Here is a 115,343-nt window from a genome sequence, read left to right as displayed (position 1 = left end):
CTGCCGTCTCCGCGCCCCAGCCGTCGCGGTGGCTGAACAGGTACTCAATGGCAACAGCCAGGTAGTGGTTCGGGTTCATCAGGCCGGCATCCGGGGTGACGATGCCGTGGCGGTCCGCATCCGCGTCGTTGCCCGTGGCGATGTCGTACTTGTCACGGTTGTGCACGAGGCTGGCCATGGAGTTCGGCGAGGAGCAGTCCATGCGGATCTTGCCGTCGGTGTCGAGAGTCATGAATCGCCAGGTCGCATCCACGCTGGGGTTGACCACGGTGAGGTTCAGCCCATGCGCCTCAGCGATCGCGCCCCAGTAGTCGACGCTGGCGCCGCCCATTGGATCGGCACCGATTTTCAGGCCGGAGGCTTTGATCGCGTCAATGTCCACCACGTTTGGCAGGTCAGCGACGTAATTGTCCATGAACGGGTGGCGCGACACCTTGTCATCGAGCACGCCGCTTATCGACGTTCGGCGAACGCCCTCCAGGGCGTTCGCAAGGTAGTCATTGGCCCGCGCCGCAATCCAGTCCGTTGCGTCCGTGTCTGCTGGGCCGCCTGACGGCGGGTTGTACTTGAAACCGCCGTCACGCGGCGGATTGTGCGAGGGGGTGATCACGATGCCGTCAGCGCGCTTCGGGTCCGTGCCCGTCACGCCGCCGCTTAACGACGCATTGTGCGACAAAATCGCATGCGACACGGCGGGGGTCGGGGTGTAGCGCCCCCGATCGTCGACAAGCACGTGCACCTCATTGGCCACGAGGACCTCAAGCGCGGAGATCATCGCTGGCTCTGAGAGCGCGTGCGTGTCGCGGCCGACGTAAATGGGACCACCAATGTTGTTGTCGCGGCGGTAGTCGACGATCGCTTGGGTGGTGGCCAGAATGTGCTGCTCGTTGAACGCGTTGTCCAGACTTGAACCGCGGTGGCCGGACGTGCCGAACGCCACTTGCTGGTCAGGGTTCGACGCGTCAATGTCGCGGGTGTAGTACGCGGCGACAACCTCCGCGATGTCAATCAGGTCCGATTCTTGTGCCAACTGGCCAGCTCTGTCGTGCGCCATGGGTGCTCCTTGCTCGCGGGTGGATGCATGTATCTCCCATTGTCCCCGTGCTGGTGCGTTTTCGCCACGGTGGGCGCGCGAGCTTCACGCGAGCAAGCCGTTGAATGGACTAGCGTGGAATAGTGCTCACCAACGGTTTCAGAGACGCGCTGGCAATCGGCGTCGGCGCTTCTTTCGGCGCGTTGGTTCGCTTCACGCTTACCTCGGCGATTCCGTTAAACGTTGTCGCCGAAGTCATCATCACGCTGACGATCAACATCGTGGCGTGTTACGCGATGGGGCTTTTCGACCCGCCGCCTTTCTGGGGCAAGGGGCTTTTGGGTGGTCTCTCGACGTTTTCCGCCCCCGCGCACACCGCCGCTCGGATCTACCCCATCAGCGCCGCGGCCTACATCGCGGCAACCATGTTCGCGTGCGTCATCGCGTGGGTTCAGGGTAACGACGCGCGCAGGAGACGAGCACGATGATGGACCAGATCGAACTTTTTAGGCTGTTCCACGAGGATTCCGTCGTACTCCTCGTCGCGGTGGGTGCGGGTGCGTTCGTTGGCGGCATCACGCGCTGGGCGCTGACCCACCTACCCAGCGCCCATGCTGGGACGTGGGCGGCCAACATGATTGGGTGCGCTGTTTTCGGGTTCGCCAGCACCATGCCGGGGATCTGGCCCGCTGTGGCCGGCGCGGGTTTTGCTGGCTCGTGTTCGACGCTGTCGACCTTGGCCAAGGAGCTCGGCCAGATGGCGCAACGCAACGAATATGCAGCGCTCATGCACTACGCCTTCGCGACGGGCGCGTTGGGCATCCTCGCCGCCTGGCTGGGCGCCGTGATTGGCGGCGGGCAGGTGTTCCCGGCGGAATTCGCGGGGTAGGAGTGGGCTGAGCCGGCGAGGAAGCCGCGGCGGGCGGCTGGCGCGGCGCGGCTAGTTTTCGTCGACGATCGCGTCCAGCGGTGGCGTGCGTGCAGCGCGCACCGCCGGCCAGACCGCGGCGACAAGCCCCACGACCACGGAGGACACAAGCACGACGGCCAGCATCGTCCACGGGATCGCGATGTTTTCTAAGCCCTGGTCCTTCAGCACCGTCAAGAACGCCCAGCCCAGAATCAAGCCGGTGACAATGCCCAGAAGCGCGCCGAAGATCGCGATCTGAACGCTTTCCAGAACGATCATGCGGCGCACTTGGCCGCGTCGCGTACCGACGGCACGGAGCATGCCAATTTCCTGACGCCTCTCAATGACAGACAGCGTGAGCGTGTTGACGATGCCCAGAATCGCGATCACCACGGCTAAGGACAACAGGGCATACAGAATCGACAACATCTGGTCGATGAACTTCGAGGCCTCGCCGCCCACTTCCTTCGCGGTGTAGACCTGCACGACGATGTCCTGCTTCACCGCGTTTTCCAGGTTGATCCGCAGTTGTTCGTCGGTGACCGAACCGTCATTGTTCACGCCGACCATCGCGACCATGAACATCTGTGGGGGCAGCACGTCCTTTGCTGTCGGTTCGGCGATCGCCCAACCGCTGAGAATATTACTGTCCCCGAACAACCCGACGACGGGTGCTTTCACCTTCTTCGGCGAGACCCCCGGTGCAGCAATTTCCACCTCCTGGCCCACCTTGACGCCCATTTCCTCGGCTTTAGTGGCGTTCATCAGCACTCCGCCGCCGCTTAAATCGGACACGCCTTCGACAACGTCAAGCTTGAGCAATTTGGCGGGGTCACCCGACAAAACCGTGGAGACGCCCTCGCCCCCGAAGCCAATCTCATACTTGCCATTGACGGTGAGCGGGGCGTTCGCGTTGGACATCACGTCTGTCACCCCGTCCACCTTGGCAACGCGCTCGGGCAGATCAGCCGGAATCGGGAACGATCCCATTTGCGGGCCGTACATGACGTAGTCAGCGTTAACCTCGTTTTCTAAAACGTCGTCCACGCTGCGCTGCATCGTCGCCCCGAGCATGCCAATGACCGTGACCAGAGCGATGCCCAGCATGAGCGCAAACGCCGTCGCCGCAACGCGCCGCGGGTTGCGCTTCGAGTTCGTCGCAGCCAACGACCCCACAGCGCCAAACGGCGCTCCAAGTACGCGCCCCAAGCCAGGCACGATCGGCAGTGAGAGCGCCGGCCCCGCGAGGAACAGCCCGACGATCACGCACACCGCCGCGACACCCACCAACGATGCCCGGTTACCCGTCGAGCCGTCCTCCCAGGAAACACCCCACGCCACGAACGCAGCCCCCGCGGCCAAGAGGATCGCCCCGATAATCGTCCGGACCTTCAACGGTTGCGGCGCCGCGGCTTCACTGGAGCGCATCGCCTCGACCGGCTGCACCCGACCCGCGCGACGCGCTGGCGCCCACGCGGACAGAACAGTCACTACCAAGCCCACCAGTATCGGAATTACCACCGCGTCCCAGGACAATCCCAGGCCGGCTCCGGGCAGCTCCGCGCCTTGGCGCTCCATGATCGCTCGGATCAGCGAGACGATGCCAAGGCCTGCAACGACGCCCACCGCTGAACCAATCACACCGACGATGACCGCTTCTACAACGACCGACCGCGTAATCTGCCGCTGCGCCGCACCCAGTGCTCGCAGCAACGCGAATTCCTTCGTCCGCTGCGCCACGATCATAGAGAACGTGTTGGCAATCAAGAACGTGCCCACGAGCAGACCCACCAGACCGAACGCGATGAGGAAGTAGCTGATGAACGATAACGCGTTGCGGATCTCCTTTGAGATCCGGTCCGCCACGACCTGACCTTCTTCGATCTTTAAATCGGGGAATTCGCCGCGCAGCTCACTCACCAACTGCGCAGACGTCGTGCCTTCCACCGCCGAAACCGCCAGGCTCGGGTACCCCTCACGCGGGGAGTAGAAGTCTAGGTACGTGGGTTCGTCGATAAGCAGCTTTAGCCCGCCAGACGTACCAAGCTCATCCTCATAGAGGCCCACGACGGTAAACGTATGGCGCGTTTGCGTATCGACGACGATGATCTCGTCCCCAACCGAGATCCCATGCTTTAACGCTCCGTCAGCGTTGATGATCGCCTGCTTAGCCCCCTTTGGCGCGGCGCCCTCGGTCAGTGTGAGCGGTTCGCGCGCGCTGCGGTCCTCTGGATAGTAGACGCTCACCTGCGAGGCACCACCGGTTTGCACCGGCTCCAAGTCCTCACGTGCAACCACGACGGTGACCGAATCGATGATATTGATGTCGTCGATAAGCGGGCTTTGCCTCATCTTATCGACGGTCTTCACTGGCACCGCGACCTGATTTTCCGCGGGCTCCACCGCTGCGTCCACCCCGCTGAAAGTGTTGGACACCGCGGAGTCAAACGTGCGCTCCAACATGTTTGTGAACATCATGGAACCGGAAATGAACGCCGTGCCCAACACGACAGCGAGCACCGTTAGTGCCAGCCGCAACTTGTGGGCGCCGACGTTACGTAAAGAAACCTTGGTCAGCGCGCCCATTAGCCCTCGATTCCGGACATCGTGGCGAGGATTTTCTCCATGGTGGGCTCGCGCATCTCATTGACGATCTGGCCGTCGGCGAGGAACACCACGCGATCCGCGTACGACGCCGCGCGCGCGTCATGCGTCACAATCACCACCGTCTGGCCGTCGCGGTCGACAGCGGTGCGCAAGATGTCGAGCACCTCGCGAGACGAATTCGAATCAAGATTACCCGTGGGCTCATCGCCGAAAATGATCTCCGGCTTGCTCACCAACGCACGCGCGCATGCGACGCGCTGCTGCTGACCACCCGAAAGCTCCGCCGGGCGGTGGCTCAGGCGATTGGACAGGCCCAAGCGCTTCGTGATCTCGTTGAACCACGCTTTGTCGATCTTGCCGCCCGCGATATCCGTCGGCAGCGTGATGTTCTCCGCCGCCGTGAGCGTAGGCACCAAGTTGAACGATTGGAAAATGAAACCCAGCCGGTCACGACGCAGGTCCGTCAGCTCCTTGTCCTTCAACGTGGACAGGTCAGTATCTCCGATGAATGCCGATCCGGACGTGAACGAATCCAGGCCGGCCATCGTGTGCATCAGCGTTGATTTTCCGCTTCCCGACGGTCCCATAATCGCCGTGAACTCATTCGCCATGAACTCCACGTTGATACCGTTCAGGGCATACACAGTGGTGTCGCCCTTCCCGTAGGTTTTCACCAGGTCCACGGCCCGAGCGGCCGCGCGACGACCCGCAGGTTCCTGCGCCGAGCGAGCCACGCCTGCGTCAATAATTGGATCGTCCTCAATCCGCTCATGCCTACCCACTCGACTACCTCCGTCTTTTTGTCCTGCACGCATTGTTCTAGCGTCAACCATCCTACGCAACGGACGGTGCCCGGGTTTCGGCGGGTTTTTTGGGATAGTGAAGCGCCCGTCGTGGTGGGTGCTGGGTGGCATCCTTGTCGACGGGCGCTGTGCTTATTCGTTTGTTTGTTTGTTTTATTTTGTTGTTGTTGTTGTTTGTTGGTCGGCGGTGACTTACTCTCCCACACCCTCCCGGGTGCAGTACCATCAGCGCTGGTGGGCTTAGCTTCCGGGTTCGGAATGGGACCGGGCGTGTCCCCACTGCTATTACCACCGACACGTTTTTGGGGCTTTAATGTTTTGTGTTTGTGGTGTGTCAGTGACCGGGTAGTGGACGCGTTGCATACGAGAGGTTTGCGTGTTTTTGTTTGGTGTGCCCCTGACGTGTTTGTGTTGGGGGTTTGTTTGTGTTTTTTGGTGTATTAGTACCAGTCGCCTTCACACATTGCGGTGTGTCCAGCTCTGGCCTATCAACCCAGTAGTCTTCTGGGCACCTTAATGAAACCTCATCTTGAAACAGGCTTCCCGCTTAGATGCTTTCAGCGGTTATCCCTTCCGTACGTAGCCAACCAGCTGTGCTCCTGGCGGAACAACTGGCACACTAGAGGTACGTCCGTCCCGGTCCTCTCGTACTAGGGACAGCTTTTCTCAAGTTTCAACGCGCGCGGCGGATAGAGACCGAACTGTCTCACGACGTTCTGAACCCAGCTCGCGTGCCGCTTTAATGGGCGAACAGCCCAACCCTTGGGACCTACTCCAGCCCCAGGATGCGACGAGCCGACATCGAGGTGCCAAACCATCCCGTCGATATGGACTCTTGGGGAAGATCAGCCTGTTATCCCCGGGGTACCTTTTATCCGTTGAGCGACACCACATCCACAAGTAGGTGCCGGATCACTAGTCCCGACTTTCGTCCCTGCTCGACTTGTAGGTCTCGCAGTCAAGCTCCCTTGTGCACTTACACTCTAAACACCTGATTGCCAACCAGGCTGAGGGAACCTTTGGGCGCCTCCGTTACATTTTGGGAGGCAACCGCCCCAGTTAAACTACCCACCAGGCACTGTCCCCAACCCAGATCATGGGCCAAGGTTAAGACATCCACTACGGTCAGAGTGGTATTTCACATTGTGACTCCACACCCACTGGCGTGAGCGTTTCATAGTCTCCCACCTATGCTACACAAACCGCAGTAAACACCAATACCAAGCTATAGTGAAGGTCCCGGGGTCTTTTCGTCCTGCCGCGCGAAACGAGCATCTTTACTCGTAGTGCAATTTCACCGGGCCTGTGGTTGAGACAGCAGGGGAGTCGTTACGCCATTCGTGCAGGTCGGAACTTACCCGACAAGGAATTTCGCTACCTTAGGATGGTTATAGTTACCACCGCCGTTTACTGGGGCTTAAATTCTCCGCTTCGGTAAAACTACCTAACAGGTCCTCTTAACCTTCCAGCACCGGGCAGGCGTCAGTCCGTATACATCAACTTCAACGTCTTCGCACGGACCTGTGTTTTTGATAAACAGTCGCTCCCCTCTGTTTTCTGCGGCCACATCCAGCTCACCAACGCATGTTCAGATCACCAGATATGGCCCCCCTTCTCCCGAAGTTACGGGGGTAATTTGCCGAGTTCCTTAACCACAGTTCACCCGACCGCTTGAGTATTCTCTACCTGACTACCTGTGTCGGTTTCGGGTACGGGCCGTACCACCCCATCGCTAGAGGCTTTTCTCGACAGTACAGGATCACACCCTTTAAAGGCCCTTTCGCCTTCCGCATCACGCCTCACATATATACACGGCGGGATTTACCTCACCGATATGCCACACGCTTGCACCCCAATCCACTAAGGGGCGGTGCTACCAACCTGTGTCACCCCATCACTGACCTACTACCAGTTCAGGCCCCACGCATCACACCCACCTGGTACTCAAAGAGCACCATGGCAGATGGTCAGGGTGGTTAGTATCACTGATTCAATCCTTGCGGTGTGGTACGGGTACGGGAATATCAACCCGTTGACCATCGACTACGCCTGTCGGCCTCGCCTTAGGACCCGACTCACCCTGGGAAGACGAACTTGACCCAGGAACCCTTAGTCATCCAGCGGATACGATTCTCACGTATCATTCGTTACTCATGCCTGCATTCTCACTCGTATGCAGTCCACAGCCCCTTACGATACTGCTTCACCCCACACACGACGCTCCCCTACCCAAGTCATACGACTTGCCGCGGCTTCGGCGGTGTACTTCAGCCCCACTGAATTGTCGGCGCGCAACCACTCGACCAGTGAGCTATTACGCACTCTTTCAAGGGTGGCTGCTTCTAAGCCAACCTCCTGGCTGTCATCGCGATTACACATCCTTTTCCACTTAGTACACCCTTAGGGGCCTTAACCGGCGATCTGGGCTGTTTCCCTTTCGACTATGAAGCTTATCCCCCACAGTCTCACTGCCGCACACACATAACCGGCATTCGGAGTTTGGCTGACATTGCTAAGATGATAGTCCCGCTCAACCAACCAGTAGCTCTACCTCCGGCATGCTCCATGCGACGCTGTACCTAAATACATTTCGGGGAGAACCAGCTATCACGGAGTTTGATTGGCCTTTCACCCCTACCCACAACTCATCCCCGCAGTTTTCAACCTACGTGGGTTCGCGCCTCCACAACCTCTTACAGCTGCTTCACACTGGCCATGGGTAGATCACCCCGCTTCGGGTCTAGAACACGCCACTAACACGCCTCATGGACTCGGTTTCCCTACGGCTACCCCACACGGGTTAACCTCGCGACATGCCGCTAACTCGCAGGCTCATTCTTCAAAAGGCACGCCATCACACACAAAGAGGTGCTCTGACGGATTGTAGACACACAGTTTCAGGAACTCTTTCACTCCCCTCCCGGGGTACTTTTCACCATTCCCTCACGGTACTCATCCGCTATCGGTCACACTGAGTATTTAGGCTTACCGGGTGGTCCCGGCAGATTCACAGCAGATTCCACGAGCCCGCTGCTACTCGGGGATACAACCAGCACACGCAGCATGGCCATCACGTACAGGACTGATCACCTTTTCCAGTTCGTCATCCCAAACGATTCCGCTTAACCACACCACGCACACCCACTTATGGCAGTAAGTGACAATCACACCCCACAACCCCGCACACGCAACCCCTGCCAGGTATCACACGCACACGGTTTAGCCTCATCCGCTATCGCTCGCCACTACACACGGAATCACAATTGTTTTCTTCTCCTGTAGGTACTGAGATGTTTCACTTCCCTACGTCACCCCCACACAAGCTATGAATTCACTTGCAGGTAACACCACACAACCGGTGCTAGGTTTCCCCATTCGGACACCCTCGGATCAACGCTTACACGGCAACTCCCCAAGGATTAACGCAGCCAGACACGTCCTTCATCGGCTCAGCATGCCAAGGCATCCACCATGCGCCCTTAACAAAACACATGAACAAGACAACCCACAACACACAATCAGATACACACTCAAACACACACAAAACAAAGTATGCTCGCGTCCACTATCCAGTTCTCACACACCACACACACCACACAACCCCACAACAACCATCGTGAAGCCACATGATGTGCCACGAAACAACCACCACACAAGGTGGTGTGCTGCCCCAGACACCCAACAGCATGCCAACCATTCCGCCTGAACACAAAGCTTGCATAACAACCACACACACTTAACTGTGCGTGTACAACCGTAGCCACCATTACCGGCTACGAGCATGAACGTGCATCCACCTGGATTTCATAAACAAATACGGGTTGGCAGCACCACAGTCGGGTACTCAACCACCCACACACCACGCACCAGCCTGCAACCAACAGGACTTGAAGCGGTGATGCACACAAAAATAATAAAGCTCCTTAGAAAGGAGGTGATCCAGCCGCACCTTCCGGTACGGCTACCTTGTTACGACTTCGTCCCAATCGCCGATCCCACCTTCGACAGCTCCCTAACACGTTTGGGCCACTGGCTTCGGGTGTTACCAACTTTCATGACGTGACGGGCGGTGTGTACAAGGCCCGGGAACGTATTCACCGCAGCGTTGCTGATCTGCGATTACTAGCGACTCCGACTTCATGGGGTCGAGTTGCAGACCCCAATCCGAACTACGACCGGCTTTCAGCGATTCGCACCCCCTCACAGGGAAGCTGCGCGTTGTACCGACCATTGTAGCATGTGTGAAGCCCTGGACATAAGGGGCATGATGATTTGACGTCATCCCCACCTTCCTCCGAGTTAACCCCGGCAGTCTCTCATGAGTCCCCACCATCACGTGCTGGCAACATAAGACAAGGGTTGCGCTCGTTGCGGGACTTAACCCAACATCTCACGACACGAGCTGACGACAACCATGCACCACCTGTACACCAGCCACAAGGGAAAGACTATCTCTAGCCCGATCCGGTGTATGTCAAGCCCAGGTAAGGTTCTTCGCGTTGCATCGAATTAATCCACATGCTCCGCCGCTTGTGCGGGCCCCCGTCAATTCCTTTGAGTTTTAGCCTTGCGGCCGTACTCCCCAGGCGGGGCGCTTAATGCGTTAGCTACGGCACGAACCCCGTGGAAGGGACTCACACCTAGCGCCCACCGTTTACGGCATGGACTACCAGGGTATCTAATCCTGTTCGCTACCCATGCTTTCGCTCCTCAGCGTCAGTTACTGCCCAGAGACCTGCCTTCGCCATCGGTGTTCCTCCTGATATCTGCGCATTTCACCGCTACACCAGGAATTCCAGTCTCCCCTACAGCACTCAAGTTATGCCCGTATCGCCTGCAACCCCACAGTTAAGCTGCGGTATTCCACAAACGACGCGACAAACCACCTACGAGCTCTTTACGCCCAGTAATTCCGGACAACGCTCGCACCCTACGTATTACCGCGGCTGCTGGCACGTAGTTAGCCGGTGCTTCTTATCCAAGTACCGTCAATTCCTCTTCGTCCTTGGCGAAAGGAGTTTACAACCCGAAGGCCGTCATCCCCCACGCGGCGTCGCTGCATCAGGCTTGCGCCCATTGTGCAATATTCCCCACTGCTGCCTCCCGTAGGAGTCTGGGCCGTATCTCAGTCCCAATGTGGCCGTACACCCTCTCAGGCCGGCTACCCGTCGACGCCTTGGTAGGCCATTACCCCACCAACAAGCTGATAGGCCGCGAGCTCATCCCACACCGAAAAACTTTCCACCACCGACACTAAACGATGGTCCTATCCGGTATTAGACCCAGTTTCCCAGGCTTATCCCAAAGTGCAGGGCAGATCACCCACGTGTTACTCACCCGTTCGCCACTCGAGTACCCAAGCAAGCTTGAGCCTTTCCGTTCGACTTGCATGTGTTAAGCACGCCGCCAGCGTTCATCCTGAGCCAGGATCAAACTCTCCACAAAAAAGTTTCAACAAACAAAGTGAAACAGGCCGTGAAAAGCCCAAAACCCAACCAAAACAAACCACCCACACAACCAACAACCAACAACACTCAGCCGCCGGAAGCATGAACTGGCTCATAAAAAAATCCAAAAATTACCAAACACCACAACCACACACACAAAAACATGCGCAGTCACAGCATCAACGTTGCATCCCGCATCCGACGAGGAAAAACCAGAACACAACAAAATCCAATCAGCCCATGCAACCAACCAGAACACCACGACGCCATCAAAGGTTCACGCCGCAGCAACCAGCACACACCACACACAAAAAAGCATGCAGCCAATCACACAAACCAATCCAAACAAAACAATTGGCACACTATCGAGTTCTCACACAACACACGCACACCCACCGAACCACACAAGCAATCCGATCAAGCAGCTTGGATGACCCTACACACTCACATGAAGCGGAGTCAAACTCGCCTCATAATGAAGTCTTAAGTGAGAGTCTTGCCAACACTCGTTTTCCTACCGCCACTCTTTAAAACCGAACTCCCGATGTTTTCTCGGGCCAGTCGGCGAGGCGTTGTCGGTCGCGCTGACTTGAACTAAGTTACACACCGTCCACGCACAACACAAATTCCCTGCTCACACCCCGTTTTTACGCGGTTTCTTGGACGTGTTTCGGGTTAAATGGGGAAAAGGGGTGGGGATCCGTCGTAAAGCATGCGTTTACCTGCGGTTTTTCGCGCGAAGCGATTAGCTGACGCGGGAAATGGACGCACCAAGCGATGTGAGGTCCTCGACGAAGTGCGGGTAGCCGCGGTCAATGTGCGCGACGTCATGGACGACGGTGTCGCCGTCAGCCACCAGACCAGCGAGAACAAGGCCGGCGCCGGCGCGGATGTCGGAAGACCAGACCTCGGTCGACGACAGCTGCTCCACCCCGCGAAGGACAACATGGTGGCCATCAACGGTCGCGTCGGCACCAAGCCGAAGCATCTCATCAACAAAGCGGAAGCGAGATTCAAAAACGTTCTCCGTAATCACGGAGGTTCCCTCCGCAACCGCGTTAAGCGCGATGGCCATGGGCTGGAGGTCCGTGGGGAATCCCGGGAACGGCAAGGTCTGGTAGTCAACCGCCTTCGCGCGGCCATCCATCCGCACGCGGAAGCCGGATTCATAGGTTTCCACGTTCGCGCCTGCGGTCTTCAGCTTCGACAAGGCCAGGTGCAAGTGGCGCGGCGCAATCCCGCCAACCGTCACGTCGCCTTGGGTCATTGCCGCCGCATACGCCCACGTACCAGCGACGATTCGGTCGCCCACGACGGTGTGTTCCGTGGGCTCAAGCTTATCGACGCCCTCAATCACCAACGTGGACGTCCCCGCACCGCTAATCTTCGCCCCCATCTGGTTGAGCATCTCACACAGATCGACGATTTCTGGTTCGCGGGCGGCGTTGTCCAGGGTCGTCGTGCCGTCGGCAAGTACTGCTGCCGTAAGAATATTTTCGGTCGCGCCAACCGAAGGAAAATCGAGGTTGATTTTCGCACCCGTGAGTTTTTCCGCACGGGCCACTACAGCGCCGTGTTCGATGTGAGTGGTGGCGCCAAGCTTCTCCAAGCCCGACTGGTGCATATCCAGTGGGCGGTTACCAATCGCATCGCCGCCCGGCAGCGCAACCTTCGCCTCACCGCAGCGCGCGGTCAGCGGGCCAAGCACGCATACCGACGCACGGAACTGCCGCACCGCATCAAAATCAGCAAGCGAGGAAATCTGCGCCGGAGTCGTGATACGCACGACAGAGCCATCAATCTCGACGGCGCATCCAAGCCCCTCCAGCACCGACCGCATGAGCGGGACATCAAGGATTTCCGGGCAATTATTCAGCGTGGTCGTGCCCTCCGCGAGCAGAGCCGCGGCCATGAGTTTCAGCACGCTGTTTTTCGCCCCAACGACACGCACTGCGCCGTGAAGCGGGTTTCCACCAGTGACCAGAAAGCGTTCCTTCACGCTTGCCAAGGGTACTGGAAAACATTACGGGAGCGCGCCGATACGCCGCGCCGCATTCACCGCTTCATAGCGAGTGTGGGCACCGAGCTTACGCATCACGCTGCGCAGGTAGGACTTAACGGTTTCCGCACCGATACCCATTTCTTCCGCTGCTTCAACGTTGGTGTGACCTAGTGCCACACAGGACAGAACGTCCAGCTCACGAGCGGAAAGCTTCGTTGATTGTTTTACGCGCACCGGGGAAACCATTTGGTCGCACAGCTGCTCGAGCTCGCGGCGCACAGAATCATCCTCAACGCGGTTCGCAAGCATCCGCAGCTTCGAGTGCGTGGCGCGAATCTGCTCCCACTCCGCGCCATTCATAGCCCGGCCAGGGTTGGAGGCGGTTTTGCCGCCCTCCGATCGTCGTAAAGCAGAATTGACGGCGAGGTCTTGCTCCAGCGAGCGGGCCGTCATGGTGACTTCCTCGATGACCTTGTCCCCCAAGCGCACCGGCGAGTGGACGCCGACGTAGAGCACCCCACGGATCTCCCTGTGGACGATCACCGGAACCGCAACGATCGAGTGCAATCCCTCATCCTGAATCGCGTAGTCATACTCATGGGAAATGACGTTTGCGCGCATGTAATCGCTCACACCCACTGCCCGGCGCGTCGACACCACGCGACCGCCGACACCCTGATTGGCCTCAATCACCAAATTGTGCAGCGCCGGCGTGCGCAGGCCGATCCACTGGGTGATCTGCAAACGATCGTCCGCAAGCAGGGTGCCATACATTGCGACAGGAATACCCGTTGCTGTCTTCAGGGCGGTGAGTGACGCGCGAATCGCATCATCATCGTCCTTCACCCGCTGGGATTCCACTGTTGTCACCAGAGACTCCTTCACACGACCTCAGCCACTCTCCGCGGCTCATTGCGTACTGCCCCCGATTGAGTACACCCGCAGTCCCTCAAAAAGGGGGGCACAGAGAACATAATAACGGCATCCCGGGGGTAACCAAATCGGGAAAAATCCCCCCAAACTGCGCGGTTCAGAGTTTTTGGACAGCTCGGTCTAGCGTTGCTGGAATGTGTGGTGTAGGCTGTCGGCTATGGGAAACGTTTACAACAACATTCTGGACACAATCGGCAACACACCCCTGGTTGAGCTGCACGGAATCAAGGAAGGCACCGACGCCGCCGAGGCGCGCATCCTGGGCAAGGTGGAGTTCTTCAACCCCGCCAACTCCGTGAAAGACCGCATTGGTAAAGCAATCGTCGACGCCGCAGAGGCATCCGGCGAACTCAAGCCTGGCGGCACCATCGTCGAGGCAACGTCCGGCAACACCGGCATCGCATTGGCACTGGTTGGCGCAGCCCGCGGCTACAAGGTCATCCTGACCATGCCGGAGACCATGTCCGTCGAACGCCGCGTGATCCTCAAGGCGTACGGCGCAGAGATCATCTTGACCCCGGGTGCCGCCGGCATGAAGGGCGCCGTGGAAAAGGCCAACGAGATCGTGGAGCAGAACGAGGGCGCCGTCCTTGCCCGCCAGTTCGAGAACGAAGCAAACCCAACCGTCCACTACAACACCACCGGCCCTGAGCTGTGGAATGACACCGACGGCCAGATCGACATCCTCGTCGCTGGCGTGGGCACCGGCGGCACCATCTCCGGCGCCGGCAAGTTCCTTAAGGAGCAGAACCCGGACGTCAAGCTCATCGCCGTTGAGCCGTCGGCCTCGCCGCTGCTGAGCGAGGGCCAGGCAGGCCCCCACAAGATCCAGGGCATGGGCGCTAACTTCATCCCGGGCACGCTGAACCGCGACATCATCGACGAGGTCATCACCGTCTCCAACGAAGACGCCGTCGCCACGTCTCGCGCACTTGCAGAGAAGGACGGCATCTTGGGCGGTATCTCCACCGGCGCCAACGTGAAGGCCGCCCTGGAGGTCGCGTCTCGCCCAGAGAACGCTGGCAAGACCATCGCGACGATCATCTGCGACTTCGGCGAGCGTTACATCTCCACGCTGCTTTACGACGACATCCGCGAGTAACCCTCGCCCCGGCCACTCGTGGCCCGGACGATTGAATTAAGGTAGGTCCTCATGGTGAACGTGCTGAGCATGATCCGTGAGGACCTTTCTAATGCCCGGGCGCACGACCCCGCCGCCCGGGGCGACGTGGAAAACGCGCTGGTGTATTCCGGGCTGCATGCTATCTGGATGCACCGCATTAACCACGCATTGTGGACCCGTGGTTTCAAGGGGCCGGCACGAGTCCTTGCTCAAATCACTCGCTTTGCGACGGGCATTGAGATCCACCCCGGCGCCACCATCGGCCGCCGCTTCTTCATCGATCACGGCATGGGCGTAGTGATCGGTGAGACCACCGAAATTGGCGATGGCGTGATGATCTACCACGGCGTCACCCTGGGCGGGCAGGTTCTCACCCAAACCAAGCGCCACCCGACGATCGAAGACAACGTGACCATCGGTGCCGGCGCCAAAGTGCTCGGCCCCATCACTATCGGCGAAGGCTCTGCGATTGGCGCCAATGCTGTCGTAACAAAGAGCATTGGGCCGAACTGCATCGCCACCGGTGTGCCCGCCAAGTGCCGCCCCCGCAAGCCCGAGGAGCGCAAGCACCTCGTCGACCCAGACCGCTACGTCGACCCCCGCTCCGACTACTACTCGATCTAACCCCACCTCCCCGCGCTGGCTTGTCTACTTGCGTGCTTGCGTGCCTGCGTGCGGTTTCCTGCCCTGCCCCTTCGCCTCGAGGCTTAAGCCGCGCAGGACCGCGGAGGTGTGGGGTTAAGCGCGGAGGTCTTCGTATTCAGGGTGCTTCGTAATAAAACCGTCCACGGCTGAGCACGAGGGGATTACTTTTTTGTGCATTTCGCGGGCGTCGTTAAGCGCGTGCTCAATGAGCTTCCCAGATACGCCTTGCCCTCGAAACTCCGGGTAGACAACGGTGTGGTTGAACTCGCGCCGCGAATCGTCGACGTCGACGTAGTTGGCGAATCCGGCGTCCTCTCCGCCAATCGTAATGACGTAACGATGGTGCGCTTCCTGGTTTGTGATCTCAATGTTGTCACTCATAGCTACCACTCTACGGCGACGGCCGCGGCGATGGACGCCGCGACGGATGCGGCGGCGCAGGAGCCTAAAAGACTAAGCCCGCTGCCCCCACAGAAAATCTGCGGGGCAGCGGGCATAAAAGTGGCCAGAGCCGGGATCGAACCGGCGACCCCACACTTTTCAGGCGTGTGCTCTACCAACTGAGCTATCTGGCCAGGTCTACGAAATCCTTTTGGAGATTCCGTGGCGACCCTGACGGGACTTGAACCCGCGACCTCCGCCGTGACAGGGCGGCGCGCTAACCAACTGCGCCACAGGGCCAGGTATGAACCAAGTATGAAATTTTGTGCTTGTGCGGACCTAACCTTGCGGCCGTTCCGGCTGTTTGCACGAGTGGCTATGTTACACATCTCCACAGACTAGGAGCAAATTACCAGCTTCCACCGGTTGTCACTCTCTGAGCGACCCTGACGGGACTTGAACCCGCGACCTCCGCCGTGACAGGGCGGCGCGCTAACCAACTGCGCCACAGGGCCTTGGTACCCCCAACGGGATTCGAACCCGTGTTGCCGCCGTGAAAGGGCGGAGTCCTAGGCCTCTAGACGATGGGGGCTTAAGCCGTGCTGTAAACAGCTTGATCATCATAAGCCACCCCCGGCGCAGCCAACAAACCACAAGGTCAGCGCCCCGATAAGGCGGCACTCAAGACCGATGCCAGCTTTGCAACAACCATCGGGCCAAGCGGCTTCTTAGACGGGAACTCGAAGTGACCCGGTCACCTACCTCGTAACCGGCACAAACCGCGAGCGGTCATCCGAAGAATCAACAATCTCTTTACCGAAGGGGAAGCACGTGACCGGGATGAGTTTCAGGTTCGCCCACGCCATGGGCAGACCGATGATCGTGACCGCCTGGGCAAACGCCGTGATGATGTGCCCGATTGCTAGCCACAGCCCAGCGATGAGGAACCACACGACGTTGCCCACACCGCTCATGACACCGCCCATGACACCGCCGCGGCGGACTTCCACGACCTCGCGGCCAAACGGCCAGAGCACGTAGCCTGCAATGCGGAAGGATGCGAGACCGAAAGGAATCGTCACGACAAGGAGGCACGCAACGATTCCCGCGAGCACGTAGCTAAGGAACAGCCAAATGCCCGCCGTGACGAGCCAAATAACGTTGAGAACAAATCGAAGTAGACCCATGCCCACCACAGTAGAGGGATTAGCGCCGCCAGAGGGGCCCAACTCCGCGAGCTTCCCCGCGGAGCAGGCGCGGCTGGCTAAGCGCGGCTGCTATCCGTTGGACCAGAGTTCAGGATCGTACCTAGTCGGTGGGGCTCCTTGTCGCGCGGGAGCGGGCACCAGGTCGGGGAAAAGGGTGAACATGGCACCGAATCTGTAATTCGGATGAGCGTCATTGGGTACGAGGAAACCCTTGGGGGACCGCCACATCGGGACAGCTCCAACCGGGACGACATCCCCGGGGTTACGTTTCTTCCGTTTGGCCCGGCGACTAGGGCGGGCGCTGGGGTCGCGGCCTCCGAAGTGAGGATCGTCGGCGGCGGGGGCGGTGGCTGCGCCAGCGGGGGCGGCGGCGGTGGCGCCGGTTGCGGTGGTGGTGTCGGCGATGTTGGCATCATCGTCGTTGATCTGGTTGTGGTACCGGCACAACGGAACGAGGTTGCTCACGTTGGTGTAGCCGCCGTGCTTCCAGGCTTTCATGTGGTGCATCTGGCAATTGTCCGCGGGTTGGCGGCAGCCCGGGACGACACACACGGGCATGTTCGCTTTCGCGAGGGCTCGTTGCTTGGCGTTGGCGTGGCGCTCGGCGCGGAACAGATTCACGGGTCCTTCCACCGGATGGAACAGGGCGACTTCAAGCCCGTAGGACGGATCGGCGAAGAACTGTGAGAGGTATTGGGAGGCGGGGATGGAGGTGCCGTCGGTAAGCCCGAGGAGCGTGTCGTCCCCGATGTCCCCCAGCACTTTTACGTGGGCCTCGAGTGGCACAAGCAACTGCGGCCTAGGGACGGAGACGGGGACGGCGAACCCCCCGCCATCGCGAAGCATGGAGATGAAACGCGAGAGCATTTGCGGTCCGGCGGGCGCGGCAAGGTCGAGGTTTTCGGACAGGGCGTGCTCAAGGTCAGCGAGATCACGCTCATTCGCGGTGACGGAGAACGTCCGCTTGCCCTCGCGTGATTTTGAAAAGCTGATGCGATCCTGTGGCGGCGCGGGCTTGACCTCCACGAGTTTCTTCACGGCACGCTCCAGTGACGCGTACGTGCACGGTGCCGCAAGGAGCTTCTGCCGGAGCTTCCAGGTGCGCTTCGCGGTGCGGTGAAGTCCGGCGGCGCGGAGACGGCGCTCGATGAGGAGGAGTTGGTCGAAGCTAAAAGCGCCCTCAATAGCCAGCTCGCGCGCAATGCGCTGTTGCTTCGGGCACGCGCTGGACCCGTAATACAGCTCGTGCAGCGACTTCCAATTGTTCACCGTGGTGGAACTCAAACCCGCGGCCAACGCTGCGTCACGGTCAAAATCGGCCAGGGCGTGAAGACCTGTGGCCGTAACCGTAGCGAGCAATGACGTAAAGGACATGTCTCGAACCCTAATCCGGCCACCGACACCCCCACTCCTCCACAGCACGCCCCTGTGGATAACCCCTCAAAAATAGGGAAAACTGCAAGCTCACAGCACGCAAAAGTTTTCCACAGGCCAGCCAGAAAGGCCACAACTTAGTCAAGCAGATCGTGCTTGGCGGACAACACGTTGAGCATGACCTGCTGCGGCACGACCCGCGAGAGCGGGAAGGCCACGGGCGCCATCGACCCGGTGGCGTAGTGCGGGCGGGGCCGGGTCGCGCTGATCGGCTTTAAGATTTCGCGGGCGACGCGCTCGGCGGTAATACCCCGGGACTCATTGGCGTCGAGGGCACGGGCCATCCGGGTGTAGTCGGCGGCATACGGCCCGTCCGTGTCAATGTATCGGGTGCGTCGCTGGGAGATGCCGGTGGCGATGGAGCCGGGCTCGACGGTGGAGATCCCGATGCCAAACGGCGCGAGTTCCCGGCGCGCGGCGGATGCGAAGCCTTTGATCGCAGCCTTGGACGCTACGTAAGAGGACCGGAACCCCAACGGGAAACTGCCCAGCATTGACCCAACCATTACGATTCGTCCGCGCCCGGCGTCGCGCATCGCGGGCAATAGGCGCTGGGTGAGGTCGACGTGGCCGATCACGTTGACCTGGAAAAGGCGCTCAATGGCCTCCCGCGGAAGTTCTTCGAAGGGCCCCGACTGGGATTCACCGGCGTTGTTCACGATCACCTCAGGCACACCCACCTCAAGGATGGACGCGGCGCACGTCGCGATTGACTCCGGGTCCGCCAGATCAAGGCCCACGTACGTCACGCCAGCGATAGGCCGCGCAACGTTCGACGGGTCACGGGTGGTGCCGATGACGGAAAAGTTTTCGTCGATAAGCATGCGCGCGGTGGCCTCCCCGATGCCTGACGTTGCGCCGGTGACCACAGCGACGCCGCCGCCAACGGGAGGGAGTTCGGGGGTGGAGAATAAAGAAGTGAGCCGCATGACCGCAGCTTACTGCAGCAAAAGGAGGCTTAACGCCATTATCGCCATGCCACCGACCAAGCCGTAGACTGCCGCGTGGTGGCGGCCCGTCTGAATCGCCGTGGGCAGAAGCTTATCGACGCTCACGAACACCATAATCCCCGCTATCGCCGCAAACGCGACACCCAGCGCTACCGGACCAATGAACGGCTGAAGCAGGGCGAACCCAACCAGGGCGCCGAGCGGCTCCGCGAGCCCAGAAATGGTCGCCCACCACGCGGCCTTCGACTTGGAACCCGTGGCCTCGCGGATCGGGACGGCAACGGCGACGCCTTCAGGAATATTGTGAATCGCGATCGCGACGGCGATGGGCACCGCAACCTGGGGGTCCGCTAGAGCAACGAAGAATGTGGCGAACCCCTCCGGGAAGTTGTGGATCGCAATCGCTAAAGCAGTCATCAGCCCGACCTTGCGCATGCGCGCGATGGAGGCCGGTGAGCCAGATTCGGCAGCGATCTCATGCGGATTGATGTCTTCAGGCACCACGCGGTCGATCACAGCGATCAGCGCAATCCCGGCGAAAAACGCGACCGTCCCCCACACCTCGCTGCCGCCCAACCCAGCCCCAGCGAGCTCGTCTAGCCCCGAGGGAAGCAACTCCATCAGGGAGATATAAATCATCACCCCGGCGGAAAACCCCAGTGCCGCCGCCAAAAACCTCTCCCCAGGATGGCGCTTGAGGGCGACGATGAGCCCACCAAGGCCCGTCGATAAGCCTGCGAAAAGGCTGATCCCAAAAGCCACCGCGAACGCGGGCGCCTCCACCCCGAAGATCACAACTCCGCCTCAATCCGCGCGAGCAGCACATCGCGCACCTCGCGGCGACGAATCTTGCCCAGCTGGTCGCTCGGGAGCTCCTCGAAGTGGTAAAAATCACGCGGAACCTTGTAGCGGGTGAGATTCTCGCGCGCGTAACTCTTCAGCCCCTCCGGGTCGAGCCGTGCCGTGTCCTCAAGCACAACACACGCGACGACGTCCTCGGAACCGTCGTGCCGCGGGCGCCCCACGACCGCAACCTCCGCGATGTCTGGGTGGCGGCGCATGACCTCCTCGACCTCCGCCGGGTAAACATTGAATCCCCCGGTGATGATCAGCTCCTTGATGCGGCTAACGAGCTTGATAAAGCCATCCGGCTCCATAACAGCCATGTCACCGGTGCGGAACCACCCGTTGTGGAACACCTTTGCTGTCGCCTCAGGGTTATTGATGTAGCCACCGAAGACCTGCGGGCCACGGGCGATGAGCTCACCGGCTTCACCGTAGGGCATTTCCTCATCGGGATTATCGGGGTTGACAATGCGTACGTCCGTGTCAGGGAATGGGATGCCGATGTAACCTGGTCGACGCTCGTCGGTAGGCGGATTACCGACCAGGATCGGCGAGGTTTCCGTAAGCCCATAGCCCTCCACGAGACGCCCGCCAGTAGCGCGCTCCCATCCCTCAATGACTTCCGCGGGCAGCGACGAGGCCCCAGAAAACCCTGTTTGTACCGCGGAAAGATCCACGCCTTCAGCCTCCGCGGTGTCCACAATGCGTTCAAAAACCGTTGGCACCCCCGGCACGAACGTCGGCGGGTTCTTCGCTTTCATCGCCCCCATGATCAGCTCCATCGTGGGCGCGGGCAACAGGATCAGCTCGCTGCCGATCAGCACGGTGAGGGTCAGCGAGAACGTCAGCCCATACGCGTGGAAGAACGGCAGCGTGGCAAGCATTCGTTGCCCAGGCTGCTGCAATTCTTTCACCCACGCGCGCCCCTGCTTCGGGTTCGCCAGCAGGTTCGCATGCGTTAGCGGCGCTCCCTTCGGCGCGCCTGTCGTGCCCGAGGTGTACAAAATCAGTGCCGGATCCGCTGATTGAATGTCCGTCCGCGCGACCACGTGCGCGCGCCCCGTCGCCACAAACTTTTCCCAGGGCACCACGCTTATCGACGGCTCCCCCGTCAACGACTCCCTCGCCCGCGCGAGCTTAGCGACGGGCAACTTCAACGCCAGCTGCTGCAACCGCGGCATCGCTTTAGTCATGTTTACGCTGACGATCGTGTCCAGCGCCGTCCCTCCGTCATCGCGGATCGGGCCGAGGGTGTCAGCGACCTTGTCCCACACGATCGCTACCTTCGCCCCATGGTCTACGAACTGCGGTCGAAGCTCATTCGTGGTGTACAGCGGGTTATGCTCCACCACCACCGCACCGAGCAACTGCGCGGCGAAAAAAGCGTCGACATGTTGCGGGCAATTCGGTAGCATGATCGCCACTCGGTCGCCCTTGCTCACACCCACGGCATGCAGGCCCGCCGCGGCGGCGCGCACCTGCTTGTCCAACTCCGCATAGGTGTGCCCCCGGCCAAAGAAACGCGTCGCCGGCTTATCGGCGTTGCGCTTTAGATTCGCCTCGTAGATATCCACCAGCGTTTCGTCTTCGTAGTCCAACGAATGCGCCGTCCACTCTGGATAGAAATCCAGCCACGGCGCGCGCCCACCGTTCTGCGCAGGGATAGGAGCAGAAAAATTGTTCGTGCCATCGGTCATGTCGCCACCCTACGCCACCTGTTGACACGCGTACGATCCCACCTGTGAAACGGTTGACTGGGCAAACGACGATCCTGTGCATCTTGAGCGTGCTCGTCGGTCTGTTCGGCTACCAATACTGGGTCACCGACGACTACATCAAAACCGTATTCGACCCTTGGCCCTTCGAAGGCGGCATGCCACTTGACCTGTGGATCTATATGCGCGGCGGCGAACGCGTCCTCGACGGCGTCCCCCTCTACGACGGCGGAATCTTCGGCCGCCTCCCTTTCACCTACACCCCCTTCGCCGCCGCCATCTTCGCCCTCGTGAGCACGCTTAACGACGCCACAATCACCCTCCTCTGGCACACCACCACCGTGTTGGGGACGGTGCTTGTCGTTGCACTTTGCGTAGTGGCTTACGCCCCTACGCAAAGAAAAACAGTTGACGCCACCACACAGGGCGAACGGAGGGGTGCGGGAGTCTTTCGTCGTCAAGCAAGCACTGCTCTTTTAGTGCTCTTGCTCGCGGCGTTTTTCCTCCTGGGGACGGAACCGCTGCAGGGCAGCCTGTACTGGGGGCAGATCAACGTCATCCTGATGGCGCTGGTGTTTCTGGATTTTCTGCCGCGTAAATCCGCGCTGCCGGGCATCGGCGTGGGGCTTGCCGCGGGAATCAAACTCACCCCAGCGATCTTTGGCATCCTCTTCCTGCTACAACGGCGCTGGTGGGCGGCCGCTGGGAGCTTTATCACGTTCCTTGTCACCGTCGGTATTGGATACCTTCTAGTCCCCGATGCGCAGCAGTTCTGGACGCACGCGATTTTCAGCTCCGACCGCGTAGGAAAACACAACAACCCAGGCGCTCAATCAATCCGCTCTCTGATGGAACGCACCCTGGGCACGGATTCCACTGTGCTGTGGCTGGTGCTCGCGCTGGTCTTCTTCGGTTTCATCCTGTGGGTGGCATGGCAGGCCCTGCGTGTCGACGACGTCCCCGCCGCCGTCGGCCTCATCGGCATCGGCGCCTGCATGATTTCCCCGTTTAGCTGGTACCACCACTGGGTGTGGATCGTGCCTTTTGGCGTTGCTTTACTATTCGCAGTGAACCGTCTGCTCACCACGCTCACACCCCGCGGGGATGCGCTCTTGGATCAAGTCATCGGCGCACTGTCGATGGCTGCGCTTGCCCTGTATTGCTTACCATTGGTCTCGGTCACGGTAAACGTAGCCGCGCAGGATCCCTACCGGCCAGGAACTGGGCCGTGGGAGCTGGGGTACATGGCCACGGCCGTCATCGCTCCGGCAATCTATGTGGCAGCGATCTACGTTTCGCGGCCGCGCAGATCAATCGCGACAGAGTCCCTGTCGGGCCCACCCGCGACCAACAGACCAGATTCGAAATCCTTCGGCACTTCATAAATCCAGGTCACTTGGCGTTCTAGTCGTGGCCCAAGATCGTTCAAGCACCCTCCATTGTTGAGGATGTTCCGCGTGTAGTCGCTCAGTTCATAGTCGATGGTGTTCTCGGGCGGGACAAGGTCGAAGAATCCCTGGCAGTAGTCGAGCTTTTGCTTGCCGACGTTGCGCACTGTTGCTTCAACGCGAACAAATTTGTCGCCGTCACGATCCGGCTGGGCAGCTTCCATGATCGGGTCACCGTCATTCGTACGCTCATCAGACACGTCGATGGTGTCACTCATCTCAACTTTGTGGACGGTAACCAACGCCTCACCGACGGAGACGGCATCACCAATGTTTCCAAGAATCACTGCCCGTTCGCGTTGTGACATGTGGTCGTCGTTAGGCGCTGGAGCGGAATTCGCGTTGTTGAAGATGAGCGTGTTCACTGAGAAGAACAAGGGCACAACTACAAGCCCGGCGAGGAAGGTTGCCGCGCCAATAAGCAGAAGCTCCCACGCGGCGAAGCGGCGTTGCACATTCTGTGACGTCATGATTGCAGTCCTCCTCTACGCCTCTGGCCTCAAGTCGACGGGGTACACAACGGGCTGAGTATTTTCATCGTTCAGTTTTTCGAACGCTACGGTGCCCTCATCGAAATCTTCGGGGACTTCAAAGAGAAATGTGACCGAATGCTTCTCGCCTGGTTCCTTCGGGATGGTGCACGATGGTTGGCCCACCAGACTTCCCAGATCCGGAATAAACCGGGCGTATTCTTCCCCGGAAGGAGACTCAACCCCGGCGTATACCAACTGATCACAGGCATCATCGGGCCCGGTCGCACCGTTACGGAAGTCGGCCACCACCACGATGAACTTGGCTCCGGGGCTATCAGGCACAACGGTGGTCGGACCGTTGCGGTAATAGCTCTCAATCGGGACCTCCCCTGACTCAGATACGCGTGTCACTGTGATGAAATCACGCCCAAACGCAGACTCTTGGCCGATGGAAGCGTTCGCTGTGTGTTCGGCGGCATCTGTAGATGAGCCCGGCGCCGAGCCCGATCTCGCCTGTGCAGACGTGTAGTCTTCTGGCCCCTGCGCCAAAGATTCTTTCAGCTCCCGATCTCCCAGCTCCAGCGATACGAACCAAGCCGTAGAAGCAAACAATCCCACGAGAAAGCTCGTGACGACGGTCCACCGCAACGCCTTATCGCCGAAGCGTTTTGTCCGTGGGGGTTGGCTCACTCCCGAGCCAGTACCCGGGCCGGCGCCCGCAGAATCGGGCGGTGTTGATGCGTTCATGCACGTTTAATGTACAAGCACGCACGAAGGTTCCTCAGCTGCGCGAGATTTGGGGTTAATAGACAAAAAGTGTGTCTGGTCGGCGTGTCGCCGGTGGGGCACGCTTTTTGTTATTTGAGGGGTCCTTTTCTGATTCCTACTGAGTGTTCGTAGTCGGTTGGGATAGCGTTGTCGTAGAAGGCTGGTCGGCCTGTTTGATGGTCGGATTCGTTTCGGTCTTTAGTGACGAGATCGGGAACTTTGGCGAGTTGATCTTGTCCGAACCTGCACTGCCTGGCGATCTGTAATGGGGCGTCAGGCAGTTGCGTTTTCGAGTGCAGGTACCATTCGAGCATTTTGCGTTGCCGCTCTCCTGATCTGCCGCGGTGGGCGTCAGCGATGCGTTTGAGTTGGGCGTTGATCCCGCCTTCAAGACTGTTGGTGGTTGCTGCCCACCGGTCGGGTTCGAGTGCGTCTGTCGGGGGTTGGAGGTAGGTGAACAGCCAGTTGTTGCGTGAAAGGTGCACAAGCGAGTTGTAAGCCCTACGCACACGGATATGGGTCCATTCCCATTGGTGGTTGAGGGTGCGGCGCTCTTTGGGTAGGAGTGTTTTCTCGTTGAGGAAGGCCTTGTAGACCACTGCGAAGTCGTGTAGACGCAGCGTCCATTCCCGGGCTTGGTCCACGGTGGTGATCGTGGTCAGTTTCAGCGCTAGTGCATAGATGGCCTTGCCGGCATCGGTGCGGGGGCGTGTTGTGGTGTAGCGGCGGACAACGCGTTGGGCATGGACGAGACAGCGCTGGATCAGCGTGTTGGGCCAGCAGGCTTTGATGGCGGATAAGGCGCCTTGGCCGCCGTCGAGGACGACGCATAACGGTGCGGCGATGCCGCTTAGTAGTTGAGTGTAGGCGTGGGCTGATTCGCTTTTAGCCCAGTGCCAGGCGATGACGTGGTCGCGGCTTGCGGCAACCAGCAGGCAGCCAGCGTCGGTGTAGGTGCCGTCGATGAAAATCTGGTCGTAGACCCGGTGTGGGTCTGGGGTGTTGGGAACATCGATGAGCCAAAACGGGGCGAACCGGCGGTCGAGCGTGCGGCGGGAGACGTTCAAGGTACCAGCTACGTCGTTAAGTGACGCTGTGCCAGTGACGTAGGCGTGAAACGCTGTGAAGTCCCGAGCTTGGGTTTGGTCGGTGCGGTGGCGTATGAAGGTGGCTCCGCAGTCTTTGCACCGCCACCTAGTGGAGCCTTTGGGAGTGGGACCGTTTTTCTTTGTTTCCCCATGACATGAGGGGCATCGTGGTCTGTTTGGTGTCACCGGGAAAGCACACCAACACCCCGCTAGCACATGAAGGTGCCATTCCGGTGGATTGAACGAAAAACGAGCCAGAATAAGGCGAAAAACCCTATTCGAGCCCGATTTATGCAGCCTGATCAGCAGATATACCGGAAATCAGACACACATTTTGTCACTTAACCCGAGATTTGCGCGAGATTTGTGCGAGTCCATTATTCAAGCCACCCGTGTGGGGAAAAAGACAGAGAAATAAGAAAAGACCGCCGTAGCGGCGGTCTTGTGCAGGCACAACCGGGGATGGTGTGCGACTAAAAGTTGTGGGCCCTCCGGGGCTCGAACCCGGGACCTGCGGATTAAAAGTCCGTAGCTCTACCAACTGAGCTAAAGGCCCGTGATGGAACATAGTAGCCGGAAGGTGCCTCGGATCTAAAACTGGGGCACGGCTTGGCCCGGTAGGAAGACGAGGCTGCTTGCCACACACGTTGCGCGCGGCGAAATGTGACTTTGGTTGCTTTTGCGACTTTCAGCGGCGAAAACGGGAACTGACTGTTACCAAACTGCGACTATGTGAGTACGGCGCTGCGCGATCGGGCAACGGTCGCGGAGCGCATCATCTCGCTGTGAGTGGAAGGAATGGTTCCGTGGGTCTAGACCTCGTGGATGTCTCACGCTGGCAGTTCGGTATCACTACCGTCTACCACTATATTTTTGTGCCGCTGACCTTGGGGCTCACCCCGATGGTGGCGATTTTCCAGACCCTGTGGCACCGCACCGGCAATGAGCGCTGGTACCAGGCCACTCGGTTCTTTGGAAACATCATGCTGATCAACTTCGCCATGGGCATCGTGACCGGCATTGTCCAGGAATTCCAGTTCGGCATGAACTGGTCGGAATACTCCAGCTTCGTCGGAGACGTCTTCGGGGCGCCGCTGGCGTTTGAGGGGCTCATGGCGTTCTTCTTCGAATCCGTATTCCTCGGGGTGTGGATTTTCGGCTGGGGTCGCATCCCGCGGTGGGCGCACTTGACGTCTATTTGGGTGGTCGCCGTGGCGGTGAATGTCTCCGCGTACTGGATCATCGTGGCCAACTCATTCATGCAGCACCCGGTCGGTGCGGTCTACAACCCGGAGACTGGGCGCGCCGAGCTGGTGGACTTCATCGCCCTGCTGACAAACCCGACAGCACTGCAGGCCTTCCCCCACGCGATGTTCGGTGGATGGGTGCTCGCCGGCACGTTGGTGTGCAGCATCGCTGGGTGGTGGATGGTGCGGGAGGCTCGCGCGGGTGATCCGACGGGGGTGGCAGCTTCGCTGTGGCGGAAAGCATCCCGTTTCGGAGCGTGGGTCATTATCGTCGGCAGCTTTGGTCTTGCCGTCACGGGCGACCTGCTTGCAAAGCTCTTGTTCACGCAGCAGCCAATGAAGATGGCTTCGGCAGAGGCGCTGTGCCGCACGGAGATGGATCCTCACTTTTCGGTGCTGTCGTTCTCTAGTTTGAACACCTGTAATGATGCCGTCCAGATCATTGGCCTACCCTACGTCTTGCCGTTCTTGGCCCAAGGCAAGTTCACCGGAGTGGAACTCCGCGGCGTCTTAGACCTGCAAGCTGAATACGAAGCCCTGTATGGGCCAGGCAACTACACGCCAAACTTGTTTGTCACCTACTGGTCCTTCCGCGTGATGATTGGCTTCATGGCGGTGTCTTTCCTCTTGGCGCTGGCCGCGTTGATTTTCACCCGCGGTGGCCGCACCCCGCGGGCAAAGTGGATCCAGCCGGTGGCGTTGCTGTGCATCCCTGCGCCGTTCCTGTCCAACATGGCGGGCTGGGTGTTCACGGAGATGGGCCGTCAGCCGTGGATCGTCCACCCCAACCCGGAATTCCAGGGACAGAATCCTGCTGGGGGGCAACAGAACATCATGATGATCGTTCAAGATGGCGTGTCTAACCATTCGACGTGGCAGGTGGTACTCAGCCTGACCGTCTTCACGCTGCTGTACGGCGCGGGCGCGGTGTTGTGGTTCATCCTGGTCAAACGCCAGGTTCTCGCGGGAATTGACCAGCCAGGGATGCGCGACGGTGATGCGGACCGCGTGGCTGAAATATCCTACGGCCCGCCCGAAGACGCGGACCTAGAACCGCTCGCGTTTAGCGACGCCGCCACTGGCGGGTCCACCGCCGTGGCGCTTAAGGAAGGTGAGTAGTGATGGACCTTCAGATCATGTGGTTTGTCATCATCGGGTTCTTCTTCACTGGGTACTTCATTCTGGAGGGATTCGATTTCGGTGTCGGTATGCTCCTCCCCTTCCTCGGCGGGGACACGCCTGAAGAAAACGATCGCCGCCGCAGCGCCGCGATCAAAACAATCGGCCCTGTCTGGGACGGCAATGAGGTCTGGCTGATCACCGGCGGCGCGGCAATTTTCGCGGCGTTCCCCGAGTGGTATTCGACTCTGTTTTCCGGCTTCTACCTCCCCCTTCTGCTGATCGTCGTAGCGCTCATTGTCCGCGGTGTGTCCATCGAATGGCGTGGCAAAGTCGACACGCTTCAATGGCGCCGGTGGTGCGATATCGGCACGGCGTTCGGCTCGTACCTTCCTGCGGTGCTGTGGGGCGTCGCGTTCACCAACATCATCGCTGGTGTTCCGCTTAACTCTGATGGACGCCTCAATTCGCTTTACGACGGATTCTTTGGACTGCTCAACCCCCTCGGCCTGATCGGGGGAATAGCGTTCATGCTGGCTTTTCTCCTTCACGGCGCTCTGTTCATCGGGTTCAAGGCGCATGAGCCGCTGCGCTCGATTGCCCACGGAATTGCGAAGAAGTGGCTGGTTGCCCCCGTGGTGGTGGGTGGCGCGATCTACCTGGTGTGGGTGCAGATCCTTCACGGCAAGCCCTGGACGTGGGTGGCGGTAGCGCTCGCGGTAGCTGCGCTCGTCGCGGCCATTGCGGCACTGTTCGCTGGCAAGGATCGCCTCGCGTTTTACTTCACGGCTGGGATGATCGCATTCATCGCCGTGTTGCTCTTTGGGTCGCTGTTTCCGGATGTCCTGCCGTCGACAAGCGATGCTTTTGAAGGCTGGACCATCCGCAATGCCTCTTCGAGCCCGTACACGCTGAAGATCATGACTGGCGCTGCAGTGGTAATGCTGCCGGTGGTGCTGATTTCGCAGGCGTGGACGTACTGGTCCTTCCGCAAACGCGTGACGGTGTAGCTAAGTGGCTGATTCGCCGCAGGCACCTTCGGCTACCGCGCGCCGGGGTCCGATCAATCCGCAGCTTCTGCGGTTGGTTCCCCCGGTGCGCGGTTTGATTGTGCGTACGGGTGTGTTTCAGGCGCTTTCAACCATGCTGGTGATCGCGCGCGGCGTGCTCATTGGTGTCACCGCCGCATCGGCGATTGAAGGTCACCCCGTGCGCGGGCTGCTGGGCTGGTTGCTTGGCGTTGTGCTTGCGCACGGCGTCGTGGAGTGGTGCGCGGCGCGCAGCGCACAGGCAAGCGTTGGCAACGTCGTGGATTCCATGCGATCCCAAGCCATGACCGCGCTGACGGGCCGCGACCCCCGCGTCGTGCAGGAACACGCCAGCCACTGGCGCCACGTTCTCACGCGCGGGATGGACGACTTTCGGCCGTACCTCACTGAGTTTCTCCCTGCGCTGATCGCGACGGTGATTTCCACTCCGGTGGCCCTCGCCGTGGTGCTCTATTTCGACTGGGTCTCAGCTGTTTTCGCGGTGGTGACGCTTCCGCTCATCCCAATTTTCATGGTGTTGATTGGTACCCTCACGCGGGACCGGACGGAGAAACGGCTCGCCACCACAGCGGCGCTGGGCGGTCAGTTGGCAGATCTTCTCGCCGGGGCGCCGACGCTGCGCGCGTTGCACGCCGCAGCACGGCCAGCCGCCCAGATCCGCGACGGTGGGTCGCGACATGCCCGCGCGACGATGGGCGTTCTGCGCCTGGCGTTTTTGTCGTCTTTCGCGTTGGAGTTTCTGGCCACGCTGTCGATCGCGTTGGTCGCGGTGAGTATTGGCCTGCGTCTGGTGTCCGGGGATGTGTCCCTGGTCGCAGGTCTGACTGTGTTGATCATCATCCCGGAGGTCTTCAACCCTGTGCGCCGAGTGGGAGGCAGTTTCCACGCCGCCGCCGACGGCATCACGGCTGCCGATGAGGTTCTCATGCTTATCGACGCGCCCCCAGAGCTCACCGGCAGCTACCTCCGCGGGGTGACGGACGGTGCGCACGCGGGCGTGGTTGTGTCGGGCCTCAGCGTGCACGGCCGCGACGGCGTACGGCCGAGCGATCTGTCTTTCACCGCGCGCCCCGGGGAGATCACCGTTTTGACCGGCGCGAACGGGTCGGGCAAGTCGACGACGCTTCTAGCGCTTGTGGGTGCGCTGCCGGATGCGGCAGTCAGGGGCGTCGTGGATGGCGTTGGGGTGGGCGTGGGCTCCGTCTACGTCCCGGCCCGCCCGGCGACGGTTCCGGGGACGGCGGGAAGCAACGTGGCGTTGTTCGGCGCGCCCCCACATGCGGTGCCCGGCGCGTGTGAGGCGGCGGAGTTGGACCTGCCGCTGGATCACCCGGTGGGTGTCGGCGGAGCGGGCGTGTCGGCGGGTCAGTTACAAAGGATTGGGCTCGCGCGGTTGTTTACGTCTAAGGCACGCATCGTGCTTGCCGACGAACCTACGGCCCACCTGTCCCCCGAGCTCGTGCCTCGTATAGTGGCGCAGCTGCGCCGATTGGCTGACGAGGGCCGCATCGTGATCGTGGCCTCGCACGACCATCGCGTTACTGCGATCGCAGACGAGGTGGTTGAGCTGTGAAGTCGCTTACAGCTTCTGTGCGGACGTTGGCCCGCCTTTTGCGGCTCGCTGGGGTGCGGCCGCGTGACCTGGTGAGTCCGATCATCGCGGGCTCGATAACTTTGCTCGCGGCGCTGAGTTTGACGGTGGTGTCGGGATGGCTGATTACGCGTGCGTGGGAGATGCCGCCGGTGCTGGACCTGTCTATCGCGGTGACGTCAGTGCGCGCGTTGGGCATTTCCCGGGCAGTGTTCCGCTACCTTGACCGTTTAGTCAGCCACCGCTTGGCGTTGGATGCGCTCACGACGCTGCGCGCGCGGATCTACGACGCCCAGGCGGCCGAGTTGTCTTATGGGGCTGTGCCACCTTATGGGTCCCCGAATGAGTCCCAGCATGCGTCACAGCACCTGACCCGCGCGGAGGCGCAGACCCGCCTGGTCGCGGATACGGAGAGGATCACGGATTTCATCGTGCGCTCCGTGGTGCCGGCTGGGGTGGCGGCGGTGCTCACGGTCGCGGCTACCGTTTTCGCCTTCATCCTCTCCCCCGCCGCCGGGGCGGTGATGCTAGCGGGCTTCGCCGTTACGGGAGGGCTCGTCCCGGCGCTCGCCGCGCGCGCCGCGCGGTCGTCGCGGCTCATCGAATCGGAAGCGGCGTTCCTCGCGGCCTTGGACAGTGTGCTCACCGACCGCGTGGAATACGCCGCCGCTGGTCGTGCCGACAACCAAATCGAGTACGCCACCGCCCAATCACGCGAGGCCTCACGCGCATGGGTTGATGCCACCCGCCCTGAGGCAACAGCCGCGGCGCTGCAGGCCTGGGCCACCGGGCTCACGGCACTCGGTGTCCTCTGGGTCGCGGTGAGCCACTACGCCACTGCCGGCGGGGACCCCACCTGGGTGGGGATGCTGGTCATGCTCCCGCTTGCTGCGTTTGAAGCACACGGTCCGCTGCCCGCCGCAGCTATCCACGCCGACGCGGCGAGCCGCTCGGCTAACAGGTTGGAGCGCCTCATCGACGCCGCAGGGGAATCGGAATTGGGGGGAGGGGAATCGTCGATAAGCAAATGCTCTGTGAAGGCTTTGGAAACCATCCACGGTGACACGGTGTGGGATTTTGAGCTTGAACCCGGCCAGCGAATGCTCGTGCGGGGGCCGAGTGGATGCGGCAAGACGACGATGCTCGCGACTGTCGCGGGGCTGCTGCCGCCAGCTGGAGGAACGGTGAGCGCGCCGAGGTCCGCGCGATTTTTCGCTGAGGACGCGTGGGTCTTCGCCACAACGATCCGCGAGAACCTCACCGTGGCTAACCCGCAGGCAAGCGACGAGCTCATGTGCGAAGCCCTCGCCGCGGTGGGCCTTGATTTCGAGCTGAGCTTCATGCTTCACGACGGCGCCGACTCCCTGTCGTCTGGCCAGCGACGGCGACTGCTCCTCGCGCGGGCCCTCGTGAGCGAGGCGGAGCTTTTGCTTCTCGACGAACCCTTCGCCCACCTCTCCCCCGATGATGCCGCAGCGTTTCAGGACATCCTCATGCGTTCGCCGCTGCCTGGCGCGCGGGCGCAGCGCAGCGTGATCGCCGTGACCCACACCGACGGACCTGTAGGCGTAGAGATCTTCCCCGCCCCCTAAGCACAAGTCCTCTTTTGGCATTCGCGCCGCCCACGGCCACAATGGTGGGCGATGACTACGACTGCTCCTGTAACCCCCGCGGCGGACGGGTCTGCGCCAACGCTGAACATTGGCGGACTGGCCTTATCCTCCCCGGTGATCCTGGCGCCCATGGCCGGGGTAACTAACATGCCGTTCCGCGTACTATGCCGCGAGATCGAGCAGGAGCTCACCGGCACCGCATCCGGGTTATACGTGTGCGAGATGATCACCGCCCGCGCGCTCGTGGCGGGCAACCCGAAAACGCTGCACATGACGTCCTTCGCGCCACAGGAAACCCCGCGTTCCATGCAGCTCTACACAGTGGATCCGGACTTTACCTACCGTGCCGTGCGCCAGATTGTCGAACAAGACATGGCCGACCACGTGGACATGAACTTCGGCTGCCCCGTCCCGAAAGTGACCCGCAAGGGCGGCGGGTGCGCCATCCCCTTCAAGCGGCGGTTGTACGGAAACATCGTCGCCGCCGCGGTGCGCGCCGCCGAAGGATCGGGCATTCCAGTGACCGTGAAATTCCGCGTGGGCATCGACGATGAGCACCACACGCACCTTGACGCGGGGCGAATCGCCGCCGAGGAGGGCGCGGCGGCCGTAACTTTGCACGCGCGCACCGGGGCGCAGCGCTACTCGGGCGCTGCCAGGTGGGACGAGATCACCCGCCTGGTGGACCACATGGCCGGCACCGGGGTTCCGGTGCTGGGCAATGGCGATATTTTCGCCCCCGATGACGCGGCGCGCATGATGGCGCAGACCGGCTGCGCTGGCGTCGAAGTTGGCCGTGGCTGCCTGGGGCGCCCGTGGCTGTTTGCGCAGTTGGGCGCGCAACTACGCGGTGAAGAGGTTCCGCCGGAACCCACCCTGGGCGAAGTTGCCCGGATTGTCTACCGTCACGCGGAGCTACTGGCCGACCACAACGGCGAAGACCGGGGCGTGCGTGAGCTGCGCAAGCACGTCGGCTGGTATTTCCGCGGCTTCCCCGTCGGCGGTGAATTCCGCTCCGCTCTCACCCGCGTCTCTACCCTGGAGGAGCTGCGCACCCAGCTGTCCCCCATCGCGGATGCCACAGACAAGGCCTCCGAAGCGGACTCCGCGCGCGGCCGCCAGGGCTCCGCCGGCAAGATCGTGCTGCCCGACGGCTGGCTCGATGACCCCGAGGACGCCACCGTGCCCGAGGGCGCAGAAGTAGAGAACAACGGCGGGTAAACGCGAAGGTTAACGCGACGTGCACCGCGCATGAACTTAAGTTCCCAGTTCTGTACTTTAAACAAGTTGGGCGTACTATACGCGTATGCGCACCGCGTACCGTGAACATCTCGAAGCCTACGCCTCTGACCTGCGGGTCATGAGCGAGACCGTGCGCGCAATCATGTCCAACGCCACCACCGCATTGCTGGAGACATCCCTAGACAACGCGGAAGAGGCTTTATCACTGGCGGATTCTTTGAAAGAAATCCGCGAGCGCTGCGAACACCGCTCGATGGAACTGCTGGCGCTCCAGAACCCCGTTGCCAGCGAACTGCGCCAGGTGATCACGTCGATCCACATCGTCGAAGATTTCAACCGCATGGGCGCTTTGGCAAAGCACATCGCCAACACAGCACGCCTGCGCCACCCACGTGAAGTGGTGCCAGCAGATCTGCGCGACACCGTCGCCGATGTAGCCAAGCTTGTCGACGAAATGGCAGAACTCATCGACGACCAGTTGATCAGCCCCGACGCCGACCTTGCACTGGAAGTCAACCGCGTTGACGATCAGGTCGATGCGCTACACCGGTTCATCCTGTCCACGGTCACAGCCAACGACTGGGAGGAATCCAACCGTGCCGCCGTGGACCTCGCCCTCGTGGGCCGCTTCTACGAACGCTACGCCGACCACTGCGTCAACGTGGCTTCGCGCATCGTCTTCTTAGTCACCGGGCAAAGCCCAGAAGACTACGCGGACCAGAAAACCATCCAGATCTGATGCCCGGGATCTAGCCGGCCCGATCTGATGCCCGGGATCTGACTCTCGGGGATCTGGGGTTAAGTGACAAAATGTGTGTCTGATTTCCGGTATATCTGCTGATCAGGCTGCATAAATCGGGCTCGAATAGGGTTTTTCGCCTTATTCTGGCTCGTTTTTCGTTCAATCCACCGGAATGGCACCTTCATGTGCTAGCGGGGTGTTGGTGTGCTTTCCCGGTGACACCAAACAGACCACGATGCCCCTCATGTCATGGGGAAACAAAGAAAAACGGTCCCACTCCCAAAGGCTCCACTAGGTGGCGGTGCAAAGACTGCGGAGCCACCTTCATACGCCACCGCACCGACCAAACCCAAGCTCGGGACTTCACAGCGTTTCACGCCTACGTCACTGGCACAGCGTCACTTAACGACGTAGCTGGTACCTTGAACGTCTCCCGCCGCACGCTCGACCGCCGGTTCGCCCCGTTTTGGCTCATCGATGTTCCCAACACCCCAGACCCACACCGGGTCTACGACCAGATTTTCATCGACGGCACCTACACCGACGCTGGCTGCCTGCTGGTTGCCGCAAGCCGCGACCACGTCATCGCCTGGCACTGGGCTAAAAGCGAATCAGCCCACGCCTACACTCAACTACTAAGCGGCATCGCCGCACCGTTATGCGTCGTCCTCGACGGCGGCCAAGGCGCCTTATCCGCCATCAAAGCCTGCTGGCCCAACACGCTGATCCAGCGCTGTCTCGTCCATGCCCAACGCGTTGTCCGCCGCTACACCACAACACGCCCCCGCACCGATGCCGGCAAGGCCATCTATGCACTAGCGCTGAAACTGACCACGATCACCACCGTGGACCAAGCCCGGGAATGGACGCTGCGTCTACACGACTTCGCAGTGGTCTACAAGGCCTTCCTCAACGAGAAAACACTCCTACCCAAAGAGCGCCGCACCCTCAACCACCAATGGGAATGGACCCATATCCGTGTGCGTAGGGCTTACAACTCGCTTGTGCACCTTTCACGCAACAACTGGCTGTTCACCTACCTCCAACCCCCGACAGACGCACTCGAACCCGACCGGTGGGCAGCAACCACCAACAGTCTTGAAGGCGGGATCAACGCCCAACTCAAACGCATCGCTGACGCCCACCGCGGCAGATCAGGAGAGCGGCAACGCAAAATGCTCGAATGGTACCTGCACTCGAAAACGCAACTGCCTGACGCCCCATTACAGATCGCCAGGCAGTGCAGGTTCGGACAAGATCAACTCGCCAAAGTTCCCGATCTCGTCACTAAAGACCGAAACGAATCCGACCATCAAACAGGCCGACCAGCCTTCTACGACAACGCTATCCCAACCGACTACGAACACTCAGTAGGAATCAGAAAAGGACCCCTCAAATAACAAAAAGCGTGCCCCACCGGCGACACGCCGACCAGACACACTTTTTGTCTATTAACCCGGGATCTGCACAAAAAAGGAGGCGGATAATCCGCCTCCTTTTTAAGTTTCGAGGAGCAGGAGCGCTCCCCGCGGTGGTTTAACCGAAGCGACCAGCGATGTAGTCCTCGGTCTCCTTGCGCTCAGGGTTCTCGAAGATCGTGGTCGTGTCGTTGAACTCGATGAGCTGGCCCGGCTTACCGGTTGCCTCGAGGGAGAAGAACGCGGTCTTGTCGGACACACGCGCTGCCTGCTGCATGTTGTGCGTTACGATGACGATGGTGTACTCGTCCTTCAGCTCGTGGATCAGGTCCTCCACAGCCAGGGTCGAGATCGGGTCAAGAGCGGAGCACGGCTCGTCCATGAGCAGAACTTCCGGCTGCACTGCAATCGCGCGAGCGATGCAGAGACGCTGCTGCTGACCACCGGAGAGGCCGCCACCCGGCTTGTCCAGACGGTCCTTGACCTCGTCCCAGAGGTTTGCGCCGCGCAGGGAGCGCTCAGCGATTTCCTTCAGCTTGGACTTGTTCTTCTCGCCAGCAAGCTTCAGGCCGGCGACAACGTTGTCCTCGATGGACATGGTCGGGAACGGGTTAGCCTTCTGGAACACCATGCCGATGGTGTTGCGCACGGACACCGGGTCGACGTCCTTGGCGTAGATGTCGTGGCCGTCCAGCAGGACCTGGCCGGTGACGGATGCGTTAGGGATGACCTCGTGCATGCGGTTCAGCGTGCGGAGCACGGTGGACTTACCGCAACCGGACGGGCCGATGAACGCGGTCACGGCCTGTGCGGGGATCTTCATGTTGACGGTGTTCACGGCGTGGAAGTCACCGTAGTAAATGTTGAGGTCATTGAGCTCAAGCTTGGCCATTGATTTTCTCCTCTAGTGAAAAGTGTGTGTGGTTTTCTACGGTGTCGGTTACTTCTTAACCGAGAACTTGGATGCGATGAACCGGGCGAGAAGGTTGATAACAACCACCAGGATCACCAGGGTCAGGGCCGCGCCCCACAGACGGTCGGAGACTGCCTGGATGGACGGGTTCGCGTTCCACATGTCCAGCATGAACAGCGGCAGCGAGGACTGCGGCTCGCCGAAGATACCGAACCAGTTCACAGAACGGGACGTACCAACAAGGATCAGCACCGGTGCGGACTCACCCATGACGCGGGCGACGGCCAGCATGATACCGGTGATGATGCCGGACAGCGCGGTCGGAAGAACGATGCGCACGATGGTCTTCCACTTCGGAACACCCAGTGCGTAGGAGGCCTCGCGCAGGTCCATCGGAACCACGCGGAGCATTTCTTCGGTGTTACGAACAACAACCGGGACCATAAGCAAGATCAGGGAGAGCGACACAGCGAAGCCGGAACGCTGCTGACCCAGGATGGTGATCCACACCGCGTAGATGAACAGTGCGGCAACGATGGACGGAACACCAGAGAGGATGTCCACCATGAAGGTGGTGAGCTTGCCCAGGCGGTTGCCGTTGGCGTACTCCACCAGGTAGATAGCGGTGAACACACCGATCGGAATGGAGAACAGGGACGCGATAAGGGTCTGGACGAGGGTACCGGCGATAGCGTGCAGTGCACCACCACCCTGGGTGCGGTTACCCACGGAGCTCATGTCCTCGGTCCACCAGGACGCGGAGAACACAGCCTCGTAGCCGTTGGCGAACACTGTCCAGAGCAGCCAGCCGAGCGGGATCATCGCCAGGATCATGGCGATCCACATCAGGGCGTTCATGATCGTGTTCGTGGCCTTACGGCCACCGGAGATGTCGGTGAACGGGTTGTCAGTGCGACGCGGCGTCTGCTCCAGCGTGTCGGTCGTTGCCGTGCTGGTCGCAGCGGAATCCGTCGCAGCGATCGACTCCTTGCGCGAGCCGTCGGAAGGGATTGCAGTACTCATTGTTTTCCTTCTCCCTTACTTACTTGTTAACGATCGCGCGGGCGATCGAGTTGACGATGAACGTGAGCAAGAACAGGACCAGACCAGCTGCAATGTAGGCACCAGCCGAAATCTCGTTGTTGAACTCACCCGACGCGTTAGCAATCGCGGTAGCGAAGGTCGTACCACCGTCGAAAAGCGAACCGCGGAACGCGGGCGACGGGGAGACAACCATGTAGAGCGCCATGGTCTCACCGAGGGCGCGACCAAGACCAAGCATGGAACCAGCGATGAAGCCGGAGAAACCGAACGGGAGAACAGCCATGCGGATGACCTCCCAGCGGGTGGCACCAAGCGCCAGGGCGGACTCGATGTGTCCCGGAGGGGTCTGCACGAAGATCTCACGTGCAGTAGCGGCGATGACCGGGAGGATCATGATCGCCAGAACGATACCACCGGTGAGCATGTTACGGCCGGTGTCGAACGACGGGGAGCCCTCATTGTTGAAGAGGATGAATCCGCCGAAGAGGTTGTTGAGCCACTCGTAGAAGGGCTTCAGGGCTGGGCCGAGAATCTGTGCACCCCACACACCGTAAACGATCGACGGAACTGCAGCGAGCATGTCGACCAGGGTCGACAGCGGGCGAACCAGCTGCTTAGGTGCGTAGTTAGAGAGGAAGAGTGCAATCGCGAGGGCCACCGGCATAGCGATGATCAAAGCGATCAGGGAGATCGTCACGGTGGACAGGAAGAGGTTCGGGATACCGAACTTCATCGGTCCTTCGCCCGGGGTGTCCCACTCACCGGTGTAGGTGAAGAAGTTTTCGGCGTTGCGGGACAACGGAATAATCGCCTGGTAGATCAGGAAGATACCGATGGCGGCGATGATCACGGTGATCAGCGCTGCGGAGATGGTGGAGAGTGCTTCGAAGACGCGGTCGCCGGGGCGCTTCACGCCATTCTGAGAACCGGATGCGCCAGCTTCTGGCGTTCCGCTGGTGGCCGGGTCCTGCCCCTTGGAAATGGGGGTTCCGGTGGAGCCAGTCACGACAGGTTCAGTCCTCGTGGCGGGGCCGGCACCACGGTCGTCGTGTTCTGTTGCTGGCAATTCGTTATCAGCCATGTTCACGAATCCTTATTAAAAGTCGAAAAGAGGTAAAACCTAGTTCGGTTCCTACGGTTTGTGACGTAGGTAAGCCCCCCGCTGATGATCGTGTCGTCGGGGGGCGCGCTGGCGTGTTAACCAGCACCTTTAAAGCGGTTTACGCAAGAGCGTCGACAGCAGCCTTCAGGCGCTCGAGGTGCTTGCCCTCGACCGGGATGTAGCCGACGTCCTCGAGGGTCTGGTTCTGGGATTCCAGAGCGACCTTCAGGAAGTCCTTGACCTGCTTACCGGTTGCCTCGTCGTAGCCTGCGGAGCAGACGATCTCGTAGGTCGTGAGGATGAGCGGGTATGCGCCCTCGCCGTTCTGCTTGAACAGTGCCTCAGAGTCAACGACGAGGTCGTGCTCGTTGTGACCTTCCTTGAACTCAAGGTTGTCCAGAGCCTTGACAACGGAGTCCTTGTTCAGCTCAACCGGGCCTGCACCGAAGTCAATGTTGGCGATCTGGAGGCCGGAAGCCTGTGCAGCACCAACCTCAACGTAGGTGATAGCGCCGTCGATCTTCTCAACTTCCTTGACCACACCGGTGGACTTGTTAGCACCAGCACCGACAGCCTTCGGGAAGGACTTACCGGTGGAGTCCCAGCGACCGTTGGAGGCAGCCTTCAGGAACTTCTGGAAGTTGTCAGAGGTACCGGACTCCTCAGCGCGGTAGATGACCTTGATGTCCTTGTCCGGCAGGGAAGCGTCCGGGTTAGCGTCAGCGATCTTGGAGTCGTTCCACTTCTTGATGTCGCCCTTGAAGATGTCAACCAGGTTGTCGATGGTCAGGTTGATGTCCTGGCCCTCAAGGTTGTAGGCGATAGCGACCGGGCCGATCACCATCGGCAGGTGCCATGCTTCGTTGCCGTTGCAGCGCTGCTTAGCCGGCTCAACCTCTTCGTCCTTCAGCGGGGAGTCAGAACCAGCGAAAGCGACCTGGCCTGCGGTGAAGTTCTTCACGCCCTGGCCAGAGCCGGTGCCGTTGTACGCAAGCGTTGCGCCTTCAACAGCCTCTTGGTAACGAAGACCGAAGACCTCGTTCATTGCGTCTGCCTGGGAGGTTGCACCCTCAGCGACGAGCTGACCGGACTGACCGGAAAGGCCCTCGATCTGAGACGGGTCCTTTTCATCGCCGCCGCCGCCGTTACCATTGTCGCCGCCGCAGGCAACAAGAGCGGAGGAAGTCAGGGCCACTGCGCCGAAGATGGCAGCGGTGCGCTTGATGTTCTTGATCACGGGATACCTTTCAAGTGGATAACAAACTTGCAGAGTGCAAGCACTCACATGTCCGAAAGCTACGTTCTAAGCGTTAACCCCAGCTAGCCTTTGAGGTGAACACTGCGTTAACTTTGATAACTTTTGTGACTTTTGCCTGCAATACGGTGCCCGTGAATCCAACCAAAGTGCAACCGGCGCCCGTTGTGATCACCGCGCGTACACAACGTGATGCTCCACCACGGTGAAGCCGAGCTGCCGGTACCTCGCTACAGCTGGCTTATTGTCCTCTTCAACGTAGAGGACAACGCGGGATACATCGCCGCGCTTACGCAGGGATACAAGCCCGGCGCGCATCAAAGGATCACCGAGGCCACGCCCACGATAGGCGGAAGAAAGCCCGACGACGTAGACCTCGCCCTTCGCCCCGTGCTCGTCACCAGCAGCGCCAGCTTCACTATCAGCGACGTGCATCTTCGTCCAGTGGAAACCCACGAGGGTGGCAGGCTCGCCGTCACCGGATTCGTGGCCAGCGAAATCCCACAGGAGGATCACTCCATGCGGGTCAAACCACTGCGTGTTCATCCCGGCGCGAAGACGTTCAATATCCCATCCGCCTTGTTCGGGGTGCCAGCTAAAGGCGTCGTTGTTCACGGCAAGCCACGCGCGATCCACGGCGTTCGCGCCATACTTATCGACGGCCTCACCATACGTTTCCAGCCCCAACCCCTGCTCCGCCAGTTCGGCCTGGGTCTTCGCCCACGCGTCATCGTCCGTAATGGCGTCTAAGGCTTCACCTTCAATCTCCATCACGAGCAGCGTCCTGCGCGGCGTGAGATCAAGCCGGTTAGCTACGCTCTGCGCGGCCGGGAGGTTGCCGTGCGCCCAGAACCCTAGGCTCGCATCCCCGTTATTTCCACCGTCATTGTCACGGGCTTCATGGTGCTTAAGCACTGCCTTCGCCAGGGTCGTTCCTATCCCCCGGCCACGCGCGGTGGGTTCTACGGCCAACTCAGCGGAACCATCTGGGGAAAGGCCGGCGATGCCTACTAGGGTGTCGTCGATAAGCGCAAGAAAATGCTCATGCGACCAGCGGGCTTCGCGCATGCCTGCGAGAAAGGCCTCGGAGAATGCGGCGACGCGATCTTGCTTCTCGATGCGCGCGAGCAGCTCATCGGCCTCGCTGCGTACGCGGCTGTCGGAAGCGAGAGCGCCTGCTGTAATGTGCGTGATGCCCATGGAAACGACAATAGCGCCGCCGCACACTACGGCAACGGGTGGTAGGCCATACTTGATCTGTGAGTACCGCACTGATTGATCGCGAGCGCGCAGCTCGCCGCTGGTGGCGCCGGCCCCCGCGCGCCGCGTGGATCACCGCGTCAACGATCATCGTTGTCCTTGCGTGCCTGTTCCTCGCCGATTCCTTTACTGCGGCGCGCGTTGAGCGAACGCTATCGCGCAACGCACAAACCACCGCGAAGCTTGCCGCTGAGCCGGAAACTTTCGTCGATGGCTTTCCGTTCACGCAGGTCCTGCTGACAGGTCAAGTGCCGCGGTTAAGCATTCAGGCGCTTGACGTTGACGTGCCGGGCGTGGGCATCGCGAACGCCCGGACCGACATTCACCACATCTTCATCGACCCTGCCGACGCCCTCGCCGGGCGCTTCGAGGGCGCCCAAGCGGACATCGTTGAGCACACAATCAGCCTCGACGGCGTGGCGTTCGGCCAGCTGATTCGCGTCGACGGCGTCCACATGACGGACTTGGATATCTCCAACCCCTACGACATTTCTCCCAACGGCGGGCCAGCCAGCGAAGCGCAACTGACCGGCACGATCCCTGGGATGGATACGCGCAGCACAGCGATTGTCTCTCTTCGGCTCGACGGACCACTGTTCCGGATGACCCCAATCCAGCTGATCGATGTTGATGACAAGCACCGCGAGGCAGTGACGCGCGCGTTCACCTTGGAACTGGATACGCGGATGCTGTCCTTCGGCGCACACGCCGACGCGGCCGACATGGTGCAGCTCGTCGGCGGCTCGATCCAATTTCTCGCACAACGACGGCAGGTCACGCTGACCTCGGAGGACCTGAGCCCAATCGCTCACCGGCCGGACTAAACGCGGGGGAAGCCCCCGGCCACCGAAAACCGCCGGCATCCCGCGGCGCTACCCTAGATTGGCATGAGCGAAACTACGCACGATTCCATCCCACAACCAACTGGCGGCGAGCACCTCGACGGCAACGAAGCCGTCAACATTGCCGCCGAGCGCGCGAAGACCACCGGTAGCCGCAACATCCCTACGTTTGGCTTTGACGTGCCGCTTGCCGACGACACGGCGAACCTCCGCCAAGGCCCCAGCCTGCACGACGGTCTACTAGCACTTCTCCCTCTAGTAGGCGTGTGGCACGGCACTGGTCAAGCGAACCCGGCCATGGAAGACAACGCCGAGGAATTCACCTTTGGTCAGCAGTTGATCATCTCCCACGATGGTGAGAACTACCTCCGCTTTGAGTCCCGCACGTGGCGCCTCGACGGTGAAGGCAACCCGGCCGGCCCACTGGAACGCGAAGTCGGCTTCTGGCGCATCTCGCTCGACGACGACATTGAGGTGATCCTGACCAACTCCCGCGGACTGGTGGAAATCCTCTACGGCGAGCCCGTCAACGAGCGCGCGTGGTCCCTAGCGTCCGCGTCCACCGTGGCCACCGCCACCGGCCCCGCCTCCCACGGCCCCGGCAAGCGCCTATACGGCTTGCTGCCCAACCAGAACCTCGGCTGGGTCGACGAACGCATGGTGGGCACCGGCGAGGACCGCGAGCTAGTCCCGTACATGTCCGCCGAACTAACCCGCGTCGCCGGCTAGCCAGCGGTTAAGCTATTCTCCCGCCGTGCTGCCTAGCCAGCGCGGCGGCTGTTCTCGATAAGCACACGCACGGCGTCCTCTTCTTTGGCTTTGGGCGTGGGTAACTTCTTCCCATCGATGGAGGTGACGCGCACCCCGCCGCGCACGGAGGACACGAGCCACACCTGCTCGGCGTTGTGCAGATCATCAACGGTGAGGTCTTTTTCTTTACAGCGCCATCCGTCGTCGACTGCGCGCGCGAAGATCGCTGCCACGGTGGTGCCGGGCAGGACATCGCCGCCGGTAACAGGCGTGCGCAGTTTCTTGTTGGCCTTCACCACGAGCACCGACGCGATGGTGCTTTCCAGCACGCGGCCTGACTCGGGCTCGATGTAAATCACATCGTCCGCGCCCTGGGATGCGGCCCAGCGCTGCGCTGCCATTGCACCGGCGTAATTCAGTGACTTCGCACCGACGGCCATCCATGGTGCCGCCGCCGCGTCGTCGATACGCGCTATTGTGTAGCCCTTCGGCGCGGTGAGGACGCGCACGCCGTTTTCGCGCTGCGCCACGACCTCCGGCGCAACCGGGCGCACCGTCACCCACGCCGTGGGCACGCCGGTGGACTCCCGCCCACGGGTGTATGTCCACACGCACTTGCCTTCGAGTTGTGAAAGCGCATCAGCGTCCGCGGGGTTCTGCGGATCCAGGCCCGATTCGCGGACGAAATCCGCCACGGCCTCACGTGTTGCACGCACCCACGTGTCCGCATCTGGTTCCGGCAAGTCCAGCAGCGCGGCGGAACGCGCGAAGCGCTCCAAGTGCTTGCCCACGTTCACTGGTTCACCGGCGGAAACCAAGATGGTCTCAAACACCCCGTCGCCACGCGTGACTGCGGCATCGTCCCAGAAAACGTGCGGCAAATTCAGATTGTGCCTACGCATGGAACCGCCAAATGGCTCCACGAGGTAGATAACCGGCTGCGGAATGCGTGCAGGATAAAGGCCCATACTCTCCCATTATGCCCACGCACACACGCGCGTATGATTCGGCGCATGTACCGCTCCCCTCTTATGAACTTGCCCGGCGCCGCCGAACTGGTTGCGGCCGATGATTCGCCGCTGGACGCCGCGGGGGTGGCCTGGCACTACGGTGATCCCTTCGCTGAGCAGCGCGCGCTGATGTTTGGGCCCGTGCTGATTGATCGTTCGCATCGCCGCGTGATCAAGGTCGCCGGTCCGGACGCCGCGGAATTTTTGAACAACCTGCTGAGCCAGAAACTCGACGACGCCAGCGACGGTTTTTCCGCCGCCGCGCTGGACCTCGATGGCCAAGGACGCATTCTCCACCACGCGCACGTCACGCGCGCCGCCGACGCCTTCTACCTCAACGTTCCCTCCTACAGCGGCGACTCCCTCCGCGAGTACCTGTCGAGGATGATCTTCTGGTCCAACGTCACCGTTGAGGACACGGACTACGCCGTGGTCACGGAGCTCAGCCCCGCTCCGACGCCCACATCGCTTATCGACGACCCCTCTACCAGCGAAACAACCCCCCTTCCCACGAGCCCGGTGGAATGGGCGGGCCCGGGCCCCTACCGCTACGACACCCTGGTCCCGCGTTCCGCCTTACGCGACGCGGTACGTTCCTTCCGCGCCGCCGGGGGAAAACTCGCTGGTCTCATGGCTTTTACCGCGGCGCGAGTACATGCCGGCGAACCCGAATTGCGGGCTGACCTGGATGACAAATCGATCCCCCACGAGGCGCACCGCCTCATCGGCCGCGGGGACACCCTTGGCGCAGTCCACCTGGACAAAGGGTGCTACCGCGGGCAGGAAACCGTGGCGCGGGTGGACAACATCGGCCGTTCGCCGCGCCTCATGGTAAAGCTCCACTTGGACGGTTCTGCCCCACTCGATCCGGAAATGGGCGCCGACATCACGCTCGGCGGCCGCCGCGTCGGGCGTCTAGGCACCATGGTGCACGACTGCGACTACGGGCCCATTGCTCTTGCCTTGATCAAGCGCTCAGCCCTCGCCACCGTGATAGACACGACGCGCGCCGCTACGCAGCCGCCCGGCGCTCACCACTCACCAGCCGGACCAACGTTTGAGGTCGCTGCGGGTGAGGAAGGCGAGATCGCTGTCGCGGCAACCGTTGACCCGGACTCTCTACCCGCCGATGAAGGAAACCATGCCGGACGTGCAGCAATAGACCGACTGAAGGGTAGATCCCCACAATTTGACTAGCACGGTATGATGGCTAGCAGGACAAATACGAACTTATATTTCAAGGGCCGCGCATTACGCCGCCGCCCTTGCGACACCTCAAGGGGGTCACGCCCATGGGCCGCGGACGCGCCAAAGCAAAGCAAACCAAGGTTGCACGCCAGCTGAAGTACAACTCTCCAGACATGGACCTCGATTCGCTGCAGCGCGAACTGGCAGGCCAATCGCCTTCCTCTTCTCAGCGCTCCGATTTCGATGACCTCGATGGGGACGACTACTCGGACTACGCTGACTGGGCCGCGGGCCGCTAAGCCCCTATTTAGTCCCCGCTGCAGCGTCGAGCCGCTCGGGTTTCTCGCCGCAGTGACTTTGCGGCGAGGGGTCGATCCTGACGATTCTGACACCTCCCCCGGCGATTCAGCCCAAAACCCCAGTTCGCGATTCGATCTAGGGTGCCGAAGTGTCAGCATCGTCAGGACGCCGGGGTTTCCCGCCGTCGAGGGCTTCTCGTCGCCTGGATATGGCGGCGAGGGGTCGATCCTGACGATTCTGACACCTCCTCCGGCGATTCAGCGCAAAACCCCAGGTCGCGATTTGACCTGGGGTGTCAAAGTGTCACCATCGTCAGGACGCCGGGGCGGGCCGGGCCGAGTGGGCCGGCCAGGGCGGACCGGGTGGGCTCTTAGAACCCTGGGTGGGCGCCTAGCAGCGTTGCCCGAGCACCTTCGTCGTCGGGGGTTGCGGCGCGCACGACGCCGAGTTCCCAGCAGTCAACGTGGCGGGCGGTCAGCATTGCAAGTGCCCTGTCGCGGTCCTCGGGTGCGACGACGGCGACCATGCCGACGCCCTTGTTGAAGGTCTTCTCCATCTCAACATCCGGGACCTTACCCACGGCGCGAATGGTGCGGAAGATCTGCGGAGGATTCCAGGTGGTGCGGTACATTTCCGCGACCTTGCCTTCAGGGATAATGCGCTCCATGTTGCCCACTAGGCCGCCGCCGGTGACGTGGCAGAACGTGCGGACCTCACACTCGGCGGCGAGGGCTAGGCAGTCCAGGGCGTAGATGCGGGTTGGTTCAAGCAACTCCTCGCCGAGGGTGCGGCCGAGTTCTTCGACGTGGCCTTCCAGTGTGAGTCCAGCACGCTCCAGCAGGACGTAGCGGGCCAACGAGTAACCGTTGGAGTGCAAGCCTGACGATGCCATGCCGATGATGACGTCGCCTTCGCGGACGCGATCGGGGCCCAACAGTTCATCGGCTTCGACCACACCGACGGCGGTGGCAGAAACGTCGTACTCATTCGGGTCCATCACGCCTGGGTGCTCAGCGGTTTCACCGCCGAGCAACGCGCAACCGGCTTGGACGCAGCCTTCCGCAATTCCTTCGACGATCTGCGCGACTTTCTCCGGAACGACCTTGCCCACGGCGATGTAATCCTGCAGAAACAGTGGTTCCGCACCGCAGACTACGAGGTCATCCACGCACATCGCCACGAGGTCAATGCCGATGGTGTTGTGGACGTCCATCGCTTGGGCCACGGCCAATTTGGTGCCCACGCCATCGGAGCCAGCAGCAAGGAGGGGCTGACGGTACTTGCCCAACGCGAATAGGCCAGCGAAACCGCCCAACCCGCCGCGTACTTCGGGGCGGGTCGCGCGTTTGGCGTGGGTCTTAATCAATTCCACTGCCTGGTCGCCGGCCTCGATGGAGACTCCGGCGGCCTCGTATGACACTGATTCATCGGCGTGATCGGTGGTCACGGTCGTGCTCCTTTAGTTAGTTGAAATCGGCTGATCGTGGGGGCAGCATTACTCAGCCGCGTGGGTGCGCTCTTTGATACGGCGAACAGCATCCGCGTTGGCATTGTCCTGCGGCAGCCCCAGCGGGTAATGCCCATCAAAGCAGGCTGCGCACAAAGAGGACGCGGGACGCTCAGTCGACGCAATCATGTCATCAATGGTCACGAAAGCGAGCGAATCCGCCCCGATCATAGTGCAAATGTCGTGGGCCACGTCCTCATCGCCAGAGGCAGTCGAGCCGGCGCCGCCATGGTTGGCGATCAACTCACCGGGGGAAGCGAAGTCGATGCCGTAGAAGCACGGCCACTTTACCGGCGGCGAGGCAATGCGCACGTGTACCTCAGCTGCCCCGGCCTCACGCAGCATGCGGATCAGTTTGCGCTGCGTGTTGCCGCGCACGATGGAATCGTCGACGACGATCAGCTTTTTGCCCTCGATGACTTCACGCACGGGGTTGAGCTTCAGGCGCAGGCCAAGTTGGCGCAGTGTATCCGAGGGTTGGATGAACGTGCGTCCAACGTAGGCGTTCTTCATCAGTCCCTGGACGAATGGGATCCCAGATTCCTCCGCGTACCCGATTGCCGCCGGGGTGCCTGATTCTGGGACTGGCATCACCAAGTCGCCGTCGATAGGCGCGACGTGCGAAAGCCTGCGCCCGATTTCTAAGCGGGCGGCGTTGACAGTGCGCCCTTCGATGACTGAATCCGGTCGGGCGATGTAGACGTACTCGAACACGCACGTTTTGGGCGACGGGGACGCGAAACGTTCGGAGCTGACTCCCGATTCATCGATGGTGATCAGCTCACCGGGCTCAATATCACGCACGAACGACGCGCCCGTGATGTCCAGCGCTGAGGTCTCGCTGGCCACGACCCAGCCGTTCTCCAAACGACCAAGCGACAGTGGGCGCACCCCATGTGGGTCACGCGCTGCGTAGAGCGATTGGCCGTCCGTGAAGACGAAGCAGAACGCCCCGCGCAGGCGCGGGAGCAGTTCACGTGCGGAATCGAGTACCGTCCGGCCGTCCGTCACCCCACCTGCCAGAAGCGCTGACACAACCGACGTATCCGACGACGATCCCTGGCCGGACACACCCTGTTTGGGAATCAAACGCCGCTCAATCGCTTCGCGCTGCAGATCCGAGTAATTGATCAGATTGCCGTTGTGGCCGATCGCAATGTCCGTTCCATCCGGGGCGGTCCGAAACATCGGCTGAACGTTTTCCCAGTTCCCAGCCCCGGCCGTCGAGTAGCGGGTGTGCCCCACCGACACGTTGCCTTGCAGTGCGTCCAGCGTGCCCTCATCGAACACTTGGGATACGAGTCCGCTGTCTTTAAACACAAGGATTCTGCCGTCTTCCCCAACGGCCATTCCTGCGCCTTCTTGGCCGCGGTGCTGCAACGCAAAGAGCCCAAAGTAGGTCAGCTTAGAAACATCCTCACCAGGGGCCCACAATCCAAAAACGCCGCATTCTTCGCGCGGTTCTTGTTCCAGATCGGCACTCAGGTGGGCAGGTGATTTAGCAGGGTCGTTCGAGGTCTGCACGTGATCCACTTTATCGGACTCCCGACACTTTCAAGCAACTTGTGCGTCGGTAGCAACGCCAGCCACGGGCTAGAGCGTGACTACCGGCAAACCGGCCGCAATTTCTGCGCACCGACTTCCGGACGCATCCACCACCCCGCGCGCCACAGCCTCATCAAACTCCAGCTGACCGGTGGCGAGCTGCAGCCACGTCAAAGGGTCCGTTTCCACAACGTTCGGCGGAGTGCCACGCGTGTGCCGGGGCCCTTCTACACATTGGACAGCGACGAACGGCGGGACACGCAGCTCCACCGTCTGGCCGGGAAGCTCTTCGGCGAGCGCGCGCACCGTTCGTCGACAAGCATCTGCGAGCTCGCTTCGCGATGGCTTATCGACGGACCCGGGTTGCGCAACCCACGCTTTCACCGCGGCAACCGCTTCCCGCGTTTTCACTGGATCATTCTTCTGCACCACCTTGCCCACCATAGTTCCATTAAGGTGGGGCACTGTGAGTGAACAAGCTGCCTCCAACCCGACCGACGCGAACCGCGACCCCGCCTACACCGAACAAGTCCCGGAGGAAAAGTCCTCCCACCTGACGTTGCGCTTCATGGCATCCCCGACGGACATCGTTATGGCGGGTGCTGAAGGTGTGTCCGGCGGACGCATTTTGGAATGGATCGACAAGGCTGCTTACGCCTGCGCCGTGCAATGGGCCGGAGCCTACTGCGTCACGGCATACGTAGGCCACATCCACTTCACCCGCCCGATCCCCTCCGGTCACCTGGTGGAAGTCCGCTCGCGGATTGCAATGACCGGGTCCTCGTCGATGCACATCGTCAACGAGGTCCTGTCTGCGGACCCACGCGAGGGAGTGTTCACCCGCGCGTGTGACTGCCTTGTGATCTACGTGGCTAAAGACCCCGACACCGGTAAGCCGATGAAGGTTCAACCCTTCGTTCCTGAAACGGAGGAAGAACGCCGCATCGAATTAGCTGCGCGCGACCGCATCCAGTTGCGCAAAGAGATCCAAGAGGAAATGTCCGCCCAAACGTATGAGGGCGAATCAAACGAGCCCCGGATCATCCACCGCTTCATGGCCAAACCAACCGACATCAACTTCGGCGGAAAGGTCCACGGCGGTACCGCGATGGAATGGATCGACTCCACCGGCGCATCGTGCACTATGGAATGGTCCGGGGAGCGCACCCAAGCCGTGTACGCGGGCGGCATCCGCTTCTACCAGCCGATCAACATCGGCGACCTGATCGAGGTGGACGCACGGATCATCCGCACTGGCAAGCGCGGCATGCACGTTCACACTCACGTCCGCTGCGGCGACCCCCGCGGCGGCAGCGAAAACTTGAAGACGGCAATCCACGCGACCTTCACCTACGTGGCCATTGATATTGACGGGCAGCCGTTGCCGGCGCGCCAGTTCACCCCCACGACCGACACCGACATCGCCCTGTGGGAACACGCCGAGCGCCTCATGGAGCTACGCTCCGAGTTCACCCCGCGCCCGTTGATTTCGCTCCCGGAGCCCCGCCAAACCATCGACTAGACCCCAAAGCCAGCACGCACAGCCGACACGGAAAGCCGGCACGGAACTTTGACCGTGCCGGCTGAGGTTAGTTCTGCACTCCGCTACACCGCGGAGTTCGGTGCGTCAGCGTGGCTGAAGTACTTCGGCAAAGTTGCCTGCCACGCGACACGCAGCTCATCGACCGCGACTGATTCGTCGCCGAATGTGATGGCAGCGCCGTTGTTGGTGCGGCCGATCACGGCAGCCGGGATGCCCAGCTCGCTAGCCCTGCGCAGGGCGGCATCGAGCCGGTCAGCGCTGAGTGCGACGAGCACGCGGGAGGCGGATTCGGAGAACAGCGCGGTGAACGCGTCCTCGTGGACCGCAGCCAAATCGAGTTCAGCGCCCTTGCCGGCATCCTTGATCATTTCGAAGACGGCTTGAGACAAACCGCCCTCGGAAAGATCGTGGGCGGCGGTAAGCCCCTCCGCACTGGTGAAGAAGTCCGCCAGGCGGGCTTCATTAACCAGGTCGACCTGCGGTGGAAGACCGTTCAAGCCGGCGCCGGAAATCTCCTGCCAGACGGATCCGCCAAACTCATCCTTGGTTTCGCCGAGCAGAACCAGCACGTCGGTCTCATCGTTGTTGACCACCCGGTGGCTGATCGCCGTGCGGACGTCATCAATGACACCGAGCACACCCACGACTGGTGTCGGCAGGATCGGAGTGTCCCCCGTCTGGTTGTAGAAGGACACGTTTCCGCCGGACACCGGAATGTTCAGTTCCACCGCGCCGTCCGCAAGACCATGGACGGCCTCACGGAATTGCCACATCACATCGGTGTTCTCTGGCGAACCGAAGTTAAGGCAGTTTGTCACGGCAACGGGGCGCGCACCAGTCACAGCCACGTTGCGGTAGGCCTCAGCCAGAGCGAGACGTGCGCCCATGTTCGGATCCAGATACGTGTAGCGGCCTGAGGCATCAGCGCTGACGGCGACACCGCGGTTCGTCTCTTCATCAATCCGCAGCACGCCCGAATCCGCATGCCGCGCTTGCACCGTGTTGCCGCGCACGTAGCGGTCGTATTGCTCCGTGATCCAATCGCGTGAGCACAGCGCGGGGCTGGCCACCATCTTCAGCCAGGTGCCCGCAAGATCAGCAGGCTTATCGACGCCCCCGAACTCCTGCACCGAGTCTTGCCACTCGGGCCGTGCCCATGGGCGTTCGTACACGGGGGCCTCATCCGCAATGGTCGACGGCGGCGCGTCCAGCACGACTTCACCGTTGTGCGTGATTACCAGGCGATCGCCTTCACCGGTGACCTCACCGATTTCCGCGCAGTTAACATCCCACTTCGCGCAGATCTCCTTGAACTTCTCTACGTTTTCCGGGGCGACAACGGCGCACATGCGCTCCTGCGATTCGGATGCGAGGATCTCAGCCGCAGTCATGTGCGACGCGCGCAGTGGCACAGCATCGAGGTTCACCCGCATACCGCCGTCACCAGCAGCAGCCAGCTCCGAGGTGGCACACGCAAGTCCAGCACCGCCGAGGTCCTGAATACCCACCACGCACCCGGACTGGTAGAGCTCCAGGCAGCATTCAATAAGGACCTTCTCCGCGAACGGGTCACCCACCTGAACGGCCGGGAGTTTGCGCTCCGCACCGTCTTCGAAAGTGTCAGACGCCAACACGGACACGCCACCAATGCCGTCCAGGCCGGTGCGCGAACCGAACAAGATCACCTTGTTGCCCTTACCGGATGCAAATGCCAGCTTCAGGTCCTCGACCTTCAACGTGCCCACGCACAAAGCGTTCACCAGTGGGTTGCCCGCGTAGGTGGAGTCAAAGACGGTCTCACCACCGATGTTGGGAAGGCCAAGGCAGTTGCCGTAGCCACCGACGCCAGCAACAACTCCCGGCAGGACGCGCTTCGTGTCATCCGCATCCACGGGGCCGAAACGCAGCTGATCCATGACCGCGATCGGGCGTGCACCCATCGCCATAATGTCGCGGACAATGCCGCCGACACCCGTCGCCGCACCTTGGTAGGGCTCGACGTAGCTCGGGTGGTTGTGCGACTCAACACGGAACGTCACCGCGTTGCCGTCCCCGATATCCACCACACCAGCGTTTTCACCGATGCCGGCGAGCAGCTTCGCACCCATCTCTTCCGTCATGGTTTCACCGAAGTAACGCAGGTGGACCTTGGAAGACTTGTACGAGCAGTGCTCCGACCACATAACCGAGTAAACGGTCAGCTCCGCATCGGTTGGGCGGCGGCCAAGAATCTCACGAATACGCGCGTATTCGTCATCTTTCAGCCCAAGCGCCGCGTACGGCTGTTCATGGTCTGGTGTTGCTTTCGCCGCATCCACGGTGTCGTTGTGTACCAACTTGTTTCCTTCATGAGGAGTGCTCATAAGATTTAGGCTCCAATCTTGGAAATCTCGGCGATAGCGGAGTGGATCAGTCCCAGCCCATCGGTCGACGGGCCGGTCAAAATATCCACGGCATGTTCTGGGTGCGGCATGACACCCACAACGCGACCATCCGCACTGGTGACACCAGCGATTGCGTTGATGGAACCGTTGAAGTTGTCGGTGTAGCGGAACACCACGCGCCCCTCCCCCTCGAGCTCTTCGATGGTCTCGTGCGTGGCCTGAAAACGTCCCTCACCGTGCTTGGCGGGGACCAGAATCTTCTGCCCCTGCTCAAACTGGCTCGTCCACGCGGTGGATGCATTGGCCACTTCCAAGTGGGTGTCCACGCAGTGGAAGTGCAGCCCCTCATTGCGGGTCAGCGCGCCTGGAAGCAACCCGGCTTCAGTCAAAATCTGGAAGCCATTGCAAATTCCCAACACCGGCATGCCGCGGCGCGCTGCATCAACCACCGCGCGCATCATCGGCGCCATCGCCGCGATCGCACCGGAACGCAGGTAATCACCGTAGGAGAATCCCCCTGGCACGATCACCGCGTCAACGCCCGCCAGATCGTCGTCAGCATGCCAGAGCTCCTTCGGCGTTGCCCCACCCAGACGCACCGCGCGCACCGCGTCCACGTCATCAAGCGTGCCGGGGAACGTAATCACCCCGATTGTCGCGCTCATCTGTTTTACGCCTCCTCTTTTTCATCGCGAACGATGAAAAAGTCCTCAATAACGGTGTTTGCCAGCAACGTCTCCGCCACGCGGTGGAGGTCTTCGTCCGTTACGGAATCATCAACCTCAATTTCAAACCGCTTGCCCTGACGGACATCTGCAACACCGCTGACGCCGATGCGCCCCAGCGCTCGCTGCACGGCCTGGCCCTGGGGGTCCAGAATTTCAGCTTTTGGCATGACATTGACAACCACTCGCGCCATGAGAAACCTTTCGAAGAGACTCGTTTAAATCGCCATTAACTATATCCGACAGGCGCAACACTCCCCGGTGAAGAAGAATTCCCCACAATTTCCCCGAACGAATTGAAATTCATTTTCATCAATGCTTTTATTAACGCATGGCTTTACGACGACTCCACCGCGCATTCACCCTCACCGCCGCCACCGCCTTGGCCAGCGCATCCCTAATCGCATGCAGCACTAACGGCACCGAGGGCGGCGCCAGCGGTTACAGCGGGAAGAACGCAGACCCGACCAACATCATTGCCACCACTGAGGTCTGGGCAGACGTCGCATCCGCCGTCACCGGCAACGAAGTACCCGCAATTATCAGGGGCGCCTCCATCGATCCCCACCACTTCGAGCCCGCCGCCGCCGACCTGGCCCGCATCAAGGAAGCAGGCACCGTAGTTGCGAACGGCGGCCACTACGACTCCAGCCTGTACACCGTTGCAGAGCAAGACCGGATCATCCACGCGGTCCCACTTGACCACCCGTTGGGTGGTCAAGAGAATAAGCCCGAAGGCCATGCTCACGACGAAAACCAGCATGAAGGTCAAGAGCACGAGCATGAGCATGGCGATAGCCATGCTCACGGCGAAGGCCATGCTCACGGGATCACGGAAATCCCCACCTCACTCGATGAGCTCGAGCACATTTGGCTCGCACCAGGGAAGGTGAAGGAGGTCGCAGATGCCGTCGCTAAGCGTGCTGGCGGTGACGCATCGACCGTCGATAAGCGAATGGATGCGATCACTGAGAAGCTGAACTCTTTCCCCCACGTCCACCTAGCGATGACGGAGCCGATTGCCGCGCCGCTGATCTGGGGCACGCAGCTGCACGACCTTACGCCGGAGAAATACCTTCTGGCCACGCTGAATGAGAATGAACCGTCGGCGTCGGACGTCGCGGAATTTTTGGCACTAATTGAAAGCGGCAATCTGGACTTCCTGGTGGTCAACCCGCAGTCGACCAATAACGCAACGGAACGCCTCGCGGATGCCGCGAAGAAAAAGAACATTCCTATCGTGGAAATCCGTGAAACCCCGCCGGAAGGCGTGAACTTCCTCGACTACTTCGAGCAGATCGTCAACGACATCGACGCGATCATCGCGAAGGCGAACCCGCGTCCGGACGCCGAACTGATGCGCTTCCAGTAAAACCCACTAAAGTTTTTGCCCGTGCTCCTCCGCTTTACCGATGCCGCCGTCGCGCCGCTGTGGACAGGCCTTGACCTGACCGTCGCGCGCGGCGAATTCGTTGTTGTTTTGGGCCCCAACGGCGTGGGCAAATCCACTCTGCTCCACACGATTGTGGGCACGCGCAGGCTCACCCACGGCCGCGTTGATGTTGGTGGTCGCGTGGGGTTCATTCCGCAACAGCAGATGTTTCCGGCCGATCTTCCAATTCGTGGCCGGGACCTTGTTTCGCTTGCCGCCCAGCATGGCGTGGTGCGGCGGAGTCCGCGCACGGGGGTCGTCGATAAGCTGCTTGAAAGCGTCGGGGCACAAGGCTTCGCGGACAAGCGCGTGGGCCTGCTCTCTGGGGGCCAGCAGCAGCTCATCCGGCAGGCGCAGGCTTTCGCGAATGACCCGCAGCTTGTGCTTGCCGACGAACCCCTCCTCTCCCTAGACCTCGCCCGTGAGCGGGATACCGTTGCGCGGCTTCGCTCGCTTGTCGACGACGGGTCCTCCGTCATCTGCGTCACCCACTCCATTAATCCTTTCTTGGGTGTGGTCAATCGAATCCTCTACATCGGGCCGAAGGGCCACGTAGTGGGGACTGTTGAAGAGGTCATGCGCTCGGACGTGCTGAGCGAGCTGTACGGCACACACGTTGACGTGCTGGAAGCGCACGGTCGAATGGTGGTGATGTGAATCGTGCTGGATGGCTCTTTCTGGGAAACGACGCAGTATCTACTGAGCGTTGATTTTGTGCAGGTCACTTTGGTGGCCAGTGCATTGCTGGGAATTTTGTCCGGCGTGATGGCCCCGCTGATCGTTCTGCGGCAGATGTCTTTTTCTGTTCATGCGACTTCCGAACTGGCACTGATGGGTGCGTCGGCTGCACTGCTGTTTGGGCTCAACGTTGGGCTGGGCGCGATCGCCGGGGCCATCGTTGCGGCACTGACGCTGGCCGCGTTAGGGTTCCGCGGGCAGCAAGACTCAGCCGTGGGTGTGGTGATGAGCTTCGGCATGGGCTTATCCGTACTGTTCATCCACTTATATCCCGGCAACGCCAACCGGGCATTGTCACTGCTGACTGGGCAAATCGTTGGCGTTTCTTCGTCGAACGTGTGGCTTCTTGCGGCTACCACCGTGGTGGTGGTCGCGGCGGTGGCGGTCCTGTGGCGACCCATGCTGTTTGCCTCCGCAGACCCGATCATGGCCGCCGCCAGCGGCGTCAACGTGCGCGCAATGGCGCTGGTATTCGCCGTTTTGGTGGGCATCGCCTCCGCGCAGTCCGTGCAAATCGTCGGCGCTCTTTTGGTCATGAGCCTGATGATCACGCCCGGCGCGGCCGCCGCCAGCATCACCGCGAACCCTGTACGGGCTGTGCTCTATTCCGTGGTTTTCGCTGAGGTTGCCGCAGTAGGCGGACTGATCCTTTCCCTAGCGCCCGGCGTTCCGGTCAGCGTCTTTGTGGCGTTCATTTCCTTCGGCATTTATCTTGTGTGCCGCGTCATCGGTAGCCTGCAGCGCCGCAGGATCTAAACACTAGCGCTGCCGATGACGCACAGTTCGGCGGGCAATCCCACCCCGGAGAGCTTTTAGAGATCCCTGTAGTGCGCGGGACTCAACCCTTCCGCGGCAGCTTGCAGCGCTGCCTCTATGAAATCTGTACGCACCTTTTTCGTGCCCAAATTGCGTCCCGAGACGGACAAACGCACCGTATTTCCTCTGCGGGCATTGCGCACCGCTGCGTTGATGATGTTCCGACGCCACCAGCCAGCGGCACCGAAACCCTCACCGACCGACAGGTTGCGGGAGTACATGATCTCGCCCGTGCGCAGGAAATGAATGCCCTTCGTCGATGCAGCGAGGCGAAAATCAAACTTATTAAGAGCGCTAAGCGTTCCTTCTGACATCCGCCACCGCGGCGGCGCGAACGTATCCAACTCAAACCCCAGCTTCTCCATCTGCCGGGTTGCCCCCTTGAGCCGAAGTTTCGCCTCGTGCTCCTCCAACGTTGCAAACTCAGCGCGGTTTCCCTGAACCGGCTGGTCAAAGCCATTAAGGATCAAACCCTTACCCGCAGCCATCTGTTCATGCAGCCAGTTGCGAGTTTTGGCGTCCTTGGCCAAGTGCCACTTCTTATCAATGTGAGGCGCCACAAGCAACGAAACAGGGATGTCCTCCCGGTCCAAGTCCGCCACCAGCTTCTGCACATCCTTGCGCGTGTCATCGAAGATCGACGACACGGAAACGAGCAGATAACCAGACATGAGATCCTATTATCCCACACCGCGCTGGCCTCCACCCGCTTTCAGCCCTTGCAAGTTGTTTCCCGCCCGCCCGATCCATTCCCCTCGCCCACCAGTCGAGCCGTTTCACCCGCCTGCTCCGTTTCCCTCCTGCCCGATCGAGCCGTTTCACCCACCCGCCTGTTTCACCCGCCTGCCCGATCGAGCCGTTTCACCCGACCGATCGAGCCGTTTAACCCGCCCGATCGAGCCGTTGAGTACACCGATCGATCCGTTGGAATTCTCAAAATCGCGACCTGGGGTTTTACGTGCAACGGATCGATCAAAAATCAAACGGATCGATCACTGCAACAAACGGCTGGATCACCGCACGCAAACGGATCGATCAAAAATCAAACGGCTCGATCACCCCACACAAACGGCTCGATCACCCTACGCAAACGGCTCGCCCAGACCACGAAAAACGCGAAAAGAGCTTCCACCGAATAAGCAACGCCCCGCTACCACTATTCCGCCAAGAAATCCACCGCAAAATGCACACTGAAGTGTGCCAAATTCGCGTGCGTACACCAAAGATCCAGGTCAAAATTAAAGACATGGACCGGCAGGGGGAAATCGAATTAATCAAGCGCGTGCACGGGCGGACAAAAGACTGCATTGTCACTGGCCCGGCGGCGGCTGTGCTTATGGATCTAGCGACTCACGAGTGGGTGAGACAGGTCGATCTCAAGCGCAGAAGCGGCACAAACGCTGGTAGTCGCAAGCAGAATAAGCACGGGGCAGTCTATAGAAGCGGGCGTTTCCGTGAGGACCGCGTTCAAACAAGTCACGGGATCCCGCACGTGGACGGAACTCAAATGCTCCTCGATACTTACCGGTACTATGGCCGCCTTGCAGCCTTGGTCACCTTAGAATCTGCGCGATTCAAGTGGCAGCAGTTGACTACGCAGTACCTGCTCGAGCAACTCGACGACGTCCCCAGCGCCAATGGAATCCGGGATTTCCGCAGGTTGATCCATTATTCCGTTGAGACCTCTCAAAGCCCTCTTGAAACCATCGTCAGAGACCAGATCATCCAGGCCGATATCCCGGAAGTGCACTCAATCGAAGCCCAAGTGAAGGTCACTTACATCGACGGGCAGGGCCGCGTTCGTACTGCGTGGATCGACTTCATGATTAATAACTTTCTCGGTCTCGAGGCCGACGGAGAGGAGAAAATCTCCGGCAAGTACGGCGACCCAACGCAAGTGCTTCTCGACGAAAGGTCACGCCAAATCGGCATCAACAACAAAGGAATTCCGATTATTCGCGTGACCTGGGATGACGCTATCCATGGCCGCGTCCCGCGAATCGTTCAAGAGGCTCTGATCGCCTATTCGTCTACGCCCCGGCGGACCCTCTGACCGCTCCAGCGCTTATCCCCTCTTCGTGCGCGATCGCTGTCAGCCGATCGAGCCGTAGAGCACGCCGATCGAGCCGTTGAAATTCGCAAAATCGCGACCTGGGGTTTTGCGGCCAACGGATCGATCGAAAATCAAACGGCTCGATCGCTACAACAAACGGCTCGATCACTGCTCCGTTGAAGAGGGGTGGGGACGCGTTGAAGTGGGGTGGGGACGCGGGTGGGAGCGGGTGAGAGCAGGTAAAAGCGGGCGAGAGCAGGTCAGAGCGAGTGAAGCGAGTCAGAGCAGGTAAGAGCAGGTGAGGCGGAAGGAGGAGCAGGGCCGGAGCGCTGGAGCAGTGTTACACAGCGCCGGCTTGGTCGAGGGTCCAGGCGTACTCGAACGCGGTCTGCTCCCACTTCTTGTAGCGTCCGGAGACACCGCCGTGCCCGGCAGCCATCTCGGTCTTGAGCAAGAACTGGCCGCCGGTGGCGGTGTCGCGGAGTTTCGCGATCCACTTCGCGGGTTCAACGTAGAGAACGCGGGTGTCATTGATGCTGGTGATGGCCAGAATGTTGGGGTAGTCCTTGGCCTCGATGTTCTCGTAGGGAGCGTAGGTGGCCATGTAGTCGTAGATCTCTGGGTCGTGGTAGGGGTCGCCCCATTCTTCCCACTCGCCGACGGTGAGTGGGAGCTCCGGCATCAGGATCGACGTCAGCGGATCCACAAACGGAACGATCGCCTGAATACCCGCGAACTTTTCCGGCGCCAGGTTTGCTACGGCACCCATGAGCATGCCGCCGGCGGATCCTCCCTCGGCGACGAGTTGGTCCGGGGTGGTCACGCCGGCGTCGAAAAGCGCATCAGCGCACGCGATGAAGTCGGTGAATGTGTTGCGTTTGTGCAGGCCCTTGCCGTTGTCGTACCACAGGCGCCCCATTTCGCCGCCGCCGCGCACGTGGGCACACACCCACACCATGCCGCGGTCCATCAGCGACAGCCGAGCGACAGAGAACCCGGGATCGGTCGAGGCTTCATAGGAGCCGTAGCCGTACAGCAACGTGGGTCGCGGCGAGGAAAGATCAAGATCAGCACGCTTAACGACGGACATGGGCACCCGCGTCCCATCTTCCGCGGTAGCCCACATGCGGGTGGCCACGTAATCCGCTGGATCGTATCCGCCGAGAACTTCTTGTTCTTTCAACAGGGTGAGTTCGCTCGTAGCGGGTGAAAAGTCAAACACCTGCGCGGGTTGGGTAAATGATGTGTAGACCACGCGCACGACCGGTGCGTCCCACTCGGGGTTGCCGCCGAAGCCGGCTGTGTAGAGCTCTTCATCAAATTCCAGTTCTTTGAGCTCCCCGAATGATCCGCCGGTGAGGTCCGCGAACGCTAAACGACCGATTCCGCCGCGCCGGTAGCCGACAACCATGAAGTCTTGGTAGCAGTCGGTTCCTTCGATGCGCCGCTCATCATCGTGGGCTACGTACTCACGCAGTTCACGCAAGGGCGGAAGGGCCTCTCTTGGGGCCGGGACTGGGCAGGTGCCAATCGCGAAGTTTGGCCCGAAGGCATTGTGTGTGACGACCCAGTGTTCTTGGCCGGGTGCTTCTTCTTGCTGTTCTTGGCCGGGTGCTTCTTCTTGCCGTTCTGGGCGTCGGCCCAGAACGGCAAGGTCGACGTTGTATTCCACCCCGGGTTCGCGCTCCCACAGGATTGTGAATTCAGCCTCGGGTTTGTCCATTGGGGTGACGCGGTACTCGGAGGTCAGTGAAGACGAAGAGAGGATGTATAGATAGCGTTCGGAACGGTCAGCGTTGATTCCAACTCCGAACTTTTCGTCGTCTTCCTGGTACACAAGCACATCCTGTGAGGCATCGGTGCCGATGCGGTGGCGCCAGATCTGGTGTGGTCGCCAGGCGTCGTCGACACGCGTGTAGAACACGTAGTCTTCCCCCGCCCAGGTGGCGCCGTAGAAGACGCCGGGGATTTCGTCGTCAAGCATTGTGCCCGTGGAAAGATCCTTGAAGTAGAGCGTGAATCGCTCATCGCCTTCGGTGTCGACGGAGTACGCCAGAAGGCGGCCGGAGGTGGAGACGGACGAGGCGCCGATGGAGAAGAACTCATGCCCGTCGGCGAGTTCGTTGACGTCAAGCAGGATTTGCTCATCGGGCAGGGGCGATCCGTCTTCCGGAACGACAGGCGGTGCCCACGGGTCGGATCCGGCGCCCACGGGAACGCGAGAGGAAATGGAGTAGTTTTTGCCTTCCTCCGTGCGGCTGTAGTACCACCAGTCGCCTTGACGCACAGGCACGGACATATCCGTCTCTTTCGTGCGGGCTTTGATTTCCCCGTAAATATCTGAGCGCACGCCGTCCAAGTGCGCTGTCGCCGCCGCCGTGTAGGCGTTTTCGGCCTCTAGATACGCGATCGTCTCTGGGTTTTCCTTGTCGCGCAGCCACTCATAGTCGTCGATGAAGTCTCTGCCGTGGAAGCTACGCGTCATGGGTTGCTTGCGGGCCTGCGGGAGTGCGGGAAAGTCTGCGGTCATGCCCATCGAGTCTAGGCCGCCTATCAAACAGACGAAGATGCCCGGTAGGACTAGACTTTTGTCCATGCGCCCTGAGTTATCAGATTACAAGCATCTTTCTGCAGGTAAAGTCCGCGAAATTTTTGAGATCGACGCCGACCACCTCCTCATGGTTGCCACCGATCGCATCTCCGCGTATGACTTCTCGCTGGAGCCCGCGATCCCAGACAAGGGCAAGATTCTAACGAAAACAAGCGAGTTCTTCTTCGACCTCATTGACTTCCCCAACCACCTCGCTGGCCCGCTTGACGACGAAAGGATTCCCGAAGAAGTCCTGGGCCGAGCATTCGTGGTGAAGCGCCTGGAGATGGTCCCGTTCGAGTGCGTTGCCCGTGGTTACCTCACCGGCTCCGGCCTGAAGGAGTACCATGCGACGGGCGAAGTCTGCGGCATCGAACTGCCCGAAGGTCTTGAGGAGGCATCGAAGCTGCCGGAGCCGATTTTCACCCCTGCGACCAAGGCGGAGCAGGGCAACCACGATGAAAACGTGTCCTACCAGCACGTCTGCCGCCACATGGGCAAGCAGATGGCCGATGATCTGCGCGAAGCGACGCTTAAGATTTACACCCAAGCCGCCGACTACGCGCTGAGCAAGGGAATCATCCTGGCCGATACGAAATTCGAGTTCGGCATCGATTCCAATGGCACGCTCACGCTTGCCGACGAGGTCTTGACCCCGGATTCCTCCCGCTACTGGCCCGCCGAATCCTATGAGCCGGGCAAGGTCCAGCCGAGCTTTGACAAGCAGTACGTGCGCAACTGGTTGACGCAGAAGTCCGGCTGGGACCAGTCCGATTCCACCCCTCCCCCGGAACTGCCCGGCTCCGTAGTCGAGGCCACCCGCCAGCGCTACATCGAAGCGTACGAGCGCCTCAGCGGCAAGCGTTTCTGCTAACCCGATCCTCTTGTGCAAATCCAAGTTTTGTAACAAAAACATCACAGTACGTGCGAAAACCCCATTAGCCGTCGCCCAAAGGGCGGCGGCACTATACGTTGAATTTATGACGTACATCACTAGAAACAAGATTCGCCCAGCAGTCGCTTCCGTTATCGCAGCATCCGCCCTAGTTTTGAGCGGTTGCGAGTTCTCCATCGGCGGCAACACCTCAGAAGAATCCGCCGAGGAAAAGACCGCGGAGAAGAAGGACGACTCCGACGCCGACAAGGATTCCGACTCCGACTCCGACAAGGACTCGGACAGTGACTCCGAAGGTGGCAAGCCCTCCGACTTCGCTGCGGCGAAGGAAGGCGACCGCTTTAAGCTTGGTGATACCGCAGACATCATCATCCCGACCATCAATGACGATGTGCCGGTTTACGCCGAGGCAACGGTAGAGAAGATGGACCCAATCACCGTGGAAGATGCCGAAAAGAATGCCGGTGGTGTCCTAGCGGACAAGGACAAGATCAAGTCCCTGACCTGCTTCGAGGTGTCCTACAAGATCGTGGATAGCGAGGCAACGGAGGGTACGTTGAGCGCACCGTCCCTGACCCCCGTGATGGGCAACGGCAACCGCGCGAACTCCATGATTTCTGACCAGGATGACATCTGCGGAATCCACAAAGCGGACCGCCTGCCACTGAGCGCTAAGGACATCGAGGTGGGCAAAACCTACAAGGCAGCCGCCGTCACCGTGGAAACCACCGACGCGTCCGGTCCCCAGATGGTGGCTACCGGCATGAAGATGCGCCTTGGCACCACCAACACCAAGCACCCGTCCGGCGAAATCTACTTCGACGGCGAGTAACGACGGGGCGAACGGCCCGGCGCCAGTTTTTTCATCCTTTAATGCGACAACATCGGCGTTTTCATCCTTTAATGCGTCCCCATTGGTTTTCTCATCCTTTAATGCGTCCGCATTAAAGGATGTCTCCCGGAGTGTAGTTCGCTGCCTCCGGGTATTTTTCTACCCATTCGTCGATACGCGCAAGCACGTTACTGACCTGGGACTCGGCGGCACCGATGAACGCGTTGCGGTCCGCTAGGGCTGCTTCGAGTTCTTCCTTTGTTAATGGGAGTCGGTCGTCCTCGGCGAGGCGGTCAACGAGGTTCTGCTCCGCGCCGCGCTCGCGCATATCCAGCGCCATTGCCACCGCGTGCTCCTTGATCACTTCGTGGGCGGTTTCGCGTCCGACACCTGCGCGCACGGACGCCATGAGGATGCGCGTCGTGGCCAAGAACGGCAGGTAGCGGTCCAGCTCCCGGTTAATCATCGCCGGGAACGCACCGAATTCCTTTAAGACGGTGAGGAAGGTCTCCATCATTCCGTCGATAGCAAAGAAGGCATCCGGCAAGGCAACGCGGCGGACGACGGAACAGAACACGTCACCCTCGTTCCACTGCTGCCCGCTCAAATCAGCAACCATCGTGAGGTAACCACGCAGGATCACGTGGAAACCGCCGACGCGCTCGCAGGATCGGGCATTCATCTTGTGCGGCATCGCGGAGGAGCCGACTTGGCCTTCCTTGAAGCCCTCGGTGACGGTTTCATTTCCGGCCATCAAACGGATCGTCGTAGCCAAGCTCGACGGGCCAGCGCCCAACTGAACCAGAGCAGAGATCGCATCAAAATCTAGTGAACGTGGGTAAATCTGACCCACTGAGTCAAAGACCCGTGAAAACCCGAGGTGCTCCGCGATCGCGCCTTCAAGCTGGTTGAGCTTCTCTTCGTCCCCACCCATCAGATCAAGCATGTCCTGGGACGTACCCATTGGACCCTTGATGCCGCGTAGTGGGTACCGGTTCAACAGATCATCAACGCGCTCGAGCGCGACTAGGATCTCATCCGCCGCGGATGCGAAGCGCTTGCCCAACGTTGTTGCCTGCGCGGCAACATTGTGGGAGCGCCCAGCCATGACTAGCTCTTGGTATTCCGCGGCGCGGTTGCCGATCGCCTTCAGCAACGCAACGGACTTGCCGCGTACGAGTTCCAGCGAACGGTAGATCTGTAGTTGCTCAACGTTTTCCGTCAGGTCGCGGCTGGTCATGCCCTTGTGGATGTGCTCGTGCCCAGCGAGCGCATTGAACTCTTCAATGCGTGCCTTCACATCGTGCCGCGTAACCTTTTCACGCTCGGCGATGGAGCCAAGATCAACGTCGCCCACTACTTTCTCATACGCCGCGATGGCCTCATCAGGGATGTCCACCCCCAGAGACTGCTGCGCACGCATGACCGCGATCCACAGCTGGCGCTCGAGCACGATCTTGTGCTCAGGGCTCCACAGCAGCGCCATCTCCGGGGAGGCGTAGCGGTTGGACAAAACGTTGGCGACTTTTGGCTTCACGGGTACTCCTTGGGGTCGTGCGGGATTCATGCCGGTATCTGCACCGGTGGTTACAAACTGATCTTTCCATCGATTGCGGGACGCGCGATATCGCGGCGGTAGAACGAGCCCGGCAGGCTGATCTTTTCAATTTCCGCGTACGCAGCATCCGCGGCGGCAGCTAGGTCTGCGCCTGTTCCCACGACGTTGAGGACGCGGCCACCAGCGGAAACGTAGGCCCCTTCACCGCGGACGGTGCCCGGCGCGAGTGCGGTGCCCGCGTGAAGAACCGCCGCGGGATCATCAAGGTTGTCCCCCTCGATCGGGTCCCCGCTTTGGGGCGATGCCGGGTAGTCCTTCGCCGCCAGAACAACCGTGACGGCGTAGCCTTCTTTCCACCGCAGCGGACCGTGGGACTCCATGAATTGCGCGAGCTCCCCGTTCGCGGTGGCTGCCAGCAATTCCGCTAAAGGTGAGTCCAACAACGCGAGCACCGCTTGGGTTTCCGGGTCACCGAAGCGCGCGTTGAATTCCACGACGGCTGGTCCTTGCGCCCCCCATGCCAGGCCCGCGTACAGCAGGCCTGAGTACGGGGTTCCACGCTTCACCATTTGCTTAGCGACGGGCGCAACCACGTCATCAACGATGCGTTGCACGCCGTCTTCCGGAAGCCAGGGCAACGGCGTGTAGGCACCCATACCGCCGGTGTTGGGCCCCTCATCCCCGTCGTACGCACGCTTGTGGTCTTGGGCCGGCAGCAGCGGAACCACCGTTTCACCATCAACGAGGCAGAACAGGCTCACCTCCGGACCATCGAGGAATGTTTCCAAAAGAACCGGATTACCTGCCTCAATCACAGCCTTTGCGTGGTGGACCGCCTCACGCACATCATCGGTGACAACAACGCCTTTGCCGCCGGCAAGGCCATCATCTTTCACCACGAAGTGCGGTCCGAAGTTCTTCAGCTCAATCTTGACCGTGTCCGGGTCGGTGACGCGCTTGGCGCGCGCGGTGCGCACTCCCGCCAACGCCATGATCTCTTTAGCAAACGTCTTTGAACCTTCCAGCTTCGCTGCTTGCTGGGAGGGGCCGAATACAGCAAATCCTGCCTCCCGCAGTGCATCGGTGACGCCCGAAACAAGAGGTTGTTCAGGCCCAATCACCACTAGATCCGCCCCAATTTCTCCCGCCAAGCTAACGACGGCCGCCGCGTCATCGACCTTGACGTCATGCCGCTGCGCGATCGACGTCATGCCGGCATTTCCGGGCGCGACGTGAAGCTCCAGGCCATCTGCCTCGTTGCTCGTGCGCTTCATTGCCTCAAGCAAGGCGTGTTCGCGTCCGCCTGCCCCGATCACTAAAACCTTTTTAACGCTAGTCATAACGCCAGTTTAACCAGCGCCCGGACACCGCACCGTCACAGTCGCACCCGGCGTTCACTCCCACCCTGCCGCTCGGGACGAACGCGGGATTAAAAAGCGACGGTACCCTGGGGCGTTATGAGCACTGTTTTTACAAAGATCATTGACGGAGAGATCCCCGGACGCTTTGTCTACCGGGATGACACAGTTGCAGCCTTCCTCACTATTGAGCCCATCGCTTATGGCCACACGCTGGTCGTTCCGGTCGAGGAGATTGACAAGTGGACTGACGCCGACCCAGCCACCTGGGCGCACATGAACGATGTCGCGCAAAAGATCGGCAAGGCCATCATCGATGTTTTCGGCTCCGCACGCGCAGGCTACTTGATTGCTGGCTTCGAGGTCCCGCACGCCCACATCCACGTTTTCCCTGCCAACGACATGAGCGGCTACAGCTTGCAGAACATCATGCGTGCTGACGAAACGGATGCGGAGAAAATGGACGAAGCCGCGCAGAAACTCCGCGCGGCACTTGGGGTCGGTGAAGACGGCCGAGCCTCTTAGGCCCCCTTCTTCCCGTTAGTCTCCTTCTTCTTCCCATTCGGAGCTTTTTCAACGTTGGCCTCCGCCGGAGCTTCTGGCAGGGACATGGTGAAGGTGGAACCCTGCCCCACGGCGGATGTCACCGAGATTGAGCCGTCATGCTGATCGACGATCGACTTTGTGATGGCCAGGCCCAAACCAGCGCCACCACCCTTGGAACGTGAACGCGAAGAGTCAGCGCGATAGAAGCGCTCGAAGATGTGCTCGGCGACGTCCGGGTCCATCCCGACGCCGTTGTCGCTCACGTCCACCATCACGCGGTCGAGGTTGCGGCGGAGCGTAATAGTGACTTCTGCCGGCTCACCGTCGGCGGATTCGCCCGCGTGCTTGAACGCGTTGGTCATCAGGTTGAGCATCACTTGGTGCAAACGGTCGGGATCACCTTTAACTATCGGCACATCACTGGTCTCGTTCAGAACCGAAATTGACCGCTCAGGGAACGCAGCTTTCGCCGAGCTTACCGACGACAGGACGAGTTCAAGCATGTCCACATCGCGCACGTTGAGTCGTTGCCCTTCAGCGCGGGTAAGACTGAGCAAGTCCTCCACCAGCAACTTCATGCGTGCTGATTCTTCGTCGATCTTGCTCAACACCATGTCGGGGTCGTCGACCATGCCCTTGCGGTAGAGCTCCGTGTACCCACGCACGCTGGTCAGCGGGGTGCGCAATTCGTGGGAGGCATCGCCTACGAAGCGGCGCATCTGGCTTTCTTTTTCCTGGGATTCCTCGAGGGTTTCTTGCAAGCGCGTGACCATCGTATTCATCGCGTAGGACAGCGCACCCACTTCAGTTTCACGCGGCCAGGCCGGGACGCGCCGGTCCATGTCCCCGTCGGCAATCGCTAGCGCCGTGTCCTCCACTTCCTTCAACGGCGCTAGGGCACGACGCACGAAGAGAGTACCCGCCACCCCCATCGCCACAAGCACTGCTATAGCCAGCGTCGATTCAATGGCGGCAAGGTTGCGCAAAATCTTGCGCTCACTCTCAAGGTCCTTGGCCAGGATGGTGAACGACCCGTCGGAGTCCGGCCAGCACACAACCCGCCAATTCTTATGCGAGTACGTGGACGAATTCGCACCGATCGTCTGCGGCTGCGTTGAGCCCAAATCAAGTTCGGACCAGTTCGGGATCGTGGACCACCCGCTATTCGAGTTGACCACCCGGCCATCGGGGAATTGCCGGACTATCAAGTAGTCACTCGGCGTCCCTGAGTTGTACTGCAACCGAAAAGGATCAATGTCAAGCGCCCACGTGCTCACACCTTCGTACAAATTCCGGTCCACGCGGTTATACAGCTGACGATGCATCAGCCCGTAGACAGTCGCCGCCGTACCAATGAGTCCAAGCCCCGACACGATCATCAAAATGATCACTAGGCGCGTGCTCAGACGCATTTTCGCGCTTGCCGACGCCAGGGATTTCGAAGGAACCCGGGTAAATGTAGCCATAGAACGAAACTAACTAGGTGTTAGCTACCCACCCCGCCTGAGGCTTACTGGCGCGGGGTGCGCAGCACGTAGCCGACGCCGCGGACCGTGTGGATGAGCGGTACATCGCCGGTGTCAACCTTGCGTCGAAGGTAGGAGATGTAGGACTCCACGACGTTGCCGTCACCACCGAAGTCGTAGTGCCATACGTTGTCTAGGATCTTCGCCTTCGACAGAACCACCTCTGCGTTGAGCATCAGGTAGCGCAGCAGGTTGAACTCCGTGGGCGAGAGCTCGATGATCTCACCGGCCTTGGTCACCTCATGCGTGTCGTCGTTAAGCGTGAGGTCTGCGTAACGGATCGTGGAATCTTGACCCCCGTCCTCCGTGACGTTGCCGCGGCGAAGAATAACGCGCAGGCGAGTGATGACCTCTTCGAGGGAGAACGGCTTGGTCACGTAATCATCCGCACCAATGGTCAGGCCGTGAATACGGTCCTCCACCGCGTCCTTCGCGGTCAGGAACAGCACCGGCGCATCCAACCCCTCAGCACGCAGCTTGCCCAGTAGCTCAAAGCCGTCCATCCCGGGCATCATCACGTCCAGAATGTACGCATCCGGTGCGAACTTTCGCGCTACCTCAAGCGCTTCCTGGCCGGAACCCACAGCCTCAACCTCAAAGCCCTGGAATTTCAGGGACACGGTGAGAAGTTCAACGATGTTCGGCTCATCATCAACAACCAGAACTTTCACGTTCTGTGGGGTAGGTGTGTCAGGCATATCAATCCATTCAGGTCGTGATCGCGGTTGCTTAGACAACCGCCGGAGTGAAAAATCTTTGACTAGTAAACCCCACCACTCTGAACGTTTCCTGTACGTTTTCTGCATGGGTTGATTGGATTGCTGAGGAGTTCTCGGGGCACCCCTAGCCACCCCTAGCCAAGGTGTGAATCACTTTGCTACTGCAGACCTGCCAGCATGGCCGAGCTTTGGCACACTGTCGGTATGAAAACAAACACTAGCGGCAACCAAGACATGGCTCTGGGCGCCATCGTGATCTTCTCCGGCCTGGCCGCGATGGCGCTCTACGGTAACGCATTTTCCTACGTCACCGCCGGCGTCTGTTTCATCGCCGGCGCGTTCATGATCGGCCGCGGGATCATCAAAAACCGGAACCAAAAGTAGAGCTGGGGTTTTGAGCTGGAGACGAGACTTGAACTCGCAACCTACGGTTTACAAGACCGTTGCGCTACCGATTGCGCCACTCCAGCATTGGCTACAAAGCCCAGCGCATAGCCGGAAACTTTTAACCGTGTGAAGATCATACACACCCAGGCAGGCACCGACGTAATCGGAGCGCCCACTACTGGCGTAGAATGAGCACGTTACCCATGTAGAGCATGCAGGAGGATTTTGTGCCACCCAAGATCACTGACGCCCGACCCGCACCCGATGCTGAGGAGACGGTAGAGGAGCAAACCGCCGCCGGCGCCCGCACAGTCGTGGCGACCTACTCTGAAGATCTCGGCGATGGCGTGACGTTGATGTGCATGCTGGGCATCGAACCGGAAGGGCTCGTGTACAAGCAGTTCGCTGAGGATTATGAGGCGGGCACAATCGTGGATGACCTGGGCGGAGCCGCCGAAGAAAAGCCCGCCAAGAAGACTCCCGCCCGCAAGACCACCACGCGGAAGACCACAACCACGCGCAAGACAACAGCGAAGAAGCCGGCAGCGAAATCGAGCACCGCTAAGACCAGCACCGCCAAGACGAGCACAGCTAAATCCAGCACCGCAAAGAAGACGACGGCTGCAAAGTCGACCGCGGCGAAGTCAGGCACCGCTAAGACCACCGCGGCAAAGAAGACCACCGCGGCGAAGAAGACTACTGGCACCGCGGCTAAGACCACGGCCGCGAAGAAGAAGACCACCGGCACCGCAGCGAAGAAGACCACGGCTGCGAAGAAGACTCCGGCGAAGAAAACCACGACGGCTGCGAAGAAGACTCCGGCAAAGAAAACCACGACGGCCCGGAAGACGGCGGCCAAGTCCGCTGCTGAGGCTGACGAAAGCTAGGGGCTGTCGTGGCCAGCACCAACAACAGTGGCGGAGAAACAGCGTATGACCGCGTATGACTTCGTGGTGGTGGCCAACCGGTTGCCGGTAGACAGAGTGGAGGGGCGCTGGGTGGCGTCCCCTGGCGGGTTGGTCACCGCGTTGGCGCCGGTTTTGCAGAAGCACACGGGGTGCTGGGTCGGCTGGCCGGGAGAACCCGGGGCGGACTTCCCGCCGTTTGAAAATGACGGTTTGGCGTTGCACCCAGTCGTTCTAGATGAGCACGACTATGAGGCGTTTTATGAGGGCTTTTCCAATTCCACCCTGTGGCCGCTCTACCACGACCTGATTGTCACGCCGATCTATGACGCCTCCTGGTGGGAGTGCTACCGCGAGGTGAATCACAAGTTCGCCCGTGCCACTGCGGATGTGGCTGCACCGGGGGCCACGGTATGGGTGCAGGATTACCAGTTGCAGCTTGTTCCGGGCTTGCTCAAAGAGATGCGGCCTGACTTGAGGATCGGGTTCTTTTTGCATATCCCCTTCCCCGCCACTGATTTGTTCCGTCAGCTCCCGTGGCGTGATGAAATCTTGCGTGGATTGCAGGGGGCGGACTTAATCGGTTTCCAGAGGACACGGGATGAGGAGAATTTCTCGTCGTTAAGCGGTGCATGCGATGGAATGCGCACTGGGACTTTCCCGATTTCCATTGACACCTCTGCCTACCCGCGGGCCAGCGCGGAGGACATCGCGCGCGTGCGCGACGCGGTGGGGAACGCGAAGACGATCATGCTGGGTGTGGACCGCCTTGATTACACGAAGGGGATCTTGCAGCGGCTGAATGCGCTGGAAGAGCTGCTGGAGGCCGGGGCGATCGAGAATGTTGCGATGATCCAGGTGGCCACGCCGTCGCGGGAGCGCATCGGTAGTTACCGCACGACGCGCTCAGCGGTGGAAGAGGCCGTGGGGCGCATCAACGGTAGGCACGGGTCAATCGGGCGTCCGGTGGTGCACTATCACCACCACCAGATCGCGCGCGATGAGCTGCGGGCCTACTACTCGACGGCGGATGTCATGCTGGTCACTCCGTTCAAAGACGGGATGAACCTGGTGGCCAAGGAGTACGTCGCGTGCCACCCAGACGGCAGCGGCGCGCTGGTGCTGTCGGAGTTCGCGGGTGCGGCGGTTGAGTTGCACCGTGCGCATTTGTGTAACCCCTTTGACATTGAGTCAATCAAGGCTGCGATCACGCGCGCGGTCGAAGAGCAAGGAACAGATGCCGCGCGCGACGCCATGACCGCGATGAACACCCACGTTAATCAGCACGATGTGGCGCGGTGGGCCGGTAGCTTCCTCGAGGGTTTGGCGGATGCTTGAGATCGATGAGGCGGTGGGGCGTCTCGCAACAGCGCCGCGGCTTTTGGTGTGCACGGATTTTGACGGCACGATCTGCGAGCTCGGCCCAGACGCGTACGCGGTCACACCCGACCCCCGCGCGCTGGCCGCTTTGAGTGCGCTGGCAGGCATGGCGGACACGACGGTCACGGTCCTGTCGGGGCGGCATGTGGAGGGCCTGCGGCAGGTCTGCCCGTTGGAGCCGCCCGTGGTGTTCGTGGGGTCCCACGGTGCGGAATCCAGCGGGCACGTGGCCGCCTTGTCGCCGGAACTTAAGGCACAGCTCGCTGACATCGAACGGCGACTCGAGGCGATCACCAGCGGAAACGAACCGGCTTTCGTCGAGGCCAAGCCCTTCTCCCGCGTCCTCCACGTTGCGGCGCTCGCCGAGGTGGATCCTACGCGCGCGCAGATGCTTATCGACGAAGCCTACGGGCTCTCCCGCGCCCTCCCCGAAGGGGTCAGCGTGACCCCAGGCCACAACATCATGGAGTTTTCCGTGGCGAAGGCGACGAAGGGCAGCTGGCTCGCTGAGGCTAAACGGGCCTACGATTCAGCCGTGTTTGTTGGCGACGACGTGACCGATGAAACCGCTTTCGCCGTCCTTGGCCCTCACGACGTTGGCATTAAGGTGGGGGTCGGCGAGACGGCCGCAGGAATGCGGTTACCTGACGTGGATGCAGTCGCGGCGTTTTTTAGCGCGTTGGCCGCCACCCGAGGTCGCTGAAGCGAACAAGCCACCGGGGCGGTTATCGTGCAGCGGGCCCCACGGTCCGGCCGCGCGAAAAGCGCGTTGGCAGGATGATTCGCTCGGCGGCGGTAGCGTTACCGGGCTCGCTGAGATGGGAATCGATCAGGCTGTGCAACAGCTTGCCGACGGTCGCGCCTTTCTTCTTATTCGGCTGAATCACCGTGGTGAGCCCGCGCGCCATGGCCATTTCGACACCGTCAAAACCGGTGACCGAGATCTCCCCAGGAACATCAATGCCCTGCGCCGCGCAATAATCCAGCACTCCAAACGCCATGGAATCGGTGGTGCACAGAACCGCTGTGAGGTCTGGATGAGCTGAGAGCAGCTCGCGGGCCCCGTCTAACGCCGTGGCGTAATCATTGTGGTGGCGGGTGACCACGGGGATGTCATCCACGTTCAGCCCGGCTTCACCAAACACATCGAGGGCACCGAGGACGCGATCGCGCTGGACGTGCATGTCAGCCGCTTTCAGCTCCGGGAGGCTGACCGGCCCGTTGGTGCGCCGGCGGAACAGGCGCTTGGTGAGGATGCCGATGCGTGAATGCCCTTCGTCGATAAGCATGCGTGCGGCGGGTGCGATTGCCGCACGATCATCGATCCCGACGAACGGGAGGTCTAAGTCTTTCGGCTGGTCGCAAATCACCGTGGGGATGTTGCGGGCACGCGCGGCATCGAGGTGTGGCTCCGACTGCCCGACGGAATACACCACAAAACCATCAACGACGGCGCTGGCGACCATCGGACTGGGATCAGCACCAGCGGCGGCCCCCGAACCGAGCGGAATCAGCGTGAGGCAGTTGTGCGTCCCGTAGGAACTCTCCGCCAGCCCTGCTAGGAAGTCAATAGACGCATGGTCTTCGAATGCGTACGACATCTGCTCCGTGAGCATGACCCCGTACGCGCCGACTCGACGCGTCCGCAAAGAACGCGCCATCGGATCAGGCCCGGTGTACCCCCGGGCCTTCGCCGTCGCCAGAATCTTCTCACGCAACGCCGGCGAGAGCTGATCAGGGTGGTTGTAGGCATTGGACACCGTCGTGCGCGATACGCCTAGCTCCGCGGCGATCGACGCCAGCGTCCCCTTCGTAGCCACGTATTTACGCTCGCGCGACGCGACGCTGACGAGCGAATTCACTCAAAACCACACCCGCAGCCACGGAAGCATTGAGGGACTCCACCCAATCCTCCATGGGGACGGACATGATCACATCGCAGTTCTCCCGCACCAGGCGCGAAATCCCCTTGCCTTCTGAGCCAACGACGATGACCACGGGGTCCGTCGCCCCGTCATAGGTGTCCAGGGTGTGCTCCCCGCCGGCATCCAATCCGACGACCTGGTAGCCGTTGTCTTTGAACTCCTTCAGCGTGCGCGTGATGTTGGTCGCGCGTGCCACCGGCAGCCGGGCAGCGGTACCCGCTGAGGTGCGCCACGCCACGCCGGTTACCTGGGCCGAACGACGCTCCGGAATAATCACGCCATGGCCACCAAAAGCCGCCGTGGATCGAATAACTGCGCCTAAGTTTCGCGGGTCGGTGATGTTGTCCAGCACGACGAACATGCCGGTTTCTTTCCGGTCGCTCACGCCCGAAATGAGGTCGAAGACATCGGCGTACTTGTACGGCTGGATCTTCAAACCAATTCCCTGGTGCAGCGTGTTTCCCGTCATGGCGTCCAGCTCACGGCGCTGCACTTCGCGCACCGGGATCTGGCGCGACGTCGCCAGCGCGACGGCCTCACTCAGACGATCATCGTGAGCAGTGCCGTACGCAACGATTAAGGATTCCGCCGGAACCTTCGCCCGCAGACACTCAATGACGGGGTTGCGGCCAACCACCAGATCGGCCTCCTCACGCTCGTGCCTACCGGAATCCCGGCGCGCTTGATCCAGCTTGCGCTTATGAGCGGCGTGGTAGACGCGGTCCTCCGCCTTTGGAGTCGGGCCTTTGCCCTTCAACCCCTTGCGGTTCGCTCCGCCAGACCCCTTGGTGGCTCCCTTTTTGCTCGTCTTCTGCACATCCGGACGGCGGTACGGCTTTGCCATGAGTTACCTCTTCTTCGTTGATCGTTTTTAGGCGCTGGCACGGGAGAGCTAGCGCTCAACGAGTTCCCACGTCGGCCCATCAGCCGTGTCAGTCACTTCGATACCTGCAGCCGCGAGACGGTCACGGACCTCATCGGCTCTAGCCCAGTCTTTTTCCGCGCGGGCGTGGGTGCGACGCTCAAGTTCGGCGGCAACCAGCACCTCGAGGGCTGCGTGGGCGCTTTCTGCCTCGCCCGCACCGGCACCACCGCCTGCGCGCGTGAGCCACTCCCCGGGATCAATCCCGAGGACTGCCGCCATTGCACGGACTTGACCAGCGATCTCCCCAGCCTTGTCAAGGTTCCCAGCGGCCAAAGCACTATTGCCTGCCCGTATCGCCGTGTGGATTTCAGCGAGAGCCTTCGGCACCGAAAAATCGTCGTTAAGCGCGTGCTCAAAGCCCTCCGTCCACGTCGTGGGCTCAGGCGTACCGGCGCGGGCGATGAAATCCTCGATGCGGCGGTACCCCGCCGCCGCTTCGGTGAGCGCCTCCGGGGAGTACTCAAGCACGCTGCGGTAGTGGGCAGAACCAAGGTAGTAACGCAGCTCCACCGGACGCACTGTCTCCAGCATCTGGTCCAACGACATGACGTTGCCCAAAGACTTGGACATCTTCTCCCCCGCCATGGTCACCCAGTGGTTGTGCATCCAGAACTGGGCAAAGCCATCCCCCGCCGCGTGAGACTGCGCAGCCTCATTTTCATGGTGCGGGAACTGCAGGTCCAATCCGCCGCCGTGAATATCGAACTCGCTGCCCAAGTACCACGTGGACATCGCGGAGCATTCCAGGTGCCAGCCAGGACGGCCCGGACCCCACGGCGTCGGCCAGCTCGGTTCGCCGGGTTTTGCAGCTTTCCACAGCGCGAAGTCTTGCTTGCTGCGCTTCGCGCCAGCGCCGACGCTGTCAGACTCGCCCTGCTCCATCTCTTCGACCTTGTTTCCAGAGACAGCCCCGTAATCACTACCCGGTGCATTCACCCACGCTGCGACGTCAAAGTACACGGACCCGTCTGCCTCGTAGGCGAACCCGCGGTCAATGAGCCTTTGCATGTAGTCCACCATCTGGGTAACAAAACCCGTTGCTCGTGGCTCAACGCTCGGCGGCAAAACACCAAGCAGGGTGTATGCCCGCGTGAATTCCCGCTCGTAGGTAGACACCCACTCCCACCACGGACGGTTGTTTTCAGCAGCCTTGTTCAAAATCTTGTCATCAATATCGGTGACGTTGCGCACGAAGGCGACGTCATACCCCTTTGCCATAAACCAGCGGCGCACAATGTCAAAGGCCACGGCCGAACGTAGATGGCCAATGTGCGGGGCCGACTGCGGGGTCGCACCGCACACGTACATGGAGACGTGGCCCTCGCGGAGGGGAACAAACGGGCGCGCCGACCGCGTCGCCGTGTCAAAAATGCGGATCTCACTGGCTGTACTCACGCGGACCACTCTAGTGCAGCCTGTCGACAGGATCGGAAAAGGAAGTTACCCCGACTTCTCCTGCGAGCTACGGAAGCTGAATGAGCGCCGTGGCGATGGCGGCGCGGCCTTGACCGGAACCGGTGAAACCCATGTGGTCTGTGGTTGTCGCCGAGACCGTGACTGGGGCGCCTAGAGCAGAAGATAGAACCTCCTGCGCTTGTGCACGAACGGGGCCCATCTTTGGTGTTTGAGCAATCAGCTGCGCAGACACATTAACCACGGTGATGGAGTGAGTTGCAAGGAGTTGTCTTAGCTCCGCGAGAAGCTCGGCACCGGTCACACCGGCATATTCCGGGCGGCCGACCCCAACGAAACTGCCCAAGTCACCCAACCCGGCGGCGGACAGAACCGCGTCCACTATCGCGTGAGAGACGACGTCACCGTCAGAGTGGCCTTCGCACCCATCGGCATCGCTGAAGTAAAGGCCCGCGATGTAGCACGGTTTGCCCTCCTGAATCTGGTGAGCATCGAACGCCGTACCAACGCGGAAGTTCCCGGGAGAAGTCATGGGGTCTAGGTTAGCTACCCGGGACATCGAAGATGGTGGGCTCAGCTTCATCCGTGATCGTTGTAGCCAGGGTCAAGTCGATCGGAGTGGTGATCTTAAAGGCCATCGGGTCACCCTGGACACACGTCACGGGCACACCGAACCACTCCATCAAACTCGCGTCATCGGTGGCCACGAAGTCTGGGTTGTCCAGGGCAAAGTAGGCCTCGTTTGCCTGCCGCAGCAGATTCAGATCGAAGCCCTGCGGGGTTTGGACGATACGCAACCCCGCGCGGTCCGGGGTACCCACCACGGTGGTGACCGGCGTGGGAGCTCCCGGGTCGTCGATAAGCTGCACTGCTTTGATCGTGTCCGCAACGGGCAGCACTGGAATGACGGCGGGTGCCCCGCTTAAAACTTCCGCAGTGACGCGCGCAATCATGCCAGGCGGAGTCAACGCACGCGCCGCGTCATGGACGAGCACAACGCCGTCAGCCGCGTCAATGGATTTCAGCCCCTCCCACACAGAATCCGCGCGTTCCGCAGCGCCGTGGACAAATTCGACGTAGGGGTGACCGCTGAGCGCCTTGCGGGCAACCGGTTCCATGTCGGGGCTCACGATGACCTTGATCGAATCCACGACCTCAGAGGTCTCCATCGCGGTCACGGAGCGCTCTAAAAGAGTACGGCCGCGCAGCTCAACGTACGCCTTCGGAGTGGGCGCACCCAGCCTGGAACCGCGCCCAGCTGCGGCAATGAGGGCAGTGACGCGGCGAGCCATTGTCTACTGTCTACCGCGGCTAATTATTCGTCTTCGCCGAGGTCGTCGTCGAAGCTCAGGTCGTCCAAATCAACGTCGTCTTCTTCCGCAGCATCTTCGCGCGGCTTAGCGACGAGGCCCTGCTCAACGTGGCGGGCAATGATTTCTGCCAGCTTCTTCTCGTAGGCCTCCGCCTTGTCCTCATCCACCGGCTTTGCAAGCGCCAGCTCACCGACGAGGATGCCGCGGGCCTTGCCCAGCATGCGCTTTTCGCCGGCGGAAAGACCACGGCCTTGGTCACGGCGCCACAGGTCACGGACAACCTCCGCAACCTTGTTGATGTCACCAGAGGCAAGGCGCTCCTGGTTAGCCTTGTAACGGCGGGACCAGTTTCCCGCTTCCTCCACATCGGTTTCACGCAATACGGAGAACACCTTCAACAGGCCATCTTCGCTAACCACATCACGCACGCCAACGAGCTCAGCGTTCTTGGCGGGCACGCGCACCGTCAGGTCAGTCTGGATAATCTCTAAGACGAGGTAATCGAGCTTTTCACCCTTGAGCTCGCGCTGCTCAATGTCGGCGATACGGGCTGCACCATGGTGCGGGTAGACAACCACTTCTCCGACTTTGAAATCCATCAAGCTTCTCCTCATAGCTGTTGAAGGCGCATTTCACGGCGCGGCAGTTAACGCGTAGACAGCCAATTCTAACACCCGCCGTGAACGAGCTCCCGAACGGGAGATGGATACCCCCGGTTGACCCCCATCAACCCACTGCCCGACGCGACCAAAGCGCCCGAAACTGGGAATCTTCAGGGGCGCAATACTAGGCTCTATTACTAGGCCTAGTTACTAGGCTTTAGAAAAACTAGCTTGAAAACTAAAGGCTGTCTGTTAGTTGGAGGACCTCACGTGAAGTCGTACACATCCCTTGCCCGCCGCGGTGCCATTGTTTCCGTAGCAGCTGCGTCGGCTCTGGCGCTGGCCGCATGCTCGGCTGGCCAGATCACCCAGACTTCCTCGCAGGTCGCGGCAGTTGACGGGGCCAGTGGTGAGAGCGAGAACAATGCGGTGACCGTCCAGGACGTCACCCTGATCTTGGATGAGAACGGCCAGGCAGCCGTGAAGTTCGTTGCCAGCAACCAGGACTACTCCATGAAGGAGCACACGCTGTCCTCCATCACTGTCAACGGCCAGAACGCAACGGTAGAGTCCGCCGAGCCAATCAAGTACAACTGCACCCTGGTTGGCGATTCCGCTGCGGGCCTGGAGGCCATGCCGCACGCTGAAGACGACTGCATCCAGTACGTTGAGACCTCGATCCCGAACCAGAACTTCGCCTACGGCGGCAACGTCAACATCGCCTTCACCTTCGACACCGGCACGATTGAGCTCCCGGCAACGGTCTCCGCCCCGATCCTGGCGTCCGGGCACTCCACCCGCGACGAGTCGGCTCACGCGGGCCAGAACCACTAAACCGTAAATATCGGCCACGCGGCCAGAATCCACAAGGCGTTCGATAGCATGTGCTATTGGGCGCCTTTTTTCGTTGCTGCGTGTTGCCCGCGCGCTTTAGGGTGACAGGCATGGCAAAGCAGAAGACGATTCACACCTGCACCGAATGCAATTACTCCTCGCCCAAATGGCTGGGGCGGTGCCCGGAATGCGGTTCATGGGGAACGCTGCATGAGTCGGTGGCTGTTGGGCCGGCAGGGGGATCGTCGTCAAGCGGGGGCTCTTCTTTGGGCCGCGGTGAGGTAACCGCGCTGACTCCCTCTTCCCCCGCGCAGCCCATCACGCGCGTGGATGCGGCAGTAGCCGTGCGGGAGCCGTCTGGCATCGGGGAATTAGATCGCGTGCTGGGATCTGGGGTCGTCCCGGGGTCCGTGGTGCTGCTGGCAGGAGAACCCGGCGTGGGCAAGTCGACGCTGCTCCTAGAAGTGGCCAGCAGGTGGGCAGCAACGGGCGACAGGACGGTGCTCTACGTCACCGCGGAGGAATCCGCCGCCCAAGTACGCGGACGCGCGGAGCGCACGGGTGGCCTGCACCCGAAGCTCCTGCTGGCAGCCGAATCGAATTTGGATGTGGTCTTCGGCCACGTGGCGGCATCAAAACCGTCCCTTCTGATCGTGGATTCTGTGCAGACGATGCACGCCCCCGGGGTCGAAGGGGTCGCGGGCGGTGTGGCGCAATCACGAGCGGTCACCGCGGCGCTGACGTCACTGGCGAAGAGCACCAACCTTCCCGTGATGCTGGTAGGCCACGTGACCAAGGATGGAAACGTGGCCGGACCGCGGGTGCTGGAGCACCTGGTCGACGTTGTGCTGAACTTCGAAGGCGACAGGCAATCCAGCCTGCGGATGCTGCGTGGAATCAAGAACCGGTTCGGGGCAACTGATGAGGTGGGGTGTTTTGAGCAAACCGCGGACGGGATCCGGGAGGTGCCTGACCCGTCGGGGCTGTTTCTCTCCCACCGCGGTTCCACGCCGGACGGCTCCGCGGTGACGGTGGCCATGGACGGGGTGCGGCCGATGCTCGCGGAGGTCCAGGCCCTTACTGTGGAGCCGGTAAACAAGTCGCCGCGCAGGGTCGTGACGGGGTTGGACTTCAACCGGGTACCCATGGTTTTGGCGGTGCTGCAAGCGCGCTGCGGACAACGCACCAATGACAAAGACGCCTACGTGGCCACCGTCGGAGGGGTGAAAATCACAGAAACCGCGACCGATCTGGCCGTGGCGTTAGCTACCTGGTCGAGCTTGCACGAGCAGCCGCTACCGGAAAAGACGGTGGTTGTGGGCGAGGTTGGGTTGGCCGGGGAGCTTCGGCAAGTGCCCAACGTTAAGCGTCGACTCGCAGAAGCCAAACGCCTGGGCTATGACAAAGCGATTGTGCCCGCCTCGCGGAGTTCCGCCGATGCCATCACCATCGAGGGCATGAAGGTTGTGGAGGCCGCCACGCTGTCCGCGGCGATTGAGGCCGCCGCCACGCTTGGGAGCAAGCAGACCCAAGGGCGCTAGCACGCATACACTGTGAAGCATTATGACTGAGGGACAACCGCATTCCGTCCGCAATACTGCAGTTCTGCGCGAAACGTTGGTTCGGCTCGCGCCAGGTACCGCCCTGCGTGATGGGCTCGAACGCATCAAGCGCGGCCACACCGGCGGCCTGATCGTGCTGGGTTCCGGCCCAGAGGTCACGGAGATCTGCGACGGCGGCATTGAGTTTGACGTGCCGTTCGGCGCGACGCTGCTGCGTGAGCTGTCCAAGATGGACGGAGCAGTCGTGCTTTCCGACGATGGGTCGCGCATCCACCGCGCCAACGTCCAACTCGTGCCCTCCCCTACCTTCCCCACCTCCGAAACCGGTACGCGCCACCGCGCCGCCGAACGCACGGCGCTGCAAACCGGCGTGCCCGTGGTGTCGGTGTCGGCGTCGATGAACATCGTGACGGTGTTCGCGGGCGGGGTGCGCCACGTCATCGAGGAACCCGGGATGCTGATGACCCGTGCGCGCCAGGCGTTGGCGACGATTGAGCAGTACCGCTCCCGCCTAGACAAAGCCAACCAGCGCCTGTTCGTCGCTGAAATGAACTCTTACGCCGCGGTGGAAGACGTGCTGCACGTTCTGCAGCGCGAGCTAATGCTGCAGCGCGCAGCCCGCGACATGGATGACCAAATCATTGAGCTGGGCACCGAAGCCCGCCAGCTGCGCATCCAGCTCACTGAGCTCCGCGGCACCATCGATGAGGACATTGAGATGCTGGTCTGCGACTACCTCGTGGCCGACGGGGTGCCGGAGAAGGAACACGTAGACGCCGCGATCGCGGCACTGATGACCCTGCCGGATTCAGAGCTGCTGAACACCGCGGCGCTCGCCCGCCCTCTGGGGCTGCCAGCCACGGAGGAAAACCTTATGCAAGCAGTCACGCCGCGCGGCTACCGCGCGCTTAACCGCGTGCCCCGCGTGCAGAAATTCCTGATCGACCACATCGTCGCGGCTTTCGGCGACCTAAACACCATCTTGTCCGCCAGCACGGAAGATTTCGCGCAGGCAGAAAATGTCTCGCCCCTGTGGGGGCGCCACATTTATGAGGGCTTGCGCCGCCTGAACTAGCCGCCCCGGCTCGAGCCCGCTAGTTCAGGTTGAAGGTCACGCCCTCGGAGGCGTTGTCGCCAACCGATGCGTAAGCGATGTATGCACCCGGTGCCACCGGCTGGCGGGTGGAACATTCACCGGGCCGCGAATCCATGCGCGACCAGCTTGTGCTGAACCTGCGCGTTTCGCCGGCTTTGAACACTTGGCGGCCGGTCACGTCCGGCGGGTAGCAGTCGGTGTCACCCCACACGCGTTGGAAGCCATTGCGCTCCATGCGCGTGACTTCAAAGCGGAGCGGCGCGGCGTCAGCGTCGATCACGCAGTCAGCCCCAGTCGGGTTATGGATGACGCCGGTGAGCTGCGGTTCCTCACCCTCGCCGTAGTTCGGGCGATCGGCTTCCACCGTCACCCGCAGGTCCTTGACCTCGCAGGTGGTTTGCGCGGCCAGCGCCTCATCGTCGTTAGTCTTGCTCTCCGATGGCTTCGGCTCAATCGTGGGCGTCGGGCTTTCGCTTGTCGACGGCTTCGCTGACGGCAGCGGCTCCGTCGGCGTTGTCACCAGCGTGGAATTGGCCGTGGTCTCCTCTTCGTTGTCCGAGGATCCAGACTTAGCCACGGCAGTGAGCGCCCAGACGATGAGCGCGACCGTTGCGAGGATGATCACCACGGCGGCCACGCGGCGGCGCATGTAGATCTTTTCGGGCAGGGGTCGCGGATTGTCCTTCACGCGCTATATTTTAGATCCCGAAGTGCTCTTCAACGCTGGTGACACGGCCGTCCTCAAGACGGTATCTCGCAGCCACCACCCCGACATCCCCGCTGACAAGGCCCTCGGCGAGTTCCGGGATGCGAGCGATGATGTGTTCCGCGGTCACCTTCGCGTGCGTGGCCTCCACCCCGGCGGGGTCCAAGTGCCCCTCAGACTTCGCTTGAATGACGGACGGGGCGATCTTTTCCACGAAGACCCTCTGCAGATCCTTCGGGATGTTTCCTTTCTGGAAGGAGTTCATCGCGGCGGCAACCGCGCCGCAGCTTTCGTGGCTGAGCACGACGATGAGGGAGACACCCAGCGACTTCACCGCGAACTGCAGCGAACCGGACACCGCCGCATCCACCGTTCCCCCCGCGGTGCGAACGACGAAGAGGTCGCCCAACCCAGCGTCGAAAAGCAATTCGACGGGCACACGCGAGTCTGAGCACGCCAAAACAGCGGCAAACGGTGCCTGCCCCTTGCGGAGCTCTTCCCTGCGATCATGGCTGGCGTTTGGGCGCTGGGGGGAGTCTGTAGCGAAGCGTTCATTGCCCGCTATGAGGTGGTCCCACGCCTGCCTGGGGACTGTGCGGTACGGCATGGTCACTATTGTTGCACGTATTGTGATTGAACCTGCCGGAATTACTCAATGGTTTCGCATTCATGCCCGCGACTTGCCGTGGCGGCGGGCGGGTACCACCCCGTGGGGTGTGCTGCTTTCAGAGATCATGAGCCATCAAACGCCCGTCGCACGCGTTGCGCCGATCTGGGAAGAGTGGATTGATCGCTGGCCAACGCCGCGCGCGCTCGCGGCGGCACCCACTGATGAAGTCCTGCGCGCGTGGGGCACCCTCGGCTACCCGCGCCGCGCCCTGCGCCTCAAGGAGTGCGCGCAATCGCTTGTCGACGACCACAGCGGCACCGTCCCCTCCGACGTCGATTCCCTGCTGCGTCTGCCAGGGATTGGGGACTATACCGCCCGGGCCGTGGCGTGTTTTGCCTACGGAATCAACGTGCCGGTGGTTGATGTGAATGTTCGAAGGGTCTACACGCGTGCGGTGAAAGGCCGGCCGATAGCGCAGCCGCGAAAAGCCGAATTCGCCGAAATCGCGGCACTGCTGCCGGACGAAGGCGGCCCAGAGTTCTCCGCCGGCCTGATGGAACTCGGCGCGCTGGTGTGCACTGCCGTAAACCCAGCGTGTGACACATGCCCGCTGCTGCAGTCGTGCGAATGGGTCGCTCGAGGGCGCCCCGAACCTAGCGCCGAAGAGATGGTGAAAAAGAAGGTCCAGAAGTTTGTGGGCACCGACCGTCAAGTACGCGGGCTGATCATGAAGAGCCTGCGCGAGGCGTCCGGGCCGATTCCGCAGAGCACCATCGACGTTCTGTGGCCCGATAACGTGCAGCTCACGCGCGCGCTTTACACCCTGCTAGACGACGGTCTCGCGGTCCAGGATGAACGGGGTTACTTCCACTTACCGCGGTAGGTCATCCCGCCGGGAAGGTTCACCCACACGCCGCCGCGGGAGTTGACGGTGACCGGACCGACCTTCGTCGAGGCCGAGGCACCCGACTTGGAGAAGTTCAGCCACGAATTCTTCCCAATCTTTTTCTTCTGCCTGTAGTAAACACCCATATGACCACCCTACGGTGGTCTAGGTTTTTACACATGAAATCCCTCCGGTTCTCCCGCGGTGTCGCTGCTGCTGTCGCCGTGATCAGCCTGGCTCTTGGCGCGGCGGCTCCCGCCGGCGCGGGTGCTCCCTCTCCCGCCGGCGCTCCAGCCAGCGCAGGCGCTCCCGCCCACTTCCCCCAGCCTGCGCCCGGTTCCAATGCCAAGCACGGCTACGACGCCTTCTACGATGCCCCCGTTGCACCCGCCAAGCTGACCAAGCCCGGCACGCTTCTGCGACAGCAGAACGCCCCGAACCTGCTCAACATCACCGGGAAGCAACAGCTGCCAGGCTCTGCGCGCCGGATTCTCTACACATCCACCACCGTTGACGGAAAGATCGTGCCGGTGTCCGGCTTCGTCATCGAGCCCGCGGTGAAGTGGAACGGCGCTGGTCCGACACCGACCGTCGTGTTCGGCCCTGGCACCCGCGGCGCAGGGGACGCATGCGCGCCGTCACGGGGCCCGCTCCTGCTCGGACAGTACGATCCGAAAGCTCGGGCGCTAGGGATCAACTACGAGATGCCCAACTACGTCGCCGCATCTTCGATGGGTATGCGCGTCGTGGTCACTGATTACATCGGTCTGGGCACCCCGGGGCCGCACACGTACGTGCTCCACACCGAAGAAGGCCACGCGATGCTCGACGCCGCACGCGCCGTAACCCCACGGGGCAACCCCGTAGCGTTTTGGGGATACTCCCAAGGCGGCGGCGCCGCCGCTGCGGCAGCTGAGATGCACAAGACCTACGCCCCAGAGCTCAACGTGAAGGGAACGTATGCGGGTGCTCCCCCGGCTGACCTTGTGAAAACCATGAAGGGCGTGGACAACTCTGCGATCCTGGCCGTGCTCGGATACGCCGTCGCCGGAGTTGTCGACCGCTACCCTCAGTACCGCGCATCCGTCGAGCGAAACCTCTCCCCGAGCGGCCGCGAATTCCTTCAGAAAACCTCAAACACCTGCATCCCCGACGACATTGTGCGCTGGGGTCTTCGCGACACGCGCGCCTTCACCACCACCGGCCAGACGCTCAGCGAAGCTCTCCTGTCCAATAAGGAGGTTGTCAAACTCCTGGATTCCCAAAAACTTGGCCGCCGCAAACCATCGGCGCCAATCATGGTGAGCACCGGTGGCAGCGATGACCTTGTCCCTTCCGCCCAGGTTGTCCAACTAGCGCGCGATCACTGCTCGCTCGGCGCCAACGTTGCACTCACCAACGATGGACTCCCGCCGCTAGCGCCACGATATGGTCCCGACCACGCCACCGGCATGTTCACGCAAGCGGTGCCGTCGTTGCTCTGGCTCAAAGACCGCTTCAATGGCGTCCCATCGCGATCAAACTGCGGTACGTTCTAAAGACATGATCAGGAGGTTTTCTGACACAAACAATCGCCGCTTCGGCGCCCGTACTTCCCTGGCCTGCATCGCGGCAGCGGCGATTACAGCCGCGAGTCTTAGCAGTGTCATCGCACCGCACGCCGAAGCAGCCAGTAGTTCCTCCCGAGGCGCGGCTGAAGCGGGGTCGTCTAAAGGACTGTCCTCGCTGCTGATACCAACCCTGGGAATGGGGATGGCGGCGTCAAGTCTGTCGTCGATAAGCGAGGGCTCCTCGAACCACGCAGGTGCGCACGCCGCCGTGCCGCAGCGACCCGGTGAGCTCATCGTGCGTGAAAAAGTCGGGGGTTCACACGGCGAACGCATTCGCTACTCGACGACGAACGAGCGCGGACAGATCGTCCCCGTAACCGGCGCGATCTACGACCACGCTCACCCCAAGGGCACCGTGGTGATCGCGCCTGGCACCCGCGGGATGGGCGATCAATGCGCACCGAGCGCGGGCTCGTCAATGTTGGGCGGCATCAACGGCTCATCGGTGAACATTAACTACGAAGCACCTTTCGCCGAAAGCCTCTGGCGGCGCGGCTACCGCGTCGTGGTGACCGACTACATCGGCCTAGGCACCCCCGGCGCACACACATACCTCAACCGGATCGACCAAGGCCACGCCGTCATCGACGCTGCGCGCGCAGTGGTAGCGCCGGGTGAGAAAGTGGTGTTCTACGGCTACTCACAAGGCGGAGGAGCCTCTGCGGCAGCCGCGGAACTGCACGCGGCCTACGCGCCCGAACTCAATGTCGTAGGCACCTTCTCCGGAGCGGCGCCCGCGGACCCGCTGGCGGTGCTGGAGCAAGGAAACGACTCCCTAGCCGGTGTCGCAGCCTTTGTGATTGCTAGCTACGCGTATTCCTACCCGGAGTTCGCCGCTGCCATCGGTGAGCACGCCACCTTGGAAGCCTGGCGCCACCTCGAGGCCGTCGCGAGCGCCTGCGTCATTGAAGGCTCACTGTCATCCGGCGACTTCGCTTCCATGACCCGCACCGGCCGCGCAATGACAGACATCGCACGCAACGATCCCCGCGTCCGCGAGGCGCTGGTGCGCAACAAGCTTGGAACCGTACCGCTAAGCGCGCCGATGTTGGTGCTGGCCAGCCCGCAGGACACCATCGTGCCGTTTGAGCAGACGAAGCAAATGGCGCGGGACTACTGCGCGTTGGGCTCCACCGTAGAATTCCGCTCGGTGCCCGTGTCGGAGGAGCTCACACGGCGGGGGATCAGCCACGCCGTGCCGCTCATCGCGGAGACCGAGGCGATCGCCGCGTGGGTCGACGACCGCTTCGCGGGAAAGCCACCGGCGCAAGTCTGCCCGGCCTAGCCGCGGGGCCGGCCGTATCGGCTCTGCCTAGCCGCCGGGGACGTCTACCCGCCCTAGCCGCGGCTAGGCAGGCTCCGGGCCGTCGTCACGCGGGCGCTCGAGCAGGGTGCCTGCATCGTCGCCGTCGTCGTCGCCATCGCTGTCGTCTGAACCCGCCGCGGGCACGTGTGCCGGCTCTTGGAAGTTCTCCGGGTCGATGTCGCGGACGTCTTCTGGGTCGATCTCGTCGAACGTGCCTTCCGGCAGCGGCTTCGGGCGCGGCGTGAAGGTGAACTTCGAATCCGGGGCGATGTTGCCGCGGATGTCGCGGGAGTTCTCCACGTCGCCGTCCCAGCCCTCGACATCGACCGTGATGATTTCACCGGCGCCGATTTCACCGAAGAGGATCTTCTCACTCAAGGTGTCCTCGATCTCGCGCTGGATAGTGCGGCGCAGCGGACGTGCACCCAGCACCGGATCAAAGCCGCGCAGGGCCAACAGGTTCTTGGCCTTGTCGGTCAGCTCGATGCCCATGTCCTGAGCCGCGAGGTTCTTGTCCACGCGGGCGATCATGAGCTCGACCATCTGGACGATCTCTTCCTGCGTGAGCTGCTTGAACACCACGATCTCATCGATGCGGTTGAGGAACTCCGGGCGGAAGTGCTTCTTCAGCTCGTCGTGGACCTTGTCCTTCATGCGCTCGTACTGCGCCTCGGAATCGGTCGCGGTGTTGCCGCTGAAGCCCAGGCCTACTGCCTTGGAGATGTCCGAGGTACCCAGGTTCGAGGTGAAGATCAAAACGGTGTTCTTGAAGTCCACGGTGCGGCCCTGGCCGTCGGTAACGTGGCCCTCTTCGAGCACCTGGAGAAGCGTGTTGTAGATCTCCTTGTGCGCCTTCTCAATCTCGTCGAAAAGCACGACGCTAAACGGCTTGCGGCGCACCTTCTCCGTAAGCTGGCCGCCCTCTTCGTAGCCGACGTATCCCGGAGGGGCACCGAACAGGCGCGACGCCGTGAAGCGGTCGTGAAACTCACCCATGTCCACCTGGACCAGGGAGTCCTCGTCGCCGAACAGGAACTCAGCCAGTGCCTTGGACAGCTCCGTCTTACCCACACCGGACGGGCCAGCGAAGATGAACGAACCGCTCGGACGCTTCGGGTCTTTCAGGCCCGCACGGGTACGGCGGATCGAACGCGAAACAGCCTTGACCGCCTCTTCCTGGCCGATGATGCGCTTGTGCAGCTCGTCCTCCATGTGGAGCAGACGCGAGGATTCGCTCTCGGTGAGCTTGAACACGGGGATACCGGTCCAGTTAGCCAGAACGTCCGCGATCTGCTCCTCGCCCACCTCGGCGATGTCCTCGAGCTCGCCCGAGCGCCACTTCTTTTCCTTTTCCGCGCGCTCCTCGGTGAGCTTGCGCTCCTTGTCGCGCAGGCCTGCCGCCTTCTCAAAGTCCTGGGCGTCAATTGCGTCTTCTTTTTCCTTGCGGACCTCCGCGATGCGATCATCAACCTCACGCACCCCAGCTGGCGCGGTCATGCGCTTGATGCGCATGCGGGCACCCGCCTCGTCGAGAAGATCGACGGCCTTGTCCGGCAGGAAGCGGTCGTTGATGTAGCGGTCCGACAGGTTCGCCGCAGCCGCCAACGCGTCGTCGGTGTAGGACACGCGGTGGTGTGCCTCGTAGCGGTCGCGCAGTCCTTTCAGGATCTGAATCGTGTCGTCGACACTCGGCTCGTCGACCTGTACCGGCTGGAAGCGGCGCTCAAGCGCAGCATCCTTCTCAATGTGCTTGCGGTACTCATCCAGCGTGGTCGCACCAATGGTCTGCAGCTCACCGCGCGCAAGTTTCGGCTTCAGCAGGCTCGCCGCATCAATCGCGCCCTCCGCAGCGCCCGCGCCAACCAGCGTGTGAATCTCATCGATGAACAAGATGATGTCACCGCGCTGGTTGATTTCTTTCAGCACCTTCTTCAGGCGCTCTTCGAAGTCACCACGGTAACGCGAACCCGCCACCAGCGAGCCCAGGTCCAGGGAGTACACCTGCTTGTCGCGCAGGGTTTCCGGGACGCGGCCATTCGCGATGTCCAGCGCCAGTCCCTCAACAACCGCCGTCTTACCCACACCCGGCTCACCGATGAGCACCGGGTTGTTCTTCGTGCGGCGGGAAAGCACCTGCATGATGCGCTCAATTTCCTTGTCGCGCCCAACGACAGGGTCCAGCTTGCCTTCCTTCGCCGCCGCGGTCAGGTTGCGGCCGAACTGGTCAAGCACCAAAGAGTTGGAGCGCTCGCCGCTGCTGCGCGGTCCACCGATGGTCGGGCCGGGGCCGACACCCATCGACGGGCCCGGCTGATTTTCTGCGGTCTCCGGGTTCTGCCCCTCGCCGCCCTCGTAGCCGCTGAGCAGCTGAATCACTTGCTGGCGCACGCGCGGCAGGTCCGCGCCGAGTTTGGTCAGCACCTGCGCCGCCACGCCGTCGCCCTCGCGGATCAGACCGAGCAGCAGGAACTCGGTACCAATGTACTTGTGCCCCATCTGCAGGCCCTCGCGCAGGGACAGCTCCAGCACCTTCTTCGCGCGCGGCGTGAACGGCACGTGGCCCGTGTGCGGCTGGGTGCCGCGGCCAATAATCTCCTCGACCTCACGGCGAACGTCGTCGAGGTTGATCCCCATCGACTCCAGCGCCTTCGCCGCAACGCCCTCCCCCTCTTGGATCAGGCCAAGCAGAATGTGCTCCGTCCCGATGTAGTTGTGGTTCAGATCGCGCGCTTCCTGCTGGGCGAGCACGATGACGCGTCGCGCCCTATCCGTAAACCGCTCAAACATGTGGCAACCCCTTTTAGGCTAAAGCAATCAAGCTAAGTGAAATTAGTTCTGTCCACCATAACGCCGGCGCGCGTCAGACAATCCCCACTCACAGACCAAAACTCCCCTTCTTCAGCGTTAGCGCATGTCACACGGCTGTTCGCCAGTAGCGAACGCTTATCGACGACCCCCTCCCCACCCTCGCCCTGTGGATAACTCATCGAATTCCACAGGCTGAATCGGTCCTCTGCGCGGGGTGTGAATTTTTGTTCTACGGTGCGTGTACAAACAGCACTCAGAACACACGAAGGGGGGATCATGGGTCCACGCACGAACACTGCCACCGCCGCCAGCCCGGCCGCGGTCGATTTCGCCGGCTACCTCGCCGCGATCACTACGCACGCTATGGACATCGTGGCCACCTTCGACCGTGACGCCGCCAAGAAAGCACCAATCAAACCGGAGCACGCACGCGCCCTCGAGGCCCTCCACTCTGTCTACTTCGGGCGGACTCCCAGGAGGTTTCGGGAAAGGCAGGAGAAGGCTCGTCGTAAAGCAAAAGCGTACGACGTCTCGCTGGACAAACTGATGATGATTGAGCAGCGCCTGAAGAAAGTCGACGATGCCGCCACCCGCTGGGAGCTGCGGCTGACGCTTCTTGGGGTGCGGGGCTCATGCGAAGCTCTAGCCGCGAAGGCCCGCGAGATCATTCCGCGCGACACCACGCCGCCGCGGGAGGGCCTGTCGTTTTCGCGCCCGCGTGGTGGCGTGGGCACGATGATCGTGCACGCGAAAGAACGCCTCCTCGCGGACCTCGAGCATTTCTTGCGGCGCGAACTTGACGCCAACACGCCGATCGCTACGCACATGCTTCATTCTTTCGAGGATCTAATCCGCGGCAACCTTGCCATAGCCGACGGCGAGCTCCTCCCTACCGTGGGCGTGCCGTACGCACAACCGCGACCGCTGATCATGGTGGGACTCCCGCAACTCTGCGAGATCCTCGACGGCCGCGGCGACGAAATCGTGCTCAAGCTTAGCGACGGCACGACAATCACCGGCGCCGAATTCCTCGCGCACCATCTCTCTACGCACGTACCTGCATTGGAGTTCGCGCTATTCCACCCGAAGAAAGGGCCGGTGAACCTGTACCGCGCAAGCAGATCCGCGAACGCCAAACAGCGCGACCTAGTCAGCGCCGCGTACCCCGTCTGCGCCTTCCCCGGATGCCGCCACCCCGCCGACAACTGCGAGATGCACCACGTCACCGCATGGAAACACGGCGGACAAACCAACGCGGCCAACCTCGTGCCGCTGTGCCGCCATCACAACAGGCTTAACGACGACGACCCCCACAAACAAGCCCCTCACCTGATAAAAATCGGCCGCGTGGTCCCCGAGGGGGCAGGCCACGTGTGGCGGTTCCCGAGCGGTGCTCGAGTGCACAATCACGATAATTACCACTACGGGGCGATGCGACAGCTCTTCGACCAGGATCCCGCCACGGCCGAACGGACCTTCGTGAGCGATTGTTGGCGCGCTGGTTGCGACGTCCCGCACCCGCCGAGCCCCCCGCCTGACGACCCGCCACCCGGCCCGCCGCCCGACAGACCACCGGCCGGCCCACCGCCCCCGGGACCACCACCTGACGGCCCGCCGCCCGACAGACCACCGCCCGGCCCACCGGAGCGGCCACCCGGGCAGGGCCCGGATCAGCGACCATGCCCACGCGGTGACCCCTGGGCCGGACCTTAGAGTCCGCCCGGGCCCTCGAGGTTTCTTCGCGACTGCAAATGCTCCCGCCACCACTCCTTGTTTTCACAAGGTTGATGTCGGGCGCGTTCGCATGCCCGCATTCATGTTGCTGGTTAGACCAGCGGTACTCCGTTCGCATCACGGTCGTAACCGTTGCTTCCGGTGAGCACGAAAATCATCTCAACGAAGGCCCAGATGCCGATTGCCATGTACAGGAAAATACCGATGAAGACGAAGGTAAGCACGAAGGCAATGAAGCAAAGAACCAGCTTCGCGATGCCCGTGTTGGTCTGCCCCATGTAAAAGTTTCCAATCCCGAAACTTCCCAGGAAGAAGAACAACAGTGCAGCGACCACTTTCGACTTCGGCGCGACGCCCACCGGCATTGGCTGCTGGTAGGCGCCATGAATCTGTGGCTGAGTGTTTTGGCCATACGGCTGGAGCTGGCCACCGGCCGGCTGACCGTACGTCGGCTGCCCCGAGGCGTATTGGCCGTAAGGAGTCTGGCCATACGCTGGTTGCGTGCCAGCATCCTGCGCTGCGCCCGTGGCGCCCGCCTGGGTCGAGCTCGCGTCGGTCGAACCGGATTCAGTGGCCGAACCCTGCGACGCATCCTGCTGGCCGTAGCTTTGACCCATGTAGCTCGATGGGCTGTAGTCCGCGCTCGGGGTTTGGTAGCCGCTCTGACCGTAGCCTTGCAAGTATCCGCTGCCGGTGTATCCGCCGGTGTAACCCCCGGTGTAGCCGCCGGTGCCGGAACTAGATCCGTCGCCACCGTAGTTGGAGCTGCCGTAGCTGGAGCTGCCGTAGCTGGAGCCACCGTTGCCATCGGCAGCGTCGCCGCCACCGTATGCGGGGTAGCTAGCACCAGCAGAGCCAGTGGCCCCTGCCGAATCCTCAGTGGGAGTGTCGTTCTGGTTTGCGGAGTCGGAATTTCCGGTCCATGGGGAGCTCACGGGGACCACCTCTTTTTCGTTAGCTATCTTCGGCAACCTTGTTATGGATGCCTCTTCGGTTTACCGACTTCGATTTATACCGCATTCCGTCAAATACTTTTGGCAATCAAGCTTGTCGACGCCCCCAAAGCGCACGCCGAACCCGCACCGCAGTGTCTGTCGGCGCGCTAAGTGCACAGGGCCGAACGGTGCCGGGCCGAGTCGAGCCGAGCAGCGCCGGGCCGAGTCGAGCCGAGCAGCGCCGGGCTGAGCTGGGCCGTGCCGGGCTGCCCTACTTGCAGGGATCGAGTGCGAGGCGCGCGGTATCCACCTCGACGTTGGCATTGTCTGCGAAATTGCCGTTCTTCAGCGGCCGGACGTTGCCGGAGTATTGCGCCTTCGCGCGGCAGGCAGCGTCGACATCATGCCCGAAGTCCACGTAGACCGGATAAATGTCGCGGCCATTAATTTGCTTACGTAACGACGCACACCGCCCCGGCACCGTGAACTCCTTCCCGGAGGGCTCGCCGACTAGTAGGGCCTGACCGAGCTTTTCCTGCACGTTAGGGCTGCCGTCATCCTGGATGGAATTGACGATCAAAATATAGCGGCCATCGCACGGAGGATACGACGCTTCGACCATTGCTTCGCCCAGGCCTGCAACGTTGTAGTAACCGTCCTCGTCAGTGGGCGCGGTCCAGGTGGTGCCGTTTCCGAAGTCGAAAACCTTCTCCTTCTTCCCCGACGAACTACCGGAGTCAGTGTTGCTCTCCTCGGAGGTCTCGGGGGTCTCAGCCTCCGCGGTCTCGGACTGCGCGGAGGTTGCCTTCCCGGTCGTTGCCTCCCCGGAGGGCGCAACCGACGTGAGCACCGGCTCCGCGATGTCTTCCGATCCCCCGTTGCATCCCGCCAGAAGCCCTGCCGCGCTCACGACTGCGGCTAGCTGGATGCGCCGCGACCACCGCTGCCCCGCTCGGCCGCGCTCTATCGCGCCGGTCGGCCGCGCGCCGGTCGGCCGCGCGCCGGCGTGCATCACGGTGCGCTCCCCGTCACTCCGCCCCACTGCCGAGCCCCATGCTCCGCCGCCGAAACCCATGCTCTGCAGCCCGCTTACGCCTCGGGGCGGACCATCGGGAACAACACGGTCTCGCGGATCCCCAGGCCGGTGAGTGCCATCAGCAGGCGGTCGATCCCCATGCCCGTGCCGGAAGTCGGCGGCATGCCCTGCTCCATGGCGGCGAGGAACTCCTCGTCAAGCACCATGGCCTCGTCGTCGCCGCCAGCGGCCAGGCGCGCTTGGTCCTCGAAACGCTCGCGCTGGATAACGGGGTCCACCAGCTCCGAGTACCCCGTCGCCAGCTCGAAACCGCGCACGTACAGATCCCACTTCTCGGTCACGCCAGCGCGCTCGCGGTGGTCGCGGGTCAGCGGGGATGTCTCCACCGGGAAGTTCGTCACAAACGTCGGCTCATAAAGCTGGTCGGAGCACAGCTCTTCCCAGATCTCTTCAACCAGCTTGCCGTGGCCCCAGCCGCCCTTTTCCGGCACGGCCAACCCGATCGCCGCAGCAATCGACTTCAGCTCCTCGACGGAAGACTCGATCGTCACTTCCGGCTGGCCAGGGAACTTCCGTGCCAGCGCCTCATTGAGCGACGGGTACATGTCCAGTACCTTCCACTCGCCGCCGAGGTCGTACTCCGTGCCGTCGGCAAGCGTGACGAGCGTTGATCCGAAAACCTCCTGCGCGCAGAACTGCACCGCACCCTTGATCAGCTCGGCGCCGTCGCGGTAGGTGCCCCACGCCTGGTACGTCTCCAGCATGGTGAACTCAGGGCTGTGGGACTTATCGACGCCCTCATTGCGGAAGTTCCGGTTAATCTCAAACACTCGCTCGATTCCGCCCACGACGCAACGCTTGAGAAAGAGCTCCGGCGCAATACGCAGGTACAGGTCGATGTCCAGCGCGTTCGAGTGCGTTTCAAACGGCCGTGCCGCCGCACCACCGTGCAGGGTCTGAAGCATCGGCGTCTCCACCTCAACGAAGTCGCGCCCCGTGAGGTACTTGCGCAGCGCCGCAATGACCTTGATGCGGGTCAATGCGTTCTTGCGCGCATCTTCGCGCATGATCAGGTCGGTGTAGCGGTAGCGAACGCGTTGTTCTTCGTTCATCTCCGCGAACGCCACGGGCAGTGGCCGCAGCGCCTTCGACGCCATGTGCCAAGAGCGCGCCATCACCGACAGCTCCCCGCGCTTGGACGCGATCACTCGCCCACGCACGGACACGATGTCACCCAAGTCAGTGTCCGACTTCCACGCCGCCAGCGCGCCCTCGCCCACCTCAGCGAGCGACAGCATGACCTGCAACTGCGTCCCATCGCCTTCCTGCAGCGTTGCAAAGCACAGCTTGCCCGTGTTGCGCTGGAACATGATGCGGCCAGCTACAGCGACCTCATCATTGGTTTCTTCACCAACGCCAAGCTTGACGACGGCCCCCTCCACGCCTTCAGCCCCAGCATCCTGGCCCGTGTCCTGGCCAGCCTCCTGGCCTGTGTCTTCATCTTTGACCACGACGTACTTGGCACGCAGCGCCTTCAGGCTGGTCGTGCGGTCTACTTCTACCGGGTACGGCTCGTGGCCCTCGGCCAGGAGCTTTTCGCGCTTTGCACGGCGAATTTGCTGCTGCTCGGAGAGATCTTGCTGTTGCGTCGGCTGGTTTGAAGTCACGCCACCTTATCCTAATAGGCATCAGCCGCGGTGAACATCGGTGGGGTATCTGGCTTGCGGGACGGTTTAATCACGCCGCGTGGACCACTGATCGTGAACGAGTCCTCTCCTGAGCGGCACTGGAAAGTGTCGGAGTCCTTGTAGTGGCAGGAGTGGTCGGCGACGCTGATGGACTGGCCGTCGATAAGCTGCTTGTTCGCGCTGGGCATGCCCGTAAACACGGTGTAGTGCAACCCTTCGTCGCCGACGAATACTGCGTCGGCTTTCTTCGGCGGGTGGGGCACGGCGGTGACCTGCGGCGCATCCGTGGGTGTGGTGCCTGTGCAGGAGACCCCGATGGCGCTGATCGCGCACGTTCCTGTGAAGCTGGAGACGCGGAAGGTGACCATGCTCATACCTTTGACCAGGTAGTTGTTCGGGTCCACAGGAACGTCGGGCGCGCGGGTTTGGCTCACGGTGGTCTCCTCACTATCCGTGGGGTTGACCGGGGAGAGGTACACCGTGTCGTCGGCGGGCTGAGCCTCGTTGAAGACTGAGCAGCCGACAAGCAGAACCGATGTTGCAACGGCACCGATCGCCACCGTTGTGGAATGCGCGCGCATTATCCGCAGATCCTTAGGTATTGGCGGGCTTTTTCCGCGTTGTCACCGTAGACGGTGAACAGGTAACGGGACTTGTCCGCATCCAACGGGGCGAGCGTGTACGTGGGCGTACCGGCGTTGCGTTCGTAGGAATCCACGAAGCAGACGTTGTCGTTACTGAGGGGTTCCGGTTCTTCGTCCGGCAGAAACGAATCGCGCGTTTCCGTGGTGCCGAAGTCAACGATAGAGACGCCAATTGTTTCGTTGCGGCAGATGATCTTCGCTTTTTCGTCGTCCTGGGTCTCTTCTTTCGTGCACGTGGTGTTCTGCCACGGGCCCCTCTGATTCTCGTGTTCGGAGATCACGTTGGGGAACTTCGCGGCAAGCGCCGCTTCTGCCCCCTCCCAGGGCTTGCCGGGACCGTAGTTGACGTACCAGTAGTAACCGCCACCGCCCGCTAACCCCAGGATGATCAGCACAGTGGCGAGCACCCATGGCCAGTTCTTGTCTTTTTTCTTAGCCTCTGGCTGCGCGTACTGCGGCGGCGCGTACTGGCCCGTGTAGCCGTAACCCGGCGCGGCCCCGTACGGCACCGGTGCCGGGTAGCCACCCGGCGCCCCGTAGGGCCCTGGCCCGCCGTACCCACCCGGCCCGTATCCACCTCGGGGGTGGGGCACCACCGCCTCAAATCCCGGGTCTGTCTCTGGGAAATGCTGGACCGGCTTGTTGCCCGCCCCACTTCTCGACGACCCACCCTCCGTCGATCCTTGCGCCCACTGCGACGACGCCCGCGATCCCCGCGCCTGATCTCCCCTGGCCTGGTCTCCCCGGGCCTGATCCTGCGCCGCCCCCGCACGCGGCGCGTCCTGCATGGCTGAGCGCCGCGGCGCGTCCTCCCGTGGTGTGCTCAACGGTTTGTAGGAAAACTCTTCCGGGGCATTGCTAGTTGCATCATCCCCGACCTCATCGAGCTCAATCCCCACGTGTGAAGCATCTGACCGCGACGCCGCCGCAATCATCGACGAGCCCCCAGCCGCCGCCGAGCCAGCCGCGCCAGCCGCTAACGCTGCTTGCAGGTAATCCACCGCACTGCCCGCGTCGGCCGCCGCACCGGTATCGGGTTTGCGCCAGGTGATCTCTTCAATCACCTCGGCCAATGCCTCAAGTGTGGCGCGCTTCGCCTGCGCCTGCTCCCGCTGATGCCCCGGCACCGGCCCAACTTGGGTGAGTTTCGTCGGCGAGTCTGATTGCCCGTAGTACACCTGAATGTTGTCAACGTTGACCGACCGCATCAGCCACGACGACTTGCCGGCCTCAGCGTAAATGTCGATGGCATCGGCGATCGGCAGCAGAAGCATCTGGACCTCATCAGCCCCCAGCGGGTTCCCGGATGCCTTCCGCGATTGAACGACCTCACGCAGCAGCGTCCCCGTCGCTTTATCACGGACGATTACGAGGTGTCCGTCGTTAGTAAATGAACAATCGCGCAGCTTAACGACGGCCGGAGTGTACACATCGTCCAACGACCCCGCTCCGCTGCGGACCTCCTGGGCTTCGTCGGAATCCAGTTTGGTGGTGAAGACCTCTACCTCGGCTGACAGCGTATTCGACCAACCAGAGTCATCGCCTACGGCGTAGACGGTTGAATCGCTTGTCTTCGCGACCTCCTCGACGCGTGTGAAGTTGTATTTGTCGCGCAAAAACGCGCTCAGACCGCTATCAACCATCGATTCCTACTTAATTCTTGCTTGCTTCTTGCTTGATTCTCGTGCTCATGGGCCTCATGAGCGCGGGCGGTTTCCACGATCCGGATCTGCTCAGTTGCTCGCCTACTCAGATGCGCGATCCGCTTTAATCGATATCAGTCAGATCATCGGACGTGAGCTGCTTCAAACCGGACTCGACTCCGATGAGCTTTGCCTTTCCGTCTTCGATGAAGAAGATCATACGTCCGCCAGCATCCTCACCGGACTTGTTTGTGACCTCTGCCATGTAGAAACCGGTGATCTTCTCTTCTTTGAATACGTCGTTGAATTCCTTGTTCGTGAACTTACGCTCGACCTTTAGAACCGATTCGAGGTCGTAGACTTCACCGATCTTCGGGTTATTAGCTTCGAAATAATTTGCCGCACCCTTGAAGTCGTCGCCGATGCCCAATTCGTTCTCAAGGGAATCCTTGCGGTCGTCGTAAGCATTGTCACGGAGCCATTCTTCAGCTTTCTGGTCGTCCTTGATCTTCAGAAATTCCTTAGCGGTGGACTTCACTTTCTGCTCTTCGTTGCCCACGTTGGAAACCAAACTGATCAGTCCCCAGATGAGTCCGACAACAAGCAGCGTCGCGATGACCGTACCGAGAATTACCGACTTCGACGAGCTCTGAAATTCATTTTTCGTCTTCGACGTCAGGTCCCCAAACTTTGCCTTGGCCTGGCCAGCTTTCGACGGACCTTCCTGCCCCGGCTGGCCCGGCTGGCCCTGGCTCTGCTGGCCCGGCTGGAACCCCTGCTGCATGTGTCCGTACTGCCCCGGCTGGCCCTGGTTCTGCTGAACCTGCTGGCCTTGCTGACCGTACTGTTCTTGCCCACCAAACTGACCCTGCTGCGGGTAGCCCTGCTGGCCATAGGCGCTGTGTCCGTACTGGCCCTGCTGCTGGCTGTACTGATCCTGGCTGTACTGATCCTGGTTGTACTGGCCCTGCTGCTGGCGGTGGAGGTCCTGGCTATACTGATCCTGGCTGTACTGGCCCTGGCTGTACTGGTTCTGGTCGTACTGGCTGTACTGGTCCTGGCCGGGGTGGTTCTGGTCGTACTGGCTGTACTGATCCTGGCCGGGGTGGTCTTGGGCATGCTGGGGGCCGTCTTGCTGGAATCGCACCGACGTTGAGCCGGATGACTCCGCCGCGGTGGAGGTGCCCTGAGTGTCGGCAGGCTGCGGCTGGGCGGGCTGCGGCTGGGCTTGGGCCTGAACGGAATGCGGGATCGTCGCATTAGCCAGGGACCGTAGTTCTGAGACAGTGATTTCGGGGTCTGAAGGCCCAGAAAGCTTGGCGTCGTACAAGTGGCGGCGGCCTGGATCCCCAAGAATCTTCCGCGCGATCTGCAGCTCTTCCAGCCCACCCTCGTTGTCCATTTGGCCGGTGGCGATCCGTTGGTCTATCTCGCTGGCCAGGGCCGTTGTGTCCTTGGAACGGTCGAGTCGAAGTGAGTTGTACAAATCATAGTGTGCCATGCTTGATCGGTCCTTCATCGAAAGTATGAACAAGCTGTGCAAAGACAGCTATCGGTACGTTAGTCTAAGGTACGAAACACGTTGGGTGCATGATTTTGTACGAAGGGGGCCGTGCTGTGAGCGCACCACCACCAGGACAACCATCCGGACCACCATCAGGTGGCGCCTACCACGACTGGGAAGAGCTCAACCGCCGTTACAGCGGCAACCGTACGGAACCCTCCGCGCAGCCAACCAATCACGGCCACGGGACTGAGCACAATTTCGAACCGGGCGCCACCGCCGGCTACGGCACGCAGCAGGACAACGCCGCGGAATCAACCGACGCCGCTGGTACGCAAACCCGCGGAAACTCCCAGGGCCGGGTGGGGGCAAAAGGGGTGGAGGGGGGACCGTCGATAAGCAAAAAAGTGCTCCTGCCAGTGATCGCGGTGCTTGCCGCGCTGGCGCTTGTGGCGGTGGGGCTTGCGGTGTGGCGTGGGCAAAGTAGCGCGGACTCGCCGCTGGGCTGGGACGACGAGCGGGTGGAACGCTACTTCGAAAACGACAAGCTTGTCACCTGCCAGCTTGGGCAAGACTTTTACACCCCGACGGGCTACCCGGTGGGCACAGGGCACTCGCCGGAGCTGTGCATCATGAGCCGTGAGACCACCTTGGGGATGCTCGGCGCGTTCATCAGCATCGATTGGGAGGACGCGCTGCCGCTCAACGATCTTGTGCCTGCCAAAGGCGAAGGGCTCAGCGGGTGGCGCGAAACCGAAGACCCCGTGTCTTACGTAGCGGACCCGATCCCGAATGCGGAAGAGCGCGGACTCTACTGCATGATGCGCTCAGAGGACCTCGCCCTGGAGAAGCTCTCCCTGTGGGCCAACGCACCGTGCGAGGCCCTGCACCCGCTGGCGCAGCAATTCACCAACCTCGCGCAGCAGTACAAGCACGCCTCGGGCAACGGCGACGCCACGTACGTCCAGGTCCGCAAACAGGACACGATTGCTTTAGAAACCAGCCCCTACCAGCGCGCACGCGGCGAGGCGAAGAACATCGGCGAGCCCATCGATGTGGACGACCCGACATGGAAGGGCACCACCGCGTCCGTCGACGCGGTTGAGCACACCGGGGACGACGGCGACCGGGGTTACTGCGTCGACGTCACCTTCACCCTCGGCGAGGCCCCAGACCCAGACTCAGAGCAGGACACCGTAGACGTGCCCAACTTTGTCACCATCTTCCCCAACGGCCAGGTCCATCCGCTGACCCAGAAGAATTTGCTCGAGCCATTAGAACCCGGCGTACCCCAGACGGAGCAGTACTGCGGCGCTGGCTTCACCAGCTACCTCCCCGTCGAGCTCCTAATCGGCGCGACCGACAGCGCAGGCGAGGTCACTCATTTTTGGCTCCGCGAGTTCGACCCCAGCGATGTCAGTCTCGAAGGGGAGGTTAGCGAGGGGCTCGATACGCCGTAGGGCGCGGGGCGGCCGCCACGTACGCTAATCGAGGGGCCCAAACTCCGACTGCTTGTCCAGCGCCCACAAGGCGGGCTCAGTGCCGATGGAGCCCTGGTGCACGCTGAGCCACATCAGGTCAACAAACGCCTTGCGCAACTGCGGGTCTTTGATGGCGGCGTACATGCGGTCGAGGGACTCGGGGTCCTCACGCGTTGCGTCCGGCGGGGCCACGGAGAAGTAGTACTTCATCGTGATCCCCTTGGCATCGGGCAACGCCTCGGTGAGAATTTTCGCGGCCTCAATCCGCAGGCTGCTTTCGTGGGTACGGATCATGCGCACGGCCTCCAGCATGGGGCGCGCGTGGTCTTCAATCGGGTACGCGGTCTCGCCTAAGTCCGTGATGAGTACGTTCACGGCGGCCTCCCCGACCTCGTCCGCGGCGGACGTGACCCACACGTCGTCGAAGAAGTTGTGGGCGGCCATCACGATCGCGCCCTCCGTCTCCAGGGGGTCAAGCACCTGCACGCCGAACTCAAGCGCAGTGTGCAGCACCATCTGTCCGGGCCGAATGAAGGGCACTAGCTTAACGACGGTCTCCTCCACCCCAACAGGCCCCACCACCACCAGGTCAACCTGGGTGATATCACCGGGTTGCTGAATCGGAACGACCGTGTGACCGGCTTGTTCAAAACGTTTGTCAAGGAATCCTCCGAAAATGCCTACCCGGAGCCGTGGTCCTGGCATTGCCTAGTTTCCTTTGCTGCGCGCGATCAGGTCCGCGACCGAGACCGATTGGCCCCCTCGCTCATCAGCACGACGACGCCCTCGACCACCTTCGTACCTCGACTGCTGCTCAGCCTGCTCAGCCTGCGCCGCTTCACGTTCCGCCTGCTCGCGGGCCTGACGCTCCCGCTCCGCACGCTCCAGCTCTGCCTGCTCGCGGGCCTGGCGCTCCTGCTCCGCACGCTCCTGCTCCGCCTGCTCGCGGGCCTGGCGCTCCCGCTCCGCACGTTCACGTAGCTCACGCTGTTCACGCTCGGCGCGTTCGCGGCGCTCATCTTCCTCACGGCGGAAGCGTTCGCGGCGCTCGATCTCCTCGCGCTTCTCGCGTTCGGCGCGCTCCGCTTTCTCGCGCTCAAGTTCAGCTTGGCGTTCGCGGATCAAATCGGACAGAGGATTGTGTCCATCCGGCGCCCGGTGTGACCCCACTCGACCGGCGACTACATCGTTGGACGGTGCGCCTTGGGGCCTGCGGTCTTTGGATCGGAACACGGAGCTACCTTCCTGGTCACGGTCAGATGCAGCGTTCGGCGCGCTGCTGGATGCGCTGGTTGCTGTGCTGCTCGGCGCGCTGCTGGATGTGCTGTCTGCTGTGCTGCTCGGCGCGCTGCTGGATGTGCTGTCTGCGCTGTTGGATGTGCTGGACGTTGTCCAATCAGTCTTTGAAGCGTCACGACGTGGGGTGCGCTCATTGGGCGCAACGACCAACGCATTGAGTGCGTCCTCTTCGGCGCTGTCCCGCACGATGTCGATTTTGGTCGTGTCGTCCTCCGCACCTGCGTAGCGGGGTTTGACCGTGCGCATTGGGGTAGCGGATGCCTCGGAGGTCTTCGGGACCGCCGGCTGGGCAGGCTGAGCGGGGGCGGATTGGGCGGGCTGGGTCGGCTGGGCGGGCTGAGCAGGGGCAGGCTGCGCGGGGGCGGGCTGAGCGGGTTGGGCGGTTTGGGTGGGCTGGGCCTCAAGCTCGCGGACGCGGCGGGCCTCGGCTTGAAGTGCAACGCGCTGTTCGTCGAACGCCTGGCCGGACAATTCTTCGAGGCGTGCGCGTAGGGCGAGGAGTTCCTCGCGGATCTCACGGAGAAGTTCCTGGTCAGCAGGGGAAGGGCTCCCCTGGCTGGTGCGTTCCAGCTCTTTTGCTACGTGGTCGGCGTCGTTGCGGGCGCGCTCTGCTTCGAGTTCGGCCTCGTACGCGCGCTGCTGCAGTTCCAGCTCGGTGACCGCCTGGTCACGGTCGTGCTTCAAGCGCCCGACCAGCATGATCCCCACCACAGACGCCCACAGTGCCGCGAGTAGAGCCAGCTGCAGCCACATTGCAGAATTGGTGAACAGCATTATCACTGTGGCCACCAGCGCCAAGACGACCAGCACTACCATCCACGCCTGCCCACTCTTGCCAGTCTCCTGGCGTGCGCCTTGTCGGGCCCCGTGCTTGTTACCGTGCTCGGCAAGGTAGTCCGCGGAGTGGTCCGCGGGGTGCTCGACGGGGTTTTCTGCAGTCATGCACTACACCTTAGCTTGAGGGTTAACCTTTCGGGAGCTTTCACCCGCTCGCGTCAGGCAGTAGGTTCGCCCTCGGTAGGTGGGGTGACCTCACACGACTTTTCTAAAAACAGCGCAGCCGCGGTCAGCGCCACGGCCCCAACGGCACCAGCAATCGCGCCCGGCAGATCAGCACCAGCAGCGTCAAGCGAGCTGATCTTCGGGACGATCCACACCAGCAAACCCACGTACAAGCCGCCAAAGATCGCGCCGGCCCACGCGCATGCCTGCGCCGTCGCAAGGTAATTTGCCACCATCATCGGGTTGAGCTGGGACCTATCCAACCCCACGCGACCTTGCTCACGCCTTCGCTTCACGACGAAAGCCAGGAACACACACAACACCGCCATAAACCACAACGGCAAGGAGTACATGAACGTCACAGTGTTGAGCACCCCGTAGAAGCGACGCAGCAGGATCAAAGCAGCTGCGGCGAAGAAACCGGCAACGGCGATGAGCGCTGTGATGGACGTGCGGGACATGCGCGGCCCGAGCCGCGGCTCGGGCCGCGGGTCGGGTTGTGGGTCGCGATGCGGGTCGCGTTGTGGCTCAGGCTGTGGGTGGCGGGACGGGGTCATTGCGCGTCCTCCCCGAGCGCCTGGACGCCGGCGACATCAGCTGGATCGAGTTCGCAGAGAAGCTGCGAAATGGGCACGCCGTCCAGTGTGGCTTCAGGGTTGACTTCGGCCCACGGCACCAAGACGAATGCTCGATCCTTGGCGCGAGGATGAGGGACGGTGAGGTCGGGGGTGGAGATGGTGAGGGGGTGGTCGTCGATAAGTAATGCGACGATGTCCACGTCGAGTGTGCGCGGGCCCCAGCGCGTGACGCGCACGCGCTCGGCAGCTGCTTCGAGGCGCTGGCACCGCGCGAGGAGCTCGACTGGCGTCTCGGTGACCTCGACGATGAGGATCTGGTTGAGGAAATCGTCCTGGTCAACCCCACCCCACGGCGGCGTGGCGTAGAGGCGGGAGACAGCTATGAGTTCCCCCGCGAATTCCTCGCGCACACTGGCGAGATGGGCGCGGGAATCACCGATGTTCGAGCCTGTGGATAGCACTGCGCGCATCAGGCTAAGCCTCCCGCGAGCCGCGGACCGGGTGGATGAAGGAAGCGGTCTTGCGAGACCGGCGCGCGACCACTGCGACGTCGTCGAGCACCACGCCCACGGGCGCGTGCGGCTTGTGTACGGTGACCTCAATGGCGTGGAGCTGAGCAAAGCTCGCCATTGCGCGTTCGGCGATTTCCGCGGCGACTGTCTCGATGAGCTGACGTGGCTGCCCACCCGCGACGTCCACCGCGAGGTGCGCGAGCTCCGCGTAATTGATCGTCGCTGTCAGGTCGTCGTTCGCCGCCGCCTCCGAGCAATCGAGCCACGCGGTGATGTCCACGATGAACGGCTGGCCGTACTCGCCCTCATGCGGCAGCACCCCGTGCTTACCGTGGACGCGGATGCCCGTGAGTTCAATGCGATCCGCCATGGCCTAGCCCGCTCCCCCACTCGCCCAGCGCGAGGCCACATCGACGGCATCGCGGGAGACGGCAACCTCATGGACGCGCACGCCCCACGCCTGAAGGTGCGCGGAAATCGCAGTGACGGCTGCTGTCGCAGGGTCGGCTGAGATGGGGTCCGCGTCCACCCCACGGTCGGCGCGAATCGCGGTGAGGAATCGCTTGCGCGACGCCCCCACCAGCACCGGGTGCGGGCCGGCGATGAAATCCGGCAGAGCGTTGAGAAGCGCCCAGTTTTCCTCGGCCGTCTTGGCAAAGCCCAGGCCTGGGTCCACCACGATCTGCTCCGGCGCAACCCCCGCGCGGATCGCGTTATCCGCCAGTCGGCTAAGCGTGTCGCGCACGTCAGCCACGACGTCCCCGCCGTGATCCGCGCTGCCCGCCGCGTCACCGAACTTGTCGGTGCGCCAGTGCATGAGGCACACCGGCAGGCCGGTCTGCGCCATCACGGCGTACATCGCCGGGTCCGCCAAGCCCCCGGAGACATCGTTGATCATGCTCACGCCAGCCTCAGCCGCGGCGGCAGCGGTGGCGGCACGCATCGTGTCCACGGAAGTGACGATCCCCTCCGCGCTCAGCGCCTCAATCACGGGCCGCACACGCTGGGCTTCCACCTCCGCGGGCACGCGCGTGGCACCAGGCCGCGTGGATTCCGCGCCAACGTCGATCATGTCCGCACCCTGCGCCACGAGCTGTTGCGCGTGCGCAATCGCGGCGTCCGGGTCGAGCCACTTCCCGCCGTCGGAGAACGAGTCCTCCGTGACGTTGAGGATCCCCATCACCATGGTGCGCCCAGGCGTGGTCAGGTCGGCCACAGTTGTCGGTGCCATTATTACCCCCTAATCAGGCTCAGAACTTCGGCGCGTGACGCCGCGTTGCGCTTAAACCCGCCGCGTACAGCGGAGGTTGTCGTCACAGCGCCCGGCTTACGGATGCCACGCATGGCCATGCAAAGATGCTCACACTCAATCACCACGATGACTGATTGAGCATGCAGCTTATCGACGAGAGCATCGGCAATCTGCGACGTCAACCTCTCCTGCACCTGGGGACGGCGGGCGTACATGTCCGCGAGCCGAGCCAGTTTGGACAAGCCGGTGACTTTGCCGTCGGGGCCTGGAATGTAGCCAATGTGCGCCACGCCGTAGAACGGCACAAGGTGGTGCTCGCAGGTGGAATAGATGGGTACGTCACGGACCAAGACGAGCTCTTGGTGGTTTTCCGCGAACGTCTTCTCCAACACATCCGTGGGGTCCGTGTGCAGACCAGCAAAGACCTCTTCATAGGCCCGAGCCACGCGGGCAGGGGTTTCCTTCAAGCCTTCACGGTCCGGGTCTTCGCCCACGGCGAAGAGTAGTTCGCGTACCGCTGCCTCGGCGCGTTCCCGGTCAAAACCCGGATTGTGTTGGTTCGCGGCTGCTACCTCTGGCGCGTCTGCCGCCGCTGCTGCGTTAGGCGCAGCGCCGTTGGGTTCTGCTTGTTTAGTCATTGCGCTGCTCCCATTCGTAGCGTTGATCCGGCTCCGCGACCTCAGTCGCGTCTTTCTCCGGTGCCTCTGAAGTAGATTCGCCCGGTGTGTCCGGCGAGTTCCAGGAATCCTTCCACTCGTGATCTGGACGCTCGTTCTCAGGAAGCCGGAAACCTGTCAGCTGCTCCCCGCCGGGCACCTGCTGCGGCGTCTGGGTGGGTGCGGGCTGCGGCACCTGTTGCGGCGCCTGCTGGGCGCGCCCGTCGCCGGTGTACGTCCAGTCAGCCGGGGGCTGCGGGCCACCGTAGCGCGGCATGGATTCGCCTTGGGCGGACTGCGCATCCTGCGGCGTGTGGCCCGGGGCGCTTGCATCCTGCGGGCGGTTGCCGTGTCCCGGGCGCCACTTCGACGAGCCCGACGACCCGCCGTACCGGCCCTCAAGTTCCGCCTGCTTGGCGGCTTGCCTGCGCGCGCGGGCCTGCTGAGATGCCTCGAGCAGGGAGAACTTCTTCGGCGGTTCCTCGCCGCGCTCTTCGGCGAGCTCGACGGGGGTCTTCACCGGCTCGCGGCCTTCTTGGCGCGGGAAGCGGGAATCAACGATCGGCAGGCCAGCCGACTGCGGTTCGATATCGCCGAAAATGACTTCGAGGTCCGGACGACGCAGCGTCTCCTTCTCCAGCAACTTGGAAGCAAGGACGTCAAGGTAGTCGCGGTGCTGCGCAAGAACGTCGTAGGCGCGTGCGTGGGCTTCGTCGATAAGCTTGTGCACTTCCTCGTCGATCTTCTCAGCGATCGCAGGCGAGTAGTCCAAGCTCCCGCCGCTCATTGCGCGCGCGAAGGGGTCGCCGTCCTCATCGCCGTACTTGACGGTGCCCAGGGAGGAAGACATGCCGTATTCCATCACCATGCCGCGCGCGATCTTCGTGGCTTGCTCAATGTCCGCGCTTGCACCAGTGGTGGGCTCACCGAAAACCAGTTCCTCGGCGGCGCGGCCACCCATGGCGAAGACAAGGCGGGCAAACAGCTCGTCGCGGTTGTACATTCCCTTGTCATCCTCCGCGGCGGTCATGGCGTGGCCGCCGGTGCGACCGCGGGCAAGAATGGTGACCTTGTAGACGCGCTCGATGTCTTTGAGCGCCCATGCCGCGAGCGTGTGGCCACCCTCGTGGTAAGCAGTGACCTTCTTTTCCTTCTCTGAAATCACCTTGGATGAGCGACGAGGCCCGCCAATAACGCGGTCCGTTGCCTCCTCCAGCGCATCCGCGGTGATCACGTTGCCGCCCACGCGGGCGGTGAGCAACGCCGCCTCGTTGACCACGTTGGCCAAGTCCGCACCGCTCATTCCCGCGGTGCGCTTGGCCAAGGCATCCAGGTTGACATCAGGCCCCAACGGCTTGCCCTTGGCGTGGACTTTGAGGATCTGGGCGCGGCCAGCCAAGTCCGGGTTGGTCACCGGGATCTGCCTGTCAAAGCGGCCCGGGCGTAAAAGCGCCGGGTCCAGGATGTCCGGCCGGTTGGTCGCAGCGATCAGGATCACGCCTTCGCGGTCACCGAAGCCGTCCATTTCCACGAGCAGCTGGTTCAACGTCTGCTCGCGCTCATCGTGGCCACCGCCCGTACCGGAGCCACGCTGGCGGCCAACAGCGTCGATCTCATCGACGAAGATGATGCACGGACTGTTCTCCCGCGCCTGCTTGAACAGGTCGCGCACACGGGAGGCACCCACACCGACGAACATTTCCACGAAGTCCGAACCGGAAATGGAGTAAAACGGCACACCAGCCTCGCCGGCGACCGCGCGGGCGAGCAGCGTTTTACCAGTTCCCGGCGGGCCATACAGCAGCACGCCGCGCGGGATCTTCGCGCCCAGCTTCTCGTAGATCTCCGGGTCTTGGAGGAAATCCTTGATCTCCTGGAGTTCGTCCACCGCTTCATCCGCACCAGCGACATCAGCAAACGTGTTGGTCGGCATGTCCTTCGTCAGCTGCTTCGCCCGCGAGCCGCCGATTCCAAACATCCCGCCGCCGGTCTGCATCCGCGACATGAAGAAGAAAATCAGGCCGAAGATGATCAGCATCGGCAGCATGAAGCCCAGCATGGACAACAGGAACGACTCCTGCGTCACCTTCGTGGTGTAGGACTCCGTCTTGGAATCCTGCACAGCCTTAAACACCGCATCCGTCGATCGCGCCGGATACTGCGCCATGACTTCTTCGACGCCTTCACGCTCTTCGTACTTGATCGGCTTCTTCAGCGTCAGTCGGATACGCTGCTCACGGTCGTCGATCTGCGCTTCTTTAACGTTGTCCTCGCTCAGCTGCTTCAGCGCTACAGACGTATCCACTTGGGTGTAGCTACGTGTGTCATCGCCAATCAACGTCACCAAATACAGCATGATCAGCGCAATCGCGCCGATCACGCCGTAGCGCACGATGTTCTTATTTTTCATGGAGTCCTTTGTTGGGGCGGGCTGCGGTATTCGAATAGACCAACGCGCAATGCGACAGACCTATTTCCTAGCCCCCGACTTAAAAACCCCACAACAAACACGGGGCTGCCGGAAGCATTTCTAGCTATTACAGCCTACTGGGTTGCTCCCTGGGCCCTAATCGGCGCCGATCGGCAGCGCCACCCCCTCCGTCGTCAAGCGTGCGCTGCGTTCTAAATTTCCACGGACTCCGGGCCCTGCTCGCGCACGGGCACGGGTTCATCCTCTCCCGCGTCCGAGTACACACGCGGGTGCAGCGTCCCCACGTACGGCAGGTCACGGTAGCGTTCCGCGTAATCAAGCCCGTAACCAATGACGAATTCGTTGGGGATGTCAAAGCCCACGTCAAGCAAATCAATCTGTGCCCGCTGCACCTCTGGCTTACGCAGCAGCGTCAACACATTGAGGCTCTTTGGCTGGCGGCCTTTGAGGTTCTTCAACAGCCACGACAGCGTCAGACCTGAGTCAATGATGTCCTCGACCACCAGCACGTCACGGCCGGAGATCTCTTTGTCCAAGTCCTTCAAGATGCGCACGACACCCGAACTCGTCGTGGAGTTTCCGTAACTGGACACCGCCATGAACTCCACCTGCGCCGGGATGGACAACGCCCGCGCGAAGTCAGTGAGAAAGTACACCGCGCCCTTTAAAACGCACACGAGGATCAGGTCATCCTCACCGCCCGAGTACAGGTCAGAGACCTTCGCAGCCATTTCTTTAATGCGCGCCTGCAGCACGTCCTCGGGGATCAAAACCGCCTCTACGTCATTGCCGTAGCGGTGGTCAGGGACGTCGAAATTCTTCTCGCTGACAAGCTTGGTGTCTTCAGCCATGTGTCCAGTGTGCCATCGACTGCGCGCCACAACCACCGCTTTCGTGTCCGCACTTTCGGGTGTGCGTTTTTAGTCCCACTCCATAAACATGCGCACGGCGCAATATATTGGAAGAGTAACCACCATCGAAGAAAGGTTCCCCATGCGCACGCGCCTTTTCGCCGCCGCCGTCGCGGCCGCCACGGCACTCACTTTGAGCCCCGCCGTCGCCTCCGCTGCCCCAGCCCCCGTCACCGACGTGGAAATCAATGTTCCAGTTTCCAACTCCGTCGCCTTTGATGTCACGTTCGACGGTGGCGCTGCGCAGAACGTGGGCCTCCCCGAGCTGAGAAAACTCCGCGGCCAAATGTGGGATCTCAACCCCTACTTCACCCTCGGCACAAGCAACCCTGAGGGGTACCACCTGCGCGACGTTGCGGAATCATTTGGCTTAACGACGAAAGAAGCCTACGCCAACGCTGCCCACCTCGATCACGGTTTGACCCGCATCGCCGTTCAACGCGCCGCTGAACACGGCGCGGTGTCTATCCAGCCGCACGTGCGCCCGGACGGAACGTCTGCTTTCACCGCCACGTACCGTAATTCCTCTGCCAGCGGGGGTGAATCCTTGGCCTCTGGCAGGAACCTCAAGGATTCTGTTTCTAAAGGCTGGGGCCACGGCGAACTGCTAGCGCTTAATGCCTCCCGCGGGGTGTGGAACTACTCCAACGGCCACCTGCACCAGATGCTCAATCCTTCTAACCGGTACTACGGCTTCGGTGAGGTCTACGTTCCGTGGACTGTTCACCGCGTCCACACCAGTGCACAGGCCAGCAAGACACCTCTTGGTGGCCAGCCGTTAGCCGAAGGCACACAACGCACCTGGCTCTACCGCGCACCGAAGCCGGGCGAAGCACCCACGGGATACAAGCAGGGCACACCCGGTGAGCTGAATCCGCTGGCAACCCCAGCCGGTGCCGCGGGCAGTTCGAAGGCATGGAATACCATCGCCATCATCCTCAGCGTGCTCTCCGTATTGAGCTTCCTCGCTCGGTTCATCCCGCAGATCGCCCCCCAGCTTGGGGCATTGCTGCCGCGTTAAAAGAAGTTAAAAGAAGGTACAAGAAAGAGTCCGGAACCTTTTCCACATTCCGCGCATTTCACTTCTGTAGATCGGCTTCACGCACCGCTACACCCGCAGCTCCTGCTGGACTGAGCACCACTACACAATCTTTAAAAATACGGTTTTCTGCACTGCCCTGAAAGGTTTACCATGCGCCGCACACTACTAGCAGCAACAGTCGCAACATCCCTCGCGCTGTCCCTTGCACCCGCCCCAGCCCTCGCCGCTCCTGCGCCGTTCACTGGCGTGGAGATGAACGTCTCCACGAATAACGTCGTCGCCATTGACGCGACGTTCGACGCTGCAGCTGCACAAAATGTGGGCCTCCCAGCGTTAAAGCAACTACGTGGTGAGATGTGGGATAAAAACCCGTACTACAACTACGACAAGAAGGCAGGGGCAACGCGTTTGCAAGACGTCGCCCGCGCCAACGGACTCACCACTAAAGAGGCCTACGTCAATGCGGTCTCGATCGATCCGGGTCTCACCCGAATTGCTATCCAACGCGCCGCTGAGCAGCACGGCACTCCGAATCTTGACCACGTTCGACCCGGCGGGTACTCAACATGGTCGGCAAAGGTGAATGGTAAGCAAAGCTGGGGTGAGTCACTTGCAGCAGGAACCACACTGAAAACCAGCATCTCGAGCCAGTGGGGTCACGGCGAGCTGGCGGATCTGAACGCCGCACGCGGCGGATGGAACACGGACAATGGCCACCTCCACCAAATGCTGAATCCTAAGCACCGTTACTACGGCTTCGGCGAAGTAAGCCTCCCAATTGGCTACCGCATTTACACATCAGCCCAGTCGTCAGATACTCCAATCGGTGGACAGCCCTTACCTGGTGGAAAACAACGCATCTGGCTCTACCGCGCCGCGAACAACGGCGAAACCCCAACTGGGGTGAAATCCGGCTCTCCGACACCGAGCACTACGCCGAAGCCCACACCCAAGCCGAGCCCGACGACAACACCGACGCCGAAGCCAACGCCTAAGCCGAGCCCGACGCCAACACCGACGCCGAAGCCAACGCCCAAGCCGACTCCGAAGCCGACGCCAAGCGCTACGCCTAAGCCGAGCCCCACGCCGACGAGCACCCCTCTGAAACCAGCGCCGCAGACGACGGACAACCCCGCGCCGTCCACCCCGATTGAGGGCTTGTCTTCCGACCCGCAGAAGATCGTAGGAATCGTCATTGCAATTCTGATGATCCTCGGTGCCCTTGGTGGTTTCCTGCAGGGCACGCTGCCGCGCTAGGTGGAATGCAGGTGGAGCTGGCCGTCGATACGCATGACGACCGCCCCCTGACGCAACGTGACTGGGCCTTGGCCGTGCCAGTTCGTGCACAAGCGCTCGATGTCGCTGAGCTGCGAGCCCGTCACGGTGATTCCTTCGGCCCGAAGCCACGCGAGTAATCGGCGACGGCGAACGGGAGCGGGGTCGGCGGCCAGTGACGCGCAGTCGGTGGTGGGGCTGACGTCAATCAGCAGGTCAAGTAACTCGCGATCCGCCACGATGCGGCTGGCCGCTGCAGCGAGTGCGGGCACAGCATCGCCCCCGATGAGTTCGCTCAACTGGGGTACAACCTGCTTCCGCACCGCCACCCGCCGAAACGATGGGTCCTGGTTCATCGGGTCGTGCCACGGCTCAAGGCCGAGCTCATCACAGGCGCCGACGGTGTCCGCGCGGCGGATGCCCAGGAATGGACGCACCAACCGGGGTGCGCTGTGAACATCCCAGCCGCTATGCAGCCCACCGATGCCCGCGGCAGGAACCTCCCCAATAGAAGCCATCGCAGCCGGATTTCCACGTAGTGCCCCAAGGAGCAGTGTTTCGGCGTGGTCGTCCATAGTGTGCGCGACCCAGATATCGCGAGCTGCCGGAGGTGGTGTGGCGGTGCGCGCCTCGGCGGTGTGCTGTGTGGCCGCGCGGGCTAGCGCTTCGTACCGTGCTGTGCGAGCGAGGGCTTCCAGGCTCTCCCCCGGCGCGGCAGGAACCTCGACAGCAATGACTTCCGCTGGGACGCCTAACCGTTCTGCCTGTTCACACGCATGTTGCGCCACTTCTCCTGACCCGGGCTGGAGACCATGATCGATGACCACGGCGCGCACGTCTTTTCCTTCCGCGGCGGCGGCGGCCAGGAGCGCCAAGGAATCCGGTCCGCCAGAAAGACCGATGATGGCGGGGTGGGTAAGGGGGCGCACCGATCGTCGACAAGCGAGAAAATGTGGCGAACGCCGCGGCCAAAAAGGTTCGGGTGAGCGAAGCGTGTCATTTACCTGCTGCATGGGCGCACACCGAACTAGAAATCGCGCAGGGTGGAGGCAAAGCGATCCAGCGCGGCGCGGGCGGTCTCAATGTCGCTGTCGTTGGAGATCGCGGCGAAGGTGTACACGTTGCCCGCGCGCGACGTCACCGTGCCCACCAGCGCGGAAGTGCCGGTGAGCGTGCCAGTCTTGGCGCGCACCCAGCCCTTGCCAGGCAGGTCCCCGTACCGCTTCACCAGCGTGCCATCGCCGCCCGCCACGGCCAGGGTGTCCAGTACTGGGCGGAGATCCTCGGATTGGGTTGCGCGCAATAAGACGTCGTCAAGAAGCTTCGGCGGGATTAAGTCCTCAGTGGATAAGCCGCAGCTGTCTTTGAGCGTCACGCCACTGAGGTCAAAACCCGCCTCACGCAGCACGTCCAGCGTCGCCTGCGGGGCGGTGGCGCCCTTGCCGTCGTGCTGTCGGGCCCGCGCGATCTCACGGCCGATGGCTTCGGCCATCACGTTGTCAGAGTCCTTCATCATCTCCCGCAGGCGCTCATGCAGCGGCGGGGACTCCACCGTGCCAACCACGCGTGCCCCGGTCGGCGCATCACGCAGTTCCACGGACTTCGGGTCCACGCCCAGCCGAACCGCCAACGCACGCCCCACGTCCAACGCTGGGGTGTGGCTGCGCGGTTCATCGCCGTGCGTTGCCCCGCCGAGACGCGCCCCGTAGACCATGACCGGTTCCATCGGCGCGATGTAGCCCGCGTCGATGTCTTCCGGGTCCCAGCCCGGCATCATCGTCGGCTCTTGCCAGGCAGAAGTGTCCACGTACACGGCGTTGACAGACCCGTGGTCACGCACCTGCGCGGCAAGCTCATCGAGCTTTTCCGGCGTCAGCCACACATCGCCGCGCGCGATAATCGTTGCGGCTTCACCGTCGACCACGACCTCAGTGTTCACCACATCGTCCCGCTCCAGAGTCAGCGTCGCGGCCGCCGCGGTAAGCAGCTTCGTCGCGCTCGCCGGGCGCAGCGGCGAGGTCGAATCCTGGTCAAAGATCGTCTCGCCCGTCACCCCGTTGCTCACACGCACGTGCAAGCGCCCCACATCCTCGTGCGCGGCCTGCTTGCTTAACGACGCCCGCAGCGCCTCCACATCTATCTGCTGTGGGGATGCGTCGACAAGCGGAAAAGGCTCTGGCGACGCCATCTGATAGGGCTCGGCAACGACCAACGAATCGCGCTCGTGCTGCACCGCGATCCCCACGCCCGCGGTCGCGACGACTGCGGTGGCCGCCACCGCGCCTACTACCCACTGCCAGATTTTCATCGGCCTCTACCCTAGTCCCTCCGCCCTAGTCCCAAATCAGTCCCTGATCATGAACTGATTTGAGAGACTACTTTTCAGCCCCCTCAAACGACTCCGCGCTAGGATGGTCCCGATACGTAAACCAATCGAAGGAGCATCAGTGTCCGTCAACGTCATCATCGAAATTTCCAAGGGCTCGCGCAACAAGTACGAGGTCGACCACGAAACCGGCCGCCTCTTCCTGGACCGCTACCTGTTCACGTCCATGGCGTACCCGCTTGACTACGGTTACATTGACAACACCCTTGGTGATGACGGCGACCCGCTCGACGCACTGGTGATCTGCCCGGAGCCCATCGTGCCCGGCGCGATTGTCAAGGCCCGCCCGGTTGGCGTGTTCAAGATGACCGATGAGGCTGGCGGCGACGACAAGCTCATCTGCGTCCTCGACGACGTGCGCTACGACAACTACCAGGACATCGCGGACGTGAACAAGTTCACCCTCGATGAGATTGAGCACTTCTTTGTCCACTACAAGGACCTCGAGCCCAACAAGGAAGTCACGGGTTCCGGCTGGGGCGACAAGGCTGAGGCACAGGAAATCCTCGACCGCGCGCTTGAGCAGTTCAAGGGCTAAGCACGCTTCCGCGCTCCCCCAGCCAGGGGGCGTGGTGGCTGATAGGGTGCTGGCATGACCGTCGTAAAGCACGCTGCCCTTCGTTCACAAACCGCGCGGCTCTCCGTAGCCGCTGCTACGTCAATCGCCTTGGTAGTAGGTGCCGCTGCCCCAGCGCACGCTGTGCCGGAGCAGTCCACCGGCGTGGAGACGAACCACCCAGCTACCGCCCTGATCGGGCAGAAGGTGAGCTTTGACTACGCCTCCGCGAAAGAGGGCCTCGAGGAACTTCGCAGGCTCCGCGCCGAGATGTGGGACAAAAACCCGACGATCAAGATGCGTATCCTGGTCGACAATTACCCCGAGGATGTTCGCGGCACCGTTCAGGAACTCGCCGCGAATGCTGATCTGAAGTCGAAGGAAGACTACGTTAACGCCGCTGTCCTTGATGGTGGTTACGTACAGATGGCCGTCCAGCTTTCTGCGGAACAACCGAAGCCAGGCACCCAGGGAACCACCCGCCCGTTCAATTCGAAATGTGAATTGGCGGGCCCTGGAGCGGGCGCATCGCAATGCCAGGGAACCTCAACCGCAACCGTCGGCGGGGTTGCCAGCGACGGCGCCATCATTAGCACCAGCACCTACTCCGAAATTGCATCTGGGCTGATCGCTACAGGCATCAAGGACAACACAGTCGTTTCGCACAATCTTGCCCAATTGCTCAACCCCTACAACACCCGCTTCGGGTTCGCGTCGGTGAAAGTCAATTACGGCACCAACGACACCGACACGATTTCCGCGATCACGTACGGGACTGAGAAGACCACTGTCGATTACAGCACGTTCAAGCCTGGGCAGCGCGACACGACGATTTACCGCGCCGCTCGCAGCTTCCAACTCGGCAGCGGCCCCAAGGATGAGGCCGCGACCGGCTACACGACACCGGCCTTCGACCCCACCGCCTCTCCCGTCACGGGCACCGGCAACACCGGCAATACCGACAACACCGGTGACACCGGCGGCACATCCCCCGGCACCGGCAACACCGGCGGCTCGGGTGACGGCGAGAAGCTGACCCCCGGCGCAATCGCAGGAATCATCGTTGCCGTGCTCGCGGTGCTGGGTATCGGCGGCTGGGTAGCCCAGAACTGGCCGATGATTGCAAAGATGCTCCGGCTCTAGCCCAGCGTGGGCCGACGCTTGCCCGACGAGCCGACGACGGAGCGGAAACGGGCCGTCTCCCAAGCACCGACCGCTGGCAGTCAGCGGCTACAACCGTTAACATCCACCGGTTCTTGAATGGCCGCACCAGTCAGCGTTAGTTGCTACGGAAACACGCAGGTCGCTGGCCGCACAAATCCTTGACTGGCCGCACCACTCACGGCCCCGTGGAAGAGGAGGGACCTCGGGGCATCGAAATCCCTCAGGGTGGCGTCCATCAAACGATTGGGACCGGGCTGGTGCGTGGAAAGCTACCGGCCGGGATAGAACGCGTTGACCTCTTGGGACGTCGCGCTCCCCATGAGCTGCCACCCCACGATCGCCGGAGCTGAAGCGTCGCCATCGGGGTTCACAACAGTGAGCAGCCGGCCCGGTAGCGGACCGTCGCCCCAGATCTCTGGTGAACTGTCGAGGTTTTCCGGCGACGGGTTATGCAAGTCAAGCGCCTGGTACCGGAGCCATTGGTCGCCGGATTTCTCTGTGCGGAGGTAGAGGTCGTCGCCGGCATTCACCGCCAAACGTTTATCCGCACCGTTGTACAAGGGAGCGAAAACGTCGTTGCCGGCAAGAACGACGATGTCCCGCGCATCCGTCCCTGGAAGAGTGTACGGACGGTCGAAGGAGGTAAAGATGCACACCCGATCGGCGGTCGGGGGCACCACCGAACCTTCTTCGAAACGGCATACATCCTGGCTGAACTCCCCGCGCATACCGGCGGACGGGATCGCCAGCTCAACTGGCATTGACGGCTCCACCTGCGGATTTTCCGCCTCATAGGCCTGGCGCTCGCGCTCTGCTTCCTCCGCCCACTCGCGCCATTGGTCCAGCTGCCGATCAGCTTCACTAGGGACGCAGAACCGTATGAACAACACTATGAACAGCACGATGAGCCAGATCGCGGTCCACCGACGCCGCACGTAGACCTTGCGCGGCTGCTTCTTCCATCGCCGCGGAGGTTCAGGGCGCCCCTGGTCGGGGCGCCGCTGGTCGGGGCGCTGATCAGGACGCCGCGCGGATTCGGGGTGCGAAGACTCTGATCGTCGTTGCGCGGGCTGCGAACGC

Annotated in this window: 100 protein-coding genes, 6 tRNA genes and 3 rRNA genes (2 of these 109 only partly in view); 40 read left to right on the top strand and 69 right to left on the bottom strand. The window is 61.6% G+C overall.

Features of this window, described 5'->3' with window-relative positions:
• A protein-coding gene (pgm, locus tag CAQUA_RS02365) for a phosphoglucomutase (alpha-D-glucose-1,6-bisphosphate-dependent) (RefSeq protein ID WP_196824678.1) crosses the window boundary here: on the bottom strand, positions 1-1,054 show its 5' portion. It extends 602 nt beyond the left edge of the window; the window shows 1,054 of its 1,656 coding nt (coding positions 1-1,054); it begins with the start codon at positions 1,052-1,054; its stop codon lies beyond the left edge, outside the window.
• Between the two features lie 122 nt (positions 1,055-1,176).
• Between pgm and CAQUA_RS02360 the strand changes: the two genes are divergently transcribed.
• Together CAQUA_RS02360 and CAQUA_RS02355 are read left to right on the top strand one after the other, a co-directional pair.
• A complete protein-coding gene (locus CAQUA_RS02360) occupies positions 1,177-1,521 on the top strand; it encodes a CrcB family protein (protein ID WP_196824679.1) in 345 nt (114 codons plus the stop codon).
• Complete coding sequence (locus tag CAQUA_RS02355) at positions 1,518-1,922, top strand: FluC/FEX family fluoride channel (RefSeq protein ID WP_196824680.1); 405 nt, start codon at positions 1,518-1,520, stop codon at positions 1,920-1,922. Before CAQUA_RS02360 ends, CAQUA_RS02355 begins: the two co-directional genes overlap by 4 nt.
• A 51-nt stretch (positions 1,923-1,973) precedes the next feature.
• On the opposite strand, the gene CAQUA_RS02350 is transcribed toward CAQUA_RS02355, so the two are convergent.
• The 7 genes from CAQUA_RS02350 to ramA form a co-directional block, all read right to left on the bottom strand.
• Complete coding sequence (locus CAQUA_RS02350; RefSeq protein WP_196824681.1) at positions 1,974-4,529, bottom strand: ABC transporter permease; 2,556 nt, start codon at positions 4,527-4,529, stop codon at positions 1,974-1,976.
• On the bottom strand, positions 4,529-5,332 hold the full coding sequence (locus tag CAQUA_RS02345) for an ABC transporter ATP-binding protein (RefSeq protein WP_376993130.1): 804 nt from the start codon (positions 5,330-5,332) through the stop codon (positions 4,529-4,531). The genes CAQUA_RS02350 and CAQUA_RS02345 overlap by 1 nt, the downstream gene beginning before the upstream one ends.
• 200 nt (positions 5,333-5,532) lie before the next feature.
• Positions 5,533-5,649, bottom strand: a 5S ribosomal RNA gene (rrf, locus tag CAQUA_RS02340).
• A 125-nt stretch (positions 5,650-5,774) separates the two neighbouring features.
• Positions 5,775-8,846 (bottom strand): 23S ribosomal RNA (locus CAQUA_RS02335).
• A 434-nt stretch (positions 8,847-9,280) separates the two neighbouring features.
• Positions 9,281-10,798 (bottom strand): 16S ribosomal RNA (locus CAQUA_RS02330).
• Together the 16S, 23S and 5S rRNA genes form the textbook arrangement of a ribosomal RNA operon.
• Positions 10,799-11,545: 747 nt before the next feature.
• A complete protein-coding gene (gene murA, locus CAQUA_RS02325) occupies positions 11,546-12,799 on the bottom strand; it encodes a UDP-N-acetylglucosamine 1-carboxyvinyltransferase (RefSeq protein WP_196824683.1) in 1,254 nt (417 codons plus the stop codon).
• A 24-nt stretch (positions 12,800-12,823) separates the two neighbouring features.
• A complete protein-coding gene (ramA, locus tag CAQUA_RS02320; RefSeq protein WP_196825644.1) occupies positions 12,824-13,663 on the bottom strand; it encodes an acetate metabolism transcriptional regulator RamA in 840 nt (279 codons plus the stop codon).
• A 229-nt stretch (positions 13,664-13,892) separates the two neighbouring features.
• Between ramA and cysK the strand changes: the two genes are divergently transcribed.
• The gene (gene cysK / locus CAQUA_RS02315; protein ID WP_196824684.1) at positions 13,893-14,837 is read left to right on the top strand and encodes a cysteine synthase A; all 945 of its coding nucleotides are present in this window, start codon (positions 13,893-13,895) and stop codon (positions 14,835-14,837) included.
• Between the two features lie 51 nt (positions 14,838-14,888).
• Positions 14,889-15,482 (top strand): serine O-acetyltransferase EpsC, encoded by a 594-nt coding sequence (epsC, locus tag CAQUA_RS02310; protein WP_196824685.1) that lies wholly within the window; start codon positions 14,889-14,891, stop codon positions 15,480-15,482.
• Between the two features lie 114 nt (positions 15,483-15,596).
• Here epsC and CAQUA_RS02305 read toward each other — a convergent pair whose 3' ends face one another.
• The 10 genes from CAQUA_RS02305 to CAQUA_RS02260 form a co-directional block, all read right to left on the bottom strand.
• Positions 15,597-15,884 carry a GNAT family N-acetyltransferase gene (locus CAQUA_RS02305; protein ID WP_196824686.1) on the bottom strand — a complete coding sequence of 96 codons (288 nt, stop codon included), beginning with the start codon at positions 15,882-15,884 and terminating at the stop codon, positions 15,597-15,599.
• A gap of 121 nt (positions 15,885-16,005) precedes the next feature.
• Positions 16,006-16,078, bottom strand: a tRNA-Phe gene (locus CAQUA_RS02300).
• A gap of 29 nt (positions 16,079-16,107) precedes the next feature.
• Positions 16,108-16,184 (bottom strand) — tRNA-Asp (locus tag CAQUA_RS02295).
• Positions 16,185-16,325: 141 nt separating this feature from the next.
• Positions 16,326-16,399: transfer RNA gene (locus tag CAQUA_RS02290), tRNA-Asp, on the bottom strand.
• A 1-nt stretch (position 16,400) separates the two neighbouring features.
• Positions 16,401-16,476, bottom strand: a tRNA-Glu gene (locus tag CAQUA_RS02285).
• A 166-nt stretch (positions 16,477-16,642) separates the two neighbouring features.
• Positions 16,643-17,071 carry a YccF domain-containing protein gene (locus tag CAQUA_RS02280; protein ID WP_196824687.1) on the bottom strand — a complete coding sequence of 143 codons (429 nt, stop codon included), beginning with the start codon at positions 17,069-17,071 and terminating at the stop codon, positions 16,643-16,645.
• A gap of 90 nt (positions 17,072-17,161) precedes the next feature.
• Positions 17,162-18,466, bottom strand: a complete 1,305-nt coding sequence (locus tag CAQUA_RS02275) for an HNH endonuclease signature motif containing protein (RefSeq protein ID WP_196824688.1) — start codon at positions 18,464-18,466, stop codon at positions 17,162-17,164.
• Between the two features lie 137 nt (positions 18,467-18,603).
• Entirely contained in the window at positions 18,604-19,455 is an 852-nt protein-coding gene (locus tag CAQUA_RS02270; RefSeq protein ID WP_196824689.1) for an SDR family oxidoreductase, read from the bottom strand.
• Positions 19,456-19,464: 9 nt separating this feature from the next.
• Complete coding sequence (zupT, locus tag CAQUA_RS02265; protein ID WP_290178598.1) at positions 19,465-20,271, bottom strand: zinc transporter ZupT; 807 nt, start codon at positions 20,269-20,271, stop codon at positions 19,465-19,467.
• The gene (locus CAQUA_RS02260) at positions 20,268-22,019 is read right to left on the bottom strand and encodes a long-chain-fatty-acid--CoA ligase (RefSeq protein ID WP_196824690.1); all 1,752 of its coding nucleotides are present in this window, start codon (positions 22,017-22,019) and stop codon (positions 20,268-20,270) included. The genes zupT and CAQUA_RS02260 overlap by 4 nt, the downstream gene beginning before the upstream one ends.
• A gap of 44 nt (positions 22,020-22,063) precedes the next feature.
• On the opposite strand from CAQUA_RS02260, the gene CAQUA_RS02255 reads away from it, so the two are divergent.
• Complete coding sequence (locus CAQUA_RS02255; protein ID WP_196824691.1) at positions 22,064-23,422, top strand: glycosyltransferase 87 family protein; 1,359 nt, start codon at positions 22,064-22,066, stop codon at positions 23,420-23,422.
• On the opposite strand, the gene CAQUA_RS02250 is transcribed toward CAQUA_RS02255, so the two are convergent.
• From CAQUA_RS02250 to CAQUA_RS02235, 4 genes are all read right to left on the bottom strand, one after another.
• Positions 23,326-23,955, bottom strand: coding sequence for a DUF4352 domain-containing protein (locus CAQUA_RS02250; RefSeq protein WP_196824692.1), 630 nt, complete (start codon positions 23,953-23,955; stop codon positions 23,326-23,328). The genes CAQUA_RS02255 and CAQUA_RS02250 overlap by 97 nt on opposite strands.
• A 15-nt stretch (positions 23,956-23,970) precedes the next feature.
• Positions 23,971-24,705: a hypothetical protein gene (locus CAQUA_RS02245; protein WP_196824693.1), complete on the bottom strand. Its 735-nt coding sequence runs from the start codon at positions 24,703-24,705 to the stop codon at positions 23,971-23,973.
• Positions 24,706-24,815: 110 nt separating this feature from the next.
• On the bottom strand, positions 24,816-26,000 hold the full coding sequence (locus CAQUA_RS02240) for an IS1249 family transposase (RefSeq protein ID WP_196824321.1): 1,185 nt from the start codon (positions 25,998-26,000) through the stop codon (positions 24,816-24,818).
• 297 nt (positions 26,001-26,297) lie between these two features.
• A tRNA-Lys gene (locus CAQUA_RS02235) sits at positions 26,298-26,370 on the bottom strand.
• A 250-nt stretch (positions 26,371-26,620) separates the two neighbouring features.
• Between CAQUA_RS02235 and CAQUA_RS02230 the strand changes: the two genes are divergently transcribed.
• The 7 genes from CAQUA_RS02230 (at position 26,621) to CAQUA_RS02200 (ending at position 35,817) form a co-directional block, all read left to right on the top strand.
• Entirely contained in the window at positions 26,621-28,180 is a 1,560-nt protein-coding gene (locus tag CAQUA_RS02230) for a cytochrome ubiquinol oxidase subunit I (protein ID WP_196824694.1), read from the top strand.
• Between the two features lie 2 nt (positions 28,181-28,182).
• Positions 28,183-29,190 carry a cytochrome d ubiquinol oxidase subunit II gene (cydB, locus tag CAQUA_RS02225; protein ID WP_196824695.1) on the top strand — a complete coding sequence of 336 codons (1,008 nt, stop codon included), beginning with the start codon at positions 28,183-28,185 and terminating at the stop codon, positions 29,188-29,190.
• Positions 29,191-29,194: 4 nt separating this feature from the next.
• Positions 29,195-30,802, top strand: coding sequence for an ABC transporter ATP-binding protein/permease (locus CAQUA_RS02220; protein WP_331273447.1), 1,608 nt, complete (start codon positions 29,195-29,197; stop codon positions 30,800-30,802).
• Between the two features lie 17 nt (positions 30,803-30,819).
• Positions 30,820-32,412 (top strand): thiol reductant ABC exporter subunit CydC, encoded by a 1,593-nt coding sequence (gene cydC / locus CAQUA_RS02215; protein ID WP_196825647.1) that lies wholly within the window; start codon positions 30,820-30,822, stop codon positions 32,410-32,412.
• A 51-nt stretch (positions 32,413-32,463) separates the two neighbouring features.
• Positions 32,464-33,654 carry a tRNA dihydrouridine synthase DusB gene (dusB, locus tag CAQUA_RS02210; RefSeq protein WP_196824696.1) on the top strand — a complete coding sequence of 397 codons (1,191 nt, stop codon included), beginning with the start codon at positions 32,464-32,466 and terminating at the stop codon, positions 33,652-33,654.
• Positions 33,655-33,739: 85 nt separating this feature from the next.
• Positions 33,740-34,414, top strand: coding sequence for a phosphate signaling complex protein PhoU (gene phoU / locus CAQUA_RS02205; protein ID WP_196824697.1), 675 nt, complete (start codon positions 33,740-33,742; stop codon positions 34,412-34,414).
• Positions 34,415-34,632: 218 nt separating this feature from the next.
• Positions 34,633-35,817, top strand: coding sequence for an IS1249 family transposase (locus CAQUA_RS02200; RefSeq protein ID WP_196824321.1), 1,185 nt, complete (start codon positions 34,633-34,635; stop codon positions 35,815-35,817).
• Positions 35,818-35,953: 136 nt separating this feature from the next.
• Here the strand turns inward: CAQUA_RS02200 and pstB are convergent, their stop codons facing one another.
• From pstB to mshD, 5 genes are all read right to left on the bottom strand, one after another.
• Positions 35,954-36,727, bottom strand: a complete 774-nt coding sequence (gene pstB / locus CAQUA_RS02195; protein ID WP_196824698.1) for a phosphate ABC transporter ATP-binding protein PstB — start codon at positions 36,725-36,727, stop codon at positions 35,954-35,956.
• Positions 36,728-36,775: 48 nt separating this feature from the next.
• Positions 36,776-37,771, bottom strand: coding sequence for a phosphate ABC transporter permease PstA (gene pstA / locus CAQUA_RS02190; RefSeq protein ID WP_196824699.1), 996 nt, complete (start codon positions 37,769-37,771; stop codon positions 36,776-36,778).
• A gap of 19 nt (positions 37,772-37,790) precedes the next feature.
• A complete protein-coding gene (gene pstC, locus CAQUA_RS02185) occupies positions 37,791-38,873 on the bottom strand; it encodes a phosphate ABC transporter permease subunit PstC (RefSeq protein ID WP_196824700.1) in 1,083 nt (360 codons plus the stop codon).
• Between the two features lie 139 nt (positions 38,874-39,012).
• A complete protein-coding gene (pstS, locus tag CAQUA_RS02180; RefSeq protein ID WP_196824701.1) occupies positions 39,013-40,131 on the bottom strand; it encodes a phosphate ABC transporter substrate-binding protein PstS in 1,119 nt (372 codons plus the stop codon).
• Positions 40,132-40,320: 189 nt separating this feature from the next.
• Positions 40,321-41,349, bottom strand: a complete 1,029-nt coding sequence (mshD, locus tag CAQUA_RS02175; RefSeq protein ID WP_196824702.1) for a mycothiol synthase — start codon at positions 41,347-41,349, stop codon at positions 40,321-40,323.
• A gap of 59 nt (positions 41,350-41,408) precedes the next feature.
• On the opposite strand from mshD, the gene CAQUA_RS02170 reads away from it, so the two are divergent.
• On the top strand, positions 41,409-42,233 hold the full coding sequence (locus tag CAQUA_RS02170) for an LmeA family phospholipid-binding protein (protein ID WP_290178589.1): 825 nt from the start codon (positions 41,409-41,411) through the stop codon (positions 42,231-42,233).
• 63 nt (positions 42,234-42,296) lie between these two features.
• Positions 42,297-42,980: a heme-binding beta-barrel domain-containing protein gene (locus CAQUA_RS02165; RefSeq protein WP_196824703.1), complete on the top strand. Its 684-nt coding sequence runs from the start codon at positions 42,297-42,299 to the stop codon at positions 42,978-42,980.
• 32 nt (positions 42,981-43,012) lie between these two features.
• Here the strand turns inward: CAQUA_RS02165 and CAQUA_RS02160 are convergent, their stop codons facing one another.
• On the bottom strand, positions 43,013-43,969 hold the full coding sequence (locus CAQUA_RS02160) for an aminodeoxychorismate lyase (protein WP_196824704.1): 957 nt from the start codon (positions 43,967-43,969) through the stop codon (positions 43,013-43,015).
• A gap of 45 nt (positions 43,970-44,014) precedes the next feature.
• On the opposite strand from CAQUA_RS02160, the gene ygfZ reads away from it, so the two are divergent.
• Complete coding sequence (ygfZ, locus tag CAQUA_RS02155; protein ID WP_196824705.1) at positions 44,015-45,208, top strand: CAF17-like 4Fe-4S cluster assembly/insertion protein YgfZ; 1,194 nt, start codon at positions 44,015-44,017, stop codon at positions 45,206-45,208.
• A gap of 95 nt (positions 45,209-45,303) precedes the next feature.
• Complete coding sequence (locus CAQUA_RS02150; RefSeq protein ID WP_196824706.1) at positions 45,304-45,498, top strand: DUF3073 domain-containing protein; 195 nt, start codon at positions 45,304-45,306, stop codon at positions 45,496-45,498.
• Positions 45,499-45,869: 371 nt separating this feature from the next.
• Here the strand turns inward: CAQUA_RS02150 and purM are convergent, their stop codons facing one another.
• The 3 genes from purM to CAQUA_RS02135 all read right to left on the bottom strand — a co-directional run bounded on the left by purM (position 45,870) and on the right by CAQUA_RS02135 (position 48,995).
• Positions 45,870-46,946, bottom strand: a complete 1,077-nt coding sequence (purM, locus tag CAQUA_RS02145) for a phosphoribosylformylglycinamidine cyclo-ligase (RefSeq protein WP_196824707.1) — start codon at positions 46,944-46,946, stop codon at positions 45,870-45,872.
• Positions 46,947-46,994: 48 nt separating this feature from the next.
• Positions 46,995-48,530: an amidophosphoribosyltransferase gene (purF, locus tag CAQUA_RS02140; protein WP_290178586.1), complete on the bottom strand. Its 1,536-nt coding sequence runs from the start codon at positions 48,528-48,530 to the stop codon at positions 46,995-46,997.
• A 69-nt stretch (positions 48,531-48,599) separates the two neighbouring features.
• Positions 48,600-48,995, bottom strand: coding sequence for a sterol carrier family protein (locus CAQUA_RS02135; protein ID WP_196824709.1), 396 nt, complete (start codon positions 48,993-48,995; stop codon positions 48,600-48,602).
• 124 nt (positions 48,996-49,119) lie between these two features.
• Here CAQUA_RS02135 and CAQUA_RS02130 point away from each other — a divergent pair, with 124 nt between their 5' ends.
• Entirely contained in the window at positions 49,120-50,073 is a 954-nt protein-coding gene (locus CAQUA_RS02130; protein ID WP_196825649.1) for an acyl-CoA thioesterase, read from the top strand.
• A gap of 83 nt (positions 50,074-50,156) precedes the next feature.
• Here the strand turns inward: CAQUA_RS02130 and purL are convergent, their stop codons facing one another.
• From purL to purS, 3 genes are read right to left on the bottom strand one after another with little or no spacing between them, the layout of a single operon-like run.
• Positions 50,157-52,457, bottom strand: coding sequence for a phosphoribosylformylglycinamidine synthase subunit PurL (gene purL / locus CAQUA_RS02125; RefSeq protein ID WP_196824710.1), 2,301 nt, complete (start codon positions 52,455-52,457; stop codon positions 50,157-50,159).
• 5 nt (positions 52,458-52,462) lie between these two features.
• Complete coding sequence (gene purQ, locus CAQUA_RS02120; protein WP_196824711.1) at positions 52,463-53,143, bottom strand: phosphoribosylformylglycinamidine synthase subunit PurQ; 681 nt, start codon at positions 53,141-53,143, stop codon at positions 52,463-52,465.
• 5 nt (positions 53,144-53,148) lie between these two features.
• Positions 53,149-53,397 carry a phosphoribosylformylglycinamidine synthase subunit PurS gene (gene purS / locus CAQUA_RS02115; protein ID WP_196824712.1) on the bottom strand — a complete coding sequence of 83 codons (249 nt, stop codon included), beginning with the start codon at positions 53,395-53,397 and terminating at the stop codon, positions 53,149-53,151.
• A 137-nt stretch (positions 53,398-53,534) separates the two neighbouring features.
• On the opposite strand from purS, the gene CAQUA_RS02110 reads away from it, so the two are divergent.
• From CAQUA_RS02110 to CAQUA_RS02100, 3 genes are read left to right on the top strand one after another with little or no spacing between them, the layout of a single operon-like run.
• The gene (locus CAQUA_RS02110; RefSeq protein ID WP_196824713.1) at positions 53,535-54,575 is read left to right on the top strand and encodes a metal ABC transporter solute-binding protein, Zn/Mn family; all 1,041 of its coding nucleotides are present in this window, start codon (positions 53,535-53,537) and stop codon (positions 54,573-54,575) included.
• Positions 54,576-54,596: 21 nt separating this feature from the next.
• Positions 54,597-55,292, top strand: coding sequence for a metal ABC transporter ATP-binding protein (locus CAQUA_RS02105; RefSeq protein ID WP_196824714.1), 696 nt, complete (start codon positions 54,597-54,599; stop codon positions 55,290-55,292).
• 6 nt (positions 55,293-55,298) lie between these two features.
• A complete protein-coding gene (locus CAQUA_RS02100) occupies positions 55,299-56,129 on the top strand; it encodes a metal ABC transporter permease (RefSeq protein ID WP_196825650.1) in 831 nt (276 codons plus the stop codon).
• Positions 56,130-56,185: 56 nt separating this feature from the next.
• Here CAQUA_RS02100 and CAQUA_RS02095 read toward each other — a convergent pair whose 3' ends face one another.
• Positions 56,186-56,860 carry a DUF2334 domain-containing protein gene (locus CAQUA_RS02095; RefSeq protein ID WP_196824715.1) on the bottom strand — a complete coding sequence of 225 codons (675 nt, stop codon included), beginning with the start codon at positions 56,858-56,860 and terminating at the stop codon, positions 56,186-56,188.
• Positions 56,861-57,147: 287 nt separating this feature from the next.
• Between CAQUA_RS02095 and CAQUA_RS02090 the strand changes: the two genes are divergently transcribed.
• Positions 57,148-58,242: a hypothetical protein gene (locus CAQUA_RS02090; RefSeq protein WP_196824716.1), complete on the top strand. Its 1,095-nt coding sequence runs from the start codon at positions 57,148-57,150 to the stop codon at positions 58,240-58,242.
• 340 nt (positions 58,243-58,582) lie between these two features.
• Here CAQUA_RS02090 and CAQUA_RS02085 read toward each other — a convergent pair whose 3' ends face one another.
• On the bottom strand, positions 58,583-60,772 hold the full coding sequence (locus CAQUA_RS02085) for a S9 family peptidase (RefSeq protein ID WP_196824717.1): 2,190 nt from the start codon (positions 60,770-60,772) through the stop codon (positions 58,583-58,585).
• A 64-nt stretch (positions 60,773-60,836) separates the two neighbouring features.
• Here CAQUA_RS02085 and CAQUA_RS02080 point away from each other — a divergent pair, with 64 nt between their 5' ends.
• A complete protein-coding gene (locus CAQUA_RS02080) occupies positions 60,837-61,706 on the top strand; it encodes a phosphoribosylaminoimidazolesuccinocarboxamide synthase (protein ID WP_196824718.1) in 870 nt (289 codons plus the stop codon).
• 106 nt (positions 61,707-61,812) lie between these two features.
• The gene (locus CAQUA_RS02075) at positions 61,813-62,559 is read left to right on the top strand and encodes a hypothetical protein (protein ID WP_196824719.1); all 747 of its coding nucleotides are present in this window, start codon (positions 61,813-61,815) and stop codon (positions 62,557-62,559) included.
• A 112-nt stretch (positions 62,560-62,671) separates the two neighbouring features.
• Here CAQUA_RS02075 and purB read toward each other — a convergent pair whose 3' ends face one another.
• Positions 62,672-64,126: an adenylosuccinate lyase gene (gene purB, locus CAQUA_RS02070; RefSeq protein WP_196824720.1), complete on the bottom strand. Its 1,455-nt coding sequence runs from the start codon at positions 64,124-64,126 to the stop codon at positions 62,672-62,674.
• Positions 64,127-64,146: 20 nt separating this feature from the next.
• Positions 64,147-65,457: a phosphoribosylamine--glycine ligase gene (gene purD / locus CAQUA_RS02065; protein ID WP_196824721.1), complete on the bottom strand. Its 1,311-nt coding sequence runs from the start codon at positions 65,455-65,457 to the stop codon at positions 64,147-64,149.
• A gap of 117 nt (positions 65,458-65,574) precedes the next feature.
• Between purD and CAQUA_RS02060 the strand changes: the two genes are divergently transcribed.
• A complete protein-coding gene (locus tag CAQUA_RS02060) occupies positions 65,575-66,000 on the top strand; it encodes an HIT family protein (RefSeq protein ID WP_196824722.1) in 426 nt (141 codons plus the stop codon).
• Here the strand turns inward: CAQUA_RS02060 and CAQUA_RS02055 are convergent.
• Positions 65,997-67,487, bottom strand: coding sequence for a sensor histidine kinase (locus tag CAQUA_RS02055; protein ID WP_231375458.1), 1,491 nt, complete (start codon positions 67,485-67,487; stop codon positions 65,997-65,999). The two genes, CAQUA_RS02060 and CAQUA_RS02055, sit on opposite strands and share 4 nt — an antisense overlap.
• A 44-nt stretch (positions 67,488-67,531) precedes the next feature.
• The gene (locus CAQUA_RS02050) at positions 67,532-68,245 is read right to left on the bottom strand and encodes a response regulator transcription factor (RefSeq protein WP_196824723.1); all 714 of its coding nucleotides are present in this window, start codon (positions 68,243-68,245) and stop codon (positions 67,532-67,534) included.
• Positions 68,246-68,470: 225 nt separating this feature from the next.
• Here CAQUA_RS02050 and CAQUA_RS02045 point away from each other — a divergent pair, with 225 nt between their 5' ends.
• Positions 68,471-68,650, top strand: a complete 180-nt coding sequence (locus CAQUA_RS02045; protein ID WP_196824724.1) for a hypothetical protein — start codon at positions 68,471-68,473, stop codon at positions 68,648-68,650.
• A 13-nt stretch (positions 68,651-68,663) separates the two neighbouring features.
• On the opposite strand, the gene CAQUA_RS02040 is transcribed toward CAQUA_RS02045, so the two are convergent.
• Positions 68,664-68,736 (bottom strand) — tRNA-Thr (locus tag CAQUA_RS02040).
• 129 nt (positions 68,737-68,865) lie between these two features.
• On the opposite strand from CAQUA_RS02040, the gene CAQUA_RS02035 reads away from it, so the two are divergent.
• From CAQUA_RS02035 to otsB, 3 genes are read left to right on the top strand one after another with little or no spacing between them, the layout of a single operon-like run.
• Positions 68,866-69,540, top strand: coding sequence for a hypothetical protein (locus CAQUA_RS02035; RefSeq protein WP_231375464.1), 675 nt, complete (start codon positions 68,866-68,868; stop codon positions 69,538-69,540).
• A gap of 45 nt (positions 69,541-69,585) precedes the next feature.
• Positions 69,586-70,896 (top strand): alpha,alpha-trehalose-phosphate synthase (UDP-forming), encoded by a 1,311-nt coding sequence (locus tag CAQUA_RS02030; RefSeq protein ID WP_196824725.1) that lies wholly within the window; start codon positions 69,586-69,588, stop codon positions 70,894-70,896.
• On the top strand, positions 70,889-71,641 hold the full coding sequence (gene otsB / locus CAQUA_RS02025) for a trehalose-phosphatase (protein ID WP_196824726.1): 753 nt from the start codon (positions 70,889-70,891) through the stop codon (positions 71,639-71,641). The genes CAQUA_RS02030 and otsB overlap by 8 nt, the downstream gene beginning before the upstream one ends.
• A 22-nt stretch (positions 71,642-71,663) precedes the next feature.
• Here otsB and CAQUA_RS02020 read toward each other — a convergent pair whose 3' ends face one another.
• From CAQUA_RS02020 to CAQUA_RS01995, 6 genes are all read right to left on the bottom strand, one after another.
• Complete coding sequence (locus CAQUA_RS02020; RefSeq protein ID WP_290178577.1) at positions 71,664-72,800, bottom strand: LacI family DNA-binding transcriptional regulator; 1,137 nt, start codon at positions 72,798-72,800, stop codon at positions 71,664-71,666.
• On the bottom strand, positions 72,763-73,707 hold the full coding sequence (gene rlmB, locus CAQUA_RS02015) for a 23S rRNA (guanosine(2251)-2'-O)-methyltransferase RlmB (protein WP_196824727.1): 945 nt from the start codon (positions 73,705-73,707) through the stop codon (positions 72,763-72,765). Before rlmB ends, CAQUA_RS02020 begins: the two co-directional genes overlap by 38 nt.
• A 48-nt stretch (positions 73,708-73,755) precedes the next feature.
• A complete protein-coding gene (gene cysS, locus CAQUA_RS02010) occupies positions 73,756-75,183 on the bottom strand; it encodes a cysteine--tRNA ligase (RefSeq protein WP_290178575.1) in 1,428 nt (475 codons plus the stop codon).
• 67 nt (positions 75,184-75,250) lie between these two features.
• A complete protein-coding gene (gene ispF, locus CAQUA_RS02005) occupies positions 75,251-75,733 on the bottom strand; it encodes a 2-C-methyl-D-erythritol 2,4-cyclodiphosphate synthase (protein WP_196824728.1) in 483 nt (160 codons plus the stop codon).
• A 10-nt stretch (positions 75,734-75,743) separates the two neighbouring features.
• A complete protein-coding gene (gene ispD, locus CAQUA_RS02000; RefSeq protein WP_196824729.1) occupies positions 75,744-76,493 on the bottom strand; it encodes a 2-C-methyl-D-erythritol 4-phosphate cytidylyltransferase in 750 nt (249 codons plus the stop codon).
• A 23-nt stretch (positions 76,494-76,516) separates the two neighbouring features.
• Entirely contained in the window at positions 76,517-77,113 is a 597-nt protein-coding gene (locus tag CAQUA_RS01995; RefSeq protein WP_196824730.1) for a CarD family transcriptional regulator, read from the bottom strand.
• Positions 77,114-77,386: 273 nt separating this feature from the next.
• Here CAQUA_RS01995 and CAQUA_RS01990 point away from each other — a divergent pair, with 273 nt between their 5' ends.
• The 3 genes from CAQUA_RS01990 to disA all read left to right on the top strand — a co-directional run bounded on the left by CAQUA_RS01990 (position 77,387) and on the right by disA (position 80,587).
• On the top strand, positions 77,387-77,950 hold the full coding sequence (locus CAQUA_RS01990; RefSeq protein WP_196824731.1) for a hypothetical protein: 564 nt from the start codon (positions 77,387-77,389) through the stop codon (positions 77,948-77,950).
• A 110-nt stretch (positions 77,951-78,060) separates the two neighbouring features.
• Positions 78,061-79,491 carry a DNA repair protein RadA gene (gene radA, locus CAQUA_RS01985; protein ID WP_196824732.1) on the top strand — a complete coding sequence of 477 codons (1,431 nt, stop codon included), beginning with the start codon at positions 78,061-78,063 and terminating at the stop codon, positions 79,489-79,491.
• A gap of 22 nt (positions 79,492-79,513) precedes the next feature.
• Positions 79,514-80,587, top strand: coding sequence for a DNA integrity scanning diadenylate cyclase DisA (gene disA / locus CAQUA_RS01980; protein WP_196824733.1), 1,074 nt, complete (start codon positions 79,514-79,516; stop codon positions 80,585-80,587).
• A gap of 19 nt (positions 80,588-80,606) precedes the next feature.
• Here disA and CAQUA_RS01975 read toward each other — a convergent pair whose 3' ends face one another.
• Together CAQUA_RS01975 and CAQUA_RS01970 are read right to left on the bottom strand one after the other, a co-directional pair.
• Positions 80,607-81,296, bottom strand: a complete 690-nt coding sequence (locus CAQUA_RS01975) for a hypothetical protein (RefSeq protein ID WP_196824734.1) — start codon at positions 81,294-81,296, stop codon at positions 80,607-80,609.
• A gap of 10 nt (positions 81,297-81,306) precedes the next feature.
• A complete protein-coding gene (locus tag CAQUA_RS01970) occupies positions 81,307-81,921 on the bottom strand; it encodes a carbonic anhydrase (RefSeq protein WP_196824735.1) in 615 nt (204 codons plus the stop codon).
• Here CAQUA_RS01970 and CAQUA_RS01965 point away from each other — a divergent pair.
• A complete protein-coding gene (locus tag CAQUA_RS01965) occupies positions 81,920-82,807 on the top strand; it encodes an HhH-GPD family protein (protein WP_196824736.1) in 888 nt (295 codons plus the stop codon). The genes CAQUA_RS01970 and CAQUA_RS01965 overlap by 2 nt on opposite strands.
• Here CAQUA_RS01965 and CAQUA_RS01960 read toward each other — a convergent pair.
• The gene (locus tag CAQUA_RS01960) at positions 82,786-82,956 is read right to left on the bottom strand and encodes a DUF4236 domain-containing protein (RefSeq protein WP_196824737.1); all 171 of its coding nucleotides are present in this window, start codon (positions 82,954-82,956) and stop codon (positions 82,786-82,788) included. The two genes, CAQUA_RS01965 and CAQUA_RS01960, sit on opposite strands and share 22 nt — an antisense overlap.
• A gap of 33 nt (positions 82,957-82,989) precedes the next feature.
• Here CAQUA_RS01960 and CAQUA_RS01955 point away from each other — a divergent pair, with 33 nt between their 5' ends.
• Positions 82,990-84,348 (top strand): lipase family protein, encoded by a 1,359-nt coding sequence (locus CAQUA_RS01955; protein WP_196824738.1) that lies wholly within the window; start codon positions 82,990-82,992, stop codon positions 84,346-84,348.
• Between the two features lie 214 nt (positions 84,349-84,562).
• Positions 84,563-85,705 carry an alpha/beta fold hydrolase gene (locus CAQUA_RS01950; RefSeq protein ID WP_196824739.1) on the top strand — a complete coding sequence of 381 codons (1,143 nt, stop codon included), beginning with the start codon at positions 84,563-84,565 and terminating at the stop codon, positions 85,703-85,705.
• 63 nt (positions 85,706-85,768) lie between these two features.
• Here the strand turns inward: CAQUA_RS01950 and CAQUA_RS01945 are convergent, their stop codons facing one another.
• Positions 85,769-88,513 carry an ATP-dependent Clp protease ATP-binding subunit gene (locus CAQUA_RS01945; RefSeq protein WP_196824740.1) on the bottom strand — a complete coding sequence of 915 codons (2,745 nt, stop codon included), beginning with the start codon at positions 88,511-88,513 and terminating at the stop codon, positions 85,769-85,771.
• A 297-nt stretch (positions 88,514-88,810) separates the two neighbouring features.
• Here CAQUA_RS01945 and CAQUA_RS01940 point away from each other — a divergent pair, with 297 nt between their 5' ends.
• The gene (locus CAQUA_RS01940; RefSeq protein ID WP_196824741.1) at positions 88,811-90,247 is read left to right on the top strand and encodes an HNH endonuclease signature motif containing protein; all 1,437 of its coding nucleotides are present in this window, start codon (positions 88,811-88,813) and stop codon (positions 90,245-90,247) included.
• Between the two features lie 113 nt (positions 90,248-90,360).
• Here the strand turns inward: CAQUA_RS01940 and CAQUA_RS01935 are convergent, their stop codons facing one another.
• The 6 genes from CAQUA_RS01935 to CAQUA_RS01910 form a co-directional block, all read right to left on the bottom strand.
• Entirely contained in the window at positions 90,361-91,203 is an 843-nt protein-coding gene (locus tag CAQUA_RS01935) for a TM2 domain-containing protein (RefSeq protein WP_196824742.1), read from the bottom strand.
• 271 nt (positions 91,204-91,474) lie between these two features.
• Positions 91,475-92,278: a hypothetical protein gene (locus tag CAQUA_RS01930; protein WP_196824743.1), complete on the bottom strand. Its 804-nt coding sequence runs from the start codon at positions 92,276-92,278 to the stop codon at positions 91,475-91,477.
• 14 nt (positions 92,279-92,292) lie between these two features.
• Positions 92,293-93,906: a lysine--tRNA ligase gene (lysS, locus tag CAQUA_RS01925; protein ID WP_196824744.1), complete on the bottom strand. Its 1,614-nt coding sequence runs from the start codon at positions 93,904-93,906 to the stop codon at positions 92,293-92,295.
• Positions 93,907-93,917: 11 nt separating this feature from the next.
• A complete protein-coding gene (locus CAQUA_RS01920) occupies positions 93,918-94,508 on the bottom strand; it encodes a hypothetical protein (RefSeq protein WP_196824745.1) in 591 nt (196 codons plus the stop codon).
• Positions 94,508-96,214, bottom strand: a complete 1,707-nt coding sequence (locus tag CAQUA_RS01915) for a hypothetical protein (RefSeq protein WP_196824746.1) — start codon at positions 96,212-96,214, stop codon at positions 94,508-94,510. Before CAQUA_RS01915 ends, CAQUA_RS01920 begins: the two co-directional genes overlap by 1 nt.
• Before the next feature lie 124 nt (positions 96,215-96,338).
• Complete coding sequence (locus tag CAQUA_RS01910) at positions 96,339-97,715, bottom strand: hypothetical protein (RefSeq protein WP_196824747.1); 1,377 nt, start codon at positions 97,713-97,715, stop codon at positions 96,339-96,341.
• A 116-nt stretch (positions 97,716-97,831) separates the two neighbouring features.
• Between CAQUA_RS01910 and CAQUA_RS01905 the strand changes: the two genes are divergently transcribed.
• Positions 97,832-99,178 carry a hypothetical protein gene (locus CAQUA_RS01905; protein ID WP_196824748.1) on the top strand — a complete coding sequence of 449 codons (1,347 nt, stop codon included), beginning with the start codon at positions 97,832-97,834 and terminating at the stop codon, positions 99,176-99,178.
• Positions 99,179-99,202: 24 nt separating this feature from the next.
• Here the strand turns inward: CAQUA_RS01905 and CAQUA_RS01900 are convergent, their stop codons facing one another.
• The 9 genes from CAQUA_RS01900 to hpt all read right to left on the bottom strand — a co-directional run bounded on the left by CAQUA_RS01900 (position 99,203) and on the right by hpt (position 107,780).
• Positions 99,203-99,904, bottom strand: a complete 702-nt coding sequence (locus CAQUA_RS01900; protein ID WP_196824749.1) for a hypothetical protein — start codon at positions 99,902-99,904, stop codon at positions 99,203-99,205.
• Between the two features lie 3 nt (positions 99,905-99,907).
• Positions 99,908-101,440, bottom strand: a complete 1,533-nt coding sequence (locus CAQUA_RS01895; RefSeq protein WP_196824750.1) for a DUF6779 domain-containing protein — start codon at positions 101,438-101,440, stop codon at positions 99,908-99,910.
• Positions 101,441-101,493: 53 nt separating this feature from the next.
• Positions 101,494-102,057: a DUF3180 domain-containing protein gene (locus tag CAQUA_RS01890; protein WP_331273448.1), complete on the bottom strand. Its 564-nt coding sequence runs from the start codon at positions 102,055-102,057 to the stop codon at positions 101,494-101,496.
• Complete coding sequence (gene folK, locus CAQUA_RS01885) at positions 102,054-102,548, bottom strand: 2-amino-4-hydroxy-6-hydroxymethyldihydropteridine diphosphokinase (RefSeq protein WP_196824751.1); 495 nt, start codon at positions 102,546-102,548, stop codon at positions 102,054-102,056. Before folK ends, CAQUA_RS01890 begins: the two co-directional genes overlap by 4 nt.
• Positions 102,549-102,552: 4 nt before the next feature.
• Positions 102,553-102,960, bottom strand: coding sequence for a dihydroneopterin aldolase (gene folB / locus CAQUA_RS01880; protein WP_196824752.1), 408 nt, complete (start codon positions 102,958-102,960; stop codon positions 102,553-102,555).
• Positions 102,961-102,963: 3 nt separating this feature from the next.
• Positions 102,964-103,821 (bottom strand): dihydropteroate synthase, encoded by an 858-nt coding sequence (folP, locus tag CAQUA_RS01875; protein WP_196824753.1) that lies wholly within the window; start codon positions 103,819-103,821, stop codon positions 102,964-102,966.
• 2 nt (positions 103,822-103,823) lie between these two features.
• Positions 103,824-104,480 carry a GTP cyclohydrolase I FolE gene (gene folE / locus CAQUA_RS01870; protein WP_231375467.1) on the bottom strand — a complete coding sequence of 219 codons (657 nt, stop codon included), beginning with the start codon at positions 104,478-104,480 and terminating at the stop codon, positions 103,824-103,826.
• Positions 104,473-106,908: an ATP-dependent zinc metalloprotease FtsH gene (ftsH, locus tag CAQUA_RS01865; protein ID WP_196824754.1), complete on the bottom strand. Its 2,436-nt coding sequence runs from the start codon at positions 106,906-106,908 to the stop codon at positions 104,473-104,475. Before ftsH ends, folE begins: the two co-directional genes overlap by 8 nt.
• A gap of 212 nt (positions 106,909-107,120) precedes the next feature.
• The gene (gene hpt, locus CAQUA_RS01860; protein ID WP_196824755.1) at positions 107,121-107,780 is read right to left on the bottom strand and encodes a hypoxanthine phosphoribosyltransferase; all 660 of its coding nucleotides are present in this window, start codon (positions 107,778-107,780) and stop codon (positions 107,121-107,123) included.
• A gap of 142 nt (positions 107,781-107,922) precedes the next feature.
• On the opposite strand from hpt, the gene CAQUA_RS01855 reads away from it, so the two are divergent.
• Both CAQUA_RS01855 and CAQUA_RS01850 read left to right on the top strand, forming a co-directional pair.
• Positions 107,923-108,861 (top strand): CAP domain-containing protein, encoded by a 939-nt coding sequence (locus tag CAQUA_RS01855; RefSeq protein WP_196824756.1) that lies wholly within the window; start codon positions 107,923-107,925, stop codon positions 108,859-108,861.
• A 171-nt stretch (positions 108,862-109,032) separates the two neighbouring features.
• Entirely contained in the window at positions 109,033-110,139 is a 1,107-nt protein-coding gene (locus tag CAQUA_RS01850; RefSeq protein ID WP_196824757.1) for a CAP domain-containing protein, read from the top strand.
• Here the strand turns inward: CAQUA_RS01850 and tilS are convergent.
• Both tilS and dacB read right to left on the bottom strand, forming a co-directional pair.
• Positions 110,136-111,170: a tRNA lysidine(34) synthetase TilS gene (tilS, locus tag CAQUA_RS01845; RefSeq protein WP_196824758.1), complete on the bottom strand. Its 1,035-nt coding sequence runs from the start codon at positions 111,168-111,170 to the stop codon at positions 110,136-110,138. The genes CAQUA_RS01850 and tilS overlap by 4 nt on opposite strands.
• A gap of 14 nt (positions 111,171-111,184) precedes the next feature.
• On the bottom strand, positions 111,185-112,465 hold the full coding sequence (gene dacB, locus CAQUA_RS01840) for a D-alanyl-D-alanine carboxypeptidase/D-alanyl-D-alanine endopeptidase (RefSeq protein WP_196824759.1): 1,281 nt from the start codon (positions 112,463-112,465) through the stop codon (positions 111,185-111,187).
• A 139-nt stretch (positions 112,466-112,604) separates the two neighbouring features.
• On the opposite strand from dacB, the gene CAQUA_RS01835 reads away from it, so the two are divergent.
• Both CAQUA_RS01835 and CAQUA_RS01830 read left to right on the top strand, forming a co-directional pair.
• A complete protein-coding gene (locus CAQUA_RS01835) occupies positions 112,605-113,081 on the top strand; it encodes an inorganic diphosphatase (protein WP_196824760.1) in 477 nt (158 codons plus the stop codon).
• A 54-nt stretch (positions 113,082-113,135) separates the two neighbouring features.
• Entirely contained in the window at positions 113,136-114,242 is a 1,107-nt protein-coding gene (locus CAQUA_RS01830) for a hypothetical protein (RefSeq protein ID WP_196824761.1), read from the top strand.
• 290 nt (positions 114,243-114,532) lie between these two features.
• Here CAQUA_RS01830 and CAQUA_RS01825 read toward each other — a convergent pair whose 3' ends face one another.
• Positions 114,533-115,343, bottom strand: partial view of a hypothetical protein gene (locus tag CAQUA_RS01825; RefSeq protein ID WP_196824762.1) — the 3' portion only. 95 nt of this gene lie beyond the right edge of the window; 811 of the gene's 906 nt are visible here — the last part of the coding sequence; its start codon lies beyond the right edge, outside the window; its stop codon occupies positions 114,533-114,535.

The organism is Corynebacterium aquatimens (genome assembly GCF_030408395.1).
Lineage (GTDB): Bacteria > Actinomycetota > Actinomycetes > Mycobacteriales > Mycobacteriaceae > Corynebacterium > Corynebacterium aquatimens.
The sequence above is the reverse complement of the archived record's forward strand: the minus strand, read 5'-3'. Positions and strand labels throughout refer to the sequence as shown.

What these genes read in the sequence shown, in the direction of transcription:
- CAQUA_RS02260 (WP_196824690.1), bottom strand. Translation starts at nt 22,019, where the DNA reads ATGACCGATGGCACGAACAATTTTTCTGCTCCTATCCCTGCGCAGAAC.
- CAQUA_RS01965 (WP_196824736.1), top strand. Translation starts at nt 81,920, where the DNA reads ATGGTCACTATTGTTGCACGTATTGTGATTGAACCTGCCGGAATTACT.
- cydB (WP_196824695.1), top strand. Translation starts at nt 28,183, where the DNA reads ATGGACCTTCAGATCATGTGGTTTGTCATCATCGGGTTCTTCTTCACT.
- dusB (WP_196824696.1), top strand. Translation starts at nt 32,464, where the DNA reads ATGACTACGACTGCTCCTGTAACCCCCGCGGCGGACGGGTCTGCGCCA.
- ygfZ (WP_196824705.1), top strand. Translation starts at nt 44,015, where the DNA reads ATGTACCGCTCCCCTCTTATGAACTTGCCCGGCGCCGCCGAACTGGTT.
- phoU (WP_196824697.1), top strand. Translation starts at nt 33,740, where the DNA reads ATGCGCACCGCGTACCGTGAACATCTCGAAGCCTACGCCTCTGACCTG.
- CAQUA_RS02085 (WP_196824717.1), bottom strand. Translation starts at nt 60,772, where the DNA reads ATGACCGCAGACTTTCCCGCACTCCCGCAGGCCCGCAAGCAACCCATG.
- CAQUA_RS02245 (WP_196824693.1), bottom strand. Translation starts at nt 24,705, where the DNA reads ATGAACGCATCAACACCGCCCGATTCTGCGGGCGCCGGCCCGGGTACT.
- CAQUA_RS01890 (WP_331273448.1), bottom strand. Translation starts at nt 102,057, where the DNA reads ATGACCCCGTCCCGCCACCCACAGCCTGAGCCACAACGCGACCCGCAT.
- radA (WP_196824732.1), top strand. Translation starts at nt 78,061, where the DNA reads ATGGCAAAGCAGAAGACGATTCACACCTGCACCGAATGCAATTACTCC.
- purD (WP_196824721.1), bottom strand. Translation starts at nt 65,457, where the DNA reads ATGACTAGCGTTAAAAAGGTTTTAGTGATCGGGGCAGGCGGACGCGAA.
- CAQUA_RS02350 (WP_196824681.1), bottom strand. Translation starts at nt 4,529, where the DNA reads ATGGGCGCGCTGACCAAGGTTTCTTTACGTAACGTCGGCGCCCACAAG.
- CAQUA_RS02050 (WP_196824723.1), bottom strand. Translation starts at nt 68,245, where the DNA reads ATGCCTGACACACCTACCCCACAGAACGTGAAAGTTCTGGTTGTTGAT.
- CAQUA_RS01915 (WP_196824746.1), bottom strand. Translation starts at nt 96,214, where the DNA reads ATGGTTGATAGCGGTCTGAGCGCGTTTTTGCGCGACAAATACAACTTC.
- mshD (WP_196824702.1), bottom strand. Translation starts at nt 41,349, where the DNA reads ATGGGCATCACGCACATTACAGCAGGCGCTCTCGCTTCCGACAGCCGC.
- purS (WP_196824712.1), bottom strand. Translation starts at nt 53,397, where the DNA reads ATGGCGCGAGTGGTTGTCAATGTCATGCCAAAAGCTGAAATTCTGGAC.
- ftsH (WP_196824754.1), bottom strand. Translation starts at nt 106,908, where the DNA reads ATGAAAAATAAGAACATCGTGCGCTACGGCGTGATCGGCGCGATTGCG.
- purL (WP_196824710.1), bottom strand. Translation starts at nt 52,457, where the DNA reads ATGAGCACTCCTCATGAAGGAAACAAGTTGGTACACAACGACACCGTG.
- CAQUA_RS02275 (WP_196824688.1), bottom strand. Translation starts at nt 18,466, where the DNA reads ATGTCCTTTACGTCATTGCTCGCTACGGTTACGGCCACAGGTCTTCAC.
- disA (WP_196824733.1), top strand. Translation starts at nt 79,514, where the DNA reads ATGACTGAGGGACAACCGCATTCCGTCCGCAATACTGCAGTTCTGCGC.
- CAQUA_RS02035 (WP_231375464.1), top strand. Translation starts at nt 68,866, where the DNA reads ATGCAGGAGGATTTTGTGCCACCCAAGATCACTGACGCCCGACCCGCA.
- folB (WP_196824752.1), bottom strand. Translation starts at nt 102,960, where the DNA reads ATGGCGGATCGCATTGAACTCACGGGCATCCGCGTCCACGGTAAGCAC.
- dacB (WP_196824759.1), bottom strand. Translation starts at nt 112,465, where the DNA reads ATGAAAATCTGGCAGTGGGTAGTAGGCGCGGTGGCGGCCACCGCAGTC.
- rlmB (WP_196824727.1), bottom strand. Translation starts at nt 73,707, where the DNA reads ATGGCAAAGCCGTACCGCCGTCCGGATGTGCAGAAGACGAGCAAAAAG.
- CAQUA_RS02030 (WP_196824725.1), top strand. Translation starts at nt 69,586, where the DNA reads ATGACCGCGTATGACTTCGTGGTGGTGGCCAACCGGTTGCCGGTAGAC.
- CAQUA_RS01995 (WP_196824730.1), bottom strand. Translation starts at nt 77,113, where the DNA reads ATGGATTTCAAAGTCGGAGAAGTGGTTGTCTACCCGCACCATGGTGCA.
- cysK (WP_196824684.1), top strand. Translation starts at nt 13,893, where the DNA reads ATGGGAAACGTTTACAACAACATTCTGGACACAATCGGCAACACACCC.
- CAQUA_RS02305 (WP_196824686.1), bottom strand. Translation starts at nt 15,884, where the DNA reads ATGAGTGACAACATTGAGATCACAAACCAGGAAGCGCACCATCGTTAC.
- ispF (WP_196824728.1), bottom strand. Translation starts at nt 75,733, where the DNA reads ATGACTTCTCCCGGGAACTTCCGCGTTGGTACGGCGTTCGATGCTCAC.
- folE (WP_231375467.1), bottom strand. Translation starts at nt 104,480, where the DNA reads ATGACTAAACAAGCAGAACCCAACGGCGCTGCGCCTAACGCAGCAGCG.
- tilS (WP_196824758.1), bottom strand. Translation starts at nt 111,170, where the DNA reads ATGCAGCAGGTAAATGACACGCTTCGCTCACCCGAACCTTTTTGGCCG.
- CAQUA_RS02280 (WP_196824687.1), bottom strand. Translation starts at nt 17,071, where the DNA reads ATGGGTCTACTTCGATTTGTTCTCAACGTTATTTGGCTCGTCACGGCG.
- CAQUA_RS02355 (WP_196824680.1), top strand. Translation starts at nt 1,518, where the DNA reads ATGATGGACCAGATCGAACTTTTTAGGCTGTTCCACGAGGATTCCGTC.
- CAQUA_RS02075 (WP_196824719.1), top strand. Translation starts at nt 61,813, where the DNA reads ATGACGTACATCACTAGAAACAAGATTCGCCCAGCAGTCGCTTCCGTT.
- CAQUA_RS01955 (WP_196824738.1), top strand. Translation starts at nt 82,990, where the DNA reads ATGAAATCCCTCCGGTTCTCCCGCGGTGTCGCTGCTGCTGTCGCCGTG.
- CAQUA_RS01850 (WP_196824757.1), top strand. Translation starts at nt 109,033, where the DNA reads ATGCGCCGCACACTACTAGCAGCAACAGTCGCAACATCCCTCGCGCTG.
- ispD (WP_196824729.1), bottom strand. Translation starts at nt 76,493, where the DNA reads ATGGCTCGCCGCGTCACTGCCCTCATTGCCGCAGCTGGGCGCGGTTCC.
- CAQUA_RS02135 (WP_196824709.1), bottom strand. Translation starts at nt 48,995, where the DNA reads ATGGTGGGCAAGGTGGTGCAGAAGAATGATCCAGTGAAAACGCGGGAA.
- CAQUA_RS02150 (WP_196824706.1), top strand. Translation starts at nt 45,304, where the DNA reads ATGGGCCGCGGACGCGCCAAAGCAAAGCAAACCAAGGTTGCACGCCAG.
- CAQUA_RS02130 (WP_196825649.1), top strand. Translation starts at nt 49,120, where the DNA reads ATGGCATCCCCGACGGACATCGTTATGGCGGGTGCTGAAGGTGTGTCC.
- CAQUA_RS02250 (WP_196824692.1), bottom strand. Translation starts at nt 23,955, where the DNA reads ATGACGTCACAGAATGTGCAACGCCGCTTCGCCGCGTGGGAGCTTCTG.
- CAQUA_RS02045 (WP_196824724.1), top strand. Translation starts at nt 68,471, where the DNA reads ATGAAAACAAACACTAGCGGCAACCAAGACATGGCTCTGGGCGCCATC.
- purB (WP_196824720.1), bottom strand. Translation starts at nt 64,126, where the DNA reads ATGAATCCCGCACGACCCCAAGGAGTACCCGTGAAGCCAAAAGTCGCC.
- pstB (WP_196824698.1), bottom strand. Translation starts at nt 36,727, where the DNA reads ATGGCCAAGCTTGAGCTCAATGACCTCAACATTTACTACGGTGACTTC.
- CAQUA_RS01960 (WP_196824737.1), bottom strand. Translation starts at nt 82,956, where the DNA reads ATGGGTGTTTACTACAGGCAGAAGAAAAAGATTGGGAAGAATTCGTGG.
- CAQUA_RS02095 (WP_196824715.1), bottom strand. Translation starts at nt 56,860, where the DNA reads ATGTCTGGTTATCTGCTCGTTTCCGTGTCGTCGATCTTCGATGACACG.
- CAQUA_RS01910 (WP_196824747.1), bottom strand. Translation starts at nt 97,715, where the DNA reads ATGGCACACTATGATTTGTACAACTCACTTCGACTCGACCGTTCCAAG.
- CAQUA_RS02080 (WP_196824718.1), top strand. Translation starts at nt 60,837, where the DNA reads ATGCGCCCTGAGTTATCAGATTACAAGCATCTTTCTGCAGGTAAAGTC.
- folK (WP_196824751.1), bottom strand. Translation starts at nt 102,548, where the DNA reads ATGCGCGCAGTGCTATCCACAGGCTCGAACATCGGTGATTCCCGCGCC.
- CAQUA_RS02160 (WP_196824704.1), bottom strand. Translation starts at nt 43,969, where the DNA reads ATGGGCCTTTATCCTGCACGCATTCCGCAGCCGGTTATCTACCTCGTG.
- CAQUA_RS02110 (WP_196824713.1), top strand. Translation starts at nt 53,535, where the DNA reads ATGGCTTTACGACGACTCCACCGCGCATTCACCCTCACCGCCGCCACC.
- CAQUA_RS01945 (WP_196824740.1), bottom strand. Translation starts at nt 88,513, where the DNA reads ATGTTTGAGCGGTTTACGGATAGGGCGCGACGCGTCATCGTGCTCGCC.
- CAQUA_RS01920 (WP_196824745.1), bottom strand. Translation starts at nt 94,508, where the DNA reads ATGCGCGCGCATTCCACAACGGTGGCGATCGGTGCCGTTGCAACATCG.
- purQ (WP_196824711.1), bottom strand. Translation starts at nt 53,143, where the DNA reads ATGAGCGCGACAATCGGGGTGATTACGTTCCCCGGCACGCTTGATGAC.
- CAQUA_RS01930 (WP_196824743.1), bottom strand. Translation starts at nt 92,278, where the DNA reads ATGGGTTTCGGCGGCGGAGCATGGGGCTCGGCAGTGGGGCGGAGTGAC.
- pstA (WP_196824699.1), bottom strand. Translation starts at nt 37,771, where the DNA reads ATGAGTACTGCAATCCCTTCCGACGGCTCGCGCAAGGAGTCGATCGCT.
- CAQUA_RS02270 (WP_196824689.1), bottom strand. Translation starts at nt 19,455, where the DNA reads ATGCGGCTCACTTCTTTATTCTCCACCCCCGAACTCCCTCCCGTTGGC.
- CAQUA_RS01895 (WP_196824750.1), bottom strand. Translation starts at nt 101,440, where the DNA reads ATGACTGCAGAAAACCCCGTCGAGCACCCCGCGGACCACTCCGCGGAC.
- CAQUA_RS01940 (WP_196824741.1), top strand. Translation starts at nt 88,811, where the DNA reads ATGGGTCCACGCACGAACACTGCCACCGCCGCCAGCCCGGCCGCGGTC.
- CAQUA_RS01900 (WP_196824749.1), bottom strand. Translation starts at nt 99,904, where the DNA reads ATGCCAGGACCACGGCTCCGGGTAGGCATTTTCGGAGGATTCCTTGAC.
- CAQUA_RS02060 (WP_196824722.1), top strand. Translation starts at nt 65,575, where the DNA reads ATGAGCACTGTTTTTACAAAGATCATTGACGGAGAGATCCCCGGACGC.
- epsC (WP_196824685.1), top strand. Translation starts at nt 14,889, where the DNA reads ATGGTGAACGTGCTGAGCATGATCCGTGAGGACCTTTCTAATGCCCGG.
- folP (WP_196824753.1), bottom strand. Translation starts at nt 103,821, where the DNA reads ATGGCACCGACAACTGTGGCCGACCTGACCACGCCTGGGCGCACCATG.
- hpt (WP_196824755.1), bottom strand. Translation starts at nt 107,780, where the DNA reads ATGGCTGAAGACACCAAGCTTGTCAGCGAGAAGAATTTCGACGTCCCT.
- CAQUA_RS01830 (WP_196824761.1), top strand. Translation starts at nt 113,136, where the DNA reads ATGACCGTCGTAAAGCACGCTGCCCTTCGTTCACAAACCGCGCGGCTC.
- otsB (WP_196824726.1), top strand. Translation starts at nt 70,889, where the DNA reads ATGCTTGAGATCGATGAGGCGGTGGGGCGTCTCGCAACAGCGCCGCGG.
- CAQUA_RS02165 (WP_196824703.1), top strand. Translation starts at nt 42,297, where the DNA reads ATGAGCGAAACTACGCACGATTCCATCCCACAACCAACTGGCGGCGAG.
- CAQUA_RS01855 (WP_196824756.1), top strand. Translation starts at nt 107,923, where the DNA reads ATGCGCACGCGCCTTTTCGCCGCCGCCGTCGCGGCCGCCACGGCACTC.
- pstC (WP_196824700.1), bottom strand. Translation starts at nt 38,873, where the DNA reads ATGGCTGATAACGAATTGCCAGCAACAGAACACGACGACCGTGGTGCC.
- CAQUA_RS01950 (WP_196824739.1), top strand. Translation starts at nt 84,563, where the DNA reads ATGGCGGCGTCAAGTCTGTCGTCGATAAGCGAGGGCTCCTCGAACCAC.
- CAQUA_RS01970 (WP_196824735.1), bottom strand. Translation starts at nt 81,921, where the DNA reads ATGCCGTACCGCACAGTCCCCAGGCAGGCGTGGGACCACCTCATAGCG.
- CAQUA_RS02055 (WP_231375458.1), bottom strand. Translation starts at nt 67,487, where the DNA reads ATGGCTACATTTACCCGGGTTCCTTCGAAATCCCTGGCGTCGGCAAGC.